At 30.5% G+C, this 115343-nt stretch carries 103 protein-coding genes and 2 pseudogenes (2 of these 105 running past the window's edge); 23 read left to right on the top strand and 82 right to left on the bottom strand.

Annotation, left to right across the window (positions count from 1 at the left end):
• Together KTC92_RS15295 and KTC92_RS15290 are read left to right on the top strand one after the other, a co-directional pair.
• Positions 1-464 carry the final stretch of a beta-propeller fold lactonase family protein gene (locus tag KTC92_RS15295; protein WP_216302606.1) on the top strand. Its footprint begins 595 nt before the window's first position, so the window shows 464 of its 1059 coding nt (coding positions 596-1059); its start codon lies off the left edge, out of view; its stop codon occupies positions 462-464.
• Positions 465-735: 271 nt separating this feature from the next.
• On the top strand, positions 736-1182 hold the full coding sequence (locus KTC92_RS15290; protein ID WP_216302605.1) for a ferritin-like domain-containing protein: 447 nt from the start codon (positions 736-738) through the stop codon (positions 1180-1182).
• Positions 1183-1185: 3 nt separating this feature from the next.
• Here KTC92_RS15290 and KTC92_RS15285 read toward each other — a convergent pair whose 3' ends face one another.
• The 3 genes from KTC92_RS15285 to KTC92_RS15275 form a co-directional block, all read right to left on the bottom strand.
• The gene (locus KTC92_RS15285) at positions 1186-2067 is read right to left on the bottom strand and encodes a DMT family transporter (RefSeq protein WP_216302604.1); all 882 of its coding nucleotides are present in this window, start codon (positions 2065-2067) and stop codon (positions 1186-1188) included.
• 136 nt (positions 2068-2203) lie between these two features.
• Positions 2204-3016, bottom strand: a complete 813-nt coding sequence (locus KTC92_RS15280; protein ID WP_220286174.1) for a hypothetical protein — start codon at positions 3014-3016, stop codon at positions 2204-2206.
• A 202-nt stretch (positions 3017-3218) separates the two neighbouring features.
• Positions 3219-4154, bottom strand: a complete 936-nt coding sequence (locus KTC92_RS15275) for a hypothetical protein (RefSeq protein ID WP_220286175.1) — start codon at positions 4152-4154, stop codon at positions 3219-3221.
• A 198-nt stretch (positions 4155-4352) separates the two neighbouring features.
• Between KTC92_RS15275 and KTC92_RS15270 the strand changes: the two genes are divergently transcribed.
• Both KTC92_RS15270 and KTC92_RS15265 read left to right on the top strand, forming a co-directional pair.
• Positions 4353-6176, top strand: coding sequence for a MutS family DNA mismatch repair protein (locus tag KTC92_RS15270; RefSeq protein WP_220286176.1), 1824 nt, complete (start codon positions 4353-4355; stop codon positions 6174-6176).
• Positions 6177-6446: 270 nt separating this feature from the next.
• Positions 6447-6590, top strand: a complete 144-nt coding sequence (locus KTC92_RS15265; RefSeq protein ID WP_220286177.1) for a hypothetical protein — start codon at positions 6447-6449, stop codon at positions 6588-6590.
• A 91-nt stretch (positions 6591-6681) separates the two neighbouring features.
• On the opposite strand, the gene galE is transcribed toward KTC92_RS15265, so the two are convergent.
• The gene (gene galE, locus KTC92_RS15260; protein ID WP_220286178.1) at positions 6682-7668 is read right to left on the bottom strand and encodes a UDP-glucose 4-epimerase GalE; all 987 of its coding nucleotides are present in this window, start codon (positions 7666-7668) and stop codon (positions 6682-6684) included.
• A gap of 377 nt (positions 7669-8045) precedes the next feature.
• On the opposite strand from galE, the gene mgtE reads away from it, so the two are divergent.
• The 5 genes from mgtE (at position 8046) to KTC92_RS15235 (ending at position 14937) form a co-directional block, all read left to right on the top strand.
• Entirely contained in the window at positions 8046-9389 is a 1344-nt protein-coding gene (mgtE, locus tag KTC92_RS15255) for a magnesium transporter (RefSeq protein WP_216302599.1), read from the top strand.
• Between the two features lie 334 nt (positions 9390-9723).
• A complete protein-coding gene (locus KTC92_RS15250) occupies positions 9724-10350 on the top strand; it encodes a TrkA C-terminal domain-containing protein (protein WP_165412539.1) in 627 nt (208 codons plus the stop codon).
• A 270-nt stretch (positions 10351-10620) separates the two neighbouring features.
• The gene (locus tag KTC92_RS15245) at positions 10621-12201 is read left to right on the top strand and encodes a glycine betaine ABC transporter substrate-binding protein (protein ID WP_216302598.1); all 1581 of its coding nucleotides are present in this window, start codon (positions 10621-10623) and stop codon (positions 12199-12201) included.
• 20 nt (positions 12202-12221) lie between these two features.
• Entirely contained in the window at positions 12222-13367 is a 1146-nt protein-coding gene (locus tag KTC92_RS15240; RefSeq protein WP_216302597.1) for an ABC transporter ATP-binding protein, read from the top strand.
• Positions 13360-14937, top strand: a complete 1578-nt coding sequence (locus KTC92_RS15235) for a glycine betaine ABC transporter substrate-binding protein (RefSeq protein ID WP_220286179.1) — start codon at positions 13360-13362, stop codon at positions 14935-14937. Before KTC92_RS15240 ends, KTC92_RS15235 begins: the two co-directional genes overlap by 8 nt.
• A gap of 157 nt (positions 14938-15094) precedes the next feature.
• Here KTC92_RS15235 and KTC92_RS15230 read toward each other — a convergent pair whose 3' ends face one another.
• On the bottom strand, positions 15095-15622 hold the full coding sequence (locus KTC92_RS15230; protein WP_220286180.1) for a DUF6241 domain-containing protein: 528 nt from the start codon (positions 15620-15622) through the stop codon (positions 15095-15097).
• A 458-nt stretch (positions 15623-16080) separates the two neighbouring features.
• Here KTC92_RS15230 and KTC92_RS15225 point away from each other — a divergent pair, with 458 nt between their 5' ends.
• Together KTC92_RS15225 and KTC92_RS15220 are read left to right on the top strand one after the other, a co-directional pair.
• Complete coding sequence (locus tag KTC92_RS15225; RefSeq protein ID WP_258280620.1) at positions 16081-18030, top strand: HAMP domain-containing sensor histidine kinase; 1950 nt, start codon at positions 16081-16083, stop codon at positions 18028-18030.
• Between the two features lie 90 nt (positions 18031-18120).
• Positions 18121-19167 (top strand): phosphodiester glycosidase family protein, encoded by a 1047-nt coding sequence (locus KTC92_RS15220; protein ID WP_216302594.1) that lies wholly within the window; start codon positions 18121-18123, stop codon positions 19165-19167.
• A 93-nt stretch (positions 19168-19260) separates the two neighbouring features.
• Here KTC92_RS15220 and KTC92_RS15215 read toward each other — a convergent pair whose 3' ends face one another.
• From KTC92_RS15215 to argC, 6 genes are all read right to left on the bottom strand, one after another.
• Positions 19261-19539 (bottom strand): FeoC-like transcriptional regulator, encoded by a 279-nt coding sequence (locus KTC92_RS15215; protein WP_216302593.1) that lies wholly within the window; start codon positions 19537-19539, stop codon positions 19261-19263.
• Between the two features lie 97 nt (positions 19540-19636).
• Positions 19637-21685, bottom strand: a complete 2049-nt coding sequence (gene feoB / locus KTC92_RS15210; RefSeq protein WP_216302592.1) for a ferrous iron transport protein B — start codon at positions 21683-21685, stop codon at positions 19637-19639.
• A gap of 27 nt (positions 21686-21712) precedes the next feature.
• Positions 21713-21964, bottom strand: coding sequence for a FeoA domain-containing protein (locus KTC92_RS15205; RefSeq protein ID WP_309137232.1), 252 nt, complete (start codon positions 21962-21964; stop codon positions 21713-21715).
• 12 nt (positions 21965-21976) lie between these two features.
• Entirely contained in the window at positions 21977-22213 is a 237-nt protein-coding gene (locus KTC92_RS15200; protein WP_165412499.1) for a ferrous iron transport protein A, read from the bottom strand.
• A gap of 358 nt (positions 22214-22571) precedes the next feature.
• On the bottom strand, positions 22572-23366 hold the full coding sequence (locus tag KTC92_RS15195; RefSeq protein ID WP_258280619.1) for a C40 family peptidase: 795 nt from the start codon (positions 23364-23366) through the stop codon (positions 22572-22574).
• 176 nt (positions 23367-23542) lie between these two features.
• Entirely contained in the window at positions 23543-24580 is a 1038-nt protein-coding gene (gene argC, locus KTC92_RS15190; protein ID WP_220286181.1) for an N-acetyl-gamma-glutamyl-phosphate reductase, read from the bottom strand.
• 165 nt (positions 24581-24745) lie between these two features.
• Between argC and argB the strand changes: the two genes are divergently transcribed.
• Together argB and KTC92_RS15180 are read left to right on the top strand one after the other, a co-directional pair.
• Positions 24746-25615 carry an acetylglutamate kinase gene (gene argB / locus KTC92_RS15185; RefSeq protein ID WP_220286182.1) on the top strand — a complete coding sequence of 290 codons (870 nt, stop codon included), beginning with the start codon at positions 24746-24748 and terminating at the stop codon, positions 25613-25615.
• Between the two features lie 4 nt (positions 25616-25619).
• The gene (locus tag KTC92_RS15180; RefSeq protein WP_220286183.1) at positions 25620-26792 is read left to right on the top strand and encodes an aspartate aminotransferase family protein; all 1173 of its coding nucleotides are present in this window, start codon (positions 25620-25622) and stop codon (positions 26790-26792) included.
• A 90-nt stretch (positions 26793-26882) separates the two neighbouring features.
• On the opposite strand, the gene KTC92_RS15175 is transcribed toward KTC92_RS15180, so the two are convergent.
• From KTC92_RS15175 to KTC92_RS15085, 19 genes are all read right to left on the bottom strand, one after another.
• A complete protein-coding gene (locus tag KTC92_RS15175) occupies positions 26883-27299 on the bottom strand; it encodes a hypothetical protein (RefSeq protein ID WP_216302587.1) in 417 nt (138 codons plus the stop codon).
• Positions 27300-27414: 115 nt separating this feature from the next.
• The gene (locus KTC92_RS15170; protein WP_216302586.1) at positions 27415-28410 is read right to left on the bottom strand and encodes an LCP family protein; all 996 of its coding nucleotides are present in this window, start codon (positions 28408-28410) and stop codon (positions 27415-27417) included.
• Between the two features lie 315 nt (positions 28411-28725).
• Entirely contained in the window at positions 28726-30552 is a 1827-nt protein-coding gene (locus KTC92_RS15165) for an Ig-like domain-containing protein (protein ID WP_216302585.1), read from the bottom strand.
• A 62-nt stretch (positions 30553-30614) separates the two neighbouring features.
• Positions 30615-31256 (bottom strand): hypothetical protein, encoded by a 642-nt coding sequence (locus KTC92_RS15160; protein WP_220286184.1) that lies wholly within the window; start codon positions 31254-31256, stop codon positions 30615-30617.
• Positions 31257-31485: 229 nt separating this feature from the next.
• The gene (locus KTC92_RS15155) at positions 31486-34521 is read right to left on the bottom strand and encodes an N-acetylmuramoyl-L-alanine amidase (protein WP_220286185.1); all 3036 of its coding nucleotides are present in this window, start codon (positions 34519-34521) and stop codon (positions 31486-31488) included.
• A 193-nt stretch (positions 34522-34714) separates the two neighbouring features.
• Positions 34715-36037 (bottom strand): O-antigen ligase, encoded by a 1323-nt coding sequence (locus KTC92_RS15150; RefSeq protein WP_220286186.1) that lies wholly within the window; start codon positions 36035-36037, stop codon positions 34715-34717.
• 16 nt (positions 36038-36053) lie between these two features.
• Positions 36054-36959 carry a glycosyltransferase family 2 protein gene (locus tag KTC92_RS15145; protein ID WP_220286187.1) on the bottom strand — a complete coding sequence of 302 codons (906 nt, stop codon included), beginning with the start codon at positions 36957-36959 and terminating at the stop codon, positions 36054-36056.
• Positions 36960-36977: 18 nt separating this feature from the next.
• Positions 36978-37979 carry a glycosyltransferase family 2 protein gene (locus tag KTC92_RS15140; RefSeq protein WP_216302579.1) on the bottom strand — a complete coding sequence of 334 codons (1002 nt, stop codon included), beginning with the start codon at positions 37977-37979 and terminating at the stop codon, positions 36978-36980.
• Positions 37980-38033: 54 nt separating this feature from the next.
• Positions 38034-38609 (bottom strand): dTDP-4-dehydrorhamnose 3,5-epimerase, encoded by a 576-nt coding sequence (gene rfbC, locus KTC92_RS15135; RefSeq protein ID WP_216302578.1) that lies wholly within the window; start codon positions 38607-38609, stop codon positions 38034-38036.
• 30 nt (positions 38610-38639) lie between these two features.
• Entirely contained in the window at positions 38640-39545 is a 906-nt protein-coding gene (gene rfbA, locus KTC92_RS15130; protein ID WP_216302577.1) for a glucose-1-phosphate thymidylyltransferase RfbA, read from the bottom strand.
• Positions 39546-39575: 30 nt separating this feature from the next.
• Positions 39576-40454, bottom strand: a complete 879-nt coding sequence (locus KTC92_RS15125; RefSeq protein ID WP_220286188.1) for a glycosyltransferase family 2 protein — start codon at positions 40452-40454, stop codon at positions 39576-39578.
• A gap of 395 nt (positions 40455-40849) precedes the next feature.
• The gene (gene rfbD / locus KTC92_RS15120; protein ID WP_216302574.1) at positions 40850-41683 is read right to left on the bottom strand and encodes a dTDP-4-dehydrorhamnose reductase; all 834 of its coding nucleotides are present in this window, start codon (positions 41681-41683) and stop codon (positions 40850-40852) included.
• Positions 41684-41827: 144 nt separating this feature from the next.
• Positions 41828-42925: a DegT/DnrJ/EryC1/StrS aminotransferase family protein gene (locus KTC92_RS15115; protein WP_258280781.1), complete on the bottom strand. Its 1098-nt coding sequence runs from the start codon at positions 42923-42925 to the stop codon at positions 41828-41830.
• A 37-nt stretch (positions 42926-42962) separates the two neighbouring features.
• A complete protein-coding gene (locus tag KTC92_RS15110; RefSeq protein WP_258280618.1) occupies positions 42963-43967 on the bottom strand; it encodes an NAD(P)-dependent oxidoreductase in 1005 nt (334 codons plus the stop codon).
• A gap of 7 nt (positions 43968-43974) precedes the next feature.
• A complete protein-coding gene (locus KTC92_RS15105) occupies positions 43975-44673 on the bottom strand; it encodes a WbqC family protein (protein ID WP_220286190.1) in 699 nt (232 codons plus the stop codon).
• A gap of 66 nt (positions 44674-44739) precedes the next feature.
• Entirely contained in the window at positions 44740-46203 is a 1464-nt protein-coding gene (locus KTC92_RS15100; protein ID WP_216302572.1) for a lipopolysaccharide biosynthesis protein, read from the bottom strand.
• Positions 46204-46298: 95 nt separating this feature from the next.
• On the bottom strand, positions 46299-47270 hold the full coding sequence (locus tag KTC92_RS15095) for a glycosyltransferase (RefSeq protein WP_220286191.1): 972 nt from the start codon (positions 47268-47270) through the stop codon (positions 46299-46301).
• A 189-nt stretch (positions 47271-47459) separates the two neighbouring features.
• Positions 47460-48512: a dTDP-glucose 4,6-dehydratase gene (rfbB, locus tag KTC92_RS15090; RefSeq protein WP_220286192.1), complete on the bottom strand. Its 1053-nt coding sequence runs from the start codon at positions 48510-48512 to the stop codon at positions 47460-47462.
• 62 nt (positions 48513-48574) lie between these two features.
• Entirely contained in the window at positions 48575-49246 is a 672-nt protein-coding gene (locus tag KTC92_RS15085) for a sugar transferase (protein WP_216302569.1), read from the bottom strand.
• A gap of 657 nt (positions 49247-49903) precedes the next feature.
• Here KTC92_RS15085 and KTC92_RS15080 point away from each other — a divergent pair.
• The 3 genes and pseudogenes from KTC92_RS15080 to KTC92_RS15070 form a co-directional block, all read left to right on the top strand.
• Positions 49904-50086, top strand: a pseudogene (locus tag KTC92_RS15080) (IS5/IS1182 family transposase); the annotation flags it as partial.
• Between the two features lie 718 nt (positions 50087-50804).
• Positions 50805-52571, top strand: coding sequence for a reverse transcriptase domain-containing protein (locus KTC92_RS15075; protein WP_220287873.1), 1767 nt, complete (start codon positions 50805-50807; stop codon positions 52569-52571).
• A gap of 232 nt (positions 52572-52803) precedes the next feature.
• Positions 52804-54051, top strand: a pseudogene (locus KTC92_RS15070) (IS1182 family transposase); the annotation flags it as partial.
• 114 nt (positions 54052-54165) lie between these two features.
• On the opposite strand, the gene KTC92_RS15065 reads toward KTC92_RS15070, so the two are convergent.
• From KTC92_RS15065 to KTC92_RS15045, 5 genes are all read right to left on the bottom strand, one after another.
• Positions 54166-55617: a hypothetical protein gene (locus tag KTC92_RS15065; protein WP_258280617.1), complete on the bottom strand. Its 1452-nt coding sequence runs from the start codon at positions 55615-55617 to the stop codon at positions 54166-54168.
• Between the two features lie 231 nt (positions 55618-55848).
• The gene (locus tag KTC92_RS15060) at positions 55849-56382 is read right to left on the bottom strand and encodes a sigma-70 family RNA polymerase sigma factor (RefSeq protein ID WP_220286393.1); all 534 of its coding nucleotides are present in this window, start codon (positions 56380-56382) and stop codon (positions 55849-55851) included.
• 55 nt (positions 56383-56437) lie between these two features.
• Positions 56438-57607 (bottom strand): DnaD domain-containing protein, encoded by a 1170-nt coding sequence (locus tag KTC92_RS15055; protein WP_258280616.1) that lies wholly within the window; start codon positions 57605-57607, stop codon positions 56438-56440.
• 113 nt (positions 57608-57720) lie between these two features.
• Positions 57721-58110 (bottom strand): RNA polymerase sigma factor, encoded by a 390-nt coding sequence (locus KTC92_RS15050; RefSeq protein WP_216302565.1) that lies wholly within the window; start codon positions 58108-58110, stop codon positions 57721-57723.
• Between the two features lie 183 nt (positions 58111-58293).
• Positions 58294-58467 carry a hypothetical protein gene (locus tag KTC92_RS15045; RefSeq protein ID WP_220286391.1) on the bottom strand — a complete coding sequence of 58 codons (174 nt, stop codon included), beginning with the start codon at positions 58465-58467 and terminating at the stop codon, positions 58294-58296.
• A 405-nt stretch (positions 58468-58872) separates the two neighbouring features.
• Between KTC92_RS15045 and KTC92_RS15040 the strand changes: the two genes are divergently transcribed.
• The gene (locus KTC92_RS15040) at positions 58873-59397 is read left to right on the top strand and encodes a hypothetical protein (RefSeq protein ID WP_220286390.1); all 525 of its coding nucleotides are present in this window, start codon (positions 58873-58875) and stop codon (positions 59395-59397) included.
• Between the two features lie 197 nt (positions 59398-59594).
• Positions 59595-60014 carry a hypothetical protein gene (locus KTC92_RS15035; protein ID WP_220286389.1) on the top strand — a complete coding sequence of 140 codons (420 nt, stop codon included), beginning with the start codon at positions 59595-59597 and terminating at the stop codon, positions 60012-60014.
• Between the two features lie 104 nt (positions 60015-60118).
• Here KTC92_RS15035 and KTC92_RS15030 read toward each other — a convergent pair whose 3' ends face one another.
• The 3 genes from KTC92_RS15030 to KTC92_RS15020 are packed head-to-tail and all read right to left on the bottom strand — an operon-like array spanning position 60119 to position 60585.
• Positions 60119-60301, bottom strand: coding sequence for a hypothetical protein (locus tag KTC92_RS15030; RefSeq protein ID WP_220286388.1), 183 nt, complete (start codon positions 60299-60301; stop codon positions 60119-60121).
• Entirely contained in the window at positions 60291-60461 is a 171-nt protein-coding gene (locus tag KTC92_RS15025; protein ID WP_220286387.1) for a hypothetical protein, read from the bottom strand. Before KTC92_RS15025 ends, KTC92_RS15030 begins: the two co-directional genes overlap by 11 nt.
• Complete coding sequence (locus KTC92_RS15020; protein ID WP_220286386.1) at positions 60442-60585, bottom strand: hypothetical protein; 144 nt, start codon at positions 60583-60585, stop codon at positions 60442-60444. The genes KTC92_RS15025 and KTC92_RS15020 overlap by 20 nt, the downstream gene beginning before the upstream one ends.
• A 296-nt stretch (positions 60586-60881) precedes the next feature.
• On the opposite strand from KTC92_RS15020, the gene KTC92_RS15015 reads away from it, so the two are divergent.
• Positions 60882-61016 (top strand): hypothetical protein, encoded by a 135-nt coding sequence (locus KTC92_RS15015; RefSeq protein ID WP_258280615.1) that lies wholly within the window; start codon positions 60882-60884, stop codon positions 61014-61016.
• A 12-nt stretch (positions 61017-61028) separates the two neighbouring features.
• Here KTC92_RS15015 and KTC92_RS15010 read toward each other — a convergent pair whose 3' ends face one another.
• Positions 61029-61508 carry a serine O-acetyltransferase gene (locus KTC92_RS15010; RefSeq protein ID WP_220286385.1) on the bottom strand — a complete coding sequence of 160 codons (480 nt, stop codon included), beginning with the start codon at positions 61506-61508 and terminating at the stop codon, positions 61029-61031.
• A gap of 550 nt (positions 61509-62058) precedes the next feature.
• Here KTC92_RS15010 and KTC92_RS15005 point away from each other — a divergent pair.
• Complete coding sequence (locus tag KTC92_RS15005) at positions 62059-62736, top strand: acyltransferase (protein ID WP_258280614.1); 678 nt, start codon at positions 62059-62061, stop codon at positions 62734-62736.
• 830 nt (positions 62737-63566) lie between these two features.
• On the opposite strand, the gene KTC92_RS15000 is transcribed toward KTC92_RS15005, so the two are convergent.
• From KTC92_RS15000 to KTC92_RS14935, 14 genes are all read right to left on the bottom strand, one after another.
• Entirely contained in the window at positions 63567-65546 is a 1980-nt protein-coding gene (locus tag KTC92_RS15000; RefSeq protein ID WP_220286384.1) for a heparinase II/III family protein, read from the bottom strand.
• A gap of 430 nt (positions 65547-65976) precedes the next feature.
• The gene (gene galU / locus KTC92_RS14995) at positions 65977-66891 is read right to left on the bottom strand and encodes a UTP--glucose-1-phosphate uridylyltransferase GalU (protein WP_220286383.1); all 915 of its coding nucleotides are present in this window, start codon (positions 66889-66891) and stop codon (positions 65977-65979) included.
• 75 nt (positions 66892-66966) lie between these two features.
• Positions 66967-67116 carry a hypothetical protein gene (locus KTC92_RS14990; protein ID WP_220286382.1) on the bottom strand — a complete coding sequence of 50 codons (150 nt, stop codon included), beginning with the start codon at positions 67114-67116 and terminating at the stop codon, positions 66967-66969.
• Positions 67117-67294: 178 nt separating this feature from the next.
• Positions 67295-68920 (bottom strand): lipopolysaccharide biosynthesis protein, encoded by a 1626-nt coding sequence (locus KTC92_RS14985; protein WP_258280613.1) that lies wholly within the window; start codon positions 68918-68920, stop codon positions 67295-67297.
• Entirely contained in the window at positions 68859-69932 is a 1074-nt protein-coding gene (locus KTC92_RS14980) for a polysaccharide pyruvyl transferase family protein (protein WP_220286381.1), read from the bottom strand. Before KTC92_RS14980 ends, KTC92_RS14985 begins: the two co-directional genes overlap by 62 nt.
• Before the next feature lie 21 nt (positions 69933-69953).
• Entirely contained in the window at positions 69954-70961 is a 1008-nt protein-coding gene (locus tag KTC92_RS14975) for a glycosyltransferase (protein ID WP_220286380.1), read from the bottom strand.
• A 167-nt stretch (positions 70962-71128) separates the two neighbouring features.
• Positions 71129-72346, bottom strand: a complete 1218-nt coding sequence (locus KTC92_RS14970) for a hypothetical protein (protein WP_258280612.1) — start codon at positions 72344-72346, stop codon at positions 71129-71131.
• A 48-nt stretch (positions 72347-72394) separates the two neighbouring features.
• A complete protein-coding gene (locus KTC92_RS14965) occupies positions 72395-73594 on the bottom strand; it encodes a glycosyltransferase family 4 protein (protein WP_258280611.1) in 1200 nt (399 codons plus the stop codon).
• 288 nt (positions 73595-73882) lie between these two features.
• The gene (locus tag KTC92_RS14960) at positions 73883-74797 is read right to left on the bottom strand and encodes a glycosyltransferase family 2 protein (protein ID WP_220286377.1); all 915 of its coding nucleotides are present in this window, start codon (positions 74795-74797) and stop codon (positions 73883-73885) included.
• Between the two features lie 119 nt (positions 74798-74916).
• Positions 74917-75669 (bottom strand): glycosyltransferase family 32 protein, encoded by a 753-nt coding sequence (locus KTC92_RS14955; RefSeq protein WP_220286376.1) that lies wholly within the window; start codon positions 75667-75669, stop codon positions 74917-74919.
• A gap of 12 nt (positions 75670-75681) precedes the next feature.
• A complete protein-coding gene (locus KTC92_RS14950; RefSeq protein ID WP_220286375.1) occupies positions 75682-76185 on the bottom strand; it encodes a glycosyltransferase in 504 nt (167 codons plus the stop codon).
• Entirely contained in the window at positions 76185-76634 is a 450-nt protein-coding gene (pssD, locus tag KTC92_RS14945) for a PssD/Cps14F family polysaccharide biosynthesis glycosyltransferase (RefSeq protein ID WP_220286374.1), read from the bottom strand. Before pssD ends, KTC92_RS14950 begins: the two co-directional genes overlap by 1 nt.
• A 127-nt stretch (positions 76635-76761) precedes the next feature.
• Complete coding sequence (locus KTC92_RS14940) at positions 76762-78111, bottom strand: UDP-glucose/GDP-mannose dehydrogenase family protein (protein WP_220286373.1); 1350 nt, start codon at positions 78109-78111, stop codon at positions 76762-76764.
• Between the two features lie 79 nt (positions 78112-78190).
• Positions 78191-78859, bottom strand: coding sequence for a sugar transferase (locus tag KTC92_RS14935; protein ID WP_220286372.1), 669 nt, complete (start codon positions 78857-78859; stop codon positions 78191-78193).
• A gap of 642 nt (positions 78860-79501) precedes the next feature.
• Between KTC92_RS14935 and KTC92_RS14930 the strand changes: the two genes are divergently transcribed.
• Both KTC92_RS14930 and KTC92_RS14925 read left to right on the top strand, forming a co-directional pair.
• Positions 79502-79726, top strand: a complete 225-nt coding sequence (locus tag KTC92_RS14930; RefSeq protein WP_165413853.1) for a DUF1659 domain-containing protein — start codon at positions 79502-79504, stop codon at positions 79724-79726.
• A 60-nt stretch (positions 79727-79786) separates the two neighbouring features.
• A complete protein-coding gene (locus tag KTC92_RS14925; RefSeq protein ID WP_220286371.1) occupies positions 79787-80023 on the top strand; it encodes a DUF2922 domain-containing protein in 237 nt (78 codons plus the stop codon).
• 137 nt (positions 80024-80160) lie between these two features.
• On the opposite strand, the gene KTC92_RS14920 is transcribed toward KTC92_RS14925, so the two are convergent.
• From KTC92_RS14920 to KTC92_RS14785, 28 genes are all read right to left on the bottom strand, one after another.
• Positions 80161-80763 (bottom strand): VanZ family protein, encoded by a 603-nt coding sequence (locus KTC92_RS14920; protein ID WP_309137231.1) that lies wholly within the window; start codon positions 80761-80763, stop codon positions 80161-80163.
• A complete protein-coding gene (gene wecB / locus KTC92_RS14915) occupies positions 80751-81899 on the bottom strand; it encodes a non-hydrolyzing UDP-N-acetylglucosamine 2-epimerase (protein ID WP_290441251.1) in 1149 nt (382 codons plus the stop codon). The genes KTC92_RS14920 and wecB (KTC92_RS14915) overlap by 13 nt, the downstream gene beginning before the upstream one ends.
• An 18-nt stretch (positions 81900-81917) precedes the next feature.
• Entirely contained in the window at positions 81918-83144 is a 1227-nt protein-coding gene (locus tag KTC92_RS14910; RefSeq protein WP_220286370.1) for a nucleotide sugar dehydrogenase, read from the bottom strand.
• On the bottom strand, positions 83131-84411 hold the full coding sequence (locus KTC92_RS14905) for a lipopolysaccharide biosynthesis protein (protein WP_220286369.1): 1281 nt from the start codon (positions 84409-84411) through the stop codon (positions 83131-83133). Before KTC92_RS14905 ends, KTC92_RS14910 begins: the two co-directional genes overlap by 14 nt.
• Before the next feature lies 1 nt (position 84412).
• A complete protein-coding gene (locus tag KTC92_RS14900) occupies positions 84413-85519 on the bottom strand; it encodes a hypothetical protein (RefSeq protein ID WP_220286368.1) in 1107 nt (368 codons plus the stop codon).
• Positions 85516-86991 (bottom strand): hypothetical protein, encoded by a 1476-nt coding sequence (locus KTC92_RS14895; RefSeq protein ID WP_220286367.1) that lies wholly within the window; start codon positions 86989-86991, stop codon positions 85516-85518. The genes KTC92_RS14900 and KTC92_RS14895 overlap by 4 nt, the downstream gene beginning before the upstream one ends.
• Before the next feature lies 1 nt (position 86992).
• Complete coding sequence (locus KTC92_RS14890; RefSeq protein ID WP_220286366.1) at positions 86993-88078, bottom strand: hypothetical protein; 1086 nt, start codon at positions 88076-88078, stop codon at positions 86993-86995.
• An 81-nt stretch (positions 88079-88159) separates the two neighbouring features.
• Positions 88160-89377 carry a glycosyltransferase family 4 protein gene (locus KTC92_RS14885; RefSeq protein ID WP_220286365.1) on the bottom strand — a complete coding sequence of 406 codons (1218 nt, stop codon included), beginning with the start codon at positions 89375-89377 and terminating at the stop codon, positions 88160-88162.
• 81 nt (positions 89378-89458) lie between these two features.
• Positions 89459-90856 (bottom strand): GNAT family N-acetyltransferase, encoded by a 1398-nt coding sequence (locus KTC92_RS14880; protein ID WP_220286364.1) that lies wholly within the window; start codon positions 90854-90856, stop codon positions 89459-89461.
• A gap of 52 nt (positions 90857-90908) precedes the next feature.
• Positions 90909-92126 carry a DegT/DnrJ/EryC1/StrS aminotransferase family protein gene (locus KTC92_RS14875; protein ID WP_220286363.1) on the bottom strand — a complete coding sequence of 406 codons (1218 nt, stop codon included), beginning with the start codon at positions 92124-92126 and terminating at the stop codon, positions 90909-90911.
• Between the two features lie 286 nt (positions 92127-92412).
• The gene (locus KTC92_RS14870) at positions 92413-93066 is read right to left on the bottom strand and encodes a CpsD/CapB family tyrosine-protein kinase (protein ID WP_220286398.1); all 654 of its coding nucleotides are present in this window, start codon (positions 93064-93066) and stop codon (positions 92413-92415) included.
• Between the two features lie 142 nt (positions 93067-93208).
• Positions 93209-93901: a YveK family protein gene (locus KTC92_RS14865; RefSeq protein ID WP_220286362.1), complete on the bottom strand. Its 693-nt coding sequence runs from the start codon at positions 93899-93901 to the stop codon at positions 93209-93211.
• A gap of 246 nt (positions 93902-94147) precedes the next feature.
• Positions 94148-96052: a hypothetical protein gene (locus KTC92_RS14860; RefSeq protein ID WP_220286361.1), complete on the bottom strand. Its 1905-nt coding sequence runs from the start codon at positions 96050-96052 to the stop codon at positions 94148-94150.
• A 1-nt stretch (position 96053) separates the two neighbouring features.
• Positions 96054-97145, bottom strand: coding sequence for a glycosyltransferase (locus KTC92_RS14855; protein ID WP_220286360.1), 1092 nt, complete (start codon positions 97143-97145; stop codon positions 96054-96056).
• Between the two features lie 112 nt (positions 97146-97257).
• Entirely contained in the window at positions 97258-98634 is a 1377-nt protein-coding gene (locus KTC92_RS14850; protein ID WP_220286359.1) for an oligosaccharide flippase family protein, read from the bottom strand.
• Positions 98635-98690: 56 nt separating this feature from the next.
• A complete protein-coding gene (locus KTC92_RS14845; protein ID WP_220286358.1) occupies positions 98691-99740 on the bottom strand; it encodes an alcohol dehydrogenase catalytic domain-containing protein in 1050 nt (349 codons plus the stop codon).
• Complete coding sequence (gene ispD / locus KTC92_RS14840; protein WP_220286357.1) at positions 99740-100450, bottom strand: 2-C-methyl-D-erythritol 4-phosphate cytidylyltransferase; 711 nt, start codon at positions 100448-100450, stop codon at positions 99740-99742. Before ispD ends, KTC92_RS14845 begins: the two co-directional genes overlap by 1 nt.
• A gap of 13 nt (positions 100451-100463) precedes the next feature.
• Positions 100464-101543, bottom strand: coding sequence for a CDP-glycerol glycerophosphotransferase family protein (locus KTC92_RS14835; RefSeq protein WP_220286356.1), 1080 nt, complete (start codon positions 101541-101543; stop codon positions 100464-100466).
• Positions 101544-101618: 75 nt separating this feature from the next.
• Positions 101619-103034, bottom strand: a complete 1416-nt coding sequence (locus KTC92_RS14830) for an O-antigen ligase (RefSeq protein ID WP_220286355.1) — start codon at positions 103032-103034, stop codon at positions 101619-101621.
• A 16-nt stretch (positions 103035-103050) separates the two neighbouring features.
• Positions 103051-104190, bottom strand: coding sequence for a glycosyltransferase family 4 protein (locus KTC92_RS14825; protein WP_220286354.1), 1140 nt, complete (start codon positions 104188-104190; stop codon positions 103051-103053).
• Positions 104191-104192: 2 nt separating this feature from the next.
• Complete coding sequence (gene wecB, locus KTC92_RS14820) at positions 104193-105317, bottom strand: non-hydrolyzing UDP-N-acetylglucosamine 2-epimerase (protein ID WP_216303901.1); 1125 nt, start codon at positions 105315-105317, stop codon at positions 104193-104195.
• Positions 105318-105322: 5 nt separating this feature from the next.
• Positions 105323-106432 (bottom strand): capsular polysaccharide biosynthesis protein CapF, encoded by a 1110-nt coding sequence (locus KTC92_RS14815; RefSeq protein ID WP_220286353.1) that lies wholly within the window; start codon positions 106430-106432, stop codon positions 105323-105325.
• 82 nt (positions 106433-106514) lie between these two features.
• Positions 106515-107531, bottom strand: coding sequence for a polysaccharide biosynthesis protein (locus tag KTC92_RS14810; RefSeq protein ID WP_216303903.1), 1017 nt, complete (start codon positions 107529-107531; stop codon positions 106515-106517).
• Between the two features lie 87 nt (positions 107532-107618).
• Entirely contained in the window at positions 107619-108866 is a 1248-nt protein-coding gene (locus tag KTC92_RS14805; RefSeq protein WP_220286352.1) for a glycosyltransferase family 4 protein, read from the bottom strand.
• A gap of 41 nt (positions 108867-108907) precedes the next feature.
• Entirely contained in the window at positions 108908-109822 is a 915-nt protein-coding gene (locus KTC92_RS14800; RefSeq protein ID WP_220286351.1) for an NAD-dependent epimerase/dehydratase family protein, read from the bottom strand.
• 66 nt (positions 109823-109888) lie between these two features.
• Positions 109889-110473, bottom strand: a complete 585-nt coding sequence (locus KTC92_RS14795) for a sugar transferase (RefSeq protein ID WP_216303906.1) — start codon at positions 110471-110473, stop codon at positions 109889-109891.
• Between the two features lie 40 nt (positions 110474-110513).
• Positions 110514-112385: a nucleoside-diphosphate sugar epimerase/dehydratase gene (locus KTC92_RS14790; protein ID WP_216303907.1), complete on the bottom strand. Its 1872-nt coding sequence runs from the start codon at positions 112383-112385 to the stop codon at positions 110514-110516.
• 326 nt (positions 112386-112711) lie between these two features.
• The gene (locus tag KTC92_RS14785; protein WP_165413785.1) at positions 112712-113548 is read right to left on the bottom strand and encodes a YihY/virulence factor BrkB family protein; all 837 of its coding nucleotides are present in this window, start codon (positions 113546-113548) and stop codon (positions 112712-112714) included.
• 146 nt (positions 113549-113694) lie between these two features.
• Here KTC92_RS14785 and KTC92_RS14780 point away from each other — a divergent pair, with 146 nt between their 5' ends.
• Positions 113695-114525, top strand: a complete 831-nt coding sequence (locus KTC92_RS14780) for a nitrilase-related carbon-nitrogen hydrolase (protein ID WP_220286350.1) — start codon at positions 113695-113697, stop codon at positions 114523-114525.
• A gap of 699 nt (positions 114526-115224) precedes the next feature.
• On the opposite strand, the gene KTC92_RS14775 is transcribed toward KTC92_RS14780, so the two are convergent.
• Positions 115225-115343, bottom strand: the 3' end of a protein-coding gene (locus KTC92_RS14775; protein WP_216303908.1) for a DUF1294 domain-containing protein. Its footprint extends 151 nt past the window's final position; only the last 119 of its 270 coding nucleotides appear in the window; its start codon lies beyond the right edge, outside the window — the gene reads right to left on this strand; it ends in the stop codon at positions 115225-115227.

The following is a 115343-nucleotide window of genomic DNA, read 5'->3' as shown; positions in this document are numbered from 1 at the left end:
GTGTAGGTCCTTTTGGCTCAGCTTATCTTAATAATAATCTTTTGGTAGTTAGTGAGGTAGGTACAAATGCATTATCCTCTTATAGGGTTATGAATAATGGAGTTCTTGATGTTATTAGCGGTTCTGTCTTAAATAATCAAACAGCCACTTGTTGGGTTTCAGTTGATCCCAATGAGCATTATGCTTATACCTCTAACCCTGGTAGTGGCACAATAACTCGATATCGTATTATGAATGGAGGAACTCTTACTGTTGTAGAAAGTATACCAAGTACACCTAATAGAACAGGAAGTCCGATTGATAGTGGAATAGACATGTATGGCAAAAACTTTTATGTTTTAAATGGTGGCGAAGGCTCAATCAGTGTGTTTAAAATTGATAATAATGGACATTTAGTTCTATTACAGATTTATCAAGATACAAAATTACCACAAATTGGTGCACAAGGATTAGCAATACTCTAAATATCAATAAATTATGCTTTTAAAATGAATGTAAACAATAAAAACTGTTTTTACTTTTAAAGTATATCATCTGAAAGTAACACAAGTGTAATTGTGTTACTTCTCTATTTTTCCACTTACACCAATTAATTATTTAAATATATTGTATTCATACATTTTGATTCTACTACCACCTAGTAACAAATATCATACGTTCTTCATATTATGCATAATAGTGGTTTAACAATTAATAGTTGTTATCTACAACTAACTCACTACAAGGAGGTTTAAAATGTACGGAAATCCATATATTACGTATGATCCAAATTTATTATCAAACTCCTTAGAAGGTATTAGAGCGGCAGTTCAAGGTGAAAAAGAAGATGAATTGTTCTATGACTACTTAATAAGCGTTGCTCCTACAGACGATGAAAAAAAAATTATTGCATCTATAAGAGATGATGAACGTGGACATAATAAAATGTTTAGACAAATATATAATAACATCACTGGAATAGATGTACTACTTAAAGACGATGAGGAATTTGTGAAACCTATTTCTTACCTTGATGGTATTAAAAAAGCATTATTTGGTGAACTGGGTGCTGTGGAAAGATATCGAGAAATCAGAAGAGGACTTCCATGTACAATGTATAGAGATATACTTTTCAACATTATAACTGATGAAATAAAGCATAGTGTAAAATACAATTATCTATTTACCTTAAACAAAAAATAACATTTACATGCTATCCCGCGCCCTTTGTCCCAATGTAAGGATTATTACTGAGAATAAAATTAATATGCATCCAATTACAATAGTAAAGGACAGCTTTTCACTTAGAATTATAACTCCAAGTATAATGCTTACTATAGGCTCTAAAGTGCTTAATATCGCAGCACTCGAAGGGCCTATTATTTTTATGCCCTTTAAAAACATCGTAAGAGCTAAAACTGTAGATACTAGAGCGATGCTACCGGAAGCTAAAAAACTATATGGCTTTATATTAAAATCTAATTGTCCATTAATCATGCCCATTATGAAAATTGACAGCGCAGCTATAAACGCTAAATAGAAAGTTAGTACAAACGTATCGATTTTGTTAACTTCACTATGTGCAACTCCAACAATATAATACGCATAGAAAAAACCTGAAATAAGAGCAAGCCAAACTCCTTTAAAATTTAATGAAGCGCTCCCACTGTCCACTAAAAGATATATTCCGAGCACTGATAAAATTAACGCTAAAATTTTACTTAAATGCAATTTTTCTTTGTACAAAATAACTGAAAAAGCTGTTACTATCACAGGGTAAACGAAATGTAGAATAGTAGCGAGTCCCACAGATATATAATTATATGATAAAAACAGCGCATAAGATGTGCCTGTATATCCTATAATCGACAAAAAAATAATGTGCATTAGCTGTGACTTGTTTAATTTAAAATCTTTTTTTGTAACAACTATGTAAAGTAATATTATTAAAGTAGCTATAAAGAACCTAAGAAATAACACTGTTGTTGCATTTGCTCCCCCAGTATAAGCTATTTTTGCGAGAATTGGCATAACTCCAAAAGCCGCTGAAGATACTACTGTATATATTATTCCATCTATCTTTTTCATTTGTTCACATCCCTTTCTTTATGTCTACGTATCATTCTATCACAAACAAAAAAAATAAAACTACCAAAATACCTCTAATGTATTTTGGTAGTTAAGTCTCTAGCTGCGAATATGTTGCAGCCTCCCAGAAGATTATTTAATTAGTAACTTCATCAATTATACTATTAATATAATTTAGTACTTCTTTCTTTTGTTCTATAGATTTACCTTTTACTTCTTCTATTGTACTCAGAATGTTGTTTGCTTGTTCTTTTTGCGTTTCATTCATATATTTAGTGGCACTTTGTATTTTTTGTTTTGCCGCTACTAATTCCTTATCTATATCTTCGTCGCTTGTCGTGTCAAGACCTTCAGATTGAGTTTTTGTTTCCTTAAATCCAACCGTTCCTATTATTTTATGATTTCTAATTACAAAGCTCTTTATCTTAATAGGAAGTATATCTGTTTTAATTTTTATTAGATTATCCTCAACATAAAAGACATCATTACTCTGCTTGGCAATTTGAGACATTATAAGTTCTTTAGGTAATGTTAGCTTTCCAACTTTAAAATTATCAGCAACGTATGTAATTTCACCATTAGAAACATCTAGCTTTCCCGTGGACGATAATAATAAATTAATATTCTTATAACTGAATGGAGCCTCAATCAAAATTTTATCATTTCCTATTTTTGTGTTAATTTCCTTAATAGTTATGTCTCCCTTACTTATAGGCTTTTTAAAATATAGATTAATCAACGCATTCATATTCTCTTGATTTATTGCAAATTGCCCACTTTTTAACAGTATGTCTTTTTCAAGTTCCTGTATAACATTTGTAGAAGCCGTTTTTTCAACTACTACTTCACCATTATATAATATCGAGCATGCAAAAATTGCCAGTACCACGAGTAAAATAATTGGCGCCCATATTAGTTTGCTTCTCTTTGATTTATTATTTCTAGCCATATTCCCCTCCTTAATCCCCTTTTACTTATATATGTTACCACAATTTCTATAATTCGGCACTTTAAATTAAATAATTAACAAATATTCTCTATTTAATTCTTAACCCTTTTCTTAAATATCTTTATGAAAAAGCATACTCTAAAAAAATAAAACTACCAAAATATCTCTAATGTATTTTGATAGTTTTCTATTTATTTATTCCTCATAGTCCAGAAGCTTTTCTTAATTGTTCAGCATTGCCCCGATTTATATTCCTAAATGATGCATGCTTAACTCTATCCTTAGATTGAATCTTAGGTATTACCTTTTTCTCTTTTGTTAATGAATCGCGCTTAATTTCCTTTTGCTTCCCAGATCCTTTTTTCTCTTTCTCACTACTTGAAGATTTATTTTTAAATTCATTCACAGTAGTGTTATTATCATTTATTACTTTTTTCTTTTCTTCTATAGGTTTACCATGCGCTCCATCTATGGTATTTAGAGGCTTTCTTTGTTTCGCTGTAGCTAATTGCTTATCTGTCTCTTCTACATTCTTTGCATCAATATTTTTAAATGGAATTCTGGAGCTTTGCTTCGCAGCTGTTCCTGATATTCTATTATTTTCAACTTTTAAACTATTTATCTTAAAAGGAACTACGCTTGGATTAATTTTTATTAAATTGTCCTCAGCATAAACATTCTTATTATCAGACTTTGAAATTTGTGACAACACTATTTTTTTAGGTATTGTGAGCTTGCCAATTTTAAAATTTTCAGCAGTATATGTAAAATTGTCTTTAGTAAAATCTATCTTTCCCTTGGACGAAAATAATAAATTTACCTTCTTATAGCTGATAGGAGCCTTAATTACAAGTTCATCCTTTACAATCTCTATATTAACTCCCTTAAGAGTTATATCCCCCTTAGTTTCAGGCCTTAATAATTTACTTAACTCATCTATGTCATTTTGAGTTAATTCAAATTTCCCGCCTTTTCCCTGTATTTTTTTAAGTTTATCTATAATCTCTGAGGAAGCTGTTTTTTTAAATACTAATCCACTATTGTATAATATTAGGTATGCACAAACTACTGTTGATCCTAATAAAATAGTTAATGTCCCTATAATTATTTTCCTCTTTAATTGCATGTTTTCCGACATATTCTCCCCCTTTTTTCATTAATATTTATATGTTAACACATTTAACATAATTTTTAACTCTAATTCACATAGTTCACAAAAAATTTTTCTCTAACTGCAAATAAAATTGGTCATATTATACTTATCTAGAAAAATTGCGGTACAAGCCTTTTGTATGATATTATATATCTAATAAACAAAACATATTAGGAGGATATTATGGGAACACAAAAAACGCCTTATGTTAATCGAAAAAACCATTACGATACTCTATTAAAAAAGCAAAAACAAACCATAGGTTTTATAAGCTTATTAAGATTAATAGTTTTCGTATCCGGATTGAGCTTTACAATTTTCTTTTATTTACGAACTACTTATTATTTAAGCCTTTTAATATTAGTTACCACCATCATCACATTTATAACTTTGGCAATTAAACATAGCAAGATAAAACGCAACAAAATCAGATGTTCGATTTTATGTAAAATAAATGAAAATTGTCTAAAACGCATAAATAACAATTGGAAAGATTTTTCTGATAATGGTGATGATTTCAGCGATGAAAATCACAGTTACTCGAAAGACCTAGATATATTTGGCAATAACTCCCTTTTTCAATGGATAAACACCTGCATAACTTATCTTGGTAGACAAAAATTGAAAGATTCTCTTTCCGCCCCTATTTATAATACTGATGAAATACATAAAAGGCAGGAAGCCATAAAAGAGCTCGCTGGGAATATTGGATGGACACAGAGATTTGCAGCGGAAGCAATACTTAGCGAGAATAAAAACCATAACCCTGGGGAATTGCTTGAATGGGTAAAGGATAAAAATGAGTTTTTCCTAAAACCTCTAGTAATAACCGTAATAAGGATATTACCAATAATAACTCTATCTCTTATGGTATTATCATTTGTTTTCTCTAAAGTATCTTACAGAATACCCCTTTTAGCAATTGTCATTCAGATAATACTTCTTTTAGTTGGATATAAAGAAGTAAGTAGAAATTTGGACACTGTATATAAATATAAGGATTCAATTTTTATATATAATAAACTCCTTATGCATATAGAAAAGAAGACTTTTACCTCAGAGTACTTAATCAAATTGAAAGAAAAACTTGTTAATAAGGACGGAATGAACGCTTCTTTTCAAATTAAAAAACTAGTAAATCTAGTAACAGTAATATCCGACAGAAGAAATATGTATTATTTACCTATAAATATCCTCCTCCTGTGGGATTATCAATGTTTAATTAATCTTCAGAAATTTAAGAAAAATAGTGGTTCTTCTCTAGCAACTTGGATAGATGTTATAGGTGAAATCGAATCCTTAAATAGTTTATCAATTATATCCTATGAACACCCTGACTGGGCAATGCCAAAATTTAAGGACGGATCCCCTATATTTGATGCTAAAAATCTGGGCCATCCACTACTCGGAAGTAACCGGGTATATAATGATATCCGCATAGAAAGATCACAAAATGTTCTTTTAATAACAGGTTCCAATATGTCCGGTAAAAGCACACTTCTTAGAACTACAGGTATTAACTTGGTTTTAGCCTATGCTGGTGCTCCTGTATGTGCGCAAAGTTTTAACTGCTCTATAATGGACATTTATACCTGCATGAGAACAAGTGATAACTTAGAAAAAAACATTTCATCCTTCTATGCAGAACTTTTAAGAATAAAAAAACTTGTAAATGCTACGAAAAACAAAACTCCAATTTTCTTCTTATTAGATGAAATCTTTAAAGGAACTAACTCTATAGATAGGCATACCGGCGCTAAAATACTAGTCGCCAAGCTAAGTACTGAGAATGCACTAGGCTTTGTGTCTACCCACGACTTAGAGCTAGGTGACATAGAAGCCACTAATAAAAGAGTTAAAAATTACCATCTTAAAGAATATTATAAAGATGATAAATTATACTTTGACTATAAACTCAGACATGGAGTATCTACCACTAGAAATGCATTATACTTAATGAAAATGGCAGGCCTTGATATTCCACCTGACATTGAACTCCCAAAATAAAAAATAAAAAAAGTATATATTACAATGCATTATACGTAATATATACTTTTTTTTACGCATAAAAAAGCGTAACATCATTTAATAATTCGGTTAATCATAAGGTCAATTATTCCATCATATATATTAAATAATGCAGTCTTTTCTTATGGTCAATATAATTAGTAATTTAACCATGTATATGTTTTGGCAATTTCCCTATGTTTCAATAGGTTTTTAATATTAATTTAGAGCAAAATAATATTATAGTAATATCGTGAAAGGAGAAATCTTATGAAAATCAATTTAAATTTAAAAAAATTTATTATACTAGTTTCTATATTCACTTTTTTGAAAGGTTCTTTTTTCGCCGATTTTGCTAGCAAAAGTAAAGACTATGAAGATAAATATGGTGTTTATCTAGTCTTCGCTGAATGACACAATAAAATACATCAAATTTAAAAAAGTTGTATAAGCTAACTAAGGGATAAAATATCCAATAGAGCTTGTACAACTTTTTTATTACCTCTTATTTTTTATATCCCTCAGGATGACTTTCATGCCATTTCCACGCAGTTTCTATAATAGTTTCAAGAGAAGCATATTTAGGTTCCCATCCGAGAATTTTCTTAGCCTTTTCACTAGAAGCTATAAGAACTGCAGGGTCTCCTGCACGTCTAAGAGCCATTTCAGCCTTTATTTCTTTTCCAGTAACTTTTCTTGTTACGTCGATTACCTGTTGAACAGAAAATCCTTGCCCATTTCCAAGATTACAAGTTATACTGTCCTCCCCGCATCGTAGCCTCTTCACTGCTAGTAAATGAGCACTAGCAAGATCAGTTACATGGACATAATCTCTAACACAAGTACCATCCTCAGTGTCGTAATCATCTCCAAATACCATAATCTTTTCTCTTTGTCCGAGTGCTACCTGAAGAATAATAGGAATTAAATGAGATTCTGGTCTATGGTCTTCTCCTATATTTGAGCTTATATGTGCACCTGCTGCATTAAAATATCTTAACGCAGTATATTTTATACCATAAGCATTATCACACCATTTTAAGATCTTCTCCACACAAAGCTTTGATTCTCCATAAGGATTAGTAGGAAAAGTCTTATCTTCTTCAAGTATAGGAATATTATCTGGCTCCCCGTAGGTTGCTGCAGTTGATGAGAAAACTATATATTTAACCTTATGATCTCTCATAGCCTTAAGTAAATTTATAGTAGATCCTATGTTATTTTCAAAATACTTTAGAGGTTCTGTAACACTTTCCCCTACCAATGAATCTGCTGCAAAATCTATAACTGCATCTATAGTATTCTCTGTAAAAACCTTATTAAGTATTTCATCGTCTCTTAAATCTCCACAGTAAAGCTTTCCACCAAGTAGCGCATCATGATGTCCCTTTTGGAAATTGTCTAAAACAACTACCTCTTCACCTTTTTCTAAGAGCTCAGCGACCATATGACTTCCAATGTACCCCGCTCCACCACATACTAAAATAGCCATTAACTAAATTCTCCTCTCATAAAAACTTATTATTAAATAATACAATCTTATATATTATTTTAACACAACAACTTCTATTAGTTGTAACTTTATTGTTAATCAAATTATTTCTATACGGTTGACAATGCAGTGCTACCATCATATAATAATTTGAACAAATATATAAGCTTTTCCGTATTATACTAAAAAGCTATTTTTATTGGAGGTACTATCAATGGATTCTGGCCCCATACCGAGGAATTACTATATAAAATTTAATATTATTATAGAGGAAGAATTCATTTATACTAGCGCTTTGACCTAATTATGCACTTTTCTTGCAAACCTTATTTTATTAGCGAACCTTCTTCCTCTAAATAAAAGTTAGGAGGGAGATTATGTCTCATAGATTAAACCAAAAAGAACTAACTGAATTTTTGTTAACCGAAACTATAGATGAAATAAATAAACTTATTCAGTTCATTCATCCTGCTGATATTCTAGTAGTTATTAGGCAATATGATGGAGATAAAATAAATTTATTTCAAAAACTATCTCCAAATGTGATTGCAAACATTATTGATGATGCAGAAGATGAGGAGAAATATGACCTCTTATCCATTCATTCCACCATCATTCAAAAAAAAATCATACATGAAATGTCATCAGATGAATTAGTAGATTTATTAGAAGCTGTTTCGGAAGATGAAGCTAAAAGCATCATGAAAAAAATGAATAAAGAAGATGTTGACGAAGTCAACGCATTGTTAACCTACTCTCCAGACAGTGCGGGTGGTATTATGGCCACTGAGTTTATCAGTGTAAAAGAAAATATGACTATAGGTGAGACCTTAAATTATCTTCAAAAGGAAGCTACAGAAGCGGAAACTTCTTATTATATATATGTAATAGGCGAAAACGATCTTTTAAAAGGAGTTATATCCTTAAAAGACATAGTACTAAGCAACTTTGATGTGAAAATTTCAGATATCATGAATAGTAATGCCATGAGCGTCCCTGTTGATATGGATCAAGAAGAAGTTGGGCACATTTTCGAAAAATACGGGTTTTTAACTATGCCCGTAGTCGATGAAGATATGCATATTTTAGGAATAATAACTTCAGATGATATAATGGGAATTCTTAGCGATGAACATACTGAGGATCTATATCGTCTCGCGGGTTTAAAAGGAGATGAAAAGGTTACCGGTTCTCTTAAATCTTCCATCTGCAGTAGATTGCCCTGGCTATTTGTAAATCTAATAACTGCAATCCTTGCCGCTTCAACCGTTAGTTTTTTTGAAGGCACCATTCAAAAGGTTGTAGCCTTGGCCGTCTTCATGCCAATAGTTGCAGGTATGGGCGGTAATGTAGGTACACAAACGCTAACTATTATTATTCGAAGCATAGCCCTCGGAGAAATAGACGCTAAAAATTCCAAGAAAATATTATTAAAGGAATTCGGTGTAGGTCTATGTACAGGTGTTGCAGTTGGTATTGCAGTAGCTCTATTAGGCTGCTTTTGGGAAAAGAATATTGTTTTTGGGATAGTTATTGGTTTATCTATGTTGTTAAACATGATGGCAGCAACCATAGCCGGTTTTGCAGTACCAGTTATACTAAAAAAAATCAATATTGACCCAGCACTTGCTTCTGCTGTATTTGTTACTACAGTAACTGACATTTTAGGTTTCCTCTTCTTTCTTGGGCTTGCAACGTTATTTTTACCTTACTTAATATAATAAATAAAAACTACCAAAGTGTATTATTAAATATAGCATGATACGTATAGGATAGAGAGTAAAAAATATTTACTCTCTATCCTATATTTTTTATTTTTATAATTTAAGCATTAACTTTCCCTAAGAAGAAGTAATCTTCCCTAAGAAGAAGCAATTTCCCCTAAGAAGAAGCACCCCTCCCTAATAAGAAGTAATCCTCTATTTACATTATAAAGGTATTAATTTATACTTGATTAAGAAAAGCAATAATATTACATACTTGATTTAACAAAATATTATACCTTGGAAGGGGGGAATTTATCAAAAGTTGAATATTACTTTTGATAAAACCAAAATGCCAAATGGCTCTGTTTTAAAACCTGTTTATAAAAAAATAGCTATTGATATTGCTAATAGAATTCTATCTGGAGATCTTCCTATAGGCGATAAGCTATACGGTCGCTCTTCACTTGCAAGCCAATATAACGTATCGCCAGAGACTATAAGAAGATCAATAACTCTTCTTAGCGACATGGATATAGTTAAAGTAACAAAAGGTAGCGGAATAGTCATAAACTCAGTAGATAATTGTTTGGAATTCATCCATAATTTCAAAGATATAGATTCTATAACTTCTCTAAAAAAAGAAGTTGTTGATTTACTTGAAAAGAAAAAAGAATTAGATAAAAATATAGAGTCTTCTATCGATGAACTAATAGATTATTCTAGCAGATTTAAAAATAGTAACCCTTTCATACCCTTTGAGTTTGAAATACATTCTGAAATGAGTGTCGTAGGTAAAACTATATCTGAAGCTGAATTTTGGCAAAATACAGGAGCAACAATAATTGGTATAAGACGAGATGAAAAATTAATACTTTCCCCCGGGCCACAAACTATATTTGAAGATAATGACATATTTGTGGTAATCTGTGATGAAACTAGCTATTATAGAATTAAGCTCTTTCTTTATAAAAAATAAAACTCAAAAATCCCTTACATCGCAGATGTAAGGGATTGATTTTTGGTTGAATTTTCACTAAATTAAATAAATAATCTTTAATAATATACTAGTAATTTCAACATACTAGCAAATTTTATAGATTAGCCCATTCTTTACAAAGTAACAACCCAATGATATGATAAAGTTGTTGCTTTTGCAATAAATTGGGGGGTTTTAATTTGATTAAGGGATATTATGTAATTTTATATACATTAAGAGATCAATTCATAGATATGGAGGTAACTGTTAATGAATAGTATAAATTCCTTTATAAATTTCGTAATAAGTAGACAAGCTGAAATATTCAATTTATTTATACAACATATTCAACTGACTATATTTGCAATATTGATGGCTGTGTTAATAGCAGTGCCTCTTGGAATACTTATAGTTAGGTATAGAAACCTCTCGGGTCCTGTCATTGGTTTTACAAATTTAGTTCAATCAATACCAAGTCTCGCATTGCTCGGGTTTTTAATACCTATAATTGGTATCGGCAGCAAACCAGCAATTATTATGGTAGTTATGTATTCTCTTCTACCAATTCTAAAAAATACATTTACAGGACTAACTAACATAAATCCTTCACTTATCGAAGCAGCTGACGGTATGGGACTTACCAATACTCAGGTACTACTCAAGGTTCGTTTTCCACTAGCTATGCCGATTATTATGTCGGGTATTAGAATATCTTCAGTTACAGCAGTAGGACTTATGACAATAGCCGCTTTTGTAGGAGCTGGCGGTTTAGGCTCCTTAGTCTTTACAGGCGTTTCAACTGTTAACAATAATATGATCCTAGCGGGGGCCCTTCCTGCTTGTTTTCTTGCTATTTTTCTAGACTTTATTATAGGCAAGGTAGAAACTATAGTAATTCCGGAAGGAATAAAGATTTCTCAAGGCACAAAAACACTAAAAACTAATACTATCTTTGACAGCAAAAGATTTAAAATCGGAACTTCAGCATTAGTTCTTATAATCATTTTATCCTCAGTATTTACAAGTTTCTTTACAAGTAAGGATACAATAGTTGTAGGTTCTAAAAACTATAGCGAACAATTAATACTTGGAAATATGGTAGCCTCTTTAATAGAAAGTAATACAGACTATAAAGTTGAAAGAAAAATGAATTTAGGTGGGTCCATTGTAACGCTTAATGCTATAAAATCAGGTGCTATAGACATCTATGTAGAATACACAGGTGTGGCCCTCGTAAATATAATGAAAAAAGATTCTATAAGCGATCCTGACAAAGTTTACAACATAGTTAAAGATGGTTTTAAAAAGGATTACAATGTAGAATGGTTAAAACCATTAGGTTTCAATAATACATATGAGTTAGCGCTAAAGCAAGATCTTGCTAAAAAATATAATTTAAATACTATTTCAGATTTAGCAAAAGTTAGCAAAGATTTTGATTTAGGATGCACCATGGAATTTGCAAGCAGAATGGATGGTTATCTTGGATTACAAAAACTATACAATTTAGAGTTTAAAAATGTAAAAGGTATAGATGGCGGACTTCGCTATACAGCACTTCAAAATAATGAAACTCAAGTTACAGATGCATTTACTACTGATGGTTTGCTTCAAAGATTCGATCTAAAACTTTTAAAAGACGATAAAAAATTATTTCCACCTTATTATGCAGTTCCTATAGTACGGGAAGAAATACTAAAAAAATATCCTGAAATAAGACCTGTACTACTATCCTTAGAGGGTAAAGTTACCGCTAAAGATATGCAAAAACTAAATTATAGAGTAGACAACGGTGAGGACCCTAGAACAGTTGCAGAAGACTTTTTAAAATCTAAAAAATTAATGGATTAAATTAAATAGGAGGCTATATTTTGATTGAATTTAAAAACGTAAATAAAATTATAAATGGAAAACATATTTTAAAGGATGTAAATATTACTATACAAAACGAAGAATTAGTTGTTTTTATTGGACCTAGTGGTTGTGGAAAAACTACCACACTTAAAATGATTAATAAATTACTAATCCCATCAACAGGTGAAATTTTTTTAGATGGAGATAAAATACAAGATAAAAACACTATAAAACTTAGGCGTAATATGGGTTACGTTATACAGCAAGCGGGTCTTCTTCCTCACTTAACTATAGGTGACAATATTGGTTTAATACCATCCATAGAAAAAATTCCAAAGGATGAAATAAAGGAAAAAGTAATTGAGCTTTTAAATTTAGTAGGGCTAGATCCTGATGAATTTATGGATAAATACCCTAATCAGTTAAGTGGAGGTCAGCAACAAAGAGTTGGCGTTGCAAGGGCATTTGTAATGAATCCTGAGGTAATCTTAATGGATGAACCTTTTAGTGCACTAGACCCTATAACAAAAACGCAACTTCAAGATGAGGTATTTAATATACAACAAAATTTCAAGAAAACCATAATATTTGTAACTCATGATATGGATGAAGCATTAAAACTCGGAGATAAAATTTGTATTATGGATGCTGGCAGCGTTGTTCAATTTGATACTCCAGAAGAAATATTAAAAAATCCTATCAATGACTTTGTACGCGACTTTGTAGGTAAAAAAAGAATATGGAATCAACCTGAATTAATTAAGGCAAAAGATATTATGATAGAAAAACCTATAAAATCAGTTGCAGAGCGAACAATACTCCAAGCAATTGAAATAATGAAGTCTGCTAATGTAGATAGTTTACTTATTGTAGATAAATCCAACATTTTATGTGGACTTGTTACCTTAAAGCATATTAGATCAACTCTAAGAGCGAACCCAGATAAAACTATAAAGATTAAAGAAATAATGCAAAAGGAACTTATAACAGTAAATCAAGAAGATTCTATAATAGATATATTAGAAGTTATAAAAAAAGAAGATATAAATTTTGTTCCTGTAGTAGATGATAACAATAAACTATCGGGACTTCTTACCAAAAGCAGCCTTTTATCTATATTAAGTAATCAATTTATAGACATGGAGGTAGATGTAGATGAATAGTATTAATTCTTTTATGAATTTCGTAATAGATAGAAAATCTGAAATAATAGACTTATTTATTCAACATATACAATTAACTATATTTTCAATTTTGGTGGCAGTTTTAATAGCAGTGCCTCTTGGAATACTTATAGTTAGGTATAGAAAACTAACAGGTCCTATCATTGGGGTTACAAACGTAATTCAATCTATTCCCAGTCTGGCACTTCTTGGATTTTTGATACCTATACTTGGTATTGGAAGCAAACCAGCTATTATTATGGCGGTTATGTATTCGCTTCTACCAATTGTAAAGAACACATTTACGGGGCTCACTAACATAAACCCTGCACTTATTGAAGCAGCTGATGGTATGGGACTTACCAATACTCAGGTACTACTCAAAGTTCGTTTCCCACTAGCTATGCCGGTTATTATGTCAGGTATTAGAATATCTTCAGTTACAGCTGTAGGACTTATGACCATAGCCGCTTTTATAGGCGCTGGCGGTTTAGGATCCTTAGTCTTCACAGGCGTTTCAACTGTTAACAATAATATGATCCTTGCCGGAGCTATTCCTGCTTGTTTTCTTGCCCTTTTTCTAGACTTCATTATAGGCAAGGTAGAAAACATAGTAATTCCAGAAGGAATAAAAGATACTCATAAACCCCCAACTCGAACTACTAGATTCTTTAAAAACAAAAAAACTCAACTTTGGGCTTCTGTCTTAGTTGTTATAATCATTGTATCAACAGTCGCTTCAAGTTTTGTTAAAAGTAAAGACACAATAGTTGTAGGCTCTAAAAACTTTAGTGAACAATTAATACTTGGAAATATGGTAGCTTCTTTAATAGAGGCTAAGACAGACATTAAAGTTACACGAAAATTAAACTTAGGTGGAACTAATGTAGTATTTAGTGCTATGAAATCAAAAGATGTAGATGTATATGTAGAATATACTGGAACAGGTCTTGTAAATATTCTAAAAAAACCTACCATGAGTGATCCAAATAAAGTTTATGATGTGATGAAAAATGATTTCTCGAAAAATTATGATATAGATGTAATGGAACCTTTAGGATTTAATAACACCTATGTAATCGCCGTAAAAAATGATTTTGCTAAAAAAAATAATTTAACTACTATTTCTGATTTATCAAAGATAAGTTCTAAATATAATGCTGGTTTTACTATGGAATTTGCAGCTAGACAAGATGGTTACCTTGGAGTTAAAAATTTATATAATCTAAATTTCAAAAGTTTAAAAAGTATAGATGGTGGACTTCGCTATACCGCACTTGAAAAAGGCGAAACACAGGTTCTAGATGCCTTTGCTACAGATGGATTACTTGAAAAATTTCATCTTAAACTTTTAAAAGATGATAAGAGTTTTTTCCCACCTTACTATGCAGTTCCAGTAATAAGAGCAGAAACACTTAAAAAGCATCCTGGATTAAAGGATGTATTACTCCTTCTCGAAGGTAAAATTACAGATGAAGATATGCGAACTCTTAATTATAGAGTAGACAATGAAGAACAACCTAGAAAAGTTGCAGAAGACTTTTTAAGATCCAAAAAATTGATAGAATAAAAAAACGTGATATATTTTAATAATATATCACGTTTTTTTTATTTATTCTTCTGATTTTTATGCGCAAAAAAGGTATATATTACGTATAATGCATTGAAGCAAGCTTTAGTAGTTCTTAGCGAAGCGAATGCAATACGCGTAATATATACTTTTTACCTTATCTCATATCTTTTGCTTTTCCTATTGTGCCCCCAAGTCCATCCCATAGGTAATTATGTTCGTCCACTCCACTTTTAAAATTATTATCTTTCCACCTTTCAAGAAATTGTAACAAAGTCGCCTTATCAGGATATTTACTTTTTGTAACTTTCGCAATTAGTTGGTTGCACTTGTCGGGGGTTATTTGTATCTCTCCCCATATTTTCCCGTCTTGTGCTACAATTTTAGTGTTTATCATTTTATGCATAGTACTATAAAGTGATAACTCATCATCACTTATTTTTTCTACGGTATCATTTGCTTTTATTTCAACCGCCTTATTAGCTAACTCCTTATTTAACTGGACTGCCTGTACCGTTTTTGGACTTTCCGTTTCAGTTAATTTATGTTGTGTAATATAGTAACTTCCTGCCCCTATTATTGCAAGTACCAATGCAATGCTACTTACCACAAGCCATCTACCATGTAAGGGAAAGATTTTGCCGCTTATGGCATGAAATTTATCACTTACTTTATTCTGTTTCATACGATTTTACCCCCTTATATTTACAGGCTTTTTATAGCTAGCCTGAAGCTATTACGTTTTTCAGTTTTTATGAATACGATTTCATATTACTTATTTTCTCTATACCTATTTATCTCTTTCGGAGCTATTTATCTCCTTCGGGCTATTTATCTCCTTCGGAGCTATTTACATTATTACAATCATAAAATAACATCCCCTGTAATATTTTAGTATGTTAGACATTTATAATTATACCACATTTGTAATATTATTCCAACGTTTATTTTAAAAAGTAATATATTGTACTACTGTATAAAATTACATAAATTCCGAGTAAAAATTGCATAATTACATGATTATATATGGCAATATATTTTATTATATGCTAATATGTAATAATAAGTATATTAATTTTGGTAATTTACTTAATTTATGATTATAAAATCTATATTGGGCGTGTTAAAAAAATTGGGGGAATTATGATGGAAACCACCTTTAGTAGCATAATAATAAAACCACTTTTATATTCGTGCGATAATATTATAACAAAGGTTAATAAAGATTTTCTTGATTTAACAGAGTATGCGTTAGATGAATTGTTAAATAGATCGCTCATAGAAATAGGAGAAATGCTAAAAATCAACTCACAAATACTTCTTGATACTATAGATAGTAACTATACATACTATATATTCACAAAATCCAGTCAATCAATAGAAGTTAATATATCACTTTCCCATGTTAAAGGGACGAATGAAAGAATATATACTTTTGTTGAGACCCCAAATTCCAGACTTAATGACAAGCTCATGTTTGTTGAGCAATCATTTATAGATAACATATCGGGTGTAGCTATTTACAGTGTACCCGATTTAATATTACTTAAAGCGAATCAAAAATACCTTAATTTTACGGATTCTCCTTTTAATAAAGGAGAAAATAGTATAGGTAGTCCTATTAGAGAAATTATACCTGGATTTTCGGGAAGCCAAGTTGAAGTTATTTATAATACTGTCCTATGGTCACAAAAGGCAAACTATATAAAAGATTTCAAATTTGATAGCTTTACTAGAGGTATAACTTATTGGGATTCTACCCTAACACCTATATTTGAAAACAATAAGATGAAGTACCTATTTCAGACTGCTACTCAGGTTACGCAAAATACTATTAAAAATCAAATTGTAAAGAGGAGAACCAAGCTAATTGAGAATCGAACTGAATTGGCCTCCGTGCGATGCCGATTTGAAATGCTAAGCAGAGTGATAGACACTTTTGATTTACCTGTTATTAGATTATCATGTCCGGATTTAAACATTATTGATATAAATAAAAAAGCATTTGATTACATTAAATTGCTAAAGCCTGATTTTAAATCAATTAACCTTATACGAAATAATAATGCTGAAATTTTACTAGGACCACTCAAAACAACTGAATATTACAAATGTATTGATGAAGTCTTAAAAGAAAAGAAAACTAAGTATTTGAATAAAAAGAAACATTTGATAAATGGGGACGAGGTATATTGGAATCTTATATTTGAACCAGTGTTTAAATTAAACGGAGAAATCGAGGAAATATTAGTTTTAATAATTGATGTTACCCCTGAAATAAAGTCCAATATAGTGATGGAAAGAGCATTAAAATTGCAGGGAGAATTTCTTGTTAACATATCCCATGAACTTAAAACTCCACTAAATGTTATATTTGCAACAACTCAGTTATTAAATATGTATTGCACTAATGGATCCCTGGACCAAAAGAAGGATTCAATTATTAAATATATAGCCTCAATTAAGCAAAATTCCTATAAATTATCTAAAATGATTAATAACATAGTTGATTTATCGAAAATTGAAGCAGGGTTCTTTAAATTAAACCTATCAAATAATAATATAGTCGAATTTGTAGAGGAAATAGCTATGTCTGTAACAAACTTTACTGACAGCAAAGGATTAAAAATCATTTTTGATACAAATACAGAAGAAAAAATTATTGCTTGTGACCCAGAAAAGGTAGAAAGAGTAGTATTAAATCTTATATCAAATGCGATAAAATTTTCAGATGAAGGCGATGACATATTTATAAACGTTAATGATAAGAATGAATTTGTTGAAATATCAGTCAAGGATACTGGGGTTGGCATTGAAGACAAGTACTTGGATATGATATTTGATAGATTTAATCAAGTAGATAACTCACTATCAAGAAATGCAGAAGGTACAGGTATTGGTTTGAGTTTAGTTAAGTCAATTGTAGAATTACATGGCGGTAGTATATCTGTTGAAAGTGAATTCGGCAGTGGAAGTACGTTTACAGTTAAACTTCCGTCTAAAAAGGTACTTAATGAAGATACGCTATATAATAGCAAAATGAGAAGTAGAAATGAAACCGTGCAAGTTGAGCTTTCAGATGCTTATTCGTAATCTCCATATTCAAAAATAAAAAATAATACTGCAAATATAATCCCATCTTTAATAATATAATTATAGTGACTGATAAAAAGGATGGGAATTATGATAAAAACAAAAAAATGTTCAAATAATAAAACAAGCATAGGATTACTTGTTTTATTATTTATATTATTTGAAATTATTTTCACAGCAATTACAGGTCCATTTTTAATTTATTATGGTCCGTTTAAAAAGGTAAAGACTACAGTTGTAGGTGCAGCTATGACTACTACTTCATTGCAATGGCTAGCAACATCATTTTTATCTGATGAAAAAATAAAACAAATTATGAGTCAACAAAAGGTAGACCATATAGTTCAAGATAACGTAAATTCTCACATAAAAATAGAGGCTAAAAATGATACTAGTATTGAACGATATGTTATACGCGCAAAAAGATTTAAAGGGTCTATACTAGTAATTAATGACCCCACTAGGCTAAAAGTAGGTTACAGCCGTAAGCTCGGACATGAAGGCGAAGTTACCAGTGAAATTGCAAAAAATAATAGTGCCATTGCTGCGATTAATGGTGGTGGGTTTTCTGATGGAGTTCCTGGATCACTTTGGACGGGAACTGGAGCAAATCCAGAGGGTATTATAATGACTGGTGGAAAAATCGTTTATAATGATATAACAAATGAAAATGAGAAAGGAAATGTTGTAGGATTAACTAAATCGGGTAAGTTATTAGTTGGTCCTCATTCTATTAAAGATATGAAAAAGATTGGAGTAACTGAAGCAGTATCTTTTGGCCCCGCCATCATAGTTAACGGAAAGAAAACTATAAATAGTGGTGATGGAGGCTGGGGCATTGCGCCTAGAACAGCCATTGCACAAAGAAAAGATGGTGCAATAATATTAATAGTTATTGATGGTAGGCAGCTAAATAGCTTAGGAGCTACTTTAAGAGAAGTACAAGATGAACTGTATAAATTTGGAGCTTATAATGCTGCTAACTTAGATGGAGGTTCTTCCTCTACCTTATATTATAATGATGAAGTCATAAACACTCCCTGCGACAGCTTGGGCGAAAGATCCGTACCTTCAATTATATATGTAAAAAGAAAAACAATAACGCACACGAAATTATACCAACATATAGAAAAGTAGTAGTCTTCCATATGTTAACAAAACAAAAACTGCTGAAATAAATATATTTCAGCAGTTTTTTTCCCCTTACTTTGCCAAGGGTTTGGACTTCTATTATGTTACCTTCAATATAGTTTTCCTACCTTTGTCTGTAATTTTCCACATATTTATATTCACATTTGAGCTACTACAACAGCTCGGTTTTTTAGAACTGCTCCCACAATTACATCCGCCTGAGCAAGTCTCCATATCTTCCTTTTCAATATACCCGAGCCTCTGAAGTTGTACTAGCATTTGCTCAACCATACCCTCATCTATTCCTAATTCCTTGGCCATTATATTATTAGAATACCTTCCGCCTTGAACTAATCTTGCAAGTACTTTCATTAACATAATACACCCTCCCTTTTATTTCAAATTTTCTTTTACATTCTGATATTAATATTCATTCTCATGCAAAGGTTAATCTCTGCTCTTTTTATTCAAAATACTACTTAAAGCCTAGAAGACTTCCTATTTGGTATACTAAAACTGCTCCTATCCAACCAATTACGCAAGTATATATTACTGCCATAATTGCCCATTTTCTAGAGTTTGTTTCTCTTCTTATTGCACCTATTGTAGCTGCACAAGGACAATACAATAAAGTCATTACCATAAACGCTAGAGATGTAAGAGGCGTAAATGCCTGTTGAATAGCCGCGGTTAATGATGCATCATTTGATGCTGCATAAACCGTTCCCAAAGTACTAACCACTGCTTCTTTAGCAGCAAGACCTGTTATAAGTGCCACTCCAGCCTGCCAAGTTCCAAAACCTGCCAGTTTAAATATTGGTGCAATAACCGCCCCTACTGATCCAATTAAACTCTCTCTAGTTCCTGGCTCAATTCCCATTGGTAAGTTTGAGAGTACCCAAACAATTATAACTAACCCTAATATAATTGTACTCATCTTTTTTAGAAAATGAGAGGATTTTTCCCACATATGAATAAATACACTTTTAGCTGTAGGTATACGATAAGGTGGAAGTTCCATTACAAAATAAGATTCTTCTCCTTTAAATACTTTCGCGCTTAAAAATTTACCCATTAATATTGCAACTGCAATCCCTAGCAAGTAAAGACCGAATACAATAATTCCACCTGCATCAAAAATCCAAACTTTTCTACCTGCAAAGAAAGCACCAGCAAACAATGCATAAACTGGAAGTCTTGCACTACAAGATACAAACGGATTTATAAGTATAGCCACCATTCTATCTTTTCTACTATCTAATGTTCTTGTAGACATTATCCCTGCCACATTACAACCACTAGAAATTATAAGAGATACCGCTGTTTTACCATGAAGCCCTATTGAATTCATAAACTTATCCATTATATAAGCTGCCCTTGCCATGTATCCACTATCTTCAAGAATAGCTATAAGAAAATACATAGTGAAAATCATAGGTGTAAATACAAATACTGCCCCAAGTCCTCCTATTATTCCATCAGTTATAAATGATTGTAACAGTGCAGGCGTTCCCATACCAGTCAAAATGCCACCTACAAAATCTCCTAGAGCACTAAATCCACTATCTACTAGTCCTCCTAAAAATTCATTCCCAAAGGTCATTGATAGCTGATACATAAGAAACATTACTAATGCAAATATTGGTATTCCAAACCACCTGTGAGTAGTCCATTTGTCTATTTTATCAGAAGTACTTTCTACATTTGATACTTCTTTTTTAACACTATTTTGTACTATTTTACTTATAAATTCGTATCTTTTATCTATTATAAAAGCATCTGGTTCATACCCTATTTTGCCGGTTAATTTTTCTACACTTTTTTCCAATGTAGCATTTATCTTTTCAAGATTTTCATTCTCATTTGTATATTTCTTTATATATTCATCGCCTTCTAAAAGCTTAAGTGATGTCCATTGTACTGGGTATTCTAAAGTAGCTGAAGTTTCTAAAAAAGTTTCTGTAAGCAACTTAATTTCTTTATCTATGTCACTACCATAATCAATTTTAAATGCATCACGTTCTAATGAATCGCCTATTTTTATTGCTTCGCGTATAAGTTCTTTTATACCCTCGCTCTTAGTCGCAATAGTCGCAACAACAGGTATATTTAATGCTTTTGATACCTTATTAACGTTTATTTCTATGTTTTTATTTCTTGCTTCATCCATCATATTAAGTGCTAAAACCATCTTTGCACCAGTTTCTAAAATTTGCATAGTTAAATATAAATTTCTTTCAATATTACTTGAGTCAATTACATTAATCACTACGTCTGGCTTACTTTTTAATATAAAGTCGCGGGCTACTATTTCATCATCTGAGTATGCTCCAAGACTATAAGTCCCTGGTAAATCCACCACAACTATGTTTCTGCCTTCAAACTTAAATTTACCTTCTTTTTTTTCAACTGTAACTCCTGGCCAGTTACCGACATGTTGCTTTGAACCAGTTAATGAATTAAACAAACTAGTTTTCCCACAATTAGGATTACCAGCTAAAGCTATTACTAAATCTTTACTCATATTGCTCCCCCATAATTTCGCATTATTTTAAACTTCTCGGACCATAACCTTTTGTGCCATAGCTCGCCCCAGAACTAATCGAGTTTCTCCGACTTTCACAATTAAAGGACCATTATCATTTTTCATAATTTTTACTATAGCACCCTTGCTCATGCCCATCTCCATAATTTTCTTGCACATACTCTCGCCGCCTTGTACACTATTAATCTCTGCAAACTTTCCTATTCCAATAAAATTTAGTGGCATATTCATCATTCCCACCTCCATATTATTTTTCACACTTAAATGTCATTAAATCAATTTCACCATAATATCTCTTGCTTCGCTTTTTCTAAGGCTTAAAGAATATCCTCTAACCTGAAGCTCTATAGGATCACCCATAGGCGCTTTTCCTATTACAACAATTTCTGTACCTTTAACTATTCCCATATCCATTATTCTTCTTCGAACTTTACTTGCTAACGATATATCTACTACTTTAACCCTAGTTTTCAATTCTATTTCTACTAATGATATTTGATTTGTCATAAAATCACTCCTCTTAAACTTTATTGACGATATTGAAATTCATTATCAACTGCTATATAAAAAAATATATTTAATTTCTATGTAATACTCGTAATCATTTGATTTCCATTATCATCATACCGTAATATAGAATATTTGTAAACAACTATATTATATTTTTTACTAGAATTAATCCATTAATCTAATTTAGCTCGTCTACTATTTTTATATATTATTAATCTTAAATTTGTATACATACCAAATATTATTGTATAAATACACAATCTTAACCAGTCCATCTCTTTTCTATATAATAGTTAAAAAAAAATAAGCCCTCTAATTTAATAGAGGGCTTATTTATTATATTTTCAAAATTATATTATACAGGTCCCATTAACCTAATAGGTATGTACCCTTTTTTCATTAATTTACTTTTAGATCTTACATCTTTTCTTGCTACTGGAATTGGCTCGTAGGGTGTAACTGTAGGTATGTTTTGTTCATACACATTTAAATTATCACTGTTTTTCTTATCTGAATCTATATATAACATAATATGTCCTTTTCCACTACCATTATCTAAAAGCAAAGCATCTGCTGGTTTCAAATCATCCCAGGATATTTGGCTGACAAATTTTTTCCCTGTTTTACTAGTTCTCTTTACCTCATCATAAAGAGTAAGAGTAGTCTGCCTTTTTATTCCCCAAGCTGCACTAACTAAACCAGAACAGTCATTACCATATAGTCCTTTATTTTTATTAATTTTATTTAGAAAATCACCCGGTGATGAAACTTGATATGGGTCCATACTATATGGTACCCCCTGATATACTTTTCCTTTAATAAAAGTATAAGAACAACTCTTATCAACCATATTACGCTTAGGTATCCATTTTACTTCAGTCATTGCCTTTGCTTTGTTAAGACTCTCAATTTTTAAATCATCAGACTTACTTTCATCTTTAACTTTAGGAATATCAGAATCGGCTTTGGCATTATAGACTATATCACTATCTTTTAAAGAAAATGGAGAGATTTTCGGTATATTACTTAGGCTTGTACTGCTTCTAACCGGATTATGTGTAGGCGTTAATATAATAAAAACAAATAGAAACAAGACTATTGCAGAAAATATATTTATTACTATTTTGGCACCTTTAAACGTCATTCTCATATTTCACCCACTTTTTAAATATATAGTATACTTAATACTATTCTATTCAATAAAAAGTGAAATATTCCAAATAAATAATAATTGTATTATTTTTATAAGTTTATGCATTTATCGTATTATTCCTATAAGTTTATACATATTATTTTAATAACATTTATTGCATAATTATACATTTTCTAAGGTGCCATAGCAATGATTTCAAGTCCCCTAGTTTCATCTATTCCAAACATTATATTCATATTTTGCACAGCTTGACCTGCGGCACCTTTTATTAAATTATCTATAGCAGATATTACAATTACTCTCTTTGTACGCTTATCTACTTTGATTCCAATATGACATAAATTCGAGTTTCTTACCCATCTTGTTTCAGGTAATCCATCAATAATCTTTACAAAATAATCTTCCTTGTAGAAATCTCTATATAAATCTATAAGCTCACCTGTAGTTACTTCCTTCAAAAGTGACCCATAACAGGTTGATAAAATTCCACGATTCATTGGTACTAAATGCGGAGTAAAACATATCATTAAATCATCGCATGCAGCCTTACTTAGCTCTTGTTCAATTTCTGGAGTATGTCTATGACTAGCAACTGCATAAGCTTTAATTGACTCATTACATTCTGTAAAAAGCGAGCTAATATTCGCAGATCTACCCGCTCCAGATACTCCGGATTTAGCATCAACTATTATGGATTTTAGATCTATTAGATTGTTTTTCAAAAGCGGAGTTAGCGCTAATATAGTAGCCGTTGGAAAATACCCTGGATTAGCTAACAAGTTGCACTCTTTTATAGCTTCTCTGTTTGATTCAGTTAAGCCATAAACAGCACTTGCTAAAAGGCCTTCACTTTCATGTTTAACGCCATACCACTGTTCATATACTTCCTTAGATTTCAGTCTGAAATCAGCACCTAAATCTATCACTTTTACCCCAAGCGACAATGCTTTTTCAGCTATTTTAAAGGCCTTGCCCTGTGGCAACGCAATGAAAAGAACATTTATATTTGATAATTTACTTATAGCGGTTTCCATATCAACGCAAATGTCATCTATATAACTATAGAAGTTATTATAGATGTCACTATAGCCCACCTCTGCATAATTATGAGAAGAATAAAATTCTACATTAACCTCTGGATGCTTGTACAAAAGCCATGTTAGTTGTTCACCCGCATAGCCAGTGGCCCCCATTATTCCAGCCTTTATCATAATAACCACCTCTTAATTAAATTTAATGTTAAAAGTGATTATACAATAACCTTATAAAAAAATCAATATTTCATTGAATACTTATTCAAATTGGTGTATAATTATTCAAAAGTTGCAAAGTGCATAAAATTTAATGGAAATTACATATTAAAGTTGGAGGCCAGAATGGATATAACCGATAATCACTTAAATATAAAAGAGTTTTTACAAATTAATAAGTATGAGGGAAAGACCTTCGTTATAAAATATGGCGGAAGTATAATGAGTAACAAAGCCGCTAAGCTGGCCTTTGTAGAAGATGTAGTGCTTATGACAAGGGTCGGTATTAAAGTGATTATAGTGCATGGTGGTGGTGCTGAAATTAATAAATGGATTGAAAAAACCGGTGGAGAGCATAAATTTATAAAAGGATTAAGAGTTACAAACAGCGTTACTATGGAAGTTGTAGAGATGGTCCTATCAGGAAATATTAACAAAAGACTATCTTCTATATTAAGTACAAGAGGACTAAATGCCATAGGTATAAGCGGTAAAGATAGTAATCTAATAGAGGCTAAAAAGAAGTTTGTTTATAAAGGTAACCAAAAGTTTGATATAGGTTACGTTGGAGAAGTTGTTAATATTAATTCGCAGTTATTACACACTTTAATTAAAAATAACTATATCCCAGTTATTTCTCCTGTAGGCATAGGAGAGGACGGACATAGTTACAATATAAATGCAGATTATGCTGCAGCCTTTATAAGTGGTGTGCTAAAAGCTGAAAAGTTATTAATAATGACAGATATAGATGGTGTATATACAGATATAAAAGACCCATCAACGCTTTTATCATCAATCACAGTAGCTGAAACTAAAAATTTTATAGATAAGGGTATTGTTTATGGCGGTATGATTCCAAAACTGGAATGCTGCGTTACTGCTATTAATAAAGGCACTAAAAATGTTCATCTGGTAGATGGAAGAAAAAAACACAGTTTATTACTAAATGTAATCAAGAATTGTGGAACTAAAATTATAACAGCGAAGGAGTAAATAAATGATAGAAAATTGTATAATGGACACTTACGGAAGATATGATGTTACTTTTGAAAAAGGGCTTGGATGCAAGATTTATGATACAAATGGACGTGAATATATAGATTTCCTCTCAGGAGTTGCAGTAAATTGCCTTGGGCATAGCCATCCTGCTATAATAAACGCTATAACTGAGCAAAGCAGTAAACTTATTCATATATCAAATTACTTTTGGAATACTCCCCTCACGCTCCTTGCAACAAAGTTAATAGATAACTGTGATCATAGCAAGGTATTCTTTTGTAACAGTGGTACTGAGGCTGTGGAGACTGCATTAAAGATATCAAGAAAATACGGGAAATTAACAGGTACAAAAGATAAAAATGTACTTTTATATATGGGTAATTCTTTTCATGGTAGAACTATAGGTGCTCTTTCTGTCACAGGTCAGGAGAAATATCAAGAGGATTTTAGACCTTTAATGGACGGTGTACGTAAAGTAAATTTTAATGATACTTACGATTTAAAAAAGAATTTCGACGAAAAAGTATGTGGCATAATAATAGAACCAATTCAAGGAGAAGGCGGAGTTGTTTCAGCAAACAAAGAGTTTTTAGAAGAAGTAAGAACTCTTTGTGACAAATACAATGCTCTACTAATTTTTGATGAAGTTCAATGTGGAGTGGGACGCCTTGGAAGTCTATTTGCCTATAAGAAATTCTCTGTTATCCCTGATGTAATCTGCATCGCAAAAGCTCTTGGCGGCGGATTCCCAATAGGCGCGACCATTACCAATGTAAAAGCTTCTACTGCTTTTGTACCCGGTGACCATGGAAGCACTTTTGGTGGAAATCCTCTTGGATGTGCAGTCGCTCTCGCAGTTTTAAAAGAACTCGTAGATGGTGGAATTATAGATGAAATCGACGAGAAGAGTTTTTATTTATTGGACAGGTTATTAAATATCAAAGCAAAATATGAGATAATAGATGAAATACGCGGTATGGGTCTATTAATTGGTATAAAACTAAAAACCGACGCAAAGGAGTTTTGTAAATTGTGCTTTGACAAAGGCCTTCTTGTTATTTCAGCTGGAGATAACGTAATAAGATTACTTCCTCCACTTAATATAACAAAAGCAGAACTTGATGATGCTTTAGATATCCTTGAGTTAGTAATATCTGAAATCACAATCTAATAAATTAAGATTTTTTATATGACAAAAGATGCCACTCACTATTTGAGTGGCATCTTTATGTTAAAAAGATAATTATCTTAGGGGGATATATTATCTTTCTATATGTTTCCCAGTATGTATTTTTTTTATACTCTTTTTAATAAAAGAAATCAAATTATATATAATAATATAAACAGCAAAAACTGCTATGAATCCCCACACTCCTGCCACTATATCAGCAAATTCCATTTGGCCGCGATTGGTAAGCTTCTGCTCCAGTTCGATAGCAAAAACAATAACCAAAAGTACAGTAAATGTATATATAAAAGATAAAATAGAAATGCTATATTTCGCCATAGCCTTAAATGCCATATTAACTACAAAATAAATAAGCATACCAATTATGGCTATGACGATAAAATGAAGCTGCTTATCATCAAGTTGCGTATTAAAACCCGAAGAAAAATTTTCAATTAGATCATGTAATTCATTAACTATTGAAACCATAACTTTTAACATTTCAACCATACCCAGCCTCCTAATCCTTTACTTTTATTGTTTTATCTTATATTACGAAGAAAACTACCGAAATATATTTCAGTAGTTTTCCTTGTTATCTTTTGCTAACTAATATTTAACTACTCTAAAAGAGTGGTGCTTTAGACACAGGCTTTACATTTTCGTAAATAAATCTATGAATTTGATCTGCAGTAGCCTTAAGGTCAGCCTTCAAATACCAAACTCCGCCTATTGTTTTTCCCTCACAGTAGCCATCCACTGGAAATCTCTCCTGCTCTAAAGCAGTTGTCTTAGACGCAATCACTTTTGTCCCAAGGGCCATTACATCCATACTACTCATGCTTGTCTCAGTAAGAGGTAGAAGTTTAGAAACAACAGATGGGAATTCAGTTGCCCCCAGTGACTCAATCTTTGTGAGCATACCTGTTAATACAGTTCTTTGTCTTTCAGTTCTCTTAAAATCTCCTCCAGAAGTATAACGTATTCGTGAGTATGCAACAGCTTGAAGTCCATTTAAAGTCTGCGGTCCTGACCTTGTAATTCTAGTTATTGATTTTCCTTCAATTCCAGCTGTTTCATTCATATAACCATTTATTAAATCAATTTCATCTTGAGCAATATCTATAGTTACTCCATCAATACTATCTATTATCTTTTCGAGATTAAAAAAATCAACGGAAACATAATTTCTAATATTTAAATCAAAATTCTCATTAAGCGTTCTTATGGCAAGCTGTGGTCCACCGTAAGCATATGCATGGGTAATCTTTGTTTCATCATGCCCTTTTACTGCTACATATGTATCCCTCATAATAGAGGACATTTTTATTTTCTTGTTTTTTGTATCCACTGAAAGTACCATTATAGAATCCGAACGAGCTGGTTCCTTCGCAGTTCTTCTATCTAAACCGAAGAAAGCAATGTTTGTTATTCCGTTATCTTTTTCTGCTTGAGGCGATGCATCAGTCTTAATACCTAGAGCCTCATCGGTTTTCGATATTTTTACAGTGTTTATTTTACCGAGTTCATAAAAAGTGTAACCAAAAGCTCCCCCAAAAATTAACACACCAATAATAAATAAACTTAAAATAATCTTTGTTGATTTTCTCTTTTTACTCATATTTTCCCCTTCCATCATATGTTGCATAATCATTCTGAAAATACTAATTTTTTATATTTTTCTATTCTCTAATTTTCCACATATAGTACTCTGATTATTATATCCCCTTTTCTTGTCGTATGCAATATTTATCTAAATGCTATGTATAATCATTTTATCCTGCAATTAATTTGTAGTTATAAAATATCCACAACGTAATTATACTATAATATTTACTATTTTACTATATTTTGCCCATATCCGCATGATATTTTTATACTAATTACAAATTAATTTATCAAACTTTTCAGCTCAAGTTCTTTCCCTATAAATCCGCTATTTATAAACCGGAATATCAAAATATATTAGGCTATTAGGACAAAGCTCTGTTAATTTTTTTATATTAGATATTTGATTATATGCCCATTTAACATCTGTAGCATATTGGTGAGTTCCAGGACTTGCAGGATTCCATCTCATTTTATATAAAGTATTTTGATTTGTACTGGCATTATTTATATAACCCTCCGATATAAAATAAGCACCTCCATTTATAGCTTGTTCTTGAGTAAACCAACCTTGCTTATAAGCATATTCTGACCCGTACTTATTCGCATTCGAGTCATAAGCTCCAATTCCAAATAAGTTATAGGATACCCTTGGAGTAACAGCTTTCCCATCAACAGAAGTTACTAATATACCAGTTGCTAAAGCTGAGGTTCCATTTCCTGTTTCCAATATAGCATGAGATATTAGGTAAATCGGATTAATATTGTTAGTTTTTGCTGAGTTTAAAAACATTTGCCCTTTGTCGCTTAATACTCCTTTTCCCTTTAAAACATTGTTTAAGTCGGTAATTGAAGCACCGTCATTATAACTTAATTTTAATAATTCATATTTTCTATATCCATCATCAATAATATTTGATGGATCAACATATTCCTTTATCATACTGGCATTTGCTGGATCCCATGTCCAAGTTGTTGTGTTGTTATAAACCGCACCAGACGCAAGCTGGATACTAACCATTTTATCTAAAGATGTATTATAGCTATGGTATTCAATCATTCCATATACATTAATACCAATGTTTTGATTGATTATCCTTCCATCATCCCCCACCATCTCCACTCTTATAGTATGATTACCGGGTGTAGTTTTTGAAGTATCTAGATTAAAGTTTAAACCTGATTTATCTCCTCCTGTATATCCAGGGAAGGCTGCATTAACATCTCCTCTTGAACTTCCATATGCTGCTTTACCCTTAAAAATATTATCTAAATATATATTTACTGCTTTTACTCCTGAGGCATTTAAAGCCCACCCAACTATATTAATATTATTTTTGATAATATCATTATTTGAAGGTGTATCAACACATAATCTTTCAGGTAATTTTTTTAAAATTAAATTTTGGTTTATGGTTAAGCTTGTACCATCTTTGCCAATTGCAATAATTTTTAAATTCGCATTTTGTGTTCCTATTGCCAGCAATTTTAATGCATTAAAAGAAAAAGAAAATCCACTATTGCCTCCATTTAAATATCCTGGATATGCAGCATTTACATCGCTTCTTTCAACACCCTCAAAGGAAGTGCCTACTAAATTATCATTTAGGTAATATTGTATTTCTTTAATTCCGGAATCATTTAATGCCCAGCCTTCAATATGTATATCTTTTTGAGTAGTTGAAAAGTTGTCAATTGGAGTATCTACATGCATCATAGGGTCTTTTTTGTTGATAATTATAGATCTATCAATTTTATCTTCACTTCCGTCCTTACCAATTGATACAACGGAAAGATTATGCGTCCCTGGTGATATAGACTTTGTATCTAAGTTATAGCTATATCCACTTTTATCTCCATTAGGATAACCTGGGAATGCAGCATTTACGTCACTCCTGTCTAATTCATAAGTTGCATTAGCAGTATATACATTGTCTATATATATTTTTATTTCTCTTATACCAGTAGCATTCAATGACCACCCTTTGATATTAAAACTTTCCCCACTAATTGATTGAGCCTCGCTAGGTGTCTCAACATATACTCTCGATGGTAAAAGGGTAGTAGCCATTACCGTATTACTTTTATTTGTATACAATACAAACAAAGTCATAGCCATAAACAATAACGTTTTTTGAATATTTCGCTTTCTCAATTTATATTTCACCCGCCCTTATCAAAATAATTATATTAAAAATTTTTTTCATTCATTTTCATTTAATTTATCGGTGTTAATGTATCTTCTATCAGATCCCATTCAAACGCTTTACCGGTGTCAACTTGAACATAATACCATCCCAATGTACTTATGTGATCACTCATATCATCGTATACTCGAAGAACATAGTAATCTTTTCCACCTTTCTTTTGCGTATGGTCATATCCAACCTTTACCTTTTGGTTTTTGTTAATTACGATTTTGCTTACTATTTCAATCGCTTTTTCCTTTGTAAATTCATTCTTTTTAATGTTTTCGTTAATATTATTAGCCTCTTTTCCAACTTCTGCTTTGTCAGCTTTTTTTTGTTCCTCTATTTTTTTTTGATTTTCCAAAAGCCTCTGTTCTTTCAACTTTTTTTGTTCTTCCGGAACTTTCTGCTCTTCTATTTTTTTTTGATTTTTCGAAACTTTCTGTTCCTTTATTTTTTTTTCTTCAACCTCCTTATTCAATTCTTCTTGTTTTTTATTTACAATTTTTCCATCAGCTTTTTTTTGTTGAATAATAACCATCTGCCCTTTTTTATCACTTTGATGCTTATTATATATTGAAATAATAAAGATAACCCCAATCACAATAGTTAAAAATATTGCAATTAATCTCACTTCTTTTGATTTAAAACGTTCGCGTATTTTATTCAATAATCTATCCCCTTTAATAATTGTAAATACAATAAATTATATATTCCACCATAATTATACTTTAAAATCACTTTTAAATCAATATTTTACAAAATATCCATAAATTAAATTAACGACGAAAAAACTGCTGAAATATATTTCAGCAGTTTCCTTTGCTGGCTTTCGCCAAGCTCTTTATTAAATCATCACCTGCAATGCTCCAATATTAATATAAAACACCTTTTATAACCTACTTGAAATAATTATAAACTACTTCAGCCATTTTACTCGCAAAAGCATCTTGCTCTGCATTATTCGCAGTTTTAGCTGCCTCTTGTAAGTTACTTATAAATCCACATTCAACCAAAATAGAAGGCATATTTGTATTTTGAGTAACATACAAATTATGGTCACTTTTTCCTCTGTTATTATAACCTAAATTAGCTAAGGCATCTATTAATCGCTGAGCTAGATCAGCACTTTTCAATGCTGCTAAAGTTGGAGTTGTATCATAATTTATACCGTTTTTCGTTACTATACCACTTTTGTCTAGATTGGGTCTATAGGTACTATAATGTGTAGTTATACCACTGGACTCTGGGGTATATGCGAAATCATGGTGAATACTAAGAAATAAATCTGCCTTAGCATTATTTGCAATATCAACTCTTTTTTTCAGACTAGAAGTTTCATTATCATAAAATTTATCATTTTCATTTCTTGTCATTATTACATTAAACCCATACTGTACTAACTTATTTTTTAATTTAAGTGCTAATTGCATATTTAAATTTCTTTCCACATAGGTAACCCCACCAAAAGTTGAGTAGGATCCATCATCTCCACCAAAATTATGCCCTGGATCTATAACAATAGTTGCTTGTATCTTAAAGTGTATACTTTTATAAGCAATAGTATTGTCATAACCCTTAGCGTATACCCCGATTGTATGAGTTCCAAATCCTATATCATCTATGCCTAGTTTATATGCAAACCCTGAGTTAATCGAATATGGATATTTGGGATAGGCAGCTTGAACATCCGATCTTAATACATCAGCTTGAACACTTCCTTTTAATTGGCCATCTAAATAAATGTCAACTTGTTTTACTTTGGAATCATTCAATGCCCATCCCCGTATGTTTAGCTCTTTTCTTTCAGTTAAATTATCATAATCCGAAAAATCAGTATCTATATTTACATTTGGGTTTAATTTTTGGAGGTCAAAGCTTCTTTCAACAGATGCCTCACTTAAATCATTCCCAACTGAAGTAACTTTAACTGAATGCTTGCCAATTGATAAATCAGATAATGAACTAACAAAGTTAAATCCACTTTTTTCTCCATTAGGATATCCATTATATGCTGAGTTCACATCCGGTCTATTTAGGCCATAATCTGCCTTTCCTTTATAAACTCCATCAATGTAAACATCAACTTCCTTCATACTAGACTTATTTAAAGCCCAACCACCTATAACTAATTGTTTATCTTTTGTAAGACTACCAATTTCATTTAAAAAAACTCTAGGTTCTGAACCAACAATATTTAATTGCTTAGATATAACCTGTGAACTACTATCATTCCCAATAATCTCTATCCGCAATAAATGCTGCCCTAACAAAATTTCATTTGTGTTTAATGCATATTGAAATCCAGATTTACCCCCGTTTATATACCCTGGGAATGCTCCATTAACATCATCTCTTGTTAATCCACACTGTGCCATACCTTTTAATTGGCCATCCACATAAACCTTAACATCTCTTACTCCCTCTGCATTTAAAGCCCAGCCTTTAACATCAATGGTGTTTATCTTTGCTATATTACTATAGGATGGAGAATCAATATAGCCTATAGGTTTTTTCTTCTCCACTATTATCTTATTATCTATAGTTTTTTTTGTTCCATCTGCGCCTACTGCCTCTACCCTTAAATCATAATTTCCTGGAGGCGTGTTATTTAGAGGGATTTTATATGTAAATCCACTAAAGTCACCACTAGGATATCCTGGAAATGCCTTATTTACATCTGATCTATCAATTCCATAGACAGCACTACCTATAAATTTGTTATCCAAATACATATTAACTTCTTTTATCTTTGAAGTGTTAAGTGCCCATCCATCAATTAGAATTTCTTTTTCAAATTTTTGGTTATTTAAAGGAGTGTCAATAAATAATGTATTGTCACCTTTATAAACTTCCACTACCATTTGACTCTCAATACTACTTTTATCATTTCCTACAGTAACTACCTTTAAAACATTTCTACCTACAGCTAATTTATTAGCATTAATAGTATAATCAAATCCTGATTTTGAAGCATTATTATAGTAGGGGTAAGCATCCTTTACATCTTCTCTAATTAATCCATAATCAGCATTTCCACACTCGACATCATTCACATAAATTTTTACCTGATTAACGCCTGAGGGGTTTAATGCCCAGCCAGCAATCTTCAAGTCTCTTCCATTTACATACCTGCTTAAGGTTGGATCATCAATATAACTCATAGATTCTTTCTTTAAAATAATATTGCTTTCCTGTATATCTCCATTGTTCCCTACAGCTTTTATGGTAACTGTCGCTGTAGAAGTCTTTATAAGACTAGTATCTAGCTTATACGAAAACCCAACTTTATTTCCATCTGGATAATTAGGATAAGCATCTGCTACATCCGATCTATCTAAATTATAATTAGCTTTACTTAAAAATTGATTATTTAAATATATTTGTACTTCTTTCATACCATTTTGATTAATTGCCCATCCACTTATAATTTCCTCATCGCTGTTTACCACTTTTTGATCTAGAGGCTTGTCTACAATCATTTTAGGCAATTGATGTACTTTTTCAATATTCCTAATTTCTTTAAATTTTGATCCATCAAGTCCTATAGCTTCAACTAATATCTTATGTACACCATAATCTAAATTTGTATTTTCAATATCATAGTTAAATCCAGATTTACTGCCATCAGGGTATCCTTGGAATGCGCTATCCACATCTGGTCTTTCCAATCCATAAGTTGCAGTTCCTATAGCTTTATCATCCAAGTATATTTTTACTTCTTTTACACCTTTAGGACTTAGTGCCCACCCTGCAACCTTCAACCCTTTATCTCCATAAACTTTAGGCGAACTAGGAAAATCTAGACAAATCTTATTCTCTGTTGCTGTACTTGGATGTTCTTGTGCTAATGCTAATGCTTGGACATTAAATAAAGGTAAAATAAAAATTACTAACATATTAATTACTATAGCAAGCCTAGTGCTTTTCTTCATATGTTCTCGCTTCCTTTCTAACAATTTAATGCATATCCAACATTTAAATTTTTTTAAGAAATCTATCATCATAAAAACATATCATAATTAAATAATACTGCTATGAGATATTTTTACCATAATACTTCTTATTGTAATATATTTAATACCATATTAATTAAGAAAACATAAAAAACCCAAAAATCTAAAAGCTTTACTCTACAACAGATTTTTTTTCAAATAACTCCATTAAAATTATTAAGAATACAGGAATAAAAAAGCCGTGGGCTCCTGCAAAGTATGGATTAGTTGTACTTGCTACCACTACAGATATTAAACCTATTCCCCACCCTTTTAGTATACATTGCTCAATTATTACATTATTACTTCTGATAATTTTATAAGTATTATAAATTATATGAATAAATCCGAACCCCAAAAATAATATACCTATTAATCCAGTTTTATACCATAATTCAAGATAATATAGTTCAAAATTCAATCCACTTCTCCCTGTTTCTACCTCATATGCATTTATTTCAGCACCAAATCCTGACCCTATTACGACATGTTTTTTGATACCGTTTATTAAGTACTTAGTCTGAATGCTCCTAATATTATTCGAAGGTTCCTTTTGATTAAATTGCGTTGTTGACTGAACTCTTCCAACAATTTCATTAAGAATACTATTCCCATTATGCTTTAATGCTACATATCCTAAAGATACGCATAAGCAGATTATAACAATATTCAAAAGAAACCGCTTTTTATTAGCTATTTGTATAAAAAAAGGAGTTAAAATTACCACTACAAATGTCCCCACCCAGTACCCTCTTGTACCTGTAGCAAGTATACCTATAAGCAAAATTAAAATATATACGCTTTTAACTATTATATCTTTTATATCTTTTATATCTTTTATATCCTTCTTGTTAATATACGCTAATTTAATTAAACACAAAGCTAAAGCCACTTGCATTAGTATCCCATTTGCAATATACACTCTAGCATATTCATTTGAATATAACAGTCCTGTAATTAACCCATAATGAGTTATTTTTTCAAACTTTTCCAAGTATGTTACAGGGTTTATTCCTAGCCCAATTACATTATGACTCCATAAGAAAGCTATAAATACAAGTAGTGCAACAACAACATTGTAGATTATAAATAAATTAATTAAATTAATTATCCTTTTCTTGTCTCCATTTATAAACACTACAAAAATAAACACATACAATATTGATATAAACACGTTTAAATTTGAAATTATATCTTTTAAATTATTACCATTTACAATACCAATAATAGCGCCATAAATAATAAAACAAAAAATAGCTGCCATGTAAAATTTAGATCGATTGCTAAACTTTATTTTATTTTTATAATAATATAACATTGCCACTAGAAGACCAATACCAAATAAAACCATCCTTATTGGTAAGCCAAATAATCTTCCAAGCCCGCCGAGTATTATTTCTGTAAACATGACATATAACAAAATGTCGTTTATATTCAAATTAATTTTTTTTAACATAACTTAACCTACCTTATTAGTCTATTTTAATTTGATTATAGATATTTCTTCTATAATCCAATACTCCTTTTATAATCATCTTATATTTTGATAATTTATTTTTCTCATGCAATTGTATTTTTATTATCTCATTAATAAAACGAAGTTTGTCCTCTCTTACCCACGTTGGGAAATCACTTTTAAATTCTTTCCAACAATAAAATCTATTACGTGTTATATAATATCTTCGTATAACAGAATGATTTGTAACAATTATTTTTTTGCCAAGAAAACTCTTATTAACAGAATCGCCTAAGCTATGTAATAAAATGATATTAGATACCTTTAATATATTATAATTTTTTCTCTTAATCCTTAGACAAAATTCATGATCTACAAAATCTATAAATAATTTTTCATTAAAAAATCCTATTTTATTAAATATTGAAGCTTTAACCAAATTTCCTGAAGTCATTTCAACAATAACATTTTTTAAGTTATCTATATCAAAACTATACTTTTCGCACTTGAAATTTACAGTTTCAGTTTCACTCTTATCAACATAAGTTGGAGCAATTATAGCCACCTTATCTCTTTCATTTTCTGATAAGTTTTCATACACACAAATCATATTTTCAATCATATTTTCAGTAGCCACACTATCGTGATCTAAAGTGAAAATCCACTCATACCCTTCTGATAATGCAAATTTAACTCCATAATTCAAAGCTTTTGCAATACCGTAGTTTTCGTTATTATAAATGATTTTAATATAATCATTTTCATCTAATTTAGCCAATTCATTTATAGTATCTCTATTAGATCCATTATCAATTATTACTACTTTATCAACCTGTCCTTTTATAGCATCTACGCATTTATATATATCCTTGCCAATGTTATAAGTTATAACTACTGCACATACATTTGTATTAGTTCTCATATCTACCATATCCTATCGTCAACTTTTTATTAAATCGATAAAATCACATTGCATAGTAACTTTATCTTCAAAAGCCTTATGCTTTAATTTCATCTTATTTTTCAAACTCAATATCTCTTTAATTGATTTCAAATTGAAAGGTTCAAATATTAAAGAGAACATTAAAAATTTTATAAAATTCTTGATTATTTGCCACTTATCTCTTTTAAATGTTTGTTTTGTTTCATTTTTTAAAATCATTAGATATTGATTTCTGAAAGATAATCCTCTAATAAATTTAGATTGTTTTTTTCTAGCATTAATATAATTTTTAATTCCATTTTCACCTTTTCCGAAACCTCTTCCATGGTATGCTATTGCTTTTGGATAATACATACACTTGAGTCCCGCTAAGTTAAATCTCCATGATAAATCTATATCTTCTTTATATGCAAAAAAGTCTTCATCAAAATATTCATTTTCTATCCTAACTTTTTCTAAAGCTGATTTCCTATAAAAGGGAGCTGCACCACAAACTCCAAAAATCTGTTCTGTGGTGTCATATTGACCAATATCCTCTTGATTTTGCCCTCTATCAATGCATCTCCTACTACGAAACATTTCTATCCCAGCGCTATCTATGTAATTCAATTTTTTATCATTCTTAAAATCATACTTTAATAACTTTCCTGACACTGCAGCAATTTCTTCATCTCTTACTGTGAATATATAAAGCTTCTCAACGAAATCTGACTCCATCACAATATCAGGATTAATTATCATAACATATTCTCCATGTGCCATATTAATCCCTTGATTTGCAGCTCCCGAATATCCCAAATTCTTATCATTATTAACCTTAATAAAATTTTCATTTGGGTATTCTTTGCAAAAATATTCATATGAATCATCACTTGAATTATTATCTATAAAAATCAACTCAATATTTTTGAATGTTTGCCGGATTATTGAATCTATACATCTTTTTATGTATGATTTATTGTTCCAGTTTATCACAACTACACTTACGGTATCCTTCATACAACTAATCCTCTTCCTCAACGTAATCTAATATCTAATAAATTTAGTATCAAGCTATTCTTTAATTTTATAAACGAATTGTATATCTAACTCTCTTAATTGTTTTTGAACCTTGTCTTTTTCTGATAAAAGTACTTCATCTATTCCATCTAATGGCCATTCTATATTAATATCTGGATCGTTCCATAACATGCCACAATCAAATTCCGGATGATAAAAATCAGTACATTTATATACAAATTCTGCTTCATCAGATGTAACTAAAAATCCATGTGCAAAACCTTCTGGCACATAAAATTGTTTTTTATTTTCTTCAGTTAATAATACGCCATACCATTTACCAAAAGTCTCTGATCCTTTCCTTAAATCCACAGCTACATCAAAAACTTCACCTTTTATTACTCTAACAAGTTTTCCTTGAGTATGCTTAGTTTGGAAGTGTAACCCTCTGAGCACTCCTTTTGTAGACATAGATTGATTGTCTTGTACAAACACCATGTCAAGTCCTGCTGCTTTAAACTCCTCATAATTATAAGTTTCCATAAAGTATCCTCTGTTATCACCGAACACCTTTGGCTGTATAACATATAAACCTTCTATTCCTGTTTTAGTAAATGTAAATTGTCCCATAAATATCACCTATACTTTCTTATTAATCTTTTATTCTATTGAAGCTGCTGCTTCTTTATACACGTCCTTATATTCATCAGCTATATTTAATAAATATCTACCATATTCCACTTTGAATAACGGTTCTGCAAGCTTTATCAATTGTTGCCTATCTATAAATCCTTTTCTATAAGCAATTTCTTCTAAACAAGCAACATACAGCCCTTGCCTTGTTTGAATAGCCTCAACAAAATTAGAAGCTTCAAGTAGTCCTCTATGAGTTCCAGTATCAAGCCATGCCATTCCACGTCCAAATAGCTCAACCTTTAGTTTGCCACGTCTTAGATATTCATTATTTACCGCAGTAATTTCTATTTCACCTCTAGCAGATGGTTTAACATTTTTCGCTATTTCCACTACATCATTATCATAAAAATACAGTCCTGGAACTGCATAATTTGATTTTGGATTTTTAGGTTTCTCTTCTATAGATACTACATTGTTATCTTTATCGAATTCTACTACACCAAATTCTATTGGGTTACTAACATGGTATCCGAATATAGTTGCACCTACTTCTCTTGAGGCAGCTTTTTCTAATCTTTCACTAAATCCATATCCATGAAAAATATTATCGCCAAGTACTAATGCAACTCTATCATCACCTATAAATTCTTCTCCAATTATAAATGCATCAGCAAGTCCTTTTGGTTCTTCTTGCACTGCATATTGTATATTAAGTCCTAATTGACTTCCATCCCCAAGTAAAATTTCAAAAGTACTTGTATCTCTTGGTGTTGATATAATTAATATATCCTTAATTCCTGTTAGCATTAACACTGATAATGGGTAATATATCATTGGTTTGTCATATATAGGTAATATCTGTTTAGACACAGCTTTAGTTATAGGGTAAAGCCTAGTTCCAGAACCTCCAGCTAATATTATTCCTTTCATCTTTGTTCCTCCTAAATTTAAATTATAATCCTAGAAAACCTTTTTTTCCTTTTTAGTAGCATTCATTGTTAAACTTAATCCCCATTTTGAGTAGATACCCAAATATGTTAGTAAATTTACAATTGTATTGTATTTATTTTTATAATGTTTATTATAGAATATAAACATTGATTTGTGAAATTCGCCTATCATTCTTGTGCTTTGCTTCTTACTGCTTTCACCTTTATAATGAACTATTCTTACCTTAGGATGATAATAGTTTTTCCACCCTGCTTGTTTTATTCTATAACACCAATCAATGTCCTCTCCATACATAAAAAAGGTTTCATCAAGAAGCCCAACCTGCTCAATGGCTTCCTTGCGTAGCATCATAAACGCTCCAACTAAAGAATCAATTTCGCTTTCTTCATCCTCATGTATAAATGTAGCATTATATCCTCCAAATTTTTTATTATTTGGAAATAGCTTGTCTAGCTTCATAAGATAGCATAAAGAGTTCCATGGAGACGGGAATCCTCTTTTGCATGCTTTATCTAAAGTGCCATTAACTTTTACCACTTTACATCCAAGGCATCCAATCTCTTTATCCTTTTCCATAAAATCAACGCATTCCACTAATGTACCTTTTGGTACAATAGTATCAGGATTTAAAATTAGAACATACTTGCTCGACCTGCATTGTCTTATGGCTAAATTATTAGCCTGTGAAAAGCCACCATTAATGCTGTTACGTATGAGCTTTACTTGTGGAAATTCACTTTCTACCATCGTAGCACTACCATCTTTTGATTGGTTGTCTACTACCCATATTTCATATTCTATGTTTTCAGTATTCTGAATTACGGAACTTAAACAATCCCTTAATAAATCTACCGTATTATAACTTACTATAACTATTGACAAATCCATACGCTGTCCCTCATTTATCTTTTGATATTTTAATGAGACAATAAAACTTTATATTGCCCCTTCTTTTTAAATACTACAAAAACTGTTTTTAAAGTAATTTTTATATCCATCAAAAAACTTCTTTTATCTATGTATTCCATATCTAAATGGAGCAATATGTTACTATTTTAATTAATTTACGCTATGTCATTAATTCCCTTTTAATACAATTTAATGCATTTTAATACAATTTATATTTATTCCCACTCCGTATTCGAGTATACCATAATATTTATGAAAAGTTAATATTTTTTTTTAATATTTCCAAGTTTTTCATGCTCTTTTCCTAAGCCATTTGCAACCTAATATATACCATAAAATGAAAAAGCAGGTGTATTATCTACTCCTGCTTTTAATTATTTTAAATACTCACTAATCGCTTCCTGCCAAGTCCTAGTTATATCCCCAGTAGTCAATTCCAACATATAATTTCTAAGCACTGAATATTCAGGCCTTTTCGCTGGTCTTTTAAATTCATCAGTTGTACAAGGCAAAACTTCTGTATCAATTCCTTTAAGTCTAAATATTTCTTTAGTGAATTCATACCAGGTACATTCACCTTTACATGTGCCATGAAAAAGTCCATAATTCTTATCTTCTACGAGTTTTATTATAACTCTAGCTAAATCAACTGTACTTGTAGGAGTTCCTCTTTGGTCATTAACTACTTTTAATGTCTTATTAGTTTTGCTTAAATTTATCATAGTCTTTACAAAATTATTTCCATCTCCGTAAAGCCATGCAGTTCTAATTATATAATGCTTAGGATTGTGATTCTTAACTAATATTTCTCCCTCAAGCTTTGTCTTTCCATAGATAGTTTGTGGATTTACGGGATCAAACTCTGTTAGTGATTGATTTACATCGCCAGCAAAAACATAGTCTGTTGATACTTGAACAATTTCGGCTCCAATTTCATTTGCAGCCGCTGCTAAGTTTTTAGGTCCTATTGTATTTATCCTATATGCCATATCTATTTCAGTCTCACATTTATCAACAGCCGTAAGTGCAGCACAGTTAATAATCACATCTGGTTTATTTTTATTTACAACACTATATACTTGATCTACGTTTGCTATATCTAAATCTGATACATCCGTAAGTATTAAATCAATGCCTTTTTTCCCTTTATATTGGTTAGCGAGTTCGCGACCGAGCTGACCATTAGCTCCTGTAATTAATATCTTCATAATTCATTCTCCTTTATATCTAGTTATTTTTTCATAATTAAAACAATAATTCCATTATCTCTTGCGATCTGAGCTTAAAATAAAACTCTCAGAGTTCAATCCCTAAGAGTATCATTTTAACTGCGTTTATAACATAAAATCAAATTATCTCTTAAGAATAATGTCACAAATCCTATCGACATCATCTAAACTTAAATCAGCATAAAGTGGCAATGTAAGCACCCTATCTGCTATGTAGTTTGCAACTGGTGTCTTTTCAACATCAAATCTACCTTTGTAGCATTCAAAACTATTCGTGAGGGGATAGAAATATTTACGAGCAAAGATATTCTCTGCTTTCAGCTTCTCAATCACTTCATCACGACTTAGCTTATACTCATCAAATACTACAGGGAAGTAAGCATAGTTGCTCTTCACCCCTATTTGAGGTTTACATACCTTAATTCCATTAGTACTCCCTAATCTTTCAATATATCTTTCTACCACAGCTTTTCGATTTTGTATCTCGCCATCAACATGACGAAGGTTGCAAATACCCATTGAGGCTTGGAATTCATTCATTTTAGCATTTCCACCTACATACTCAACAGACTCTGGTCCAGTAATACCGAAATTTTTCAAGTCATTTAATATTCTAGTTAACTTATCATTCTTAAAGGTTATTGCTCCACCCTCAATAGTATTGAATACCTTTGTAGCGTGAAAACTAAACATTGAAGCATCACCAAAGTTAGCGACACTTACACCCTCTGCCGTTACACCAAAGGCGTGAGCAGCATCGTAAATAACTTTTAGGTTATGCTTATTTGCTATCCTTTCAATCTCCTTGACATTACAAATATTCCCATAAACATGCACTGGGATAATAGCGGATGTCTTATCCGTTATCAAACTCTCCAACTTGTCCACGTCTATAGTGTAATCGTCAGGATTCACATCACAAAATACTGGCTTTAAACCATTCCTTACTATTGCATGAGTTGTAGATGCAAATGTGAAAGGCGTTGTTATAACTTCTCCTTTAAGATTGAATGCTGCTATTGCGCACTCCAATGCAAGATGTCCATTAGTGAAAAGAGTAATATTTGGAGTATTTAAATAATGCAGTAATTTTGCTTCTAATTGTTTATGTTTTGTACCCATATTAGTCAGCCAGTGGCTGTCCCATAGGTCTTTAATTTCTTCTGTGTACTCCTCAAATTCTGGCATTGAGGATCGAGTTACTTGAATTGAGTTCAATATACTCACCTCTTTATATTATTTATAAATCTGTTAATTTTTAACCCCTAAGTTCCTCAAATCTATTTAGTTCCATTTCCTTTTTAAAATCCTTTAGATAATCTAAATAGTAATACTGAGGTATGTATCCTAACTCTTCTCTGGCATTTGTTATGTCCATAATAAATTCTCTACTATTAGGTTTATCTGGGCAAGGAATAATTACGGACTTACTACCCTTAGGTGAAAATACTTCAATTACGCCTTCAATTTGTTCTTTTAAAGTTACAGCCCTACCAGTACCTACATTATAAAACCCACATTCTCTATCAACCGTAATCGCTTTACACAGCATTTGGCAAAAATCTCTAACATAAACTACATCTTTTGCTTTAGTCGGTTCTCCCCACATTTCAATTTGTTTACCTGCCATTGCTTGATTCATCAAATGGCGATAAGCAAGCACTCTTTTTTCACCATCAACATAGAAATATTGATTAGGTGTATATGCATAGATAGTCGGGCACCTGAATATGAAGCTCTTAATGTTATACGTCTGATGATAATGTTCTATCATATCTACGGCGGTGTTTTTTGATATAACATATAATGCATGATCGCCTTTGTAACTAAAACTTCTCGGGAAATCCGGTTTAATTAAAATTTCCTTCCCCCAGTAACCAGAAAGATCACCTTCCGACTGTGGATATAAAATCCTATCAGCTTGAGTCCTTCTGCAGTACTCTAATACGTTAAAAGCTCCAACTATATTAGTTTCCATATACTGTTCTGGCTTATAGCCTTCCATATATGCTGGTAGAGCTGCAGCAAGATTAATGACAGCATGAATACCATTCTGTGGTAACTTGTTAAACTGACTAGAGTCTGTGATATCAACACTGTAATACTCTATTCCCCTCTTTTGAAAAAATTTTGTTTGTTTACGACCAACAGCTATTATCTCAAATTCTTGGGAATTTAGGTTTTCAATACAATATTCTATTAAATATGCTCCAGTGTTACCTGTTGCGCCAAAAATAATTACTTTTTTTTTCAGCTTCCACACCGCCTTCTTATATTAATTCGTATGTTTCAAGCATATCTTTAATCTGATATCTTGAATTAAACATCATCACATCTATTATTGATAAGTTTGACACAAATTCATTATTAAACTGCTGATATTCAACCGTCCCGGTCTTCAGAAAACTAAGTTTTATCTCTCTATCTGCAAAGTCATCATAAGAATATAGATCTTGTCCTCCTACCGCATTGTAATACTCATCTGCACCAATCACCTTGCATATTTCTATAACTTTGTCCTGACCTTTTAAATCATTATTTTTATTTATTGTTGATGAAACAATAATCTCAGTATCTATAGATAAATATTCACAAATTTGTCTTATGGAAAATTCCAAATACTTTGCTAAATTACTCTCGTCTTGATTAATAATATTCTCAATAACCGAAAAGGCATCTGAATAATATGGTGCTTTTTTATAACAACTTTCAATAGTTTTAAGCAGCTTTTTGTTTTGAATTGGGTTTCCTAATACCTCAACTTCATTAATGCGCTTATTAGGGCTTGCGCCATTCATCTGAAGGTTTATCATTTTACCCTCACCATTCATCAAAATTTTGTTTCTGTTTATCCATCCACCTTTTATAAAGTTAACATCATCATATATGACGTATTTATCTACTGCGTTCATTAATTGCCAATACCCTATGTATGGTAAAAAGTATGGTTGCATTATACCTACCTTCATTTTGTTGCTCCTTTCATACTTTTGAAAACATCCTTATTATCCTGATTTAATTAATGTTTGCTCTTTTTATTTACCTTTTTTTAAAATAGAATTTAACAACTCATACACAGTGTTTAATTCTTCTATTCTTTCAATTTTACTTAAACCTACATATGCCACTACCCCTATTATGAATTGAGCTATAATTTTAACTAAATTATTATTAGGAAGCACTGCGCCACTGAAATAAACAACTATTGCCATTATCACTGATGCAACAAATGTAGGCATTATATCCTTGATTTGTTCTATAGTTGAATAAGAAAGCAATTCAGCTGAATAATAGGAGTTTATAAAATAGGCAATATACGAACTTAGAACCGCCGCCCAAAGTAATCCATTAATACCAAATTTAAAAAATAATACTATTACTATTAATATTAAACCTATTGCTTTTTTAATGATCTCTAATCTTAAAAACAAATCAGATCTTCCTTTTACTTGAAGGATATTCAAATTAATTGCATGAAGTGGAAATAACATTCCTGCAAAACATAATATTTGAAAATAAACAATAGAATTCACCCATTTTTGTCCAAATATTAATCTTATAAGGGGACTAGCAACCGCTGCTAATCCTATCATTAAAGGAAAAGTTATAAAAACTGATGTCTTTATAATCTTCTTATAAGCATCTCTTAGTTTGTCCTCATTTTCTTTTATACTACTAAGAACAGGATAGCTCACTTTTTGTACTGAGGATGTTATCGATTGAGATGCAGTATCTCTTAATTTTTGAGCATTCGTATAATAACCAAGCTCTACTGCTGAAAATGATTTCCCTATTATTAAAAAATATAAATTATTATATAATGTATCAATCAATCCAGATGCCAATAATTTCCACCCAAACCCAAATAGCCTTTTAAAAGATTCTACGCTAAAAACTAATGATGGTATCCAGCTATTATAAATACACAATAAAAAAGATTGAATAAGTTGCATAGATAAAGTTTTAATTACAAGACTCCATACTCCAAACCCCATATAAGCGAAAATAATCGCAATAATACCTGATAAAACAGATGATATTAAGCTTATTTTGGTTTGGGTTTTAAAATTTATACTCTTTGTTAACATAGTTCTTTGAATTAATCCAAAGGAATTAATAATAAGGACTATTGCAAGCACTCTTAATATAGCTATAAGTTGGGGTTCTTTAAAAAATCTGCTAATGCCACCTGCGGAGAGAAATAGTACTATATACAGTACGACTGCCATAGCAAGATTAAAATAAAAAACTGTTGAATAATCCTCCTGGCTTGGCTCTTTCTCCCTAATTAAAGCATTAGTAAACCCACTATCTATAAATGATTGAGATACTGCAATAAAAACTGTTATCATTCCTATGATCCCAAAATCTTCTGGCACTAAAAGTCTTGCAAGTATTACTAAAATCACAAATTGTATTCCCTGATTTGCAATTAAATCTGAAAAGCTCCAGAATAGACCTGATATTGTTTTTTTCTTTAATGTACTTTGTTCTTGCATTTGTTTTCTCCTAAACTATTTTTGAAATTGAATAGTTACTAATATGTATCGTGAAATAACATCTACCTTAGACTACTACCAGTTTCCATTTGCTATTATTTCTTTTTATATAAACCGGATGATTTTAAAATTTTCTTTAGTAGTTTATAAAAGAATATTATTATAATCCATACAAACATTTTAACTTTACATATACTACTATTTTTCGAAACGTATTTTTTCATAAAGTCTTTGAGTTTAGGTATATTAAACGTACAAATATAATTCAAAATTATTTCACATTCTATTTTTTTTAATTCTGTGTTAAAAAGTTTACTATAATTTGTATCCATATTTGATAAGTTAGCTAATGAATTCACCATATCAATTCTAAATAAATTCGGATTGTTTTTAGTTTGAGCTGAAAATGATGAACCCGAATCTCTTATCCATCTGTAAGTCCCCATATTTTCACTAAAATATTTAATTTTACCTTTCGTCAATAGCAAAAGCTTAAATGGATAATCGCCAACAATTTCTACATCCTTGAGAAGTTTATTACGTACCACGGAATAATCCTCTCCCCATATATTTTTAAAAACCAAACTAAGAGTAGGAAGATTATTATATTTAAATTGGTCTAAAGGTGTTTTCAAATCACCTTTATAGCTACCAAACGGTGTATCGCTTAATAATTTACGATTTTCATCTATTATAGATACATCATGGGCTGTTGCGATATAATCACTGTTATTTTCTAAAAAATCTATAGACTTTTGTAATTTCGTTTTATCTGTCCAAAAATCATCGCCTTCTAAATATGCGATATATTCACTATTACAATTTTTAGATACTTCTAAACAGTTTAATGATGCTCCAACATTCTTTTCATGTAGGATTAATTTAATTTTATCTGGAAATCTCTGCTTATAGTCTTTTAAAATTTCCCTGGTATTATCAGTAGAACAATCTTCCCCAATAATTATTTTATAATCAAAGTTCACTTCCTGCATTAGTATACTGTCAATTGCTTCTTCAATGTACTTTTCATGATTATATGCCAACATATGTATAACCAATTTAATCACTTATTAACACCTCCTTGTATAATCTAATTATAAGTTTTGATAATAAATTTGTAGTAATAGCAGTAAGTCTATCTGTCTCTCTATTAGCTCCTGCAATTAGTATCTTCATAATCCATTCTCCTTTATATATCTTCTGTATAAGGTATAAAACTATCAGAGCTTAATCCCTAAGCGTATTATTTATATCAATTATTTTTCATACATATTGTTGTAATAATTTTGGTACTCACCTGTTGTAATATTATCCATCCACTGTTTATTGTCTAAATTCCATTTTATTGTCTTCTTTATTCCTACTTCAAATGTAGTTTCAGGATACCAACCGAGCTCGTCCTTTATCTTAGTTGGATCTATGCCATACCTTTTGTCATGGCCTTTTCTATCTTCAACATAACTTATTAGTTTATCTGTTATTTCACTATCTACATTTTCATTTAAATAACTTATAACAGTTTTAACTATTTGCATATTAGTTCGCTCGTTATGTCCACCTACATTATAAACTTCGCCTACCCTGCCACCATTTATAACCATATCTATTGCTTTGCAATGGTCTTCAACATAAAGCCAATCTCTTATATTCATTCCATCACCGTATACTGGCAAATCTTTATGACTTAAGCAATTGTTTATTAGTAATGGTATTAGTTTTTCTGGGAATTGATATGGTCCATAATTATTTGAACATCTAGTTGTATTTACAGGCATTTTATACGTATCAAAGTAAGCTTTTACCATTAAATCTGAACCTGTTTTACTTGCTGAATATGGACTATGTGGGTCTAGTGGTGTTGTTTCAAGGAAAAATCCTGTTGCGCCGAGGGATCCATATACTTCATCCGTAGATACTTGCATAAACTTCTTGCCTTCTTTAAATCCGCCTGGTATTTCCCATGCATTCTTAGTTATATTTAAAAGATTTACTGTACCTAAAACATTTGTCTTAACAAATATTTCTGGCTCTTTTATACTTCTATCTACATGTGATTCTGCCGCAAAATTTACAACATAATCAATATCATTTTCTGCAAATAATTTTTCTACTAATTCTTTGTCACATATATCTCCTTGAACAAAAATATAGTTAGTATTATTTTCTACATCTTTTAAATTTTCTAAATTCCCTGCATAAGTTAATTTATCTAAATTTATAACTTTTACATCTGAATATTTGTTTAACATGTAATGAACAAAATTTGCACCTATAAACCCAGCTCCGCCTGTTACTAAATAAGTTTTCATATTATTTATTCTCCTTACTAAACTTTATTTTTAATTCTCTAATTGGTTCTATTATTACCGTTTTACCTTGCTCCCTGTTTATTAACCACAGCTCCAAAAGTCTTAAAAATGATTTTCAAATCCACCCAAACGCTCCTATAATCTATATAATTCATATCGAGTTGTACTCTTTCATCATATGTCGTATCACTTCTACCACTTGCTTGCCAATTACCTGTAAGACCGGGCTTTACACTTAATAGCTTGTCCCCATATATTCCATAGTTCTCAATTTCTCTTTCTATTATAGGTCTAGGTCCAACGATAGACATATTGCCTTTTAAAATATTTAATAATTGAGGTAATTCATCTAAACTTGATTTCCTTAAAAATTGTCCAAATTTAGTTATTCTTGGGTCATTTTCAAGTTTAAAACTTTTCTCAAATTCTATTTCTTGTTTCGGTGTCAATTTCTTTAGTAATTCTTCAGCGTTGGGCAGCATGGTTCTAAATTTATAAACTTTTATAAATTCGCCATTCATACCCAATCTTTTGTGTCCAAAAAAAACAGGCCCCTTTGAATCTATCTTAATCCAAATAGCAACAACAACCATCACTGGACTAAGTAATAAAATCCCACATAAAGCACCTATAACATCAGTTATTCTTTTGATTATAAAATATCCTGCATTTTTTTCATACTCACTAGTAATCTTTACCTGTGTCTCCCTCATATCCGTTTCTAATTCTTCCATTTGTATCCCCCCTATTACTATATTATACAGACTCCTGCGCTCTACTTCGCCCCACATTTATAACAATATCTAAAATTTCTATTTTACTAATTTCTACAAAGTTACACAGATTTATTATATAATTTCGAAGATTTTACGTCAAATTTTGAATTTTATAATTCAGTACATCTATCGACCAAATATGACATTTTTTTTAATTTTATTGCTTATATGTATTGGAGTATACTTGCTTTTTTTAACTTGTTTTATGCTATTAAATAATTTATTAAATATACATTTTAATACAATTTAATACATTTTAATTTATTTTTATTTACAATTTAGTATATCATAATATTTACAAAATGTTTCCTTTTTTTATTATATAACAAATTTAATGGTATTTACATCATTTTTTATCCCTAAGTTGAACTATCCTCTTTATATTATATTCAACTTGTTACTTTAAGATATATGTATTTATAATTTTCAGCTTTAAAATCAAATAAAAGAGGAAAGAATAATTATAATTATTCTTTCCTCAGACCGTTGACAAACATAAAATGTAAAACACTCTAATTTAAAATTGGAGTGTTTTTTTCATATTCAAAAAGGATTTTAGGACATCAATGTCGAATATATATAGGATACAAACTTTATAATTCGGAGGGCATTATTATGATTAATGAAAAGAACTTCACACAACAAAAACTAGAAATGGTGTATTTAGAAGATTTAGTTCCTAAAGACCATATTCTGAGAAATATAGATAAATACATGGATTTCTCTTTTATAAGAGAACTGACTAAAAAATATTACTGCTTAGATAATGGAAGACCTGGCGTAGGTGCGACCTTAATTACAGCATAATATCCTCGTAGTAGAGTGAACACTGCTGTAGACCTACAATTATTATTGTAGGTAACTAATATTTTCGAGACCAGCATGAGAGCCTAATATCTTATGGATACTGAGTCTGACTAATACTCCTGCCAGCCTTGCAGTAATGTAACGTTGCGAAGCATAGGTGAAGACGGAGACACTGGCAGTAATGCTACACTTCGGGTCCAGTCATATATGGTTATAATTTCCTTGTATTTAAATTTCGTAACAGATAATCCCTATCCCTAGTTCAGATGGGAGGGTGTAAAAATTTTTTTACCTCAATGTATGTCTACGCGTGCAGAAGGGGGACGACCTTATGGTGGTTGGAGAATGCGTGTGAGACGTATCCAGGTAAGAACTGAAAAGAACGGAATATAGAGGAGACCTAAGTATGATATATAAAGCGAAAATATTGGGAAAGGTGATTGACCTAATTACACTCCGTGTAATAATAATTGGGGACTGATTGCACCGAAAGGGTAAATCAATAAAGATTATGAATGGGTTAACAGCGAGGCTGTAGTACCGTTAGTATCCTATATTAAGAAATATAGGAGAGGAAAGAGCCTTAGACGTGTGATGTATATAAAATAATTTGTAAATTTCTAATTCGCCAAATTAGATGAAAGAGACTATTCGTACAGAAATGAGGAGAGTCAGACTAACGAGTATAAATAATATTTACTTCATAGATATGAAACAGAGATTTGAAGATTTTAAAAATGGAAATATAGATTTGCGTAATTTAAGTCCTTTAGTTTATTCCGAAGAGAATGTTATGCTAGCAGTACGTCAACTTAGCAAGGGTAAAGGAAGAATGACAAAAGGACCAGATGGTTCTAATTATGATACCATAGCAAAAACGAATTTTATTGAGTTAGGTATGATAGTAAAAGACCGTTTACTTAATAAAAAGATGGATTATGTTAAACGTATTTATATTCCTAAAGGTGATGGTAAGAAACGACCTATTGGCATATGCACAATCTGGGATAAGCTTGTTGAGAAGTGTATTCAGCTAGTATTAGACCCGTACTGTGAAACTAAGTTTGTTCCTAGTTCCTTTGGATTTAGGGAGCAAGTATCAACACATAATGCAATAGCAAAAGTTAAAAACCAAACTAATGTTATGCCATATGTCTTATCTGTAGACATGAAGGATTATTTTGGAACTATAGACCCTAATATTATGTATAGGGAACTATGGCATATGGGAATACATGACCAAGTAATATTAAACTATATTTATCGTTTTATTAAGAAAGGTTACCTAGAAGCAGGGTGCAAAATCTATGACCCGAAGGGTTCTGCACAAGGTAGTATTATAGGACCATTATTATCAAATGTGTACCTTCATCGTTTTGATGTATGGTTGCGAGATCAGGGTGATGATTGGCATGATAAAAGTGTTAATAAGTTTCATAATATAGACAATAGACGTTCAAATATGAGAAGAACTAATTTGAAAATTGGTATCCATGTAAGGTACGCTGATGACATTTTAGTTTTATGTAAGAGTAAGAGTGATGCTGAAAAGTTTAAATATAGTGTAACGAAATATCTTACAAAAAATATGAAACTTATTATTAATGAAGATAAAACTAAAATTTATGATTTAAAGAAAGAAAAGATGAAATATCTGGGCTATAATTTTAAGCTTTATCAAAAACGTAGTAGAATAAGAAATGGTAAGGAGCTAATGGTAATTAACAGCTTACCAAAGGATAAGGGGAATTTAATAGTAGAAGAATGTTGTAAAAGACTTAATGATATTAAAAAAATACCTAGTTATGAGAACATCATGGCTTGGAATGTATATATTATAGGATTACATAATTACTATAAAGGTATGAATGAGTTTAATAAATGTTTTGGAAAGTTAGGATGGCGAATTTACAAAAGGTTTTATAATACAATGGAAGGTCGAATTAAGTTTATAACAGAACAAAAAATCAAGAATAATTTTAGAAAGGGTACATATAAAAGTTGGGGTAAAACAGGATACTACATGTTGTATGATATACCAATTGTTCATATAGAATGGGCTAATTGGGAATATAAATTAGTGAGTGCAATAAAAGGTAAAATATGTAGAATCAATCCGTACGATTATGGTGAAAAGAAAAACCATAAGCCTGGTGTATCTCTTAATGATATTAAGTACCTTGTAGAGAGTGCTAAATTATCTCGTCAGGCAAGTAGATTTAGTCAATTTAGAATTAGTAAATATAGTTCGTTACATGGATTGAGTCATATCTCTGGGGAAGTAGTTCCAGTAGAAGATTATCATTGCCATCATATAGTGCCTTGTAATAAGGGTGGTAAAGACGATTATAATAATCTATGCATACTAAGTAAGGAGCAACATATCATACTACATAGTAATAATAGAGCAAAATTATATGATGTGGTTGGAAAGAAGTATCATAAAAGGGTCGAAGAATTGATAAGTTTGCTATAAAAAAAAAAAAAAAAAAAAAAAAAAAAAAAAAAAAAAAAAAAAAAAAAAAAAAAAAAAAAAAAAAAAAAAAAAAAAAAAAAAAAAAAACTTGATTTCAAAAGTGGTTATAAATATATTTGAGTTTTCAGTTTGTCAGACGTTGGAACGCTGTATGCGATGAAAGTCGCCCGTACAGTGTGGGAAGGGGGAAAAGACCGAGGTAGTAATATCAGAGTCTTACCTATCTTCATATCCTATTATACTTTTTAAAATGCTGTTTATTGGGTACTTATTTGGAATAAAATCTGAACGACAACTTGTAAAGGACATTGAAGTAAATGTGGCTTATAGATGGTTTCTAGGACTAAGTCTTACTGATCCTATTCCAGATCATTCAACAATTAGCCAAAATAGACGTAGACGGTTTAAAGGTACAGATGTGTTTCAAAAAATATTTGACGAAGTAGTATTTAAGGCTATAAATCTTAAGATGGTAACCGGTAAAATACTTTACACAGATTCTACACACCTAAAAGCAAATGCTAATAAGCGAAAGCTTGTGAAAATTGAAGTTGAAAAAACGCCGAAAGAATATGTAGCTGAACTTAATAAAGCAGTGGAAGAAGATAGAATAAACCATGGTAAAAAACCTTTAAAGGAAAAAGAACCTGTTACCAAAATAAAAGAAACTAAAGTTAGCACAACCGACCCCGACAGTGGATATATGATGAGAGATGGCAAGCCGGAAGGCTTCTCATATTTAGATCACAGAACTGTCGATAGCAGACATAATATAATTACTGATGTGTATGTTACTCCTGGAAACATAAATGATGTTGATCCTTATATCGATAGATTAGATGTGCAAATAAAAAAGTTTAATTTTAATACAAAATATGTTGGTGCAGATGCTGGTTATGCTACAAATCTTATATGTAAAGAACTATATGAGAGGGAATTAAAATCTGTAATGGGATACCGTAGGTCTCCACATACAAAAGGAATGTACACAAAAAATAAATTCCAATATGTTAAAGAACAGGACATTTACGTATGCCCTGACTTAAGGGCTTTACATTATAAAACGACAACAAGAGAAGGATATAAAGAATATGTTGGTAATGCAAAATATTGCGAGATATGTCCAAATAGAGCTCAATGCTTTTCTGCAAAAAGCAAGTTTAAAACTATTAGAAGACATGTTTGGGAAACGTATAAAGAAGATGTTGTAAAGTTCACCAGAACAGATAAAGGCAGAAATATATATAGAAGAAGAAAAGAAACTATAGAGCGAAGCTTCGCAGATTCAAAACAACTGCATGGGCTTCGCTATTGCCATATGCGTGGATTAGAAAATGTGCAAGAGCAGTGTCTGCTTACAGCAGCAGTGCAGAATATGAAAAAGATAGCTAGCCTGCTATCTTTACTGTTTTTTGATTTTCTAACTAAGAAGATAGTTGTTATTTTAAATTTATCCATAACTCAAAATGCTATCGCATAATTGCATGTAAAAAACCCAGTATAATAAAAAAATTATACTGGGTTTGTAAACAACCTGAGGAAAGAATAATTATAATTATTCTTTCCTCTTTTATTTGTCCATTTATTTCATTGACTAATTATGCATAAAGTAGGCAAACTTATCTGTTGAATAAGTTGCACGCATATCTCGTACATGAGCCTCGCTACCTTGGTTGTCTGCAACATATGCCAAAGTATAATTACTATTAGCCCATCCCATAAATACAAATGTATGCGTTGGATATCCTCCGCCATCATTAGTTGTAAAACAAATACTTCCTGGTGTAAGCTTTTTAATATTCCAATTAGACTCCCATCCACGTGCATTTAGGTAACTTAAATACTGTCTTGTGTTACATGTTTCTAGTGGAATAGGTACTCCCATTCTTCTCATTACTTCGCTTGAGAAATAAACGCAATTATTTGAAGTACTTCCACCATGTAATGCCACAGCCCTGTTTAGTACATTAGTAACATTAGTTGAAGAGTTTAAATAGTTTGCAATCCTAGCTTCAAGCGCTGTTTGATTTGAACCTTCCGCTGCCGCAATTCTATCCACTTCTATTTTAGCAAGTCTTGCCGCTTCTTCTTTAGCCAACCTGTCTGCTTTTATTTTAGTAAGTCTTGCTGCTTCTATTTTAGCTATTCTATCCGCCTCTATTTTAGCAATCTTATCCGCTTCTTCTTTAGCCAACCTGTCTGCTTTTATTTTAGTAAGTCTTGCTGCTTCTATTTTAGCTATTCTATCCGCCTCTATTTTAGCAATCTTATCCGCTTTTTCTTTAGTTGTACTATCTCCTTTAGTTGTACTATCCCCTTTAGTTATATTACCTTCTGCTTCTTTAGGTATTCTAGCTGTCTTTACTTTTACTATCCTATCGGTTTCTACTTTGGCTATGCTATCAGCTTTCACTTTAGCTATTCTATCTGCTTCTACTTTAGCAAGCCTGTCCAACTCTGTTTTAGCTAAATTAGCAGCCTTTACTTCTTCTGCTTTGTCAAATGATGCTTTCGCTATTTCATAATTTTCTGCTATTCTAGCCTGTTTAGGCGCATCTGCTCTCTCAGCGGCTATCCTATCAATTTCTTCTTGTTTAGCTTTATTTGCAGATACTTGTGCCAATTTGCTAGCTTTTTCTTTATCTGCTTCTCCTTTTTCCGCTTTATCTACTGCTATTTTTTCCAGTCTAGCAACCTCTTCTTGCTTTGCTAGCACCTTCGCTTGCGCCTCTGCTTCCTTGGCTAATTCGTCCTTTTTAGCCTTTTCAATTACTAGTTCATCGATTTTCTCTTTAGATATCAACTGTTTCTTACTAATTGTTGCCTTTGTACTCGTTGGATTAGCAACTGATGCTGTAAGCGTTACTTCTCTTACTTTCTTTTGGCTTGAAAGGGAAACCTCGCTTTTAACTGGCTCTTTCGCTTTACTTGCAATTGCCCACGCACTAGTGCTTACCCCTACAACCGCTGTTAATGCCATTATTACTACTATTCTCGTTCTCATTTTCCTTTTCTTTCTCATTTCAGTTCTAGTTCTCCGCTTCACTAATCATGTCCCCCTAAATTTGTTATATAAAATTACCCCTTATTAATATATCAATTTAATCTACTTCCCTATTACTTGTCGTAATCCTTTAATTTTCGCATTGCAAATATCGACAAACACTCCAGTATTATCACTTCTATTACCTAATCTGGTTTTCATTTATTCCTCATCTTGTTGGACAATCTTCCTATCTTAGCATCTTTCTTGCCAGTTAAATCATCTCATCTAGAGCTACATAAGCGCTTTGAGTTTTTGTAATGCTTTTTTCTTAATTCTTGCAAATTGATGGTAGCTTTTATCACTATCACAGGCTATTTCTCCTATTGAATCTCCTAAAATATAATATCTCTCTAGCATTTTTCGCTCTAATGGCTCAAGCGTTTCGAGAGCTACATATAATTTTTTCACTTCATCATAGGCAATTACTTCATCCTCTAATGTAAATTCATAATGTCCTGCAGTATCAAAATCTAGCATTTCATTGTTTGGAATTTCTCTAAAATGCTTTATCTGTCCTTTTAGAAGGGCTTTGAAGTTCATTCTTATAGAATTTATGCAGTAGCCGTTAAAGCTGTTGCTGCCTAGCTTATACATGTCTATGGCTTTTATAACAGAAAGGTAACCATGCTGAACTAAATCTTCTAGTTCATAACCTGGAATGTGATACCTTGAAGATTCCTTGAATATGAGATATTTGAATTTTTCTATTATCGCTTCTGTAGCTCCACTCTCTTTATTTTTAGCCTTTTCAACTAGTTTTTCCATAATAAAAACACCGCCTTTTAAATTTTTTATATAGAGAATATTAAAAGATAATTAATCAATATGCTTGTCCTAATAGCTGTTTTTCTAGAAGATCGAAATCATATGTTCTTTGATCATAGTCGCAGAAGCCACCATTTTTCACATTATGGCTTGGGCGTCCACTCTTTTTACTAGCCCACTGTTTTTGATAGAATTTTACCTGCTCAGCAGTTTTTATGCCTTTACTTATCCAGCTATTGAGTACTTTAGTGATGTACTTTATAGTTTTAGCATTATATTCTACAGCCTCATCAATAGCCATAATGATAACTTTGCTACTTACCTGCTTTGCAAAATCTAATATTTTTTCATACACCAAAGGCGTGATAGCATGTACATTTTCTTCAAACACTTTAAGTACACTTTTTAAGCCCTCACCATCAGCAGCAGAATTGTTTCTATATTTTATGACTATTGCTTCTTTCTTAGTTAATGCTTCTTCTTTAGTTAATACTTCTTCTTCTATATTTATTAATTCTTGTTCTTTATTTATTAATTCTTCTTTATTACTTCTTATTCTATTACTTGGTAGCCCCTTATAAGGGCCTTGTAAGCCCCTACTAATATCCTTATTAATTATGAATTCACGTGGCTCCTGAATTTCTTCCTTTTTCAGAAAATCATTATTATCTTGGTCTTCTATATTTTCCATGGGAATTACATCAGAGCCTCTTTCTAAAGTAAGATTTATGGGATGATTGTCCACTTTTTCTAAGTAGCAATTTACAGAAGTTCTATCATCAGTAAAATTAATATCAAAAGATTCCTCTATAATGAGGTTCTCGAAAATTTTCGCTACATCTAATTGAGCTACATCACATTTTTTAAATAAAATTTTAAGAAATTCTTTATTTTTAACCCTGGATAACTCGTGATGAACACATTTAATAGCGTTTATATTGTTAGGTACGTTGTATTTCATCCAATTTAACAGCATAATCTCTTTCGTATCATCACAGTATAAGATTTTGTTATACTCACAGAATCTTTTAATTAGCTTATCTACAGTATCTCTGTTGTACCCAGTTTCTGTAGCTATAAATTTTTTTGATATTTCATAAATACCACACTGCGTTGTTTTGGTATTTGAAATAAGATATAAATAAAAGTATTTTTCCTCTGGTGTAAGTTCAAACACAAAGCTATCACTCCAAAATTCTGTATAAATCTGTCTGTATTTAGCCATTAGTTAATCCTCCTTAATATATCTAGTGTCCCTGCAAATCTACACTATTAGCACCTTTTAATTAAGCCCTATATATAATAGCCACGAGAATTGCAAATCCGAACCCCCTATTATTAAATATTTTTAAGTTTTTTATAAATCTTTTTAAGACGGTTTCTTATAGCTGCTTCATTCACTCCTTCAGCACGAGCGATTTGAGTAATTGATATATCTTGAAAAAACATCTTTTGTACTAATACTTTCTGCTGTGGCAACAGTTTTTCCAAAGCATTATGTAATGCTTTACTTGTTTCTTTTTTTTCAACTATGATATCAACAGCTACACTCTTATCTTCAAATTGAAACCCTCGTTCCTTCTTCTTCTCTAATGAATTGTGTCTACGTGTTTCTCTTCGTTCATTGTTATAAGTTTCTCTTCCAATTTCTATTGCAATCTCAGCAATATCCTTTGATACCTCAATCTCCGCTATTTCTCCTGTTACAAATTCATACTTAATGACCATTATTACATCTCTCCTTTAATCTTTTTAAAATTCAGATAGAATCTCTTAAAAGAACAAAAAAAATAGCCGGATAACTGCTTTTATTAGCAATCATCCGGCACTTTGAATAAAAAAAATAAGAGCCGTACAAAAGCTTTGTTAAAAGCAATTGTTCGGCTCTTAGGTAGTTCTTTTAGACTCCTTTTAGCTCGAAACACATGAATCTAGTTTTTTTAGGTTATTGTAATTTGGCTTGTCTAATCTCATCTGTGCAACTTGTTTACACTGAATGCACTTTATATCTATTACTCCTGTTGCATCTCCCTCTATATCAAATAATCTTCTCCTACAAATCGGACATCTAACTTGCTCGGTCATAATATATCCCCCTCGTGATTATTTATAGTTTTAATACTCATTTTTTACATAAATTAATTTCATTACTTCTTAAACACATGCATTTTAATCTCCCCCCATATTGTTAACCTAATATTAATGTTATACTACGAATGTATATTCGTCAAGCATTTTTTGTAACCATTTACTTAATTTTGTATTTATTCCAGTAGAAAGAGATTGAACTTGAATTATCTCTACAAGGTCGCAAATTTGATTGACATAAGAATATGTGAATTGTATAATAATTATTATAAAATAATTGTTGGAAAATGTATTTTTATATGAGAAATAAGTCGATATATAAATATATATCGAGTTTTATTCAATTTCAAATAAAAATTTATTTATACTTTTGCATAATATAAATGATAGGGGCGAATTAACGTGAGTGAACAAACTGTATATCAGTATGCAAAATTTGATTTATTAAAAAAATTTCTTTTTACTTCTAAAGTTAATAAACAACTTAAATATTGCAAAAACATTGAATCCTATTTACTTAGCAATGATTATTTGAAAAAACTGGACAGTAGATTAAACTTAATAATCTCTGATGGATTTAGCAGTGAGGTAAAAAATAGTTACTTCTTATATAAGGGCTATACCCAGGATGGGAGTTTAACTCCTTTACAAAAATATACTGTTATTGATGGAGAAGTAAAAAAACACATTGATGTGATTACTCATGGCATTATTATTATAGATTTATATGAAGAAAGCATATACCTACATAGCTATCTTAAAAACAGCAACTATATAACAGGCTATTTAATTAAAGAAGAAACAACCTCTGAAACAAACAAAACTTTAATATTTAGCAATGAAAAAATTAAAATAAATATCAAGAATATTAATACATCTGATACCATTCTTGTAGTTGATGATTTTATAAATAAATTTATCATATAGAAAAGCTCTCCTATCTGGAGAGCTTTTTTTATATTCTGAATACATAACCCAAAACTCCACACAAAATATAGTAGCTGCATATATATTCAGTGAAGACAAAATGAACTGTGCTGTTATTTATGTTGAACCTCTGTATATAAGAATGACTTTTGTAGAATACTAAGGATAAATTATGAGAAATTATGGAGATGTTATTATTGGCTTCTAAAAAAAATTCATTACTAATTGTGATGTTGTCGTTGATAACATTATTATTTTATAGTTTTCTACCTCTAACTAATATCCAAAATGTTATTGCTACAAATACAACACTAGATAATGAAACATCAAATGAGAAACGAGGAACACCACATTATGATTATATTATAGGAAAGGATCACTGGCCTCATTACCGTGTATTCTTTTGGGTTCCTAAAAGTGCTACCCATTTTACACCTTATGCTGATAGCGGAGTTAATACAAATGTTTCAGAACATGGTGATGCTTCAAATTGGTCCGTAGTTGTTACACCCGAAGTAAAAGATGATAGAAAATTAGTGTTCATCTATGTACCTAAAACTTTTGTTTTTCTATATGGAAATGACTTTGAGAATGTTATACATTTAAACTATTATTAGTTTTTAGATATTTACTATCCATAGGAGATCACCTAAAGTTATCTCCTATGGATTTAACGGCATTTCAGCTTCGCCTAGCTTTCGCATACTCACCTTTTTTTAGGTTAACATCCCAAATAACTGAATATCCTAACTAAATCATCATACGAAGTATCTCCATTCTCATAATTTTCTTTTAGCACTTCTAAGCCATTTGGTAATAAATATGTGTCCTTTGATGGAACATTTAATTCATTTGTATAACCTAAATTTTTTGTTATATTTCCTAATTGACCATCAAGAACCATACCTTAATTTAGTACTACATATATTTTTTTCTGGTATTAGTAATTCTGCAGCAAAAGCATTAGCCATGATTTCTTTAACATCTTTAATATTATCATCAATCATTTTTTCGATAACAGAATTCGCCTTACTTTCTTCAAATTTATTGAGTGTCCATACCATTTGCTTTAAAAGCCATTATTAATATTCCTACTACCATTTGATATACTGTAGCCATGCCCCCTATAAGATATTTGTATTTTTTTGCAATATCAATTAGTCTCTTCCCTTGTTTTAATATATCCATTTTTTTATGTAGCCTTTACCTAAACATTATAATTAATATTCTATAAATATCGTTAAATCTTCACTTCACGTTGAAAAAGCCACAAAATATATATCTATATATATTTTGTGGTTCACATCCATGGCTGTCGCCAAGCTTTTTCGATTCTACTCTTTTTACACTCTCTCAACCTTTCGCCCAAGTTCTTCACCTTAAATACGCATCAAATGTTACATTTCCACCTAGCTTCTGCATTCCCATAAACTAGGCGGATGACACGGCCCCTCTCCAATAAATGGACGAACGGAGGAATCCGTTTGTTGGTTGCTACCATTATTACAGAATGGGGAGCCTCTAATGGTGTTGTGGCAGCGGAGTATATTGGTCGAAATTACGTTGATACACAAAGTTTTAGCGCATGGAATGCTTGTGGTTACGGTAAGATCCATTGAAAAAACAACAGCCTAATTGACTTTTACCTGTTTAATCTTGGCAGGAATACCAACTGCAGTAGCGTTAGCTGGCACATCTATTAATACTACGGCGTTTGAACCAACTTGTGCATTATCATCAATACATAAACGACCTAATACTTTAGCACCTGCACCAATGAAAACATTATTTCCGATTTTAGGTGCTCCGTTATTACCAGTTTTATTTGAGCCGATAGTAACTTGATGGTAAATAGTTACATCGTTACCAATTACTGCATTAGGGTGGATGATAACACCTTTACCATTATGAGGTAGATATAATTTACTACCTATTTGAGCTTGTGCTGGAAAATCGGAACCTCCAATAATTTGAACAATTAAAATATCAAGAGATCTATAAAGTATCCAAAGAATTTGACGGATAATAGGTGTTTTGATTTTATAATAAATTCTATTACCAAGCCTATATATTAATAATATTAATTTACTAATTATACCGTTTTTATTCATAAATAACCTCCAATAATTTTAATCAATAACATTATATCATAAAAACTTTCGATAACAATCACAATGCTCTCCAGGTTTAAGTTTGCAATCACAATTCTTTTTACCATAAGGCGAAGCCTGTGTAAGCATACAGGTTCTATCACCGGCAATATTTAGTTTTGAAGAGTCGCCCAGAATGCCCATTGCTAGAGAAGGAATAACAAATAATTCTTTAAGTATGTTGTTTATTTTAGATTCACTTCTGTCGAGAAGCTTAAAATTATCGTATTTTACGATTCTTTTTATTAAACATTCAACTGCCCCAGATACCTAAAATTTAACCGGATGATGTTCTACATACCTTTTAGTTTGATAGTGATGAGGACAAACTCCGTTGCTAGCTCACTTAATTATATGATAATTGTTTACAGTAAAATGTAATAATGGTATTATAATCACTGTAAACATTTATAAATGGAGGCCCATTATGTATTTTTAAAAAAATGTACAAATGGTAAATGCTTAATATAATGAAAACAAGTTTTATTTATATTATAGGGGGAAATAAAATATGAAATTAATCAAATACTTAATATCCATGCCAAAAACGATACTATTTAATTTTAAAGTTTTTCCATTCAAAGTAGCTCTAAAATTACCAGTATTGATAGCATATAATGTTGAAATACATAATATATATAAAAATTGTATACTTATTAATTCAAAAATTTCTAGGTTTATGATTAGGATAAATATTAATAATGGCTCTAATGGAGTAAATTCTTCATCTAAGAAAATAGGTTATTTTGATGTTCAAAAGAAAGGAAGAATAATATTTAATGGTAAAGCAGATTTTTCTAGCGGAGTATCTATACGTGTAGATAGCGGTGATTTAACTTTTGGAAACAACTTTTTTTGTAATAAAACTTGTTTCTTTTCATGCAGTAAAAATATTACAATTGGTAACGATGTATTACTAGGTTGGGGTGTTAATATTCGTGATTCAGATGGACATACTATTTTCAACTTAAATGATTCTAATATTGACGAAAACACTTCCAAGCCAGTAGTAATCGGGGATCATGTTTGGTTAGCTGCTAAAGTAGATATTTTAAAAGGTATAGAAATACCTGATGATTGTATTGTAGGTTATAATAGTTGCGTAACTAGAAAGTTTATAGATAAAAACTGTATTATATCTGGTTATCCAGCAAAAGTTATAAAAAAAGATGTTAATTGGCAAAAATAAAAATACTAATACACAATATCAATAGGTTTAAATTCAGAATTTGAGCCGATAAAAACTACCACCATTTAAGTATATACTTAAATGGTGGTAGTCCTTAAAATTGCTCAATTTCTGAAATAAGCTCTAGAAATATGCTGCGTCACAACTACTATGGAGATTCAATAATCCCTATCTTTCTGAAGTAGTTGTAACATTAAGCATATTAACTATAATTTCCACAAACGTAACTAAAACCATCAAAATATAATTGTTTTCTAAGAATAATATACTTTCGCCCGACCCTAAGTAATCACCCTATGTTATTAAAATCGGAATAATTAGTACTCGTATACCACCGTTTTTAGCGGTTTAGTTCTACAATTCCTTCACGACGAAAAACTACCAAAATATAAATTTTAGTAGTTCTTATCTCTGGCTGCCTCCAAGTTTTTTTGTTTCTATCCTTCGCTAAGTCTCTAAACTCTGCAACCTAACTTTATATCTACTAAATCCGCGTCAAATGTTCCATTTCCGACTAGCTTTCGTGCATCCCTCATATATCATTTTATCCCTGGTTTCTAGCCCGTTACAGGGTTTGGAAGTGATGCGGATAAAGTATGTTGCTAATGGGCCTTACTTTCGTTTGCTCCTCATCCTACGCTTAAACCTAATGTTACCATTTCGGATCCACGGAGTAGGTATAGGCAATTGGTTGAATATTGCCCGGTAAGATTTCCCTACTATATATTATCCCTGTGGGCTCTGCGGGGTGGGGGGAGGATTGCCATTAGCTAGCTAGAAAATCACACGCCCATTGAATATAGGAGTGTATCCTATAAATATCCTACTATTTATTTGCCCCACTCATCTAATGCTGTAACCTTTATAAAATTCTTAGGTTCGTTTTCATTGCTTGTTAACGGGCACATCATTACGCTTATAGTGGTTTTATTAGTTTTACTTAAATGTATAGCTAATTTATTTTCGTTATTTGTAGCTTGACCCTTAGGATGTGGCGAAGAAGAAAGAGGCTTAGCCTTCATAAGCTGAAAATCCCCTTCAGAAGGAGATAATATACCAACCCATAATCTTTTTCCATTCTTAGATAATATTAAAGATTTTTTATCATTACTAGTTTTAATATCCGCTTGCGTATTTGCAAACCACCATATATCAGAGCTATTTATAGTACTAATTTCATCTTGTATAAGTATCTGTCCATTATCCTTATACATCTTTATTCCTCTCTTAATTGAGACTGCATCGTTTTTATAAGCATCTGTTAAATTTGCAATAGCATAAGTTTTTTTCTTATCATTTTTAAAGGAAATTATTTTTGTATCTGCCTTTACGTTTTGGTCAGGCTTACTATTAGGATTAAGCAATAATGTATTGTGACTCTCTGCACGTTTCCTGTAATACTCCCATCTTTCACCTTTATATCCCATATTAAAATATCCTGGAAGATTATAATCATCACTTCCTAAATCATCTATCCACCTTACACCTAATGTTTCATATACAAAGGACCCAATATCTAAATCTCCATGACTTAAGCCATTTTTTCCTGCTTTAAACCCTATAAAACTGTCATTAGGTTTCATTAAAGCAGTATGCATAGCCACTAGTTCAACATTTTTAAAATATTTATCTTGAATTTTAAGCCCTTTGATCTTTGTATTTTTTTTACCCCAAATAAAACCCATAACACTGCTATCCTTTAAGTCTGTTGCCTTATTAAAATACCAAGCATATTCTGGCTTATTAAATTTATTTGCAAGCCAAAGCATTACCGGAGACTTATTCCTAGACATCTCAGCATCTGCAAAATTAAATTGACCATTTACCCCTTCCAAATAAATTGGGAAATCTCCCGTATTAGAAAATCCAGGGTACTTTGATAAACCAAAATCATTTCCTAATGCTGAATCCAACGCTGCTATAAAATATGCTGTATAAGTAGTTCCGTAGCCCCAATAACCAGGGCCTTCATACCAGCCTCCATCCGGGTAATAATTTTTCAACATGTTAGGTAATGACTTAATCCCTGCTTCTAATATCTCTCCTGAAAGCTTCTCGTATTCTTCCCCTTCATCTGCTATTGCAAGTGCACCAATACCTATTCCTGCATTACAAACACCGTTCCAATTACTATCCCCGACAACCCACCAAGTTTTTTTCCTGTATAAATCAAGTGCAGGCTTCAGTCCTTTATTTACTATTGCATTACGAATAATCGCCTTTTGCTGCTCAGATAAATAATCATATAACCAATCATACCCTATAGCCACCGCATTTGTCATTTCAGCCGTAACTAAAAAATGCACAGTATGCCAATCCTTAAAAGCATATTTTTCCTGATTAGGATTTTTACCTGAAACAGTTTCAAGCTCAATCCACGCACGCTCTGCATATTTGCACTCACCTGTTATTTTGTACATAAAAGATAAAGTCTGGACTCTACCCAATACCTCCCTGCTTACAGAGAGGAGTCTCACTCCATCAGAAATCTCGTATTTTACTGGAGACTCGTTTAAAATATAGTCTGCCTTTTTCCTTAAACTTTTAAACCTTGATGCAACCTCTTTATTACTAGCTATCTCTGATTTAATTCTTTCAAAATCATCATTTGAAGCTAATATTCTTGGATGTTGTTTGCTTTTGTTTTCACGCTCTAATAGTTCAATAATCTCTGATGCAACTGGTTGACTTTTTTCAATATCTTCATTTGTATCAAATATTTTTAGACTTTTAATTAATAAAAAAATCAAAGTTGTAACAACGCATACTACTAGTAATAAAATGGATTTTTTAAATATTGCGTTTTTCATATTTTTTATTTAGTGTGAGATTATATAACGAGTACATAACTACACTAAATATTCACTTCCTTTATTTTTATACTTTTTTATGTAAGTAATATGCTGATAAATTTATTATTAGATATTTTTATTATTACTGTTCAATAATTTTACTTTACGCTTAAATACATTTTTTAACATCCCCATTCGTTATGTTTGTAAAATTTAACAATGTAAAACTTATCGAACCCTTAGACCACTATTTACTACGAGTAGTCTTGATTTTTAGTAATCTAGCTCATTAGCAATTCTTAAAATAAGACTTAGAAGTCGTATTTGTTATATATTAAAAATCCAATAGCTCAATTTTTTAGCTATTGGATTTGTTTATTTTTCTACCTATATTTTGCCCTGCAGTCGAACCTCTTTGCGAGTGAGTTTTGACTGAGTTTGCTCCTATTTATTTTTCATTGCTACAAGCTATTTCTTCATATAGCCCACTAAAGTTACCATTATTTTTTAAAGATTGAAGATACTCCATGAATGGAACTTTTAACCCATCTCTTTTTAATGCAAACTCGACCGTTGCCTCAAGAAACCCTAATTTATCACCTACGTCATATCTACGTCCTTCAAATATGTATGCATACATATCTTGCTGTGATATTAACGTCTTTAGAGCATCCGTTAATTGAATTTCCCCACCTTTACCAGGTTTCGTGTTATCTAATATATCAAATATCTCAGGAGTTATAATGTACCTCCCAAGTATCGCTACATTTGAAGGTGCTACATCTACTTGTGGTTTTTCAACAAGGTTATTTACCTTGTATACTCTATCACTAACTTGAATTCCATCAACTATTCCATATTTATCAACATTACCCCTAGCGACTTCTTGAACACCTAATATTGTTGTTTGCTTATCTTCAAAACAATCTATAAGTTGCTTTAAACACGGAGTTTTAGCATCAACTATATCATCACCTAGCATGACAGCAAAAGGTTCATTGCCTACAAATGTTCTGGCACAATTTATAGCATGTCCAAGTCCTTTAGGTTCCTTTTGTCTTATAAAGTGTATATTTACCATGTTCGATATATCTCTAACCTGCTTAAGCATGTCATCTTTATGTTTATTTTCTAATTCTAATTCTAATTCTACTGATTTATCAAAGTGATCTTCAATAGATTTTTTATTTCTTCCTGTAATAATTAATATTTCTTCTATACCTGCAGCAATAGCTTCCTCAATAATATATTGCATTGTAGGCTTATCAACTATAGGTAACATTTCTTTAGGTAGTGCCTTTGTTGCAGGTAAAAATCTCGTTCCTAGCCCTGCTGCTGGTATAATAGCTTTTTTAACTCTCATATAAAATATCTCCTTTTTCCCTTAAGTTATTTTCATACGCATTGGGATTGTTTTTATGCCTTTCCCATGCTGTTCCTATGATAGTTTTAAGTGAATTATATTAGGATTCCAACCTAATTCATTCTTAGGGTTGATGCTAGAAGCTATAAGTATTGCTACTTCAATAAATTTTGTTAGGTACCATCGCTGGCTTCCTCCAAGTTTTTTGTTCTTTTCTTTTCTCATGCTCTAAAACCTTTAACCCAACCTTACCTCTACTAAATCCGCAACAAATATCCTACTTTCACGCAACTCCATTTTTTTGCTGTTCACTCCCCCCAGGAAGGACATTATGAGGAGCTTACCTTAAACTTATTAATTGTATTAGTTAAGAAATTATTCACCCTTTTTATTTGCCGAAATATCACCCTTTTAGTTTACCGTAAGCAAACTTGCTTTTCGCTCTTATAAATATTGATTGAATTAGAATTTTTTCAGATTTATTAAGTCCTAACATCCAAAACACTAATAGGTGAAGTGTCGTAAATATGACCCCAAATAAAAATATGTCTATATAGTTAATAGGATTAATAAATTTAACTACCATGTATCCTATACCTAAACATAATATAGTTGGTAAAATTAGGTTGCTTATATTTCTCCAATAGTATCCCATGTCTAAATTCAATTTGAATTTATAATATAAATTGTTTAATAATGAATTTATAATCATACCAACAGCTGTTCCTAATGCACACCCAATAGCCCCTAAACTTTTAACTAGAATTAAACTTAATATTAAATTAAATATTGCTACTCCTAAATAAATAAGAGCCTTAACTCTATGTTTATTCATTGCCTCAAGCATTGTTGCAAATAAAGATTGCACAATAGAAAGCATTTGAGGAATCATTAGAAGTATCGCTATATAATATGATAGATCGTAACCCTCTCCTGCCCACATTAATATAAATTGCTTTCCAACTAATATAAATCCAATTAGTATAAATGACGCTATAAAGAACTGAATTCTAGATATTTTAACTAGTATATTCATTAATTCTTTCTTATTTTCTTCTTTCGCTACTAATTTCGTAAGTTTAGGTAAAAACATACTACTAATAACATTAGAAAATGAAATAAAATACCCGTTAAATTGACTCCCTATAGAGTAAATAGCTATAGGTACTGCACCCACGAGCATTCCCAATATAAACTGATCCGTACTCCAATAAATTCTATAGGCTATAGCTGATAAGAAAATAAAAAATGAGTACTTAAATATTTGTGTAAGTATTTCTTTATCAAACCCTTTAAATTTCAATTTTACTTTTAAAATCTTGAAGCAATAGATTATATTAATAATTCCTAGTAAAATATTAAATATAGTTGAAGCTATTAGCATACCTAATGCTTTTTGCCCTAAAAATAATACACATACCATAATTAATGGATTTAATACTGCTCTTATTAATGCTAATACTTTAGTGAACACAAAACGTTCGTTTGCCATTATTATTCCACTAAAAACATTTAATGGGAATGCAAAAGATAAATTAACTAATGCAACAATAAACATTAATTTCAATTGTTCTATTTCCGTTATACTTAACCCCTTAGCAAATATATCTCCTAAATGAATATATATAAATATCCCTATAACAACGCATATGACCGCTATCAGGCAATACATCACTAAGAACATTCCATTTATTTTTTTCAATCCTTCATCATCATTTTTAACAATATACTTAGAATTATATCTTATAACTGCATTCCCAAGTCCCATATCTAATAGGTAAATATAAGCTATTATTGTATTTGTTAATGTAAAAAGTCCATACTCTCCGCGCCCCAAAGAAGATAGCATAATCGGAGTATATGCTAATGATATAAGATTTCCTACAAGTAGTGTTATATATGATATTATTGTTGCTATTTTTATATTATTTTTCATAATTCCACCTTTAAATTCTGATAGTTTAATATTATTTTTCTTTAATGAGCCTAACCAATTTATTAAAATATTCTTCTTTAAAATTAGTTTCATCAAATGTTGTTAAATTAATTAGCTCTTCTATTTCATTATTTATTGTATTAAATTCTAGTTCCTTAACAAATCTCATATAATTTATACCTTCAATCCATTTATAGCTTTCTATGATTTTATGGTCAGCAGATCTTAAAATTATACATGGTGTTTTAGTTATAAATGCAAAGATCATTCCATGGAGTCTATCTGTTATTACGACCTTAGAATTTCTAAATTCATTCCACATATTAAATAATTCTTCTTCTCTCCTATTACTATCTATTTCCCTATCTACTACTGTATCAGTCTCCACTACGTTATCGTATTTTAACTTTAAATTTACAATGAAATTATCCTTTTTATTCTTCCAATAACTTTCTTTATCACTTCTTAAACAAACCATTATATTATTTCTATTGGAATTCACTTTAAAAATATTTTCTAAATAAAATACTATATCTGGAACTTTAAATGATTTAACATTAAAAATTTCTTGCATCATAGAAAATGTTTTTTCCTCTCTTGCCAGTAACATTAGTTTATTATTTTTATTATATATTTTTTTCATTTGTCTTAAATGTTTGTCCCCTACTTTATCATTAGTAAAGCTTAATGTTGTTGGCATAGATACAACCTTGCACTCATCAAATTTTTTAATAACTAATCTTCTTGCATGTTCTTCTCTTAAATATAAATTCCCCATGTTACCACCACCTTGTATGGCAATAATATCATCTTCATTTACTATTTTTTTTATAGATTTAGCATATGAATAGAATTCATCTCTTTCAAATTGAAGAAATCCATAATCTTTAAAATTCTCTTCGAAAAATTTTTTAGTTGCATATGCTATAGCTTGATCACCCATATTACCGTAATTGGGAGTTAAACAAAATAACACCTTTTTCGTTTTTTTATATTCTTGTATTTCTTCAAGTTTTTTATTACCTAAATAATAATTTTTAATTAACAAGGTTCTTTCTTTAGCATATACTACTGACTTTAAAATGTTTTTTATCCTCTTTTTCATATATCTCTCCCAATCTAAATTTTAAAAATTATATAAACTTTTAACTAATGTATTTAAGTTATAACAATGTAAAATTAATTTTATTTTAAAGCAATTATATTTTATAAAACTGCATTTTTTGTTTTTATAAAATATATTTAACCCTTCTTTGTAAATGTCTTTCTTAATTTTATCCAATATATATTTTTTCATAGTTCTAAATTCTGTATTTGACATATGTTTTTTACTTGAATATAGCATAATTATCAAATTTTTTACTGATAGAAAATACATTTCTTTACTACTTTGAATTATACATTTAGTATATCTATTTTCTTCAAAAAACTTCATCATACTTAAAGAATTATCAATTAAATCTACATTTCTTACATTAAATTTTTTTTTGGTTATACTATTCATATTACCTTGATTATAGCAATACAATTTTTCATTAATAAATGATATTTTTTTACTATTATGTACTAGTTTATAAAATGTAGCAACATCTTCAAATAATTTTCCTTCTGGAAATAAAATATTATCAAATAACTTTCTATTATAAATTTTATTTTGTGCGTGTGATCTAAAATATGTATTATTTAAATATTTTAATAATGTTTGGTTTTTATCTAATATACCAAAATCTTTAAATTGAGTATCACTTACATCTATCCCATTTAAATCATATTTCATGTCACATATAACTATATCTGAATTATTTTCCAAAGCTTTTTCAAACATCTTCCCATACATATTAATATCAATATAATCATCACTATCTACAAATCCTATAAATTTCCCTTTTGCATTTTTTATCCCTAAATTTCTAGCAGAACTTAATCCTCCATTTATTTTTTTTAAATATTTAATATTAGAATACTTTTCTAAAAATCTTTTTATAACTACTTCACTATCGTCTGGTGATCCATCATTTACTATTATAATTTCAAAATTCTTTAGTGTTTGATTAACTATACTATCTAAACATTGCTCTAGATACCTTTCTGTTTTATAAACCGGAACAATAATACTTAAATTTATATCTTCCATGTTATCACCTCTCTCATAAATCTACTTAATTCTAATATAGTTAAATTAATTATTTATTTATCTCTATAATATTGTTTGAATTATTTAATAAGTAATTTCTGCAATAGCTTCAATAAGATGTTCTCGACAAATACAATTTTTTTTAATAGAAATACATCGTAATTATACTATTTATCTGCTTTATATACTTGTACTAAGTTAGATAAATTTAATATTAAAAATGTAAAAAGACAAAATATAATCATCTTATCACCACTTGTTGATAGACCATTAAATGTATTCACATCTAAAAAAACAATTAAATAGCTAACAATTAAAAAATAATGTTTTCTTTTCATCAATGTTATAATAGGTATTATCATAATAAAGATATACATCATAATTGTAATTAAAATTCCTAATTCTAAAGAAAACATCCTCATCGGATATTCAAATGCTGCTGATGCCCAATCTGTATATGAATTTAATTTAAATGTAAATCCTCTTCCATACCCTGCAAAAAATTTAATTGGAAAAATATTCATAGATTGAACTTGAATCCATTTTTCACTTCTTCCAGTAGTTAAACTTTCTGAAGTAAATCTAGAAATCAGGGTGTCAAAGAGTCCCGTCTGAAATGCAATAATAATTCCACATATAATTATAAGTGTTTTTTTTATTTTATTATTACATTTAAATAATACAATAATACCTAAACATAAAAGTACAAATCCTGACTTGCTTCCAGTAAATGCTATGCCAATAATCGATATAATTAGTATCCATATGGGGCAACACGCTTCATTAAAGTACTTATTATATAAGATATTTAAGACAAAGAACATTAGATATAATTCTGTATTGAACAAAGGATGTCCCATGAATGAATATAATCTTTTAGCATCTCCTGATACACTACTTAACAAAATTTGTTCTTGTGTCCTCTGACTCATAAACTTACTGATGGCAATATTAATATTAATATTAAATATTATTTCTAGTATTCCGACAACAGTTATAATGATAATTATTATATTTAGTATTAATATAGTCCATTTAAATATATCTTTTAATATCTGCTTATCAACTTCTATAATTGTTAATGATAAGGGGGTAAGAAACAATATAATAACAGTCCCTATATTCATTATATTGTTCTCATAAAAAACAGCTGTACTCATATAAACTAATATAGTTATAAATAAAAAAATAATCTTTTTTTTATTAATTCCTCTAAAATTATTTATTATCAATAAAACCAAACTAACTATTCCCATCATATTAATGGTAAACATTTTCTCTCCTAATATACTTCTTAATTCCTGCGGAAAAACAAAAAGTGATATAAGTAATAGCATAAATATTTTTTTATTATTCAACTGTGTTTTCCTTTTATCTATGTTCATCTTATCCATTCCTCATTTAATATATTTATTGGAATTATTGTTTTCGAATTATATATTTATGATTTCATTCCATTGATTTATAATAATGTCTATACTGAAATCATTAGCTCTCTTTATAGACTCTTTTGACATTTCTTTTCTTTTTTCTTCATTTTTAATTAAATTTACCATCATTTTTGCTAATGCATCAATATCCCCACGTGGGACTAAGATTCCATTTTGATTTGGTCTATTTATAATTTCCTTAGGCCCCGAATTAGCGAATGCTATAACTGGTAATCCACATTCCATTGCTTCTGTTATAACTAGACCAAATCCTTCCCATCTAGAAGCTGAAACAAATATTGAAGATTCTAAGTATTTTTTTTTAATTTTTTTTGTAAAAGGCTCCATACTTATTTGATTTCTTAAATTTAAAGTCTGTATTAGTTGGTTTATTTTCTCTTTATCTGGACCATCACCGACAATTTTCAACTTCCACTCTTTATTATTTACAGCTACCTTACTAAATGCTTTTATAAGTAAATCAAATCCTTTTTGTTCTTGGACTAATCTGCCTACGCATATAATATTTTTATTTCTGCATTCTGCCTTACATTTCGAAATAAAACTAAGAGGATTGTATATCCTTTTACAATCTATATTTAAGTGATTTTTCATTTTTCTTTTATCATCTTCTGTTAAAACAACATACCTATCTAATTTATTTATATACTCTTTAAATAATTCATCTTGTCTCCAATAGTAATTGTTTCTTGTTTTAAAATATGCTTCATAAGAATTATGCTGCCATCCAATGGTTTTCGCAGCTAATTCATTTGAAATTATTGCAACTAATAAACTATAATACCCTTCTACCCCTATAACAACATCATATTTTTTTGAATTCAGATACTCTATAAAATTATTTCGCACCTCGTTAGGATAATAAATACCCAGTAATACATTCTTCATTTTATTATTATTAAAAAATCCTGTTATACTATTTATCTTTCTGAAAATCTTTCTTACAACTTTACTAACAACCTTTTCAGAAAATAAGTTACCATTTAATTTAACATTCACTTTAGGACTAAGGTTATATAGGTCTCTTTTTATACAAATTTCATCATTTGTACATAATATGTCCACTTCACAATTTTCACTTAATTGATTCGCTAACACAGATACAACTCTTTGCACTCCACCCAAATTAAAAACTGTATTTGTTATAAAACAGATTTTCATATTAATTATCATTCCTTTCATGCCATTTTGAACTTTCTGTCATAATAGGCATTCTTAACGAATTATAAATATGTTAGTTTTATATTTCGCTATTTCTAAACTAAATTATTTAGTCTATTCTTTAAAATTTCATAAAAGGCTTTTGATTAGTTTTCATATCAGAAACAACATACAAAATTATCTACATACCGCATAATTTAGGCCTCGCCTTATACTTTATGATGGAGTTGTAACACCCTATATCTAAGTAACTCCTTATAACAATTATGTTATCTATACATATAGCTGTATTCAAAAAATGAGCAGTTTTTATTTTTTATTTAAAAATTTCATGTGCTTTTTCAAATAATAATATACTAGAATTTTTAACCACATTTTTTTATTCACTAATTTTAAAGTTTTCATTTCTACATATAATTCATTACTGAGTTTATTCTTAATATATAATTTACTTAATCTAAAAGAAAATGATACTTCCACTTGTAGAATTTGATAACTTTCTAATTTATAGTATAAGCTTCTACAAAAATCACGTAACAGTTTTTCTCCTTTAATATTCTTTATTCCCCCAGCACTGATTCTTATATTAGAATGTTCATTATATCTTAACAACACTTCTGGAACTCTATCTACTTCATATCCTTTATTTAACAATTTTATAATTACCGTTGAATCTTGCTTACATGGAACATCGGTAAAATTTTCAACCTCCAAAAGACACTCTTTTCTACATAGCCATTGTGATGTTGCTGCGATACAATCATACATGGCATCTACTAAACAATTTCCTCTGTAATCGTATCTATATTCATATAATTTTTTATTATTTTCATCATAACTATCTGTATAACAATATACTAAAGCTAATTTTGGATTATTGCTTTCTTTAAATAAATTAATTTGTTTTTCTAACTTTGTTGGATAGTATTCATCATCATCATCTAAAAATGCTATATATGCGCCTTTTGCATTTTCTATTGCTACATTTCTAGTTAATGAACCGCCCATATTACTTTCGTTAATAATATATTTAATATTATTATGGTTTTTATATTTTTCCATTAACTTTTGTACTTGTAGTTGCCATAGAGAATTTAATCCATTATCGTCAACTACTATAATTTCGATATTCTTATAAGTTTGATTTAAAACACATTTGATTGATCGCTCTAATTCTTTTTCCCGTTTATATGTGGCAATCACAACACTAATAAGTTCTTCCAAAATGACACCACTCCTCTTTACATTTGCATGTTTTAAAATTTTTTAATTATTAAACTTAGAAAATTATTCTATAATCGTCTTATAAATACAATTACAAATCTGATCGTCTTAAATCATGTTTAACAAAAAAAATTCACCTTTCCTTTTATGTATTTTTTTATTCTATTATAATTTTGAAATCCTACTACACTTTTTATCATTGTTATAATTCTAATTTTTATGCGATGGCTTAAAGTAATCCATGTCCCTTCAAACCAATGAATTGATATCGTATCTTTTGTTATATTTGGTTTTTTACCTCCAATCTTAAAAGGCGAAAAGTATTCTATTGGATAAATGGCAAGTTTATTATCATATAATTTTTGCATTTGATTGTTTTGTTTCATTCCGTATTTTAAAAGTATATCAGTAAGAACTCTAACGTTTGTTACACTATTTATCTTACCGTTTACTGTAAAATGCCTATTATTATATGTAAGTAGCCACTCGTTTATGAGTAAATTCCCCTTTTGAGAGCCAATCACAGCAGTTGAAACTAATTCTTTGTCTTCAAATCCTACAAAACCTTCTAATTCTAATAAATTATTGAAAGGTTTTAGGATTTCAACATCCGTATCCATATATATACCACCATAATTAAATAAAACAAATAACCTAGCATAATCAGCAACAAAAGCATATTTTTTAGAAATATATGCCTCTTCTACATATGTATTTGCATGTATATCAAAGTTTTCTTCATTCCATTCAATAATTTCATAACCATGTAATTTTTCTTTCCAACTTTGAATGCACTTTTCTGCTAACTCCGATTTTTTCCCTTTTCCAAACCAACAATAATGTATTGTTTTGGGTATTTCAGATTTTTTCATCATGATCTCCTTTTACTTATCCTTTCCTACCAGATCTATACATATTTTTTCAAAACCTTTTACAAATACACTCGTTGTACTATTATAATCACAACTCATATTTTCTACTTTTTTATCATAGTTAACTATAACATCTCCAAGCAATTCAATATTATAAACAGCTATAATTTTTTGATTTTCTTCTAATTTTTCTGTAAATTTTACTTGATGATTGTCTACATGTTCCTTAAATTCTTTTTGTCTAGGTACCACAACCGGAATTTTATTCAATTGAAAAGGCAACATAATACTACCTGGTCCACCATGTGTAATTACTATTCGCGCTTTTTTAGTTAGTTCTAACATTTTATCTGATGTAATCATATCTTTATAAGAACAATACTTAGGAGTATATTTTGTATATCCTGTTTGAATAAATACCTCTTCTTTAATTATTTTATTATTAACTAATTCATCAATTTTTTCAACTAATCTATCAAAACTTTGTTCATGTGTACCTACTGTTACAAAAATCATTAAATAATTCCCCCTATATTTACTCCTTTAGGATAAAATTTCTTTTGTTGTTCCCATTGTAAAATAAATTTGTCAGTTACAGGATATACTATTTTACCAGTCAGTGTTGGTAAGTCAATTCTATCATATACCTCTATATAGACAGTTTTTGCACCAAATAGTTTACCTAAATAAAAAAATGGAATTGCTGATGCCCCACCGGAAGATATAATTAAATCTGGTTTTTCTTTTTTTAAAATTTTGAACGCAAGAAATGTATTTTTAATTAAGTTTTTTATATTTCGATTGCTTGGAAAATAACACCAATATTTCTTTTCATCTTTCAGTAAAGATTGTGAATCCACCTTATCAAAGGTAACCCAGAATCTTTCATTATTTTCCCAAAATTCTTTTAATAAATATAAATGTGTCAAATGTCCACCACTAGAACCTACCAAACATATTTTCATAATAATTTATTTCCTCCTACTTTTTTCAAATAAATTAACTATCTCTATTTCACCTTTTATATACCTCATTTTATTAGCATAGAATAATGGCATATTTAATTTCTCATATTCCAACATTATAATAATTTTACATTCTAGTAACAGCTGCTTCCTCTATTCCTTTAGTTGATAGATTTAAAACTTCTTTTCTCCCTACAGAATGATACTCTATTTGTCTTTTTTCTATGTCTGCTGTTTTGTAACAATTTCTACCATCAAATATGATAGGAGTTTTCATTAATTTTTCATACACTTCTAATTCTAATGATTTTATTTCATTCCATTCAGTAAATATAAATGCTAAATCTGCATCTTTTAATGTTTCTTCCGGAGTGCTTACATATTGTATTTCATTAGGGTAAATCTTTTTAAAATTTTCTACTCCTACTGGATCATAAGCAACTATTTCTGCTCCTTCATCTAAAAGTCTTCTTACATTTGGTATTGATGGAGCTTCTCTTAAATCATCTGTTCCCGGTTTAAATGTTAATCCTAAAACCGCTACCCTTAATCCTTTTAAACTTCCAAGCCTTTGTTTTGCTTTTCTAAAAAGCTTATATTTTTGATTTTCATTAACTTCTATAGTTGCCTTTATCGTTTTTAATTCATATCCATTATCATTTGCTAGCCAATGAAGTGCCTTTGTATCTTTGGGAAAGCATGATCCACCATACCCAAGTCCTGCATTTAAGAATTTTTCTCCTATTCTTGGATCATAACTCATCCCCTTTGTTACATCCTCAATATCTGCTCCAACTATTTCACAAAAATTTGCAATTTCATTTATAAATGATATTTTTAAAGCTAAAAAATCATTAGAAGCATATTTTATCATTTCTGCACTTCTTCTATTAGCTACAACTATTGGCGTATTAAATCTTTCATATATCTGTTTCAATGTATCTCTTGCCTTATCTGATTCCACACCAATTACTATTCTGTTAGCATATAAGGTATCTTTAACTGCTGTTCCTTGTGCTAAAAACTCTGGATTTGAAGCAACTTCTATATGAACGTTATTAACTAAATGTTCTCTTAAAAACTCTTCCACCTTATCATTAGTTCCTATTGGAACTGTTGATTTAACTACAACTAAGCAGTCTTTTTCAATACTTCCTGCTATCTGCTCTGCAACCTTATACACATAATCTAAATTAGCTGAACCATCTTCTCTTTCAGGAGTTCCTACTCCTATAAAGATAACATCTGCATCTTTATATGCATTTTCATAATCTGTAGTAAAGTCTAATCTTTTTGCTTCATAATTATTTTTTAAAAGTTCATCCAATCCTGGTTCGTATATGGGTGAAATCCCTTGTTTCATTGTTTCAACTTTTTTTTCATTAATATCTACGCACGTTACATTATGACCAACTTCTGATAAGCATGCTCCTGTAACTAATCCTACATACCCAGTTCCTGCTACAACTATCTTCATAAATCTTTACCCCTCTTTTCTTCATAAACTTCTTTACAAATTATTTATTACTAATTATCATTTTGTAATTACTCAAACCTTACCTTGCCCCCTCATCTCCAAACAATACTCCCACTGTTTTAAAGATAAGACTTAAATCTATCCATGTATTTCTTTCTTCTATATACTCAACATCCATTTCCATCCACTCTTCAAAGCTAATATCACTTCTACCCCTAACCTGCCAATAGCAGGTTAACCCTGGTTTTGCAATTAACCTTAGTTTTTGGAAAGATGTAAACTGTGTTACTTCTTTTGGCAGGCTTGGTCTTGGCCCCACAAGTGACATGTCTCCCTTTAATATATTAAATAGCTGAGGTAACTCATCTATACTTGTCTTTCTTATAAAGCTTCCTATTTTAGTTACTCTTGGGTCTTCTTTCATCTTAAACATAGGTCCTGACATTTCATTTTTTGTTTTGAGCTTGCCCAAAAGACATTCTGCATCTATACACATAGATCTAAACTTATACATTTTAAATTGCGTACCATCTTGTCCAACTCTACTCTGACCAAAAAAAACAGGCCCCTTAGAATCGAGCTTTATCCAAATGCCAACAATAATCATCACTGGGCTTAGAAGTATTACCCCACATAAAGCACCTATAATATCAATTATTCTTTTAATTATAAAATATCCTACGCTTTTGTCATACTCGCGGACAATCTCTGCCTGTGTAACTTTTGAATTTCTTTCTAATTCTTGCATTTATGTTCCCACCCCCATTTTATTTTCCCAAAATTTCTATCCCCAAATAATAAGCAAATTGCCAATTAGAATTCTTCCAATTTCTACAAAATGTCCGTGTCTTATTGTATAACTTTGTAAGTTTTATGTCAAATTTTAAACTCACCACTTCATTGATTTACTGTTCGCATACTCCGAAATACATCAAATCATTACTTATTTTACAGTTTTTGAAAAACGCAATTACCTTTAAATCGTTGTATATCAATGGTTTTTCATTCTACATCTATCGACCTTATACATTATTTTATAATCCTTTCACTTTATATATTGTAAAAAACCGGTCAATTTATTATCATTTCTTTTATATGATTAAATCCCCTATTAATATACAATTTTATACATTTAAATGTAATTTAACCACAAAATTGATTATACCATAAAATTCACACTGTTTTCCCCATTATCTTCAAAATAAAACAAGAATGCTAAGACTTTTGATAAAATCCTAACATTCTTATTAGCTTCCATATAGATTCATCCTAAAACGTTGTTGCCTTGTACTTTCTTAGCTCTTATATATTATTTTTCAAAACTTCGCACAAAATTTCAGAGCAGCATATATATTTAGTGAAGGCAAAATAAAAGAAAGGAGTGACCAACATGGCAGTTGTATCTACAAAGGTATCAAGCGCACTAAAACTCACTATGAAAGTAGGGGTCGACATCGATGGTAATGACAAATTCGCAACAAAAACACTAGGTAATTTAAAAGTTACTGCAGAGGATGAGGACATTTTTGCAATAGGAAAAGCTATATCTAACATTAAAACTTATCCATTATTTACACTAGACAGACAAGACCAATTTAGCTTAGTTATGGAATAGTTTTTCAACTTAAAATTTAGAGTTAAATTAAATTAAATAATTAAAAGGAGGAAAAGACATATGCATAAATTAGTTATGAGATTTTTAACATCAATAGAAGGTAAATATTTTACTTTAACCGTAGATGACATTAAAGCTGACGAAGAGGGAGTGCCAACTATAAAAGAAGCTGAGGTAAATGCTCTTATGGAATTAGTTATTGCAAAGAACATTTTTGCATCAGCCAGTGGCAGCTTAACAGGCAAGAAAGATGCTAAAGTAGTTACTACTGATACTAATGAAATTGAAGTAGCTTAGAAAGATAGTTTCTCGCACTAAACTGGTATCTATAGAACAGACACTTTGAAAAAAGTGCTTGATCTATAGGTGCTTTTTTGCATGTTTTATATGAAGCTATTGTTCCATAGGTTAGAGTTCCATACTATAAAAAAGCTTCAGTGAGCGTTTTTTTTAATCGAATATCTAGCATATATCTTATAATATGCTAGATAAAAAAATCCCAAGCCTATTAAAGAACCTCCGAAGTCTATTAGCACATCGCTTACTGATGAGCCCCTACCTAGAACAAACATTTGATGGTATTCATCAGTCACTGCATAAAATAGACATATAAACATTATACAAAATAACGCATCCCGTCCTTTAAGTCCAAACAAAAATAAAAAATTTGCAACAAACACTGCTAATATACCATACTCAATTGCATGTGCATTTTTTCTAATAAGTATATTTATTTTTTTATCTCTTAAACTTTTAGGTAACACGCTGGGTTTCGCCTTAGTTAAATCGTTTTTACCCTCCAAAGTATTCTTATTGTTTCTTATAGATTGAACAATTTCATAACTTCGCAAATTTGACGATGAACCAGGTTTAGAAGAATTATAAAATATTAATCCCATCCATAATAAGCATAATACAATACTTAGTTTTCTCAATATATCACCATCCAATATTCCAATAAAGTTTATTATATCATATTTTAATATAATATTTCTAATTTTAACATTTAATAGCGGCTGTGAATTTAATATTCGCAAAACTCTTCCGACTTAACTCCTAATCCAAATCTATAAAGTATTGCTGCCACTATTCTCTCCGATGCTCTTCCATCTCCATATGGATTAATAGCTTTAGCCATTTTTTGATATTCTGCTTTATTTACAATTAACTCATTGGCCATATTATAGATATCATCTTCAATAATTCCAGCTAATTTAACAGTACCAGCTTCAGACGCCTCTGGTCTTTCAGTCTCTGTCCTTAAAACTAATACTGGTTTCCCTAAAGCTGGAGCTTCTTCTTGTAAACCTCCTGAGTCCGTCATAACCATATAGCTTCTATCTATCAAGTTATGCATGTCTTGAACATCAATTGGATCAATCAAATAAATTCTTTCCTTATTTCCAATAATCGAATTAACAGTTTCTCTAACTGCTGGATTCAAATGAACAGGATAAATAAATGATACATCTCTATGATCTTCAGCTAATCTTTTGATAGCATTGCAGATATTTTCTAAAGGTTCTCCGAGATTTTCTCGTCTATGAGCCGTAACAACAATATATTTACTTGAATTAAAATCAATTTTTTTAAGTATTCTATTTTTAAATTTATAGTCTTTTCTTACAGTATGTTTGATTGCATCAATAACAGTATTGCCTGTTAAATAAATATCCTTATTAATGCCTTCACTTAACAGATTTAACTTATTTGTTTTTGTAGGTGCAAAATGCATCTCAGCTATACTCCCAGTTAGTTTTCTATTCATTTCCTCTGGAAATGGTGAATACTTATCAAAAGTTCTAAGTCCAGCTTCAACATGACCTACGGGCACTTTGTTATAAAATGCTGCTAATGCTCCTGCAAAAGTTGTTGAAGTGTCACCATGAACCAGAACAATTTCTGGTTTAAGTTCTAGGATGACTTCATTTAATCCATTAAGCGCATCGCTGGTTATTGTAGTTAACGTTTGCCTTTGTTTCATAATATCCAAGTCATAATCTGGTTTTATATCAAATATTTCCAACACTTGATCAAGCATCTCTCTATGCTGAGCTGTCACACACACGTAGCTTTCTATTTCAGAGTATCTTTCTAATTCTTTAACCAGCGGTGCCATCTTGACAGCTTCTGGTCTCGTCCCAAATATACTTAATATTTTGATTTTATTCAAGAACATCACCACATCTTTCTATAATTTATAAGCATTATCAAAAACACAAATATTTTTAGTATCAAGAACTAACTTATTCTTGATTAATTTCATATTATCCTTAATATGATTATGAGCTACCATAATAACTAATATTTCTATTTCATTAATAAAATCTTCAAAGTCCATAAACTGATGATCAACAATTCGAGTTTTAACAAATGGATCAAATACTTTTATACCGAATGCTAAATGCTCATCCATTTTCTCTAAAAGTTGTAATGTTGGACTCTCTCTTGTATCATCAACATTTTCTTTATATGTCAATCCATATAAACCAACTTTCGAAATATCCTTAATACCATATTCTCTCATTATGTCTCTAATTCTACCTAACACATGAGTTGGCATAGAATCATTAATCTTTCTTGCAGATAGAATTAAGCTTGTTAAATCAGGATAATCCCCCACTAAGAACCATGGGTCAACTGATATGCAGTGACCACCTACACCCGGTCCTGGTTGTAAAATGTTTACCCTTGGGTGCATGTTGGCAGTTTTAATGATTTCATAAACATCCATATTGTCTACTCTGCAAATTTTAGTAAGTTCATTTGCGAAGGCAATATTTATATCACGATACGTATTTTCAACAACCTTGGACATCTCAGCCGTTCTGATGTCTGTAACTATTATTTCGGATTTACAAAAACTAGAATATAATAATTTTATTTTTTCACCGATTTCCTTAGTATCAGCACCAATTGTTCTTGAATTAAATTCAAGTTCATGAATCATGTTTCCAGGTATAATTCTTTCAGGAGCATGAACTAAGTGAACATCTTTTCCGATTACAAGTCTTCTCTTTTCAATTTCAGGACGAACATACTTATCAATTGATCTCGGCGATATCGTAGACTCAATAATTATTATCGAACCTTTTTCACAAACATCTAACACATTATTTACTGCTGAAATAACATATTTAGGGTCAATCTTTTTACTTTCTTTGATGTATGGTGTAGCAACAGCAATTATATAAGTATCTGTTTTGATATATTCAGTGGTAAACTTGATGCCATTTATTAATGCGTCATCAAATAACTGACCTAAGCCCTTTTCTTCAAAAGTAAGTCTCCCTTCACTTAAAGTTTTTACCAACTCTTTATTATAATCTGTCCCTATTATGTTCACCCCATTTTTAGCAAACATTAAAGCTGTTGGTAATCCTATATAGCCTAATCCAATTATATTAATTTTTGACATGATTGTCACTCTCCTTACTCAATTTATACATAACAATAATCATATTACTATGCATAATCATATATAGTAATGAAATTAATAGTAAGAACTGCTCGATTGGTAAGTTTCTAAAATAGGAAATTAAATATACAGCAAATTCTCCTACAAGCAATATACTTTGTAAAATTAACTCAATATGTTGCTTATTTGATACAATAAAACTTGTTGTGAGTGATTCTGCAATAAGCCTTAAACAAAACATTGGTGCAAGTAATCTCACATACTTCCCGGCTGTTTCCCACTCCGCTCCAAAAAACAAAGAAAATATCCAAGGCGCTAATATAGCCATCAGCATAATCATAGGAATAATAATGATTGATAACACTATTATTGTTTTTCTGAATGTTCTTTTATAATTTCCACATTCCATTATTTCTTTAACTGCGCTATCGAAAAATACCCTTGCGATATTAGCACTAATTACAGAAAAGGGGATACCCAAAACACGATATGATAATGAATATAATCCTAACTGTTCTGTAGAATAAACACTTTTAATAAAAAGATTAATGCTAGAATATATTGAAGTAGTTATTAATGCAGAAGATGCATTGTAGATAGGTTGTTTTCTATGTTTTAAAAAAGATTTTTTAATTGCCTCAAAATCAATTTTTTTAAATTCTCCCATTTTCTTTCGAATATCTTTTGACTGACGGCCTAAACCGACAAATGAACTTACTATTTGAGAACAGATTAAACCCGGTATTCCAACATTAAACAAACCACTTATAACCAGCAAAGTATTGTTAACTCCTGATTTAATCACCGTAACTGATGAAATCAATTTATATAATGAGTTCTTGTTGTTGTGCGCAAGTAGAATATTATTTAATCCATATGCTGCTAGCAAAACAGTTATTGCGCAAATACACATCCACAATGAAAACCCAGAATAGTCACTTCCCATAAAAACCACTCCATAAACAATTCCAATAATTACGCTTAATGGTATAAAAAGAAATAGACATAGTTTCATAACAGAATAAGTATCTTTTTCAGTTTTTGCTACAACAATGGCCATATCATATTTCAAACAGATAACAGGCCCAAACAATGATACAGCAGTTGCTACCACTGTATAGGCTCCTAACTGTTGCGGTGTAAACAGCCTAGTTGTAATTGGAGATACAATTATAGAAATAACTTGCGCTATTAAAGATCCACTTGCCAACATAGAAAAAGATAGTAAAAATTTATTCGCTTTAAATCTATTCCAAAGCTTTTTCATTTTAAGTAATAACCTCACTATTAATAATTTTCAGTATTTCACAGGCTATTTTTGAGTTATGCTTGTCAACAGAGATACTTGAAACATAAGATTCAACCCGTTCTTTATAATCACCCATATTGTTGCTTACTTTAACAATCCCTTTATAAAAACAATCATCAGACTCTCCTATACCGTACTTTGCACAAAAATCCTTTAGCGGTAAGTTTTCAGTCGTTACAATTGGCAGCCCTTCAGCTAGATATTCATATACTTTTCCTGAAGCACAATACTTGTTATTCAAGTCGTTTTTATGATAGCTGACTATACCAATATCGCATCTTCGAACAATATATCTTAGTTCTGGTAAAGGGACTTTACTGATTAACATTACATTAGTCAGATTATTTGTATCAATAATGTATTGTATAATTCGCTTATCTTCATCAGTTCCATCTCCAATAATATATAATCCATAATCGTTTGGAAGTTTTGTCATAGCAGAAACAAGTTTATCTGTAGTTCTCAAAACTGATGTTCCTCCAGTACTTACGATATTTACTTTATATTTAAAGCAATTACTATATTTTTCATCTAATGATTTTTTATCATACTGTCCTGTTAGAAATCTAATATTTTCAAAGACTAGTGGTAATGTTTTTAATTTATATTGTTCAAACATAATTTTCGACCGATAATCATTAGCACATAATACCACATCAGATTTCTTCATTAGAACAGTCTCAAATTTACAAAATAGTCTGCCAGATATGTTTTTTATATCTTTATAAAAATAGAGTTCTCTAACATCTTGCACTATAAATTTTGGTTTAAAAAGTTTTCTAATTATTAAAGCAGGTATAGATGCAAAAAGGTTATCGGAAAATAAAATATCAATATTTTCAATTTCCTTTGCAGATTTCAAACAAGTGAATAGAAAAGAAATATACAAGCGCAAACTCAAATATTTTGATTTATTTATATTCACTATGTTTTCTTTAACATTACTACACTTACTACTACCACAGCATACTAATGTAACGTCACCTATTTTTTTTGCCACATTATATATTTCTGTGAGTCGACCATCATACTCTTTTATTCCATATGAAATTAATAATATATTCATTTATTAAATCCCCCAATAGTCTTTATGCACTTTGAGCATTCGTCTCTAATTGTTAACGTTATTCGATTAGAATTATTCTTAAATAACTTTGCTACAAAGTATATTAAACCTGCAGTAAAAAGCATAATGGTAGAGAGGCTAATTAGAGGCGGTGTGTTAGCATAAATATTAGTAACAAATCTAATTAAAATATATCCAATGATATAAGTCATTTCATATGAATTTGTTTTATTAAAATATTTTTCTAATTTAATTGAAATAAATATATTTAAGCATGCAATTATTGGTGAAAATAACGCTCCAAAATAAATATAGCCATAACCTAAGCCAGAGATAACATGACCGTTCGCTTTACTTACTCCATAAATAAATGTGTTAAAGTACTCTGTTGTCATCATCATTTTGTTTTTCAATAAAAAACTAACACCAAATATTGAACGCCCAAAATCATAAAACATATTCATTATATTTAAATCCGTTACCTTTTTTAATTCAATTGTGACTGCTAGATTTTGTGTTCCAAAGAAATAAGCTTGCAAGTTTTTAGAGATAAATTCTAAATTTACATTATTTGCATTCAGTGCAGCTGTATATGAACCATAATAAGCTACAGAAAATTGTTTATATATAGTCATAACAAAAGCAACTGATATTGCAGTTATTACTATATAAGTAATTATTCTCTTTCTATATTTTTTAAAAGCTCTAGTCAAAATAAATATTACTACTAAACAAGTATATAATTGTTCAGATCTTCTACCTCCGATAATAATCCCCACATTAATAATTCCAACAATTATTGCATAATAGACATACCGTTTTTTTCCTTTTGATTCATATCTATTTTTACAGTAACTTACACTCCAAACAAAAAAGAATATCACACCGCTTTTTATAATATATCTTAATAAAAGAATGGGAGTGCTTGTAATATCAACAAATGCATCCGTTTTTTCAGTCGAAATGAAGAACAATTTGATTATATTCAAGTTTCGACCAATTAATAAATACAAACTTAAAGCTATGAATATGAATATTAGATAAATATATTTATTTCCCTTTAATTTAAGTTCATCATTTGGTCTTAATGGAACTTTATTAGATAACACCATAATCCATAAGAAAAAGCTAGTAATAATTAGCTCATACGGCACGAGCCATATAGCTAATTCAATGGACCCAGTAAAAGTTTTCATATATGAAATACCATTATATACACCCGATAAAGAACTGACAATTGGTATTAATACACATCTTATCCATGATAACAATATCGTAAAATAAACTGTTATTTTAAATTTTTTATATCTAATTAAATTTGAAAAAATCAAAATAAATACAATTAGGAACGTTAGTGGATGTATCCACAATAATTGATATCCATCAGCAACTGAGTTTTTGGGTAATATACAAATAAGAACTCCACTTATAGAGCTTATAATAATTGTAAAATTTATTAGAAATTTTTTCATTTTAATCTTCCTCTATGAAAAGCTTATTCATTAATAAATCTAGCTTTTTATGACCTTTTAATATAACTTTTTTGAACTCTTCACAGTTCTCATGAATTTCGTCTTGATTTAGCTTACGATACCAATTATACAAATTATCGCCTAAATTATTAAAGCCATCTTTTTCTATAGCATACCCAAAACCATATTTACATGATATTTCTTCCATATATGTGTTTTTGAATACTAAAATAGGAACATTAAGATAAGTTGCATAATACAATTTAATGGATAATGCAGTATCCAAATTAACCTCTCCTACTCCATATAAATTGTAAATAATATCTGCATCTTGAATTAATCCAGCTGTCTCATAAGGTTCAAATCTTCCAGAACAAAATACATTATTTATTTTTTTTTCTTTAGCGTAATTTACAATAAGTTCAGAACCTTCTCCATAAAAATTAAGTTTAAATCTACTATCATTGCCCAGGTAATCAATCAATCTATAGCAATTATCATATAAACTCATATATCCAATATAAGTAATATTAATTGGCCCTTCCGCGTCTTTTAATTTTGTATGAGGAGCAGAATCAGCCAAGACTTTCATATTCATGCTATGTATTATTACATAGTCGAACTCAGGTAAATATCTTTTAAATCCTTCGGATGACAAAGTAGAAAACGCTGATGAATATACTGCACTTTTTAGTTTAAACTTTACTATTGGATTACCTTGAAAGTAGATATCTCTAATATTTAAACAATACTTTTTATTAAAATGCTTTTTTAAAATATTTGAAAACATAAATGCCGTAAATATATTCCAGGATATAATAAAGTCATATTTGTTTTTAAGTAATATCTCTTTTGCAAATTTTTTAAAACCCCAATAACTAATTAATTTTCTAAAAAAGGACCATTTTCGCTCTATATTTAAATCATATTTGTATACATTTGTTGCGTTATTATTTTCTTCAGCATTATACTTATCAATATAGATTAAATCATAGGGTATATTGTTTTTATCTAAAAATTCAGTATACAAACTAACTAATGTCATATGTTTTAAATTTACTGTACTCAAAATGCATATCTTTTTCATGTATATGTTCCTCCATATAATATTTATATATATATTTATTGTAAGATTTAAGTCTTCACCTAATTTCTCTAATATCAGTATTTAAAATTTTTCAGTAATCTTTCCTGAAAATAACTCAATAAATTTAAGGGTATTCGTATTTCTCCCATAATACTTCTTCCCAAATTCATGTCCAATTTTAGCCAAACTTTCACGCTTTTCTTTATTTTTATATAAATCAAAAATTGCATCTGCCACTGCTTTAGGATCATCGTTTGGAGCTGAGATCCCCATTTCATTTTCATTGAACATCTTATAATAATCAGAGTCATCATCCACCGAATTCACAATAGTCCTGCTACATGCCATAAGCAATCCAGCCTTACTTGGCACAGAGTTTCCAATTATTCCTTTCTTCAAAGGAATTAAGCAAATCGAGCAGGTGCTATAGACATCTGAAACCATATCCTGTGGTTCGAGTGGATAAAAAACTATATTATCTAACCCACGTTTTTCTTTTTCTCCTATAAAAGCAGCCCTCTTACTACCTTGGCCTATCATCTGAAACTCTATATCTTTGTAACCTTTGAGTAACTCCGCAACATTTAAAACCATTTTGTAATCAAATACATATCCCATTGTTCCTGCATATTGTACATAAAACTTATTCTTTTGAAGATTATATTTCTTAACAAAACGATTATCTTCCCATTGAACTTCATGTACTGTTCGATCATCAAACCAGTTTACTATTGAAAAAATTTTCTTAGGTGGAACCCCCTGCTCCACCACTTTCATTTTCATGTCTTCAGAAATAACTGTTAATATATCACTATTTTTGTATGCTACTTTTTGAATTTTATAAAATACCCATTTAATAAATCTATTGTTTATAACACCACTACTAACAGCACTACCTGGAAACATGTCTTGCACACTATATAATATAGGTTTTCTCATAAATAATTTCAAAAGAACAATTGAAAACACTACTGTGGGGCAAGACTGAACAAAGACTGAATCAATATCTTTCATCTTTATCCATATTTTAAAACATTTGAAAGCATATAAAGCCTCCTCAAAATACCTATGAATAAAAGAATTTTTATTAATTATCTTCCTGTTAATAACAGTCATTTCAAGATTACGTTTATTTTTCAATGTATCAGGTATTTCACTATTAATTTTTTTTCTTCTACTCTGTATTAAATGAATACTAAATCCACTATCGAGTAAGTCTTCTATTAATGAACTAACTAAATGGTTAGATGGACCTGGTGTGTCAAATCCTTCCGTACTTATAAACAATATCTTTTTCATCGCTTCCCCCTTTAGCTAGTCACAACAAGCTTATGCATTTAGAGTTATGTCCTTTTTATTATGAATCATCTGCTTTTCAATTTATCTATTCAAAGAAGCCGCTGCTTCGTCCATGAATTCAAATCCCATATCCTTATTAGGCCAATAATGATAAACCGATCTAATCTCCTTAACTCTAAAACCATTTCTCACATAAAAATTAATAGCATTTATATTGTTACTTTGTGTACCAACTCTTATATCTTTAATATCCTTATGGTTATCATATATATATTTTTCTAAATATATCATCATCTCTTTACCTATAAATCCATTTTGCATGCCTTCTTTAACTGAAATTAATTCTATTATTGCGGTATTAGTTTTATGCTCTAATGAAAATAATATATATCCAGCTACTTTTGAATCTATATAACAATTTATAAAATATTTATTTTCATTTAAGAAAGATGATTGAACCCACTGCCCATAAACATTTTTAGCTTTGGCTTTATTTAAATATGGATCATTGAAAAATCTAGAATGCTTATAAGAATTTTTACTTATTTCTAGTATTTCGTTGTTAACCGGCAACTTATTTTGAATAGCTATATCGAATTTATTAGCATGTTTTATAGCTACATTTATTTCTTTAGTGAACTGGAAATTTATATCGGTTACAAATGCTCCTGATAATTTGGATATATATAAATTGTTAATCGAATCATTATTTACATTATCTATGACATTAAACTCATTTTTTTTTAATACTTTGCTTATTATGTTCCACTCTTTGCTTCCTATTGTTTCATCTAAAGTTACTCTTCCACTATTAACCCCAAAGTAATTAGTATCCCATTCTAAAAATTTATAATGAAGTTTGTTCATTTTCATCTCTTCTTTTCTGACCCGTTCACAATTATATATCCCCCGCTTTAATAATATAACAACTATTGTTTTAATAAATATTTTTAAATCAAGTACAAATGATACATTATTTACATAATATAAATCATTCTGTATCCTTTCTTTCCACTCAATAGAATTTCTATGATAAACTTGGTTATATCCGGTAACACCTGGTAAAACATTTAATTTATTCTTTTCATCCTTTGTGTATAAACTAAAATGATCTTCCAAATCTGGTCTTGGTCCAATAAAGCTCATATCCCCCATTAAAATATTAATTATTTGTGGTATCTCATCTATGCTTAACTTTCTTATAAATTTACCAATCTTCGTAAGTCTAGGATCATCAACTGAATTAAATGTTGAACCGTCATTATTCCTTATATCCGGCGCATTTACTTTCATAGATCTAAACTTTTTAATATTAAATATTTTACCATTCTTCCCTAACCTTTTCTGAGTATATATTATTGGTCCTACGTCTTCTAATTTAATAAATAAACCTATTACTATATAAAATATCAAAAATGCAGGTAATATTATTAATGCTAATAAGAAATCAATTATTCTCTTAAAAATCCTTTCATACATTCCTTTTCCCCTCACATACAATATTAAAGATCGTCTTATAATTGATGTCAAACTATGATAAACTAGCTGCTGCCTCACCCGCCATAATTTCTTTTAAGCTCTCCACCACATACTCGACCTGTTCGTTCGTTAATCGCTGATATAATGGCAATGTAATCTCATTTTTATACATGTCAAAAGCATTCGGGTAATCTATTATATCGAATCCCAACCTCTTATATGCTGTATGCATCGGCAATGGTTTATAGTGTACATTTGTTGCAATATTCTTTTGTGCCATTTTTTCTATTATTCTATTTCTATACGCTTCATCTTTACCAATGAGCCTTACCAAGTATAAATGACCACTTGATGAAAACCCTTCTCCATAATGCTTCATAGTTTCAACATTACATTCATTTAATGCTTTATCATACATTTCAATAATCTGTTTTCTTCTTTCCAAAATACCGTTGTATCTCCCAAGCTGTGCTAATCCCAAAGCTGCGATTATATCGGTCATATTGCACTTGTAAGCAGGATAAATAATGTCATATTCCCATGAGCCGACCTTTGTTTTTGCCAGTGCATCCTTCGACTGACCATGAAGAGAAAGGAGCATATATTGTCTATAAATTTCTTCATTATCAATCTCATGAATATCACGCCATGTAACTGCACCACCCTCGCCTGTGGTTAAATTTTTTACTGCATGAAATGAGAAACATGTAAAATCTGCTACCTCTCCACTTCGTTTTCCTTTATATGAAGCACCAAATGCATGGGCTGAATCAGCTAATACTACCACTCTACCAAATGCCTTCTGAATGTCATTCGCTGGTCTATAAAGTTCCTTTTTTCTATTAACTATTTCAAATATCTTATCATAATCACACATCACTCCTCCAATATCTACTGGAATGATGACCTTTGTTTTTTCTGTTATTGCTTTCTCTAATTGCTCATAATCCATTTGAAAAGAGTTCTTTGCAGTATCCACAAGGATAATTTTAGATCCTACATGATCAATAACGCTTGCTGAGGCGGTATATGTATAAGCAGACGTAATGACTTCATCTCCTTTTCCTACCCCTAAAACTCTAAGTGTCATTTCCATGCTTGCTGTATCTGAATTTAGGCATACCACTTTTGAGGTGTTCATATACTCTGCCATTTTTTTTTCAAACAATTTTGTTTTTGGCCCTGTTGTTATCCACCCTGATTTCAATGTATCTATAACTTCATTGATTTCAATTTCTGAAATGTCTGGTGGCGAAAATGGTATTTTCATATTTATCCCCCTCTTATTTTAAAGATTTATACTCTATTTTACTCACATATGCTTCAGATTGAAGCACCAATATATAACTTTTTTTATACAGTATATTTCATATTGTATGTAATTTTCTTTAATTGTGTTCCAAAAACTTACATTTGATCCGCAATGCATCACAAAAAAATAAATAGATAGAATTTGCTGCAGTTCGCAAATTCTATCTATTTTGTGGTATTTATTTTTTTGATTTCTTTCTACTGCTCTTTCCTTTGCTATTATCGCTATATTAATATTGAAAGTGTTAATAGCCACTCTTTTTTAGATCTAATTTATTAATTACTACTCCTAATATTTTTGCATTAACCTTCTCAAGGAGTCCTTTAGATTTAATAACTGAATCTCGTTCCGCTTCCCCTGAAGAAATAACTAACAGACAGCCATCCGTATACTGAGCTAGAATCTGTGCATCCGTAACTAATATTATTGGAGGAGTATCCAATATTATAAAGTCATATATTTCCTTTAATTCCTCAATTAAATTTTTCATTTTTGCAGATCCTAAAAGTTCCGCTGGGTTTGGAAGCTTTGTGCCTGAGGCTAAAATATAAAGGTTTGTTATTTCAGTTTTCTGAATACATTTATTTATGTCTACTTCATTTTCATCTACCAAAATATTAGACAAGCCCTCTGCGTTAGAACACCCGAAAACCATATGTACATTTGGCTTTCTTTGATCACAATCTATTAATAAGGTCTTACTTCCACCTTGGGCCATAACTATTGCTAGATTTGAAGCAGTAGTAGTTTTCCCCTCTCCTGGTCCTGAACTAGTTACCAGCAAGGTTTTAATCTTTTTATCAAAGGAAGAGAATTGAATATTAGTCCTAAGAGTTCTATACGCCTCTGCGATTGGTATATTAGGTTTTTTAAATGTTATTAAGCCTAAACCTTTCATATATTTCACTACCTTTACTAATTTTTTTTGAGTAAACGTGTTAATCATCACCTGTGGTGCTGTTAATCATCACCTATGGTGCTGTTATATCATCACCTATGGTGCTGTTATATCATCACCTGTGGTGCTGTTAAATACCTTCCTATTTTATATATGCTGTCATTTTAGGTATTACTCCTAAAATCGGTAATCCTATATATATTTCCACATCACTTTCGGTCTTTATAGTGTTATCAGAGTATTCGAGTATGAACACAAGTCCTACGGAAATTATTAATCCTATTAAAAATCCGATCGCCATGTTTCTTACTTTATTAGGGCTAATAGGATTAGTTGGCATATTTGCCTTATCCATTACCTGTATCTCTGCACCTATAGGATAAACCTTTTCCGAGGATTCTATAAAAGAAGTTGAAATCGCATTTATAACTTTAAGGGCCTCTTGAGGGCTTTTACTCTTAGCACTAATTGTTAGAATTTGAGTTCCAGTTTGGGGAGTACTAGTTATGATATCTTTGATCTGGTTTAGGGTTAAATTACCCTTTAATTCGTCCAAAGCTCCCTGTGCTACTAATTCAGATTGAGCAATTTTACTATAGGTTTCAACTAAATCTTGATACATCTTTACATCATTGTATTGTGTAGACCCGCTAGCAGTACTTTGTGGCTTTCCTATTATTACACTTGTTTTTGCCTCATAAGTTGGTTTAATAACATAAAAGCTCATTATACCTGCTATTATAATGGCCGCTAAAGTTATATAAACTATTAACCATAACCTCCCTTTTAGTATTATAAAAATTTCTTTAATACTAATATCCATTTCTTCATCCATTCATATTTCCTCCCAGTAAATTACTAAAAAATAAAAAGTATACATTACTATTAATGCATTCACTTCGCTAAGGACTACTAATTTTATTTCTAATTAATCTGCTGAAAAAACATAAACTCGCTGTCGCTCAAACATATGTTTTCCTTAACGCATCTTAATTAAAAATAAAATAAGAAGTTCTAAAGCTCGCTTCAATGCATCATATGTAATATATACTTTCTTTGTGCATAAAATATTTGCTCTAATCTACTTTACTTTTTTAAGAACAATACTGTCATTATTCTTTTTCACATAATATAAAGTATCCTTTTTAATGGATTTATTCCCACCTTCAAAAATTTCTCCATAGGTTTTGTTAAACCCATCATTAGTTTTAAATATATACACGTAGCTATACTCATTTTTCAGTTTTTCTGCCCATTCTTTTGCACTTATGTCTTTAGTCCAAATATCACCCTTATAATATGGTTTACCAAGACTCCAACTACCTACGCCCAAATTAGTTTTTATAGGTGTTATATTATATCTGCTAACCCAATAATCAAAACCATTAGTTGCAACAGAAATAAAATACACTTTATCAGTTTTAGGGTTTAATACCCCTTTTATCTTTGTTATAGGCGCGTAAGGTCTACGTTCTTCTATTGTATTTTTTATATTGTAAGGGGCCAATATAGTATTACTTATAACTGGAGTTACATTTGTAATTAACAATAAAAACAATAACATGAAAATAGTACATGATTGCTTAAATTTAGAATCGTATTCTTTTTCTTTTAAACATATGATTACAACTAGAAAAATCAAGACACCTAAAAGATAGGTACTTGTATACCTTGAATAGGATGCTAAATTAGTAGCTTCATACTCTGAATATGTAAACACATATAAAATTAGTAATGAGGCAGTGTATATAATACCTCCCATGAATACTGTTATAACTCCTAATGAATACCGACCTTTTTCCTCTTCATTAGAAACAAAGGTTATTAGTATAGTAGAAATTGCTATAAGTATTACTACCCAACCCATTAATGATAATTTAAGTATATAGTTTGTTAAAAAAACCTCTGTAATTGCTTTGAAAAAATTATTTATTGTTACAAATTGGTAATGCAATGCATTTCCAGTAAATAAATCTTTAAGATTTTGTAGACCAACTTCGCTTGTATTCCAGGCTACATTCGTTTTTGTGATTTTAAGATACATAGCCCATGATTTTTTTGATATTATGGCAGCAAATACAGGACATAAAATTAGAACTATTCTTTTTAAAGTATTAATCTTCGTGCCCTGATTAATGTATAACTTTAACTCCTCTCTTTTTGCAAAAAAGAGATCTACAGCAATTACTAAAATAGCTATAATCGCAAGTCCAAATCCCGGAGCTTTTGTGAGGGTTAATATAAATAAGGTTAAACTTATATTAAGAATTTTAAAAGTACTTAGTTTGTTCCCATAATGGGTTATGAGTACATTTGCAAACATAACTCCGAGGATTGCATCCACCATTATATTAGTATAAAAATCCTGGAAGAATGCTAAAGGGAGTATTAATATGAAAACAAATCGAATAACTATCTTGCTAAAGTTTTTGTGTTTTACATTAATAAATATAGGCATCATTAATGAAAAATATAATATGTTCATAGCCCTATATAAATTACCCTCTGTAAACTCTCCAGATAGTTTTACCCAGAAGTATTCAAATAATGCGGTTGCAGGAGGATACCCCCTAAATGTGGTAGTTGCCTCTGGATGATTACCAAGAGCATCAAAGATATACATGTTTTTAACTACAGTTCCCCAATGTGAAAATTCATCCCAAGATGTTAGCATTCTTCCTCTTTGTGCCCACCATGCAATTACGAAGAATATCGTGAATATTACAAATCCCGGCGTTAAAACATTTTCTATGAAATTTTGCCTATTTCTATAAATATTATAACAACAAAAAACGATACTAATTAATCCAATTGCAACTACGGTGTATACACCGATTTCTAGTAAGCCTAGCATTGCAAATAAATATAAAATAATAATTATTATAAAAATCCACATTGAGAGAGTTTCTTCAATTTTTTTATTAAATTTCAAGGAAATCATAGCAGCTCCAGAGCATAATAACGCAAAGATGAGTATTAGATACATATTACAACTCCTCTGAAATGTTCATTTTCTTAAAAACCCACTCTTTTTGAATTTTGTAACTTATAAGTGACAAGATACCATCTATTATAACTTTTATAACAACCTCAGAACGCTTGAAAACAAACCAAGTAGCCGATACACTTAGTCCTGACACTAACATAAGTGTTAAACATAACACATAATATCTAACTAACACTAATTTATCATAAGTTTTATGTTTAAATACTGCATTTTTATTTACATTATAGTTAAATAAGGAAGATATAATTCTGGAAACAATAGTTGATAACAAAATGAAATATTCCGGTGTTATATTATAAAATAGTTTTGTAAACATCGTAAATAAGCCAATGTCCAAAACAAAAGATAAAAATGATGATGACATAAATTTAAAGAAAACTCCATAAATTTTTATTGAATCTTTTATTGGATTAAAATGGGATGATTTATTCTCTTCTATGTAAATAGTATCAATACATACTTCATCAATAGCAATATTTTTGCTCTTGCATTCAAGTAGCATGTTGGTTTCATACTCAAACCTTTCTCCATTAACACTCATTAAATCCAACGCAAAATCCGATGAAATAGCTCTTAACCCTGTTTGGGTATCCCTTACTTTTATTCCAGCTATGAGTCCAAACATCCTTCTAGTCATTATATTTCCAAACCTGCTTCTGAAAGGAATATTTGATTTTGAAAAGTTTCTAGACCCTAATATTAATTTTTCTGGATTATCTATTAACCTCTGTGAAACTTTTATAATATCTTCAATACCATGCTGGCCATCAGCGTCCGCCGTAACAATTCCAACGCAATCTTTGCAATTGTTAAGAAAATAATTAAAACCTGTTTTAAGTGCTCTACCTTTGCCCATATTTTTTGCATGAACCAATATGTTACATTGTTTTTTAAGCCCCAATTCATTGAAAATTGGTTTATACTCCTCACTACTTCCATCATCCACTATGCTAATATTTGTAAAACCTGCCTTTGTAAGATTGTCTACTAAAGTTATTAGTTTAGTATCCGGATTAAAAGCCGGTATCAAAATCGAGATATTTTTTGATATATCTATTTTTTTACCATTCATTGTCGCACTCTCCTCATTAATACTTATATTTAAATTATGTCCAAGTAATTTTTAAACAAACAAAAACTACCGAAATGTATTGTTATACATTTCGGTTGTTTTATTATAATTTTTATACTCTATCTTTTTTTCTACTCTTTATCATTAAAAATATGTCTTTAATATCAGCATTAAATAAAATGTATTCTGTAATCATCATACTGATAATAAACATAAACGCTTTGATTAATGACGGAATAGGAATTATCCTAACAATTTGATAACAACACAAATATACTATAAAATGTATTATCTCATTTTTGTGTATTTCAAGTCCCTTAAAGTCAAATGAAGAATATACATACCATACAACTAAAGTAACAAGTGTAGCATATGCAATCATTACGGGATCCTTTAATACGTATGTCGCAAATGCATTTAATATAAATGCTAATGCTACCATTTTAGAGGCTACAATTAAATACTCCTTGCCCCTTTTTCCTACTTTATAAAGATTTGCATATAAAACATTTGTTAAAGAAATGAACGGTATCCCTATTATTAATATTCCTAGCACTTCTAAGGATGGTATATATTCTTTTAGGAAGCTCTTTACTATAAACTCCAGCACAAAATAACCAGCAGGTGCAAAACTACATATTAATATAATGTATTTTTTAACATTTGAGACGACTTTTGCGTCATCCTTACTTCTTGCTAGATAAGGATAAAACAAGACTGTGATTGAATTTATTAAAACTATAAATAAGCTTAGCATCGATACCGCAAAAGAATAAAATGCGAAATCATTGTCTGTGAATTTTATTTTAACAAACCATCTATCCAAAGTAACAAATAGAAGACTTATAGCGTTTGCTATCATTATAGTAAAACCCATACTTGTTATGGATTTTATTTCTGAGCGCTTTATCTTTTCTGATTTTTTTGCTGAGAAAATAATTAACGCTCCACTAACAATTGCTAAAACCATATTTCCAACAACTTGAATCTGCATATATAAAATTGGCGATTTTATAATTAATATAACTGCAAGAATAGATGATAAATTTACTATATTTTGCGCTATTCTTATTACTACATATTTGTTGAATTCACCTGTTGCTCTATATAATAGAGAAACAAATAACACAATCTGAAACGGTAATATATAAAATACAAAGTACCTAAACGCTATATCTTTCATAAAAAATATTGAAACTATAAATAAAATAGCTACTGCAGCTATTACAATCTTTAGCATAACATAGAAATAGCCTTTTATTTTTTCTTTTTTTATGTCTGTTATATCTTTACCACCCAATATTAAATACATTCCGTCTGAGAATCCAAAATGGAGCATTCCTGCATATGTTATATATAACGTAAATGTTTTTAGATAACCATAGGATTGCATATCAAGAACCTTTGGTATCAGTAATCCATTCAATATACCAATCAATATCCCAAAGCATTCTACAAATATTACTCTTACTGATTTTTTTATATTCATTTAATTTCCTCTAATTTCATTTAATTTATATTGCTTTAAAATTTTAAATTTAATATTTAAAATTTAAAATTCATAATGTGTTTTCCAAGTGACCTATTTTCTGATTCTACTTCGAATACTCTATAATAATCTTTAATTCCATAGATAGGTGCTACCTCTAAAATTAATTTTGAAATATCCGATCTAAAGTCAGGATTTTTAAGTAGCTCTGCTGCAAATTTAAAATCTTCTACATTGCTTCTTGTAATCCCATAAAATGCTAATCCTTTTTCTAATACCTTTCGGGTATTAATTTTTACGGGATTTTCTGATACACCTGTTAATACCATTTTAGATCCTGGAAGTATTGAGTTAATAATCTCATCAATTCCACTCTCAGACGCGGCGCCACCTATACATTCAAATGCAACATTAATTTTGCTTTTCTTAATATCTGAATCATTTGAAAGGTAAGTTTGCACACCAACAAATTTATCTAATTTTTCTTTGTTATGGCCTATCACTATAATGGGACCATTGTGTATCTGCTTTAATACGCTGCATATTATATACCCAAGGATGCCATCACCCCAGATCCCTATAACATCATCCGGTTTTAATACTATTCTACGAATTGCTGTATTTGCCACAGAAATTAGTTCTGAGAACACAGCAATATTCGAATCAATATTATCCTCTATCTTTACAAGATTGTATGCGGGATATGCAATATAATCCTTAGAAAATCCATTGTAACTACTTGAGGCAAATAATGCTTTAGGGCAGTAGTTTTCTCCTAATCTTTTATCACTAGATAAAGCAATATCAAATTCATCTTGTTTATCTTTTGGAATCATTATATTTGGGACTAGTGCAACTTTATCTCCCTTATTAAAGGAGTTTGTAGGATCTTTCACTACTGTACCTATAGCTTCATGAATCAAATTTATTGGATATTTTAAGTTAAGTGTTCGCTCGTCACGACTGCCAAGGTAATACCTTAAATCAGCTTTACATATAGCTGCTGTTTCAATCTTTACCACTACATGTCCTGTACACACTTCTAAATCCTCTATATAAATTTCAAATCTCTTAGATTGAACTATTTTAAATCCTCGCGTTAACATTATATTCTCTCCAGTTTACTCATTTTAATTATGGACTTTAATAAAAGTAAATCTTCCATTGTAGTAATCTTAAAATTGAGTTTATCTCCGTTTACTAGATGAACTTTTTCCCCATAATTTAATACTACCCTACAGTCATCAGTAGAATCTTGAAGTTTCGATTTTGCCGCACTTTTATGAGCATCCATTATAGTTGAATATTTAAAACTTTGAGGAGTTTGACCTAAATATAACTCTTTTCTCACTGGAATAGACGAAATAGTATTCTCGTCTTTGCTTTGAATTATAGTGTCAGTGGCAGGGATAACAGTATCTACGGCGCCGTATTTTTTAGCCCCTTCAATATTATCACCTATTATTCTATGAGAAATTAGTGGCCTTGCAGCATCATGAATAACTACAATATCATCCGATGTTACATCTTCTTCAATTGCCTTAAGCCCTGCTAAAACGGATTCCTGTCTTGTTTCTCCACCATCCACTATCCATTTCACTTTATTAAGTTCGAACTTTCTAGTCCATATCTTTATATCCTCATGCCATTCTTTAAGGCAAACAACAGCTATTGCATCTATTTGTTCATGTATATCAAATGCTTCAATTGTATGTACAACTATTGGTTTACCATATATATCAATAAACTGCTTAGGTTGATCAACTATACCCATTCTAGTACCTTTTCCACCGGCAAGTATAATAGCAATATTCATTAATATCTACCTCCTATTTTTTATCTACAAGATCTAATATTAAACTCCACACTCTTTTGCAGCTATTTCCATCCAAGTAATGATAGAAGTTCTTTTGAGCTGCTTCTCTAATAGCTATATATTCATCCTTTTTGCTCGTATCTTTTATGTAACTCATTAAATTATCAATGCATTTTAATTTAGGACCAGGAGTATCTATATAGCTAGTAAAATCTATAGCAAGTCCTCGTTTTTCTTCATACTGTTCTATATCGTATGGCATAAAACAAATTGGTCTATCTAGTACTAAGTAATCCACATAAATTGAACTATAATCAGTAAGTAGCATGTCAGACACTGCCAGGATACTTTGAGTGGACATTTCTTCATCAAAATCCATTGTTAAAATGTTACTCATATTATCAAAAACTTTATCATCTATTAGCCTCTCTAAATAGTGAGGACGATAAATCATTTTCCAATTTTGCTGTCCCATAAACTCATCAAACTTTATCCAGTCCTCTTCAGTAAATGGGAAAGCTTTTTCTATTTCGTAACCTCTCCAAGTTGGACAAAACAATAAAATTTTCATTCCGAAAGTATTATGTTTTGAGTCGAACTTTTCCCTACATCCAGAGATGTATTCTTTGTCAAACAACATATCATTTCTTGGTAATCCAAGTGGCATATAATTTGGAAGAGGACACTTATCAAGTTCTGTAGATCTTAAAAAATACGTGCTATCTCTTTCAGATAGTGTTACAACATTTTTTATTTTAGTTCTAATACCCTTATAGATATCCATTGTTTTTTTAATATCAAGCTCACTATTTCCTGGAGTATTTTTAGTGCCATACCCATGACTCATAAAAACACCATTTTTAGTTTTTGAAAAAACGCTAGTTGTATAATCAGAAACAACAGCAGAATAATTTTTAAGCATCTGACTTGCTCTTATAATATAGTGTAAGATTTTAATATTTTTATACTTATAAAAACTGCTATATTCCACTACAATGTCAGATCTATTTTTTTTTATGTTTTTTTCATAATAATTGAGTAAAGCTTTTATATTATCTTCAGTCTGAGATGTTAATAATATTCTCTTTTTCAAAGTTTTTCTCCCACCTTAATTATAACCTACGAAGCTATTTATCTTCTGCGAAGCTATTCCCCATAGGTTCTGTATTTAAATGTTACCAGTTTTGCTTTCTTTGTAGTGGTGATCTGCCGCTGATGCAATTCCAAGGCAAAACCACATAATATATGTCGCTTGGAAATTTAAAAGTATAAATGATTGTATCAAACTTATAAATGCTGCTGACACAATCGGAAGTACGCAACAAATCCTGAATTGCAATGGAATATTTTTTAATTTAATTACTACATAATAACAAGCAGAAAATAAACCTGCAAGGTATAATATTAACCCTACTAGTCCCCATCCCATCCAAGTTTCAAGTATGAAATTATGGGCAGGTCGTGGTGCTTTGTTTGCATTGGCTATTTGCTCCTGCATAGGTGTTAATTCTTTTTTCGGTTCTATCTTTTTCGTAGATGTTTTCTCTTTTATAGGCGTTTGCTCCGCAGTTGGTGTTTCTACTTGAGTTTTAGTGGGTATTTCCTTATAAGCTACTGCAAATGTACCAGCTCCCAAAACAGGATTCTTCTTTATTGAAGTCCATGCTTTTGCCCAGAATATGCCACGTATTTTATCACTAGCTTCAGTAGTTGCTACACTATCCTCTTCTGCATCTTCAGGTTTTGGTTGTGCAAGGCCTGGAATTCTAGTAACAATAACAGAAAATGATCTATATACATTACTTTTGGATTTCATAAAATTTAGTGATGTAGCAATTATTGTAACAACAATACATGCCATAGTAAATAATATAACTTTTTTAAGTGAACACCATTTAAATCCAAATACTAATAAAAAGGATACTGTAAGTACGCCCCCCATCATTACCCATCCTGAGCGACCCCCGGAAAGGAATGCAAAAACCATACTTATCCCCATATTTGTATATGCAATTGGTGCAATCCATGATGGTAATCTTTTTTCCTTGCTTTCTTTTATTGCCCATACTGTAAAAGAAATAAACATGATACATATATACATATATATATTGATATTATCTAAAAACTTCAATTTTCGAATATCTGAAAATCTAAAACAATCGATTAATTCTCTTATATTTAATGCAGAATAAAGAACTATTATTCCACTTAAAAGCTGGTTTACTTTTGGTTTGTATTCATCAATTAGAAAAAATATAGATGAACCAAGTATTAATGATCTTATTGGCCATATTGTATCCTTGAATGGTAAATGTAGTATAGTTCGCGCACCAAATAGTATAACGAAATATATACCAAATCCAAACAATATCCTAAATACTTTTTTTGATAATACAGGGAAAATATAATTACGCTTATATACCCCACGATAAATAAACAAGTAAAGAAAAAATCCTATTGCGATTATTTCTGATAAGGCAATGCTCACAGGTCCCATGGGAAATAATACTATAGTTCCTACTATTAATAGGCAGACAAGTTCTATAACCCAAAACCGTTTGTTAAATGATAAAAAAAAGCTCATACTTTCTTCTCCTTTATTACTTTAAGATAATATTTTCTATTCTACCTACAAATGCTTTTCTATTATACTCAGCTAAACATTCATGATAATTTTTCTTAGAATATTTAATATAGTTTTCATTACATTTCTTTATAGCTTCACATATTGAATCTGGATCTTTTTTATTGCATTCCGCTCCATTTTCTCCATCCTTAAATATATCTATTATCCCACCTTGAGTTGTGGTTATAATAGCGAGCCCATTCCCCATTGCTTCTAAAATGGAAATTGGTTGACCTTCATTTGGATAATATGTAGGAAGACAGAATACATGATTATCTTTAAGTAGAGCTGCTTTTTTATCACCTTTAACAACCCCATGATATGTAACGTGCCCCCCAAGTTCTTTACTCATTTCATTAACAGTATTAACTATTTCTGCTTCTATGTTACCTGCTAAATTTAAATGAAATTTGAAATTTTCTTTTTTAAGTTTTATGCAAGCCTTCAGTAAATCTAAAATACCTTTGCTCTGCATTAGGTTACTTAAATATAATATTTTTAATTCTTCTATTTTACAATTATTATTCAGTTGATTTTTTTGTAATTTTTGCGCAAATTCTTTCTCTGTCAGCATATATTCGTCCTGAACGCCATTCTCACAAACAAAAACTTTATTTTTTTCAAGTATTCCATCGAACATTGATCTTAGTGAATCACCTAGAACTATAACACCATCTGTTTTATTGAAATAAGATGTTAATGCTTTTTGCTTTTTTACATCTACTGAGTCATACATAACGCGGACAAATCCACCATGAAACTCAATATAACATTTGGTTTTTTTTAAATTAGCCACGTTTATAAATGGAGTATACTTCAAAAATCCCAAATAACTTTGTGCAGGCGTAATATACACTACATCAAATTTTTCAAAAAAAATCTTGTAGCATCCAATAGCTATTGGCCTAACACTATTTAATATTTTTTTAATACTAAATTTACCTTGCGCCTTTAAACTTGTAAAAGTTCTTTCTGCATTACTATCTATAAATTCAACTTCATGGCCATTTTCTAATAAGCCAGCTAAAAGCATTTGATTAGACACAGACATACCTGTTATAGGGTCTGGAAATGGTCCTATCATTAAAATTTTCTTCTTTTTTTCTGGACTCATTATTACTTCCTCCATATAAACTTGTTTATGGCGCTTGTATACCCTTGAATAATATTAACAACCTTTATACCAACATTTATATCTGTATAATCATGAGCTTTCACAGTTTTTTCTCCTAATGATTTTTGCATAGTTATCATTTCTATAGCTTGAGTTATGCTATCAGAAGTTATTCCCCCAAGTATTACTGAACCTTTGTCAATTGCTTCTGGTCTTTCAGTACTTGTTCTTATTGATACTCCTGGGAATTCCATAATGTTCGTTTCCTCCGCAAGTGATCCACTATCAGATAAAACGCAGAATGAATCTTTTTGAAGTTTATTGTAATCATAAAAACCGAATGGCTTTAATTGTTTTATATTTTTATGAAATACTATCCCTTTTTCTTCAATTCTTTTCCAGCTTCTTGGGTGTGTTGAATATATAACTGGCATATCATAAGTTTCTGCTATTGCATTTAACGCATCTGTTATACTCTTAAAGTTTTCTTCATTATCTATGTTTTCTTCTCGATGAGCACTTACCAAAATATATTTACCTTTTTCAAGACCTAATGTTTCGAGCACGGGACTTTCATCAATTTTATCCATATATCTATGGAAAACTTCTGGAAGTGGTGATCCAGTAACAAAAGTATATTCCTTTCTCATTCCTTCTGATAACAAATATCTTCTCGCATGCTCTGTATATGCCATATTAACATCACTTGTAACGTCAACTATTTTTCTATTTATTTCTTCAGGTACATTTTGATCAAAACATCTGTTTCCTGCTTCCATATGGAATACAGGGATTTTTAATCTTTTAGCAGCAATAACACTAAGGCAACTGTTTGTATCCCCAAGTATTACTAATGCATCTGGCTTTTCTTTAACTAATATTTTATAACTCTCAGCTATTATGTTACCCATAGTTTCTCCAAGATCACTTCCTACAACTCCTAAAAAGTAATTTGGTTCTCTAAGCTCTAGCTCTTTAAAGAAAACATCATTAAGTGTATAATCCCAATTTTGACCTGTATGTACAAGAATATGATCAAAATATCTGTCACAAGCTTTTATAACTTCTGATAGTCTTATTATTTCAGGTCTTGTTCCTAGTATTGTCATTACTTTAAGTTTTTTCATAAGTTCTATACCTCCAAGTGAAATGTGTCTGGTTTTTTTGGATCAAAGCATTCATTAACCCACATTATTGTCACTAAATCGTTCTCACCAATATTTACAATAGAGTGAGTGTATCCTGTAGGAATATCTACTACTTCTAGTTTATCTGCATTAACTTTATATTCAATTATTTTATCTGTTCCTATCTTTCTAAATCTAATAACTCCTTCACCACTAACCACCATAAACTTTTCGTTTTTAGTATGGTGCCAATGATCACCTTTTGTTATTCCAGGTTTGGATACATTTACCGAAACTTGTCCATTTTCAGCTGTTCTAATAAATTCCGTAAAAGATCCTCTGTTATCTTTATTCATTTTTAAGTCATAAGAAAATTTATCTTCTGGTAAAAAGCTTAAGTAAGTACTATAAAGCTTTTTAGTAAGTTCATCACCCATATTTGGCACACTTAAGTCAGATCTGCTTTCCTTAAAGCTTCTTATCTTTTGCGCAAGGTCCCCTAGTTTAATATTATGCACAATAGGTACATAACAATATTCGTCTTTTTTGCTTTCCATGTTTTCTAATGCTCTAATAAATTCATCTAATACATCATCTATATAACATAAATCTAAATCAGCATCTGAATTTGATATCTGTATTTCTATGCCTCTTGCAATATTATGACAGAAGGTAGCTACTACAGTATTATAATTAGGTCTACTCCATTTACCAAATAAATTTGGCAATCTATAAACCAGTACCTTTGCCCCAGTTTCTTTATTGTAAGCAAATAATAAATCTTCGCCTGCCTTTTTGCTGATGCCATAAGGATTTTCTTTTTCTGCTTGCACAGAAGATGTTATAAGCACCGGTGCTTTATTATTATTTTTTTTAAGAAGGTCAAGAAGCACTGATGTAAATCCAAAATTACCTTCCATAAATTCACTTTCATCTTTTGGGCGATTAACTCCAGCAAGATGAAAAACAAATTCACATTCTTTAGTGTATTTTTCAAGAAGTGATTCTTCAGTTCCTAAATCATATTCAAATATATCTGTATAACCTTTATTTTTAAGTTCTGCTATAATGTTTTTTCCTACAAATCCTTTTGCGCCAGTAACAAGTATTTTCATATTTACCTCACATTTCGTCTGTTTTATTTAAACAATTCCACAATACTAAGTATTAATACCTAATATTGTGGACTTCACTAATTTAAGAATTGGTTTTTAATTCTTCTTGTATATAATCAAGTTTAAGTAACTTTTCTTTTATCTGCTCTACATTAAGAATTCCAGTGTTTTGAGAGTTATATTCTTGCTCTGTGGATAGTTTTATATCGCCTTCAACAAAATATTTATCGTAGTTAAGATCTCTTTTATCTGCTGGAACTCTGAAAAATCCCCCCATGTCCTGAGCAACTACAAACTCTTCTTTTGTAAGAAGTGTTTCGTATAGCTTTTCTCCATGACGAGTACCTATAATTTTAACTTCATTTTTCGAATTGAATAATTCACCCACTGCTTGTGCTAAATCTCGTATTGTTGATGAATCAGATTTTTGAACCATTATGTCGCCTGCCTTGGCATTTTTGAATGCAAATATTACAAGTTCCACAGCCTCATCGAGGCTCATAAGGAACCTAGTCATATTAGGATCTGTTACAGTTAAACATTCTCCATTCTTTATCTGTTCAATAAATAGTGGAATTACTGATCCTCTTGATGCCATAACATTTCCATATCTAGTACCACAAATAAGTGTCCTATCCGGAGATACTGTTCTAGCTTTAGCCACAAATACTTTTTCCATCATAGCTTTTGAAATACCCATAGCATTTATTGGATATGCTGCTTTGTCAGTGGAAAGACATATTACTTTTTTGACTCCATACTCAATTGCTGCTGTAAGCACATTATCTGTTCCTATTACATTAGTTTTTACCGCTTCAAGAGGAAAAAACTCACAAGATGGAACTTGTTTTAAAGCAGCTGCGTGGAATATATAATCTACTCCATGCATAGCATTTTTTACAGAGGCTATGTCCCGTACATCACCTATGTAGAATTTAATTTTATCATTTTTATATAATTTTCTCATATCATCTTGTTTCTTTTCGTCCCTTGAGAATATACGAATTTCTGCTATATCTGTATCAAGAAATCTTTTCATTACAGCGTTCCCAAAAGAACCTGTTCCTCCTGTAATTAATAATGTTTTACCTTTAAACATGGTATATCTCCTCCAATTTCAAATTATTATTTACTTGTTAAGCTAGTTATTATTTACTTGTTTAACAAGTTATTTTTTAATTGTTATTTAAATATTATTGTTTAATTGTTCCACTACTAAATTTTTTACAAAATATTTATCTATCCTATTTAACAATTCTTGCTTGTTAAAATTATTATCATAGTAATTTCTTGCATTTGCTCCGAGCTTTATTAAAAGTTCTGGTGATTCATTAGCGAGCTCTATTATCATATCTGAGAGTATCTGCGCATCTCCAGCTGGGCCACAAACACCTGAATTTGATTCTTTGATTATTTTATCAGTCTCACCGTCGGCTGATGCAATAATTGGTATACCACAAGCCATGTATGACTGTAGTTTAGCCGGAATAGTCATTGAAAACAGTGGGCTACCTGTTAAGCACAAGAAAGCGACGTCACTTGCTGCCATAAACTTTGGAATCCGGGTTCCAGGTTGTTTTGGAATAAAGTTAAACATGTCTTCCAACTCACCTTTATGTACAAGTTGCATTAATTCTTCTTTATATCGACCATCTCCGATAATGTTAAACCGGATTTTTTTATTTATATTTTTCTCTTTTATAAATGTTGCAGCTTTGGGCAATATATCTAACCCTTGTGCATTACCAATATTACCGGCAAAAGTTATATTAAACGCATCATCATTTGGAATTTCTTCAATGCACGCTTTCTCAAGAGGCACATAGAAATCTTCTGCATATTGTGGCCAGTACTCTATCTTATCTAGTGCAACGCCACGATTGTGTATTGATTTAACAAAACTATTTGATGTAGTGAAAATATGAGTACAGCCGGAATATATATGGTCAACCATCTTGCCTATAGCGCCAATTATCCTTTTGTTAGTTATACCTGTAATTATTTCAACATTTTCAGGCCAAAGATCTTGAACATACAAGTAACATGGTATCTTTCTTTTTTTAGCATACCATACACCAGGTAAAGCTTGTGTCATGGGTGATACCTCAAATATAAATACATAATCAGCTTTTATTTTTGTGAACATCTTCCAAAAGAATCCGGATACAACAAAGGACAAATAGTTTAAAGCAAGCATTACTGAGCTCTTCCCTCTAGGTATTAGTGGTATCCTAATTATCTCAATACCATTATACATTTCTTTTCGCTTCTTAAACAGTCCATACCCCTCATAATATTCACCTTTGGGATAATTAGGTATTCCAGTTATAACTGTTACTTTATATCCCCTTTTAACCCATTCTGTACAAATATCATTTATACGAAATTGTTCAGGGTAAAAATATTGCGCTATAACTAAAATGTGTTTTTTCATCTCATTATCCCCCTTCTTTAGTATTTCTATTTTTCCACAACTTATTTTTTTGTATCAACCGTTTCTGTTGTAGCAACCGATTCTGTTGTGGTAACCGTTTCTGTTACAATGATCGATGATTTCAAATCTCTAATTCTATAATCCTCTTTATAATCAGACATGCTCTTCTCATAAACCAAACTGCCAAATACCTTACTAAATGTTTGGACTTTTAAACCCATAAGACGTAATAAGGGGTTGAATATTTTAGTTAACCTAATTCGCGTGCCATGAGATTCTGCAATAAGCTTCACCATCTCTGAAGTCTTAACGTACTCACTATTTTGTGGAAAGAATAGTCCGCTCTCTTCATTTACAATCATCAATCTAATAAACTCACACAAATTATCTATATGAAGCATACTTCGCTTATTGTCAATGTCAGGGAAAACAGGCAGCTTCTGAGCAAGTTTTGCTAATTTCGGATAATTCCCTTTAGACCCTTTCCCATAAATCATAGGTGGTCTAAGAATAACAATTTTAAAATCATCACTCTCTAAAGGTTTTATTCCTTTTTCTGCTTGAATTTTACTGTCTCCATAAAAATTACTGGAAATTAGAGCAGTGTTTTTATCTATGATTCTTTCCCCGTTAACATTGCTGCTATCACCATAAACAATAATGCTACTCATAAAAATAAACTGCTTAACGCCAGCTTTCTTTGCTTTCTTAGCAGTCTCTACGGTAAGATCACGATTGACTTTATAATATAACTCTTCCATTTTAGGGTCTGATGAGACGTGCGCTATACCTGCAACGTGAAAGATTACATCATACTGCGTAAAATCTTTTTCTTTCCATGAATCGTCCTTCATATCCAATGTGTCTGTAGAATATTCATCAGAATATTTCTCTAGGTATTTCTCAATGGATGTACCAATATAGCTATTAGATCCTGTTATAAGTATTTTTTTCATCTCAACATCATCTCCTTCTTAGCAGAAAGCTTCATATGTCTCAGCTTACCAGTATCGCTAATAGTCTTAAGCTCTACTTTTTTTTTGCCCATCATCGCGGACACCCTCTGCTTTTAAAACTTTGGATACCGTTTTAAATAATATTTTCACATTAAGTGATAATGATTTATTGTTTAAATAATATACGTCATGTGCTGTTTTTTCAGAATCATCATTCTCATCTCGTCCATTAATTTGAGCCCATCCAGTAACTCCTGGAAGTAGTTTATGAACTCCTGCCTTTGTTCTCATTTCCTTAAGCTCAAGCTGATTATATAAAGCAGGTCTTGGTCCCACAAAAGTCATATCCCCAATAAGTGTATTAATTAATTGTGGAAGTTCATCAATACTAGTTTTTCTTAGGATTTTACCAATGCACGTTATATAATTTTTTGAATTATCAAGTTTATCAGTTGCTACATTAGGAGTTCCAATTTTCATTGTCCTAAACTTATACAATTTGAATAATTCATTATTTTTGCCTATTCTCATCTGGGTAAAAAATATTGGCCCTTTTGAATTAAGCTTTATGATTATTCCTATAATTAAAAATAGCGGTGATAACAACACTATTATAAGTATACTAATTATAACATCCAGAAATCTCTCCATATTATGCCCCCTGTTTTTTTAAAATTACTCTACTTTTTTATTACTCTTCTACACTGGTGTCTTCACTTTCCGCAGTACTTCTATTATATGTCGGAACTATTTCTTCTATTTTTGAGAGTAATAATGTTACATCATCTTTCTCGATAATAGCATTAAGCTCCCCCAATCTATCTTTCATAACATCCAAATCACTAAACGTTGGTTTACCAATAAAAATCTTTTCATGTTTAGTATTAATAAGTCCCTCTTCACTCATTAATAGTTCTTCATAAAGCTTTTCTCCCGGCCTAAGCCCCGTGATTTCTATCTTAATGTCTTTGTTTGGCTCAAATCCTGAAAGCCTTATTAAATCCCACGCTAAATCATATATCTTAACAGGTTGCCCCATATCAAGCACAAAAATTTCTCCGCCTTTTGCGTATGCTCCCGATTGAAGTACCAATTGTGCTGCTTCGGGTATTGTCATAAAGAACCTAGTTATATATTTATTAGTAAGTGTAACTGGACCACCATGAGCTATTTGGTTTTTAAATAGGGGTATAACGGACCCGTTACTTCCTAATACATTTCCAAATCTAACCGCCACAAAGTGTGTTTTACTTATTTTGTCCATAGATTGTATAATCATTTCACACATTCTCTTAGTAGCACCCATGACATTGGTTGGGTTTACCGCTTTATCTGTGGATATCATCACGAATTTTTCTACATTAAATTTATTCGCGCACTCTGCCATATTAAATGTTCCAAACACATTGTTTTTTATAGCTTCCATAGGGCTTTCTTCCATTAGTGGAACATGCTTATGTGCCGCTGCATGGAAAACTATATTGGGTAAATACTTTTCAAATACATTCTCAAGTCTTTGTTTATCCCTAACAGATCCTATTAATACTATTAAATCTAATTTCGGATATTTATATTGAAGTTCCATTTGAAGATCATAAGCATTATTTTCATATATATCAAAGATAATTAATTTCTTAGGTTCAAATTTTATAATTTGACGACATAATTCAGAACCAATAGATCCACCGCCGCCTGTTACTAGTATGGTTTTATCGCGAATGAAACTTGCAATGCCTTCCATATCAAGATCTACTGCTTTACGACCCAGTAAGTCCTCAATCTCTACTTTTCTAATTTGACTTAAGGAAACTTTCCCGTCTATTATGTCATACATTCCTGGAATAATTTCTATCTTGCAGCTTGTTTTTTTGCATATTTCGAGTATTTGTTTTTTATCTTCATCTTTTATGGTAGGAATAGCTATAAGTATGGTTTCTATATCCTTATCTTTTGCTATAGTAGGTATGCCTTCTCTACTTCCAAGAACCTTCACTCCCATAATAGTGTTTCCTTTTTTGTAATCTTCATCATCAATTACAGCTATCGGTACATATTTACTTTGGTTACTGCTCTTCATTTCTTTTATAACCATAGCTGCAGCTGCTCCAGCACCAACTATCATTACTCTCTTTCGAGCACCTTTACTAACATTACAATTTACAATGTTTCCGAATCTATCAAAGATTCTAAAGGACATCCTAAGTCCAACTATAAAAATAATGCTAAAAGCGCAAGATACTATGCTTACCCCATAGGCATAATTATGTCCAATAATTCTAATGAAAATTGTAGTAGCAATGTTCCCAGTAAGACACGCACCTATAACCATCATAAATTCATCTATACTTGCATAAGTCCAAAGGCTTTCATAAAGCTTAAAGACAAAAAAGCAAGCTATGTAGATAACTGTCACAATTAACGCTATTTCTTTAAAGTCACTTGAATAGAACTTGAAATTTTTATAATTATATCTGAAAAAGATAGCTAATATATATGCTAAGTTTATTAGCACTGCATCACTTAGTATTAATATTGGTTTTTTCCATTTTCCTAGAGTTTTCATATAATGCACCTCTTTATTTTATATATAATAAAATATGATTGTTTTTTCTAACGTTATCAAAAAATGTATTAATTACAATTTAATACACTTTTTTCAGTTTCACTGCAGTATTAAGTATACCATAATACCTTTAAATAAGTGTTAATATTTTATGAAACTTGAAATTTCACAATTCAAAGCTATTTTTTAGATCTTATATGCTATCCATTATATCATTATATCATTAAATACTAGCCAATTTCACATAATAACTCTAGTTAAATTATCTCCTATGGAGCTACTTATCTCCCATGGAGCTAATTATCTCCTATGGACCTGAAATGTCGTTAATACTTTTTACACCTAGGTTTTTGTTTGCCTTCTCGCTCAAAGGCTAACAACGCATTAACCTCTCCCCCTAGTAGTATTATTATGGAAATTATATAAAGCCAAAGCATAAGCACTATTACTGCTCCTATTCCACCATACAGACCAGAATAGTTGTTAAAATTATTAACATAATACGCAAAACCTAATGAAGATATTAACCACCCTAAAGTACTAACAATAGCTCCAGGTATTACCTCTATCCATGTTAATCTTCTACAAGGAGTATAATGATATAATGCTGCAAATGTAACTGACATACCACCTAAAGATACTAGGTATCTTATAATATCCCAATCTAATATAAACTTACTAGATAAATTTAAACGCGTCGCAATAACCCCACCTATCATTTGTCCAAAAACTACTAGGGCTACTCCCACAATAATAGCTACTACAAGCCCTAGCATAAATAATATAGATATAGCTAAGGTTTTCCAAAAAGGTCTTGTCTCTTCCTCATCATAGGCTTTATTTAATCCCTTTATTATAGCTCTAAAACCACTAGATCCTGACCACATTATACCTATTATACTTATGGATAGTAAATTCACATTTCTTGAATCCAGCACCTCTATAACTGTAGTGTAAATTAAATCAAAAGCACTCTTGGGCATTATTTGATGTAGATATATCAGCACATCTTTACTTTCTAGATTACTATAACTTAACATGCTAATTAGTAGCAATAAAAAAGGAAAAAAAGACAACAATAAATCATAAGCCAGTTGAGCTGCCAATGCAGTAATATCATCATCTATAACTCTACATACAAGTTGTTTTAAATTATTTAACATAAAGTAACCACCTTTTCGTTACAATTTATATACTGTTTTCAGTTCAACTGCAAAACACGCAGGAGAAATTCAATGCTTCCGCATTTTATTCTTACTCTGATATAATATGTATTATATGAAGATATTATTAATAAGGAGTCGATACTATGAAATTAGCACTAGCTCAATTGGATATTGTTTGGGAAGATAAAACTAAGAATAAAGAAACCGCAATACAATTTATAAAGCATGCAACTACTGAAAATGTGGATATTATTTTTTTCCCTGAAATGACTTTAACAGGCTTTTCTGTGAACACTTCTTTAATAGGAGAAGATAATAATGAAACCGTAGAATTTTTCAAGGAAATGAGTTCTAAATTTAATATTTTCATAGGCTTTGGGTATGTAGAAGGAAGAACAAATAGTAAAAACAAATACTCTGTAGTGGCGCCTCCGGTAGTACATGGAGGCGTGCCACGAGTAATGCATCGAGACGTGCCCCAAGACAAGACTCTTGTGACTTACACTAAAATTCATCCTTTTTCCTTTGGATGCGAAACTGAATTTTACCAAAGTGGAAATAAAATCAACTACTTCAATGCTTTTAACTTTACTATCGTCCCTTTCATCTGCTACGATTTACGTTTTCCAGAAATATTTCAGATAGCATCTAAGACTGCTACCTTAATAACCATTGCAGCTAACTGGCCTGTAGATCGACGTGATCACTGGATTACCTTACTCAAAGCAAGGGCCATAGAAAATCAGTGTTATATAGCAGGTATAAACCGAATAGGTGAAGGAAATGGATTAACCTACAGTGGTGACTCCATGATTGTAGATCCACTAGGCAATGTAATAAGCAACTTATATATGGATGAAGGTTTAGTTATAGCGGATATCTCTGAGGAGAACGTAACTCAGATTAGAGAAAAATTTAGACTTAAATCAGATAGAAAAGAAAGTTTGTATTGTGAATTGTTTTCAAGCAATTAAAAATCTTATCCACAATTCAGACAAAGTTATCCCCTAAAGGGGGATAACTTTGTTTATTAGCACGCTAAATAAGCTATATTTTGATAATAAATACAGTGTCGTGAAAATTTATTCAATTTTATACACTAGTTATCCACAAATTTGAACTTTACTTGTCAAACTCTTATAACATAATGTTTTATTTGATTTATCATTTAATTTCTTTTTAAATTCAAAGTTTCTTTATAAGTTATTGCCTACTTTTTATATTATATAAGTAGCACGTCACCTATTATAACCTCAAAATAGTAAAATTTCAAGACAAAATTATGAAACTTATAGAACCATGTAAATTTTTGTAAAAATGTGAATATCAGACCGTAAAGTAAGTAGTGCTCTTTAATGTTTTCTATCATTATGATAGAGACTTAATATCCATAACAAAATAAATTTCAAGCTTACTATTTCCAGATAATTGACAATCTATCCACAATTTAAACAAAGTTATCCACTAAAAGAGGATAACTTTTTATAGTATATGCTTTTTAAACCGTATTATACTAACAAATACAGTTTTTATAATAATTTATTTAATTTTACAGAATAGTTATCCACAATCTTGAAATAATCATATTGCCTTCTTAAGGTCCTTATTCATTCCTATAATTTCCCTTTATTATACCCTCAAAGCGCTAACATTTCAAGGCAAAATTATAAGAATTATATCATTTTATAAATATATTTGAAAAATACAAACAATTGGACTACAAGTATCAATGGTATCCCTATTACAAACTTGTTATGCTTAGTTTTATGCCTAAATAAACGCATTCCTATAA

The sequence above is a fragment of the Clostridium sp. CM027 genome (genome assembly GCF_024730565.1).
GTDB lineage: Bacteria > Bacillota > Clostridia > Clostridiales > Clostridiaceae > Clostridium_AD > Clostridium_AD estertheticum_B.
Note: the sequence above shows the minus strand (reverse complement) of the source record. Positions and strands in the feature narration are given on the sequence as shown.

Excerpts from the sequence above, each read along its gene's own strand:
- KTC92_RS15290 (WP_216302605.1), top strand. The coding sequence starts at position 736 with ATGTACGGAAATCCATATATTACGTATGATCCAAATTTATTATCAAAC.
- KTC92_RS15285 (WP_216302604.1), bottom strand. The coding sequence starts at position 2,067 with ATGAAAAAGATAGATGGAATAATATATACAGTAGTATCTTCAGCGGCT.
- KTC92_RS15280 (WP_220286174.1), bottom strand. The coding sequence starts at position 3,016 with ATGGCTAGAAATAATAAATCAAAGAGAAGCAAACTAATATGGGCGCCA.
- KTC92_RS15275 (WP_220286175.1), bottom strand. The coding sequence starts at position 4,154 with ATGTCGGAAAACATGCAATTAAAGAGGAAAATAATTATAGGGACATTA.
- KTC92_RS15270 (WP_220286176.1), top strand. The coding sequence starts at position 4,353 with ATGGGAACACAAAAAACGCCTTATGTTAATCGAAAAAACCATTACGAT.
- KTC92_RS15265 (WP_220286177.1), top strand. The coding sequence starts at position 6,447 with ATGAAAATCAATTTAAATTTAAAAAAATTTATTATACTAGTTTCTATA.
- galE (WP_220286178.1), bottom strand. The coding sequence starts at position 7,668 with ATGGCTATTTTAGTATGTGGTGGAGCGGGGTACATTGGAAGTCATATG.
- mgtE (WP_216302599.1), top strand. The coding sequence starts at position 8,046 with ATGTCTCATAGATTAAACCAAAAAGAACTAACTGAATTTTTGTTAACC.
- KTC92_RS15250 (WP_165412539.1), top strand. The coding sequence starts at position 9,724 with ATGCCAAATGGCTCTGTTTTAAAACCTGTTTATAAAAAAATAGCTATT.
- KTC92_RS15245 (WP_216302598.1), top strand. The coding sequence starts at position 10,621 with ATGAATAGTATAAATTCCTTTATAAATTTCGTAATAAGTAGACAAGCT.
- KTC92_RS15235 (WP_220286179.1), top strand. The coding sequence starts at position 13,360 with ATGAATAGTATTAATTCTTTTATGAATTTCGTAATAGATAGAAAATCT.
- KTC92_RS15230 (WP_220286180.1), bottom strand. The coding sequence starts at position 15,622 with ATGAAACAGAATAAAGTAAGTGATAAATTTCATGCCATAAGCGGCAAA.
- KTC92_RS15225 (WP_258280620.1), top strand. The coding sequence starts at position 16,081 with ATGATGGAAACCACCTTTAGTAGCATAATAATAAAACCACTTTTATAT.
- KTC92_RS15220 (WP_216302594.1), top strand. The coding sequence starts at position 18,121 with ATGATAAAAACAAAAAAATGTTCAAATAATAAAACAAGCATAGGATTA.
- KTC92_RS15215 (WP_216302593.1), bottom strand. The coding sequence starts at position 19,539 with ATGTTAATGAAAGTACTTGCAAGATTAGTTCAAGGCGGAAGGTATTCT.
- feoB (WP_216302592.1), bottom strand. The coding sequence starts at position 21,685 with ATGAGTAAAGATTTAGTAATAGCTTTAGCTGGTAATCCTAATTGTGGG.
- KTC92_RS15200 (WP_165412499.1), bottom strand. The coding sequence starts at position 22,213 with ATGACAAATCAAATATCATTAGTAGAAATAGAATTGAAAACTAGGGTT.
- KTC92_RS15195 (WP_258280619.1), bottom strand. The coding sequence starts at position 23,366 with ATGAGAATGACGTTTAAAGGTGCCAAAATAGTAATAAATATATTTTCT.
- argC (WP_220286181.1), bottom strand. The coding sequence starts at position 24,580 with ATGATAAAGGCTGGAATAATGGGGGCCACTGGCTATGCGGGTGAACAA.
- argB (WP_220286182.1), top strand. The coding sequence starts at position 24,746 with ATGGATATAACCGATAATCACTTAAATATAAAAGAGTTTTTACAAATT.
- KTC92_RS15180 (WP_220286183.1), top strand. The coding sequence starts at position 25,620 with ATGATAGAAAATTGTATAATGGACACTTACGGAAGATATGATGTTACT.
- KTC92_RS15175 (WP_216302587.1), bottom strand. The coding sequence starts at position 27,299 with ATGGTTGAAATGTTAAAAGTTATGGTTTCAATAGTTAATGAATTACAT.
- KTC92_RS15170 (WP_216302586.1), bottom strand. The coding sequence starts at position 28,410 with ATGAGTAAAAAGAGAAAATCAACAAAGATTATTTTAAGTTTATTTATT.
- KTC92_RS15155 (WP_220286185.1), bottom strand. The coding sequence starts at position 34,521 with ATGAAGAAAAGCACTAGGCTTGCTATAGTAATTAATATGTTAGTAATT.
- KTC92_RS15150 (WP_220286186.1), bottom strand. The coding sequence starts at position 36,037 with ATGTTAAAAAAAATTAATTTGAATATAAACGACATTTTGTTATATGTC.
- KTC92_RS15145 (WP_220286187.1), bottom strand. The coding sequence starts at position 36,959 with ATGAGAACTAATACAAATGTATGTGCAGTAGTTATAACTTATAACATT.
- KTC92_RS15140 (WP_216302579.1), bottom strand. The coding sequence starts at position 37,979 with ATGAAGGATACCGTAAGTGTAGTTGTGATAAACTGGAACAATAAATCA.
- rfbC (WP_216302578.1), bottom strand. The coding sequence starts at position 38,609 with ATGGGACAATTTACATTTACTAAAACAGGAATAGAAGGTTTATATGTT.
- rfbA (WP_216302577.1), bottom strand. The coding sequence starts at position 39,545 with ATGAAAGGAATAATATTAGCTGGAGGTTCTGGAACTAGGCTTTACCCT.
- KTC92_RS15125 (WP_220286188.1), bottom strand. The coding sequence starts at position 40,454 with ATGGATTTGTCAATAGTTATAGTAAGTTATAATACGGTAGATTTATTA.
- rfbD (WP_216302574.1), bottom strand. The coding sequence starts at position 41,683 with ATGAAGATATTAATTACAGGAGCTAATGGTCAGCTCGGTCGCGAACTC.
- KTC92_RS15105 (WP_220286190.1), bottom strand. The coding sequence starts at position 44,673 with ATGAAGGTAGGTATAATGCAACCATACTTTTTACCATACATAGGGTAT.
- KTC92_RS15100 (WP_216302572.1), bottom strand. The coding sequence starts at position 46,203 with ATGCAAGAACAAAGTACATTAAAGAAAAAAACAATATCAGGTCTATTC.
- rfbB (WP_220286192.1), bottom strand. The coding sequence starts at position 48,512 with ATGAAAACTTATTTAGTAACAGGCGGAGCTGGGTTTATAGGTGCAAAT.
- KTC92_RS15085 (WP_216302569.1), bottom strand. The coding sequence starts at position 49,246 with ATGGAAGAATTAGAAACGGATATGAGGGAGACACAGGTAAAGATTACT.
- KTC92_RS15075 (WP_220287873.1), top strand. The coding sequence starts at position 50,805 with ATGAAACAGAGATTTGAAGATTTTAAAAATGGAAATATAGATTTGCGT.
- KTC92_RS15060 (WP_220286393.1), bottom strand. The coding sequence starts at position 56,382 with ATGGAAAAACTAGTTGAAAAGGCTAAAAATAAAGAGAGTGGAGCTACA.
- KTC92_RS15055 (WP_258280616.1), bottom strand. The coding sequence starts at position 57,607 with ATGGCTAAATACAGACAGATTTATACAGAATTTTGGAGTGATAGCTTT.
- KTC92_RS15050 (WP_216302565.1), bottom strand. The coding sequence starts at position 58,110 with ATGGTCATTAAGTATGAATTTGTAACAGGAGAAATAGCGGAGATTGAG.
- KTC92_RS15045 (WP_220286391.1), bottom strand. The coding sequence starts at position 58,467 with ATGACCGAGCAAGTTAGATGTCCGATTTGTAGGAGAAGATTATTTGAT.
- KTC92_RS15030 (WP_220286388.1), bottom strand. The coding sequence starts at position 60,301 with ATGGTTCTTGATGGTCAATTAGGAAATATAACAAAAAATTTAGGTTAT.
- KTC92_RS15025 (WP_220286387.1), bottom strand. The coding sequence starts at position 60,461 with ATGGTATGGACACTCAATAAATTTGAAGAAAGTAAGGCGAATTCTGTT.
- KTC92_RS15020 (WP_220286386.1), bottom strand. The coding sequence starts at position 60,585 with ATGGATATATTAAAACAAGGGAAGAGACTAATTGATATTGCAAAAAAA.
- KTC92_RS15010 (WP_220286385.1), bottom strand. The coding sequence starts at position 61,508 with ATGAATAAAAACGGTATAATTAGTAAATTAATATTATTAATATATAGG.
- KTC92_RS15005 (WP_258280614.1), top strand. The coding sequence starts at position 62,059 with ATGAAATTAATCAAATACTTAATATCCATGCCAAAAACGATACTATTT.
- KTC92_RS15000 (WP_220286384.1), bottom strand. The coding sequence starts at position 65,546 with ATGAAAAACGCAATATTTAAAAAATCCATTTTATTACTAGTAGTATGC.
- galU (WP_220286383.1), bottom strand. The coding sequence starts at position 66,891 with ATGAGAGTTAAAAAAGCTATTATACCAGCAGCAGGGCTAGGAACGAGA.
- KTC92_RS14990 (WP_220286382.1), bottom strand. The coding sequence starts at position 67,116 with ATGAGAAAAGAAAAGAACAAAAAACTTGGAGGAAGCCAGCGATGGTAC.
- KTC92_RS14985 (WP_258280613.1), bottom strand. The coding sequence starts at position 68,920 with ATGAAACTAATTTTAAAGAAGAATATTTTAATAAATTGGTTAGGCTCA.
- KTC92_RS14980 (WP_220286381.1), bottom strand. The coding sequence starts at position 69,932 with ATGAAAAAGAGGATAAAAAACATTTTAAAGTCAGTAGTATATGCTAAA.
- KTC92_RS14975 (WP_220286380.1), bottom strand. The coding sequence starts at position 70,961 with ATGGAAGATATAAATTTAAGTATTATTGTTCCGGTTTATAAAACAGAA.
- KTC92_RS14970 (WP_258280612.1), bottom strand. The coding sequence starts at position 72,346 with ATGAACATAGATAAAAGGAAAACACAGTTGAATAATAAAAAAATATTT.
- KTC92_RS14965 (WP_258280611.1), bottom strand. The coding sequence starts at position 73,594 with ATGAAAGGAATGATAATTAATATGAAAATCTGTTTTATAACAAATACA.
- KTC92_RS14955 (WP_220286376.1), bottom strand. The coding sequence starts at position 75,669 with ATGAAAAAATCTGAAATACCCAAAACAATACATTATTGTTGGTTTGGA.
- KTC92_RS14950 (WP_220286375.1), bottom strand. The coding sequence starts at position 76,185 with ATGATTTTTGTAACAGTAGGTACACATGAACAAAGTTTTGATAGATTA.
- pssD (WP_220286374.1), bottom strand. The coding sequence starts at position 76,634 with ATGAAAATATGTTTGGTAGGTTCTAGTGGTGGACATTTGACACATTTA.
- KTC92_RS14940 (WP_220286373.1), bottom strand. The coding sequence starts at position 78,111 with ATGAAGATAGTTGTAGCAGGAACTGGGTATGTAGGATTAGTTACAGGA.
- KTC92_RS14935 (WP_220286372.1), bottom strand. The coding sequence starts at position 78,859 with ATGCAAGAATTAGAAAGAAATTCAAAAGTTACACAGGCAGAGATTGTC.
- KTC92_RS14930 (WP_165413853.1), top strand. The coding sequence starts at position 79,502 with ATGGCAGTTGTATCTACAAAGGTATCAAGCGCACTAAAACTCACTATG.
- KTC92_RS14925 (WP_220286371.1), top strand. The coding sequence starts at position 79,787 with ATGCATAAATTAGTTATGAGATTTTTAACATCAATAGAAGGTAAATAT.
- KTC92_RS14910 (WP_220286370.1), bottom strand. The coding sequence starts at position 83,144 with ATGTCAAAAATTAATATAATTGGATTAGGCTATATAGGATTACCAACA.
- KTC92_RS14905 (WP_220286369.1), bottom strand. The coding sequence starts at position 84,411 with ATGAAAAAGCTTTGGAATAGATTTAAAGCGAATAAATTTTTACTATCT.
- KTC92_RS14900 (WP_220286368.1), bottom strand. The coding sequence starts at position 85,519 with ATGAATATATTATTAATTTCATATGGAATAAAAGAGTATGATGGTCGA.
- KTC92_RS14895 (WP_220286367.1), bottom strand. The coding sequence starts at position 86,991 with ATGAAAAAATTTCTAATAAATTTTACAATTATTATAAGCTCTATAAGT.
- KTC92_RS14890 (WP_220286366.1), bottom strand. The coding sequence starts at position 88,078 with ATGAAAAAGATATGCATTTTGAGTACAGTAAATTTAAAACATATGACA.
- KTC92_RS14885 (WP_220286365.1), bottom strand. The coding sequence starts at position 89,377 with ATGAAAAAGATATTGTTTATAAGTACGGAAGGATTTGACACACCAGGT.
- KTC92_RS14880 (WP_220286364.1), bottom strand. The coding sequence starts at position 90,856 with ATGTATGAAAGGATTTTTAAGAGAATAATTGATTTCTTATTAGCATTA.
- KTC92_RS14875 (WP_220286363.1), bottom strand. The coding sequence starts at position 92,126 with ATGAAAATACCATTTTCGCCACCAGACATTTCAGAAATTGAAATCAAT.
- KTC92_RS14870 (WP_220286398.1), bottom strand. The coding sequence starts at position 93,066 with ATGAAAGGTTTAGGCTTAATAACATTTAAAAAACCTAATATACCAATC.
- KTC92_RS14865 (WP_220286362.1), bottom strand. The coding sequence starts at position 93,901 with ATGGATGAAGAAATGGATATTAGTATTAAAGAAATTTTTATAATACTA.
- KTC92_RS14860 (WP_220286361.1), bottom strand. The coding sequence starts at position 96,052 with ATGTATCTAATACTCATCTTTGCGTTATTATGCTCTGGAGCTGCTATG.
- KTC92_RS14855 (WP_220286360.1), bottom strand. The coding sequence starts at position 97,145 with ATGAATGGTAAAAAAATAGATATATCAAAAAATATCTCGATTTTGATA.
- KTC92_RS14850 (WP_220286359.1), bottom strand. The coding sequence starts at position 98,634 with ATGAATATAAAAAAATCAGTAAGAGTAATATTTGTAGAATGCTTTGGG.
- KTC92_RS14845 (WP_220286358.1), bottom strand. The coding sequence starts at position 99,740 with ATGTTAACGCGAGGATTTAAAATAGTTCAATCTAAGAGATTTGAAATT.
- ispD (WP_220286357.1), bottom strand. The coding sequence starts at position 100,450 with ATGAATATTGCTATTATACTTGCCGGTGGAAAAGGTACTAGAATGGGT.
- KTC92_RS14830 (WP_220286355.1), bottom strand. The coding sequence starts at position 103,034 with ATGAGCTTTTTTTTATCATTTAACAAACGGTTTTGGGTTATAGAACTT.
- KTC92_RS14825 (WP_220286354.1), bottom strand. The coding sequence starts at position 104,190 with ATGAGTCCAGAAAAAAAGAAGAAAATTTTAATGATAGGACCATTTCCA.
- wecB (WP_216303901.1), bottom strand. The coding sequence starts at position 105,317 with ATGAAAAAACTTAAAGTAATGACAATACTAGGAACAAGACCTGAAATA.
- KTC92_RS14815 (WP_220286353.1), bottom strand. The coding sequence starts at position 106,432 with ATGAAAATACTTGTTACTGGCGCAAAAGGATTTGTAGGAAAAAACATT.
- KTC92_RS14810 (WP_216303903.1), bottom strand. The coding sequence starts at position 107,531 with ATGTTTAAAGGTAAAACATTATTAATTACAGGAGGAACAGGTTCTTTT.
- KTC92_RS14805 (WP_220286352.1), bottom strand. The coding sequence starts at position 108,866 with ATGAAAAAACACATTTTAGTTATAGCGCAATATTTTTACCCTGAACAA.
- KTC92_RS14800 (WP_220286351.1), bottom strand. The coding sequence starts at position 109,822 with ATGAAAAAAATACTTATAACAGGATCTAATAGCTATATTGGTACATCC.
- KTC92_RS14795 (WP_216303906.1), bottom strand. The coding sequence starts at position 110,473 with ATGGAGAGATTTCTGGATGTTATAATTAGTATACTTATAATAGTGTTG.
- KTC92_RS14790 (WP_216303907.1), bottom strand. The coding sequence starts at position 112,385 with ATGAAAACTCTAGGAAAATGGAAAAAACCAATATTAATACTAAGTGAT.
- KTC92_RS14785 (WP_165413785.1), bottom strand. The coding sequence starts at position 113,548 with ATGTTAAATAATTTAAAACAACTTGTATGTAGAGTTATAGATGATGAT.
- KTC92_RS14780 (WP_220286350.1), top strand. The coding sequence starts at position 113,695 with ATGAAATTAGCACTAGCTCAATTGGATATTGTTTGGGAAGATAAAACT.